The 110,337-nt window shown below is 66.3% G+C and carries 109 protein-coding genes (2 of these 109 only partly in view); 60 read left to right on the top strand and 49 right to left on the bottom strand.

The window, feature by feature from the left end:
* Nucleotides 1-2,547, top strand: partial view of a DNA polymerase I gene (gene polA, locus ACQ7JA_RS05090; protein ID WP_430895204.1) — the 3' portion only. 231 nt of this gene lie to the left of the window's left edge; only the last 2,547 of its 2,778 coding nucleotides appear in the window; the start codon falls outside the window, past its left edge; its stop codon occupies nt 2,545-2,547.
* A gap of 289 nt (nt 2,548-2,836) precedes the next feature.
* Nucleotides 2,837-4,036 (top strand): DUF4382 domain-containing protein, encoded by a 1,200-nt coding sequence (locus ACQ7JA_RS05085; RefSeq protein ID WP_430895202.1) that lies wholly within the window; start codon nt 2,837-2,839, stop codon nt 4,034-4,036.
* A gap of 67 nt (nt 4,037-4,103) precedes the next feature.
* Here the strand turns inward: ACQ7JA_RS05085 and ACQ7JA_RS05080 are convergent, their stop codons facing one another.
* Entirely contained in the window at nt 4,104-4,955 is an 852-nt protein-coding gene (locus ACQ7JA_RS05080) for a PEP-CTERM sorting domain-containing protein (RefSeq protein WP_430895200.1), read from the bottom strand.
* Between the two features lie 261 nt (nt 4,956-5,216).
* On the opposite strand from ACQ7JA_RS05080, the gene ACQ7JA_RS05075 reads away from it, so the two are divergent.
* From ACQ7JA_RS05075 to ACQ7JA_RS05060, 4 genes are all read left to right on the top strand, one after another.
* Entirely contained in the window at nt 5,217-6,098 is an 882-nt protein-coding gene (locus tag ACQ7JA_RS05075) for a dienelactone hydrolase family protein (protein WP_430895198.1), read from the top strand.
* 190 nt (nt 6,099-6,288) lie between these two features.
* Nucleotides 6,289-6,990 (top strand): ZIP family metal transporter, encoded by a 702-nt coding sequence (locus ACQ7JA_RS05070; RefSeq protein ID WP_430895196.1) that lies wholly within the window; start codon nt 6,289-6,291, stop codon nt 6,988-6,990.
* 93 nt (nt 6,991-7,083) lie between these two features.
* On the top strand, nt 7,084-9,186 hold the full coding sequence (locus ACQ7JA_RS05065) for a TonB-dependent receptor domain-containing protein (protein WP_430895194.1): 2,103 nt from the start codon (nt 7,084-7,086) through the stop codon (nt 9,184-9,186).
* 5 nt (nt 9,187-9,191) lie between these two features.
* Nucleotides 9,192-9,575 (top strand): MerC domain-containing protein, encoded by a 384-nt coding sequence (locus ACQ7JA_RS05060; RefSeq protein ID WP_430895192.1) that lies wholly within the window; start codon nt 9,192-9,194, stop codon nt 9,573-9,575.
* 93 nt (nt 9,576-9,668) lie between these two features.
* Here the strand turns inward: ACQ7JA_RS05060 and ACQ7JA_RS05055 are convergent, their stop codons facing one another.
* Genes ACQ7JA_RS05055 through ACQ7JA_RS05035 form a run of 5 tightly spaced genes read right to left on the bottom strand, consistent with a single transcriptional unit; the run spans nt 9,669 to nt 13,523 of the window.
* On the bottom strand, nt 9,669-10,037 hold the full coding sequence (locus ACQ7JA_RS05055; protein WP_430895190.1) for a Fur family transcriptional regulator: 369 nt from the start codon (nt 10,035-10,037) through the stop codon (nt 9,669-9,671).
* A gap of 11 nt (nt 10,038-10,048) precedes the next feature.
* A complete protein-coding gene (locus tag ACQ7JA_RS05050; protein ID WP_430895188.1) occupies nt 10,049-10,603 on the bottom strand; it encodes a DNA-binding protein in 555 nt (184 codons plus the stop codon).
* 31 nt (nt 10,604-10,634) lie between these two features.
* A complete protein-coding gene (locus ACQ7JA_RS05045) occupies nt 10,635-11,489 on the bottom strand; it encodes a sulfurtransferase (RefSeq protein ID WP_430895186.1) in 855 nt (284 codons plus the stop codon).
* Nucleotides 11,490-11,498: 9 nt separating this feature from the next.
* On the bottom strand, nt 11,499-12,419 hold the full coding sequence (locus tag ACQ7JA_RS05040; RefSeq protein ID WP_430895184.1) for a DMT family transporter: 921 nt from the start codon (nt 12,417-12,419) through the stop codon (nt 11,499-11,501).
* A gap of 3 nt (nt 12,420-12,422) precedes the next feature.
* Entirely contained in the window at nt 12,423-13,523 is a 1,101-nt protein-coding gene (locus tag ACQ7JA_RS05035; RefSeq protein ID WP_430895182.1) for an aromatic ring-hydroxylating oxygenase subunit alpha, read from the bottom strand.
* 337 nt (nt 13,524-13,860) lie between these two features.
* On the opposite strand from ACQ7JA_RS05035, the gene ACQ7JA_RS05030 reads away from it, so the two are divergent.
* Genes ACQ7JA_RS05030 through dxs form a run of 3 tightly spaced genes read left to right on the top strand, consistent with a single transcriptional unit; the run spans nt 13,861 to nt 16,868 of the window.
* On the top strand, nt 13,861-14,106 hold the full coding sequence (locus ACQ7JA_RS05030) for an exodeoxyribonuclease VII small subunit (RefSeq protein WP_258827618.1): 246 nt from the start codon (nt 13,861-13,863) through the stop codon (nt 14,104-14,106).
* Nucleotides 14,103-14,996: a polyprenyl synthetase family protein gene (locus tag ACQ7JA_RS05025; RefSeq protein WP_430895180.1), complete on the top strand. Its 894-nt coding sequence runs from the start codon at nt 14,103-14,105 to the stop codon at nt 14,994-14,996. The genes ACQ7JA_RS05030 and ACQ7JA_RS05025 overlap by 4 nt, the downstream gene beginning before the upstream one ends.
* On the top strand, nt 14,997-16,868 hold the full coding sequence (gene dxs, locus ACQ7JA_RS05020; protein WP_430895178.1) for a 1-deoxy-D-xylulose-5-phosphate synthase: 1,872 nt from the start codon (nt 14,997-14,999) through the stop codon (nt 16,866-16,868).
* Nucleotides 16,869-16,961: 93 nt separating this feature from the next.
* On the opposite strand, the gene ACQ7JA_RS05015 is transcribed toward dxs, so the two are convergent.
* Both ACQ7JA_RS05015 and ACQ7JA_RS05010 read right to left on the bottom strand, forming a co-directional pair.
* Nucleotides 16,962-17,660, bottom strand: a complete 699-nt coding sequence (locus ACQ7JA_RS05015) for a 2OG-Fe(II) oxygenase (RefSeq protein WP_430895176.1) — start codon at nt 17,658-17,660, stop codon at nt 16,962-16,964.
* A 4-nt stretch (nt 17,661-17,664) separates the two neighbouring features.
* Nucleotides 17,665-18,219, bottom strand: coding sequence for a cob(I)yrinic acid a,c-diamide adenosyltransferase (locus ACQ7JA_RS05010; RefSeq protein WP_430895174.1), 555 nt, complete (start codon nt 18,217-18,219; stop codon nt 17,665-17,667).
* A 92-nt stretch (nt 18,220-18,311) separates the two neighbouring features.
* On the opposite strand from ACQ7JA_RS05010, the gene ACQ7JA_RS05005 reads away from it, so the two are divergent.
* The 5 genes from ACQ7JA_RS05005 to ACQ7JA_RS04985 all read left to right on the top strand — a co-directional run bounded on the left by ACQ7JA_RS05005 (nt 18,312) and on the right by ACQ7JA_RS04985 (nt 24,594).
* Nucleotides 18,312-19,805 carry an FAD-linked oxidase C-terminal domain-containing protein gene (locus ACQ7JA_RS05005; RefSeq protein WP_430895172.1) on the top strand — a complete coding sequence of 498 codons (1,494 nt, stop codon included), beginning with the start codon at nt 18,312-18,314 and terminating at the stop codon, nt 19,803-19,805.
* Nucleotides 19,806-19,807: 2 nt separating this feature from the next.
* Complete coding sequence (glcE, locus tag ACQ7JA_RS05000) at nt 19,808-20,848, top strand: glycolate oxidase subunit GlcE (protein ID WP_430895170.1); 1,041 nt, start codon at nt 19,808-19,810, stop codon at nt 20,846-20,848.
* A gap of 1 nt (nt 20,849) precedes the next feature.
* Nucleotides 20,850-22,076: a glycolate oxidase subunit GlcF gene (gene glcF / locus ACQ7JA_RS04995; RefSeq protein WP_430895168.1), complete on the top strand. Its 1,227-nt coding sequence runs from the start codon at nt 20,850-20,852 to the stop codon at nt 22,074-22,076.
* Between the two features lie 49 nt (nt 22,077-22,125).
* Entirely contained in the window at nt 22,126-22,440 is a 315-nt protein-coding gene (locus tag ACQ7JA_RS04990) for a hypothetical protein (protein ID WP_430895166.1), read from the top strand.
* Nucleotides 22,441-22,545: 105 nt separating this feature from the next.
* On the top strand, nt 22,546-24,594 hold the full coding sequence (locus ACQ7JA_RS04985) for a glycoside hydrolase family 97 protein (protein ID WP_430895164.1): 2,049 nt from the start codon (nt 22,546-22,548) through the stop codon (nt 24,592-24,594).
* Nucleotides 24,595-24,746: 152 nt separating this feature from the next.
* Here the strand turns inward: ACQ7JA_RS04985 and ACQ7JA_RS04980 are convergent, their stop codons facing one another.
* Nucleotides 24,747-25,229, bottom strand: a complete 483-nt coding sequence (locus ACQ7JA_RS04980) for a glutathione peroxidase (protein WP_430895162.1) — start codon at nt 25,227-25,229, stop codon at nt 24,747-24,749.
* 168 nt (nt 25,230-25,397) lie between these two features.
* Between ACQ7JA_RS04980 and ACQ7JA_RS04975 the strand changes: the two genes are divergently transcribed.
* Together ACQ7JA_RS04975 and ACQ7JA_RS04970 are read left to right on the top strand one after the other, a co-directional pair.
* On the top strand, nt 25,398-27,728 hold the full coding sequence (locus ACQ7JA_RS04975) for a TonB-dependent receptor domain-containing protein (protein ID WP_430895160.1): 2,331 nt from the start codon (nt 25,398-25,400) through the stop codon (nt 27,726-27,728).
* Nucleotides 27,729-27,731: 3 nt separating this feature from the next.
* Nucleotides 27,732-28,418, top strand: a complete 687-nt coding sequence (locus tag ACQ7JA_RS04970) for a pentapeptide repeat-containing protein (RefSeq protein ID WP_430895158.1) — start codon at nt 27,732-27,734, stop codon at nt 28,416-28,418.
* A 4-nt stretch (nt 28,419-28,422) separates the two neighbouring features.
* On the opposite strand, the gene ACQ7JA_RS04965 is transcribed toward ACQ7JA_RS04970, so the two are convergent.
* The 4 genes from ACQ7JA_RS04965 to ACQ7JA_RS04950 all read right to left on the bottom strand — a co-directional run bounded on the left by ACQ7JA_RS04965 (nt 28,423) and on the right by ACQ7JA_RS04950 (nt 33,965).
* A complete protein-coding gene (locus ACQ7JA_RS04965; RefSeq protein ID WP_430895156.1) occupies nt 28,423-30,831 on the bottom strand; it encodes a TonB-dependent receptor plug domain-containing protein in 2,409 nt (802 codons plus the stop codon).
* 169 nt (nt 30,832-31,000) lie between these two features.
* Entirely contained in the window at nt 31,001-31,630 is a 630-nt protein-coding gene (locus ACQ7JA_RS04960) for a hypothetical protein (RefSeq protein ID WP_430895154.1), read from the bottom strand.
* 143 nt (nt 31,631-31,773) lie between these two features.
* Nucleotides 31,774-32,910, bottom strand: a complete 1,137-nt coding sequence (locus tag ACQ7JA_RS04955; protein ID WP_430895152.1) for a PilT/PilU family type 4a pilus ATPase — start codon at nt 32,908-32,910, stop codon at nt 31,774-31,776.
* Between the two features lie 11 nt (nt 32,911-32,921).
* Nucleotides 32,922-33,965 (bottom strand): type IV pilus twitching motility protein PilT, encoded by a 1,044-nt coding sequence (locus tag ACQ7JA_RS04950; protein ID WP_430895150.1) that lies wholly within the window; start codon nt 33,963-33,965, stop codon nt 32,922-32,924.
* A gap of 78 nt (nt 33,966-34,043) precedes the next feature.
* Here ACQ7JA_RS04950 and ACQ7JA_RS04945 point away from each other — a divergent pair, with 78 nt between their 5' ends.
* The 3 genes from ACQ7JA_RS04945 (at nt 34,044) to ACQ7JA_RS04935 (ending at nt 36,124) form a co-directional block, all read left to right on the top strand.
* On the top strand, nt 34,044-34,745 hold the full coding sequence (locus ACQ7JA_RS04945; RefSeq protein WP_430895148.1) for a YggS family pyridoxal phosphate-dependent enzyme: 702 nt from the start codon (nt 34,044-34,046) through the stop codon (nt 34,743-34,745).
* Nucleotides 34,746-34,759: 14 nt separating this feature from the next.
* The gene (proC, locus tag ACQ7JA_RS04940; RefSeq protein ID WP_430895146.1) at nt 34,760-35,575 is read left to right on the top strand and encodes a pyrroline-5-carboxylate reductase; all 816 of its coding nucleotides are present in this window, start codon (nt 34,760-34,762) and stop codon (nt 35,573-35,575) included.
* A gap of 132 nt (nt 35,576-35,707) precedes the next feature.
* Nucleotides 35,708-36,124, top strand: a complete 417-nt coding sequence (locus ACQ7JA_RS04935; RefSeq protein WP_430895144.1) for a PPC domain-containing DNA-binding protein — start codon at nt 35,708-35,710, stop codon at nt 36,122-36,124.
* Here ACQ7JA_RS04935 and ACQ7JA_RS04930 read toward each other — a convergent pair.
* The 5 genes from ACQ7JA_RS04930 to ACQ7JA_RS04910 form a co-directional block, all read right to left on the bottom strand.
* Nucleotides 36,121-36,423, bottom strand: a complete 303-nt coding sequence (locus ACQ7JA_RS04930; RefSeq protein ID WP_430895142.1) for a hypothetical protein — start codon at nt 36,421-36,423, stop codon at nt 36,121-36,123. The two genes, ACQ7JA_RS04935 and ACQ7JA_RS04930, sit on opposite strands and share 4 nt — an antisense overlap.
* A complete protein-coding gene (locus ACQ7JA_RS04925; RefSeq protein ID WP_430895140.1) occupies nt 36,413-36,787 on the bottom strand; it encodes a phage holin family protein in 375 nt (124 codons plus the stop codon). Before ACQ7JA_RS04925 ends, ACQ7JA_RS04930 begins: the two co-directional genes overlap by 11 nt.
* A 1-nt stretch (nt 36,788) precedes the next feature.
* The gene (locus ACQ7JA_RS04920; RefSeq protein WP_258827639.1) at nt 36,789-37,109 is read right to left on the bottom strand and encodes a DUF883 family protein; all 321 of its coding nucleotides are present in this window, start codon (nt 37,107-37,109) and stop codon (nt 36,789-36,791) included.
* A gap of 42 nt (nt 37,110-37,151) precedes the next feature.
* A complete protein-coding gene (gene ubiA / locus ACQ7JA_RS04915; RefSeq protein ID WP_430895137.1) occupies nt 37,152-38,006 on the bottom strand; it encodes a 4-hydroxybenzoate octaprenyltransferase in 855 nt (284 codons plus the stop codon).
* Between the two features lie 91 nt (nt 38,007-38,097).
* Nucleotides 38,098-39,528 carry a hypothetical protein gene (locus ACQ7JA_RS04910; RefSeq protein ID WP_430895135.1) on the bottom strand — a complete coding sequence of 477 codons (1,431 nt, stop codon included), beginning with the start codon at nt 39,526-39,528 and terminating at the stop codon, nt 38,098-38,100.
* 256 nt (nt 39,529-39,784) lie between these two features.
* Between ACQ7JA_RS04910 and ACQ7JA_RS04905 the strand changes: the two genes are divergently transcribed.
* The 4 genes from ACQ7JA_RS04905 to ACQ7JA_RS04890 all read left to right on the top strand — a co-directional run bounded on the left by ACQ7JA_RS04905 (nt 39,785) and on the right by ACQ7JA_RS04890 (nt 43,373).
* Nucleotides 39,785-41,287: a PhoX family protein gene (locus ACQ7JA_RS04905; RefSeq protein ID WP_430895133.1), complete on the top strand. Its 1,503-nt coding sequence runs from the start codon at nt 39,785-39,787 to the stop codon at nt 41,285-41,287.
* A 19-nt stretch (nt 41,288-41,306) separates the two neighbouring features.
* A complete protein-coding gene (locus ACQ7JA_RS04900; protein ID WP_430895132.1) occupies nt 41,307-41,882 on the top strand; it encodes a PEP-CTERM sorting domain-containing protein in 576 nt (191 codons plus the stop codon).
* A 55-nt stretch (nt 41,883-41,937) separates the two neighbouring features.
* A complete protein-coding gene (locus ACQ7JA_RS04895; RefSeq protein WP_430895130.1) occupies nt 41,938-42,393 on the top strand; it encodes a YaiI/YqxD family protein in 456 nt (151 codons plus the stop codon).
* 179 nt (nt 42,394-42,572) lie between these two features.
* Nucleotides 42,573-43,373 (top strand): PEP-CTERM sorting domain-containing protein, encoded by an 801-nt coding sequence (locus ACQ7JA_RS04890; protein WP_430895128.1) that lies wholly within the window; start codon nt 42,573-42,575, stop codon nt 43,371-43,373.
* Between the two features lie 174 nt (nt 43,374-43,547).
* On the opposite strand, the gene ACQ7JA_RS04885 is transcribed toward ACQ7JA_RS04890, so the two are convergent.
* A complete protein-coding gene (locus ACQ7JA_RS04885) occupies nt 43,548-44,489 on the bottom strand; it encodes a hydrogen peroxide-inducible genes activator (protein ID WP_430895126.1) in 942 nt (313 codons plus the stop codon).
* A 169-nt stretch (nt 44,490-44,658) separates the two neighbouring features.
* Here ACQ7JA_RS04885 and ACQ7JA_RS04880 point away from each other — a divergent pair, with 169 nt between their 5' ends.
* Both ACQ7JA_RS04880 and ACQ7JA_RS04875 read left to right on the top strand, forming a co-directional pair.
* Nucleotides 44,659-45,843, top strand: a complete 1,185-nt coding sequence (locus ACQ7JA_RS04880; protein ID WP_430895124.1) for a PilT/PilU family type 4a pilus ATPase — start codon at nt 44,659-44,661, stop codon at nt 45,841-45,843.
* A gap of 6 nt (nt 45,844-45,849) precedes the next feature.
* Nucleotides 45,850-46,323 carry an adenylyltransferase/cytidyltransferase family protein gene (locus tag ACQ7JA_RS04875; RefSeq protein WP_430895122.1) on the top strand — a complete coding sequence of 158 codons (474 nt, stop codon included), beginning with the start codon at nt 45,850-45,852 and terminating at the stop codon, nt 46,321-46,323.
* Between the two features lie 4 nt (nt 46,324-46,327).
* On the opposite strand, the gene ACQ7JA_RS04870 is transcribed toward ACQ7JA_RS04875, so the two are convergent.
* The 6 genes from ACQ7JA_RS04870 to ACQ7JA_RS04845 form a co-directional block, all read right to left on the bottom strand.
* Complete coding sequence (locus ACQ7JA_RS04870; RefSeq protein ID WP_430895120.1) at nt 46,328-47,041, bottom strand: ABC transporter ATP-binding protein; 714 nt, start codon at nt 47,039-47,041, stop codon at nt 46,328-46,330.
* Nucleotides 47,034-48,236, bottom strand: coding sequence for an ABC transporter permease (locus ACQ7JA_RS04865; protein WP_430895118.1), 1,203 nt, complete (start codon nt 48,234-48,236; stop codon nt 47,034-47,036). Before ACQ7JA_RS04865 ends, ACQ7JA_RS04870 begins: the two co-directional genes overlap by 8 nt.
* 4 nt (nt 48,237-48,240) lie before the next feature.
* Complete coding sequence (locus ACQ7JA_RS04860; RefSeq protein WP_430895116.1) at nt 48,241-49,452, bottom strand: efflux RND transporter periplasmic adaptor subunit; 1,212 nt, start codon at nt 49,450-49,452, stop codon at nt 48,241-48,243.
* A 102-nt stretch (nt 49,453-49,554) separates the two neighbouring features.
* Entirely contained in the window at nt 49,555-50,697 is a 1,143-nt protein-coding gene (locus tag ACQ7JA_RS04855; RefSeq protein WP_430895114.1) for a DUF1501 domain-containing protein, read from the bottom strand.
* Between the two features lie 4 nt (nt 50,698-50,701).
* Nucleotides 50,702-52,072 (bottom strand): DUF1800 domain-containing protein, encoded by a 1,371-nt coding sequence (locus tag ACQ7JA_RS04850; RefSeq protein WP_430895112.1) that lies wholly within the window; start codon nt 52,070-52,072, stop codon nt 50,702-50,704.
* A 65-nt stretch (nt 52,073-52,137) separates the two neighbouring features.
* Nucleotides 52,138-53,274 carry a mechanosensitive ion channel family protein gene (locus tag ACQ7JA_RS04845; protein ID WP_430895110.1) on the bottom strand — a complete coding sequence of 379 codons (1,137 nt, stop codon included), beginning with the start codon at nt 53,272-53,274 and terminating at the stop codon, nt 52,138-52,140.
* Nucleotides 53,275-53,522: 248 nt separating this feature from the next.
* Between ACQ7JA_RS04845 and ACQ7JA_RS04840 the strand changes: the two genes are divergently transcribed.
* On the top strand, nt 53,523-54,911 hold the full coding sequence (locus tag ACQ7JA_RS04840) for a DUF389 domain-containing protein (RefSeq protein WP_430895108.1): 1,389 nt from the start codon (nt 53,523-53,525) through the stop codon (nt 54,909-54,911).
* Between the two features lie 11 nt (nt 54,912-54,922).
* Here the strand turns inward: ACQ7JA_RS04840 and ACQ7JA_RS04835 are convergent, their stop codons facing one another.
* Nucleotides 54,923-55,411, bottom strand: a complete 489-nt coding sequence (locus ACQ7JA_RS04835; protein WP_430895106.1) for a potassium channel family protein — start codon at nt 55,409-55,411, stop codon at nt 54,923-54,925.
* 280 nt (nt 55,412-55,691) lie between these two features.
* On the opposite strand from ACQ7JA_RS04835, the gene ACQ7JA_RS04830 reads away from it, so the two are divergent.
* The 3 genes from ACQ7JA_RS04830 to ACQ7JA_RS04820 all read left to right on the top strand — a co-directional run bounded on the left by ACQ7JA_RS04830 (nt 55,692) and on the right by ACQ7JA_RS04820 (nt 58,186).
* Nucleotides 55,692-56,360, top strand: coding sequence for a response regulator transcription factor (locus tag ACQ7JA_RS04830; protein ID WP_430895403.1), 669 nt, complete (start codon nt 55,692-55,694; stop codon nt 56,358-56,360).
* Nucleotides 56,357-57,718, top strand: coding sequence for an ATP-binding protein (locus ACQ7JA_RS04825; RefSeq protein ID WP_430895104.1), 1,362 nt, complete (start codon nt 56,357-56,359; stop codon nt 57,716-57,718). Before ACQ7JA_RS04830 ends, ACQ7JA_RS04825 begins: the two co-directional genes overlap by 4 nt.
* A gap of 63 nt (nt 57,719-57,781) precedes the next feature.
* Nucleotides 57,782-58,186 carry a YgiW/YdeI family stress tolerance OB fold protein gene (locus tag ACQ7JA_RS04820; protein WP_430895103.1) on the top strand — a complete coding sequence of 135 codons (405 nt, stop codon included), beginning with the start codon at nt 57,782-57,784 and terminating at the stop codon, nt 58,184-58,186.
* 116 nt (nt 58,187-58,302) lie between these two features.
* Here ACQ7JA_RS04820 and ACQ7JA_RS04815 read toward each other — a convergent pair whose 3' ends face one another.
* Nucleotides 58,303-58,845 carry a PEP-CTERM sorting domain-containing protein gene (locus ACQ7JA_RS04815; RefSeq protein WP_430895101.1) on the bottom strand — a complete coding sequence of 181 codons (543 nt, stop codon included), beginning with the start codon at nt 58,843-58,845 and terminating at the stop codon, nt 58,303-58,305.
* 243 nt (nt 58,846-59,088) lie between these two features.
* Here ACQ7JA_RS04815 and ACQ7JA_RS04810 point away from each other — a divergent pair, with 243 nt between their 5' ends.
* From ACQ7JA_RS04810 to ACQ7JA_RS04800, 3 genes are read left to right on the top strand one after another with little or no spacing between them, the layout of a single operon-like run.
* Complete coding sequence (locus tag ACQ7JA_RS04810) at nt 59,089-60,267, top strand: GDSL-type esterase/lipase family protein (protein ID WP_430895099.1); 1,179 nt, start codon at nt 59,089-59,091, stop codon at nt 60,265-60,267.
* Nucleotides 60,268-60,304: 37 nt separating this feature from the next.
* Complete coding sequence (locus ACQ7JA_RS04805) at nt 60,305-60,928, top strand: IS607 family transposase (protein ID WP_430895097.1); 624 nt, start codon at nt 60,305-60,307, stop codon at nt 60,926-60,928.
* Nucleotides 60,922-62,124: an RNA-guided endonuclease InsQ/TnpB family protein gene (locus ACQ7JA_RS04800; RefSeq protein WP_430895095.1), complete on the top strand. Its 1,203-nt coding sequence runs from the start codon at nt 60,922-60,924 to the stop codon at nt 62,122-62,124. Before ACQ7JA_RS04805 ends, ACQ7JA_RS04800 begins: the two co-directional genes overlap by 7 nt.
* 40 nt (nt 62,125-62,164) lie before the next feature.
* Here the strand turns inward: ACQ7JA_RS04800 and trmL are convergent, their stop codons facing one another.
* Together trmL and ACQ7JA_RS04790 are read right to left on the bottom strand one after the other, a co-directional pair.
* Nucleotides 62,165-62,635, bottom strand: coding sequence for a tRNA (uridine(34)/cytosine(34)/5-carboxymethylaminomethyluridine(34)-2'-O)-methyltransferase TrmL (gene trmL, locus ACQ7JA_RS04795; protein ID WP_430895093.1), 471 nt, complete (start codon nt 62,633-62,635; stop codon nt 62,165-62,167).
* An 18-nt stretch (nt 62,636-62,653) separates the two neighbouring features.
* On the bottom strand, nt 62,654-63,388 hold the full coding sequence (locus ACQ7JA_RS04790; RefSeq protein WP_430895091.1) for a double zinc ribbon domain-containing protein: 735 nt from the start codon (nt 63,386-63,388) through the stop codon (nt 62,654-62,656).
* 107 nt (nt 63,389-63,495) lie between these two features.
* On the opposite strand from ACQ7JA_RS04790, the gene ACQ7JA_RS04785 reads away from it, so the two are divergent.
* From ACQ7JA_RS04785 to ACQ7JA_RS04755, 7 genes are all read left to right on the top strand, one after another.
* The gene (locus ACQ7JA_RS04785; RefSeq protein ID WP_430895089.1) at nt 63,496-64,389 is read left to right on the top strand and encodes a methyltransferase domain-containing protein; all 894 of its coding nucleotides are present in this window, start codon (nt 63,496-63,498) and stop codon (nt 64,387-64,389) included.
* A 380-nt stretch (nt 64,390-64,769) separates the two neighbouring features.
* Nucleotides 64,770-65,960 (top strand): cytochrome c oxidase subunit II, encoded by a 1,191-nt coding sequence (coxB, locus tag ACQ7JA_RS04780; protein ID WP_430895087.1) that lies wholly within the window; start codon nt 64,770-64,772, stop codon nt 65,958-65,960.
* A 29-nt stretch (nt 65,961-65,989) separates the two neighbouring features.
* Nucleotides 65,990-67,597 (top strand): cytochrome c oxidase subunit I, encoded by a 1,608-nt coding sequence (gene ctaD, locus ACQ7JA_RS04775; RefSeq protein WP_430895085.1) that lies wholly within the window; start codon nt 65,990-65,992, stop codon nt 67,595-67,597.
* Between the two features lie 2 nt (nt 67,598-67,599).
* The gene (locus ACQ7JA_RS04770; RefSeq protein ID WP_430895083.1) at nt 67,600-67,710 is read left to right on the top strand and encodes a cytochrome oxidase small assembly protein; all 111 of its coding nucleotides are present in this window, start codon (nt 67,600-67,602) and stop codon (nt 67,708-67,710) included.
* A gap of 1 nt (nt 67,711) precedes the next feature.
* Nucleotides 67,712-68,302, top strand: a complete 591-nt coding sequence (locus ACQ7JA_RS04765) for a cytochrome c oxidase assembly protein (protein ID WP_430895081.1) — start codon at nt 67,712-67,714, stop codon at nt 68,300-68,302.
* Nucleotides 68,302-68,523: a DUF2970 domain-containing protein gene (locus tag ACQ7JA_RS04760; protein ID WP_430895079.1), complete on the top strand. Its 222-nt coding sequence runs from the start codon at nt 68,302-68,304 to the stop codon at nt 68,521-68,523. The genes ACQ7JA_RS04765 and ACQ7JA_RS04760 overlap by 1 nt, the downstream gene beginning before the upstream one ends.
* 123 nt (nt 68,524-68,646) lie before the next feature.
* Entirely contained in the window at nt 68,647-69,504 is an 858-nt protein-coding gene (locus ACQ7JA_RS04755; protein WP_430895077.1) for a cytochrome c oxidase subunit 3, read from the top strand.
* A 144-nt stretch (nt 69,505-69,648) separates the two neighbouring features.
* Here ACQ7JA_RS04755 and ACQ7JA_RS04750 read toward each other — a convergent pair whose 3' ends face one another.
* Nucleotides 69,649-69,849 carry a twin transmembrane helix small protein gene (locus ACQ7JA_RS04750; protein ID WP_231059415.1) on the bottom strand — a complete coding sequence of 67 codons (201 nt, stop codon included), beginning with the start codon at nt 69,847-69,849 and terminating at the stop codon, nt 69,649-69,651.
* A gap of 34 nt (nt 69,850-69,883) precedes the next feature.
* Between ACQ7JA_RS04750 and ACQ7JA_RS04745 the strand changes: the two genes are divergently transcribed.
* The 6 genes from ACQ7JA_RS04745 (at nt 69,884) to ACQ7JA_RS04720 (ending at nt 75,157) form a co-directional block, all read left to right on the top strand.
* On the top strand, nt 69,884-70,651 hold the full coding sequence (locus ACQ7JA_RS04745) for an SURF1 family protein (RefSeq protein ID WP_430895074.1): 768 nt from the start codon (nt 69,884-69,886) through the stop codon (nt 70,649-70,651).
* Nucleotides 70,620-71,237: an SCO family protein gene (locus tag ACQ7JA_RS04740; protein WP_430895072.1), complete on the top strand. Its 618-nt coding sequence runs from the start codon at nt 70,620-70,622 to the stop codon at nt 71,235-71,237. Before ACQ7JA_RS04745 ends, ACQ7JA_RS04740 begins: the two co-directional genes overlap by 32 nt.
* A 52-nt stretch (nt 71,238-71,289) precedes the next feature.
* Nucleotides 71,290-72,435, top strand: coding sequence for a COX15/CtaA family protein (locus tag ACQ7JA_RS04735; protein WP_430895070.1), 1,146 nt, complete (start codon nt 71,290-71,292; stop codon nt 72,433-72,435).
* 65 nt (nt 72,436-72,500) lie between these two features.
* Entirely contained in the window at nt 72,501-73,394 is an 894-nt protein-coding gene (gene cyoE / locus ACQ7JA_RS04730) for a heme o synthase (RefSeq protein ID WP_430895068.1), read from the top strand.
* A gap of 3 nt (nt 73,395-73,397) precedes the next feature.
* On the top strand, nt 73,398-73,988 hold the full coding sequence (locus tag ACQ7JA_RS04725; RefSeq protein ID WP_430895066.1) for an SCO family protein: 591 nt from the start codon (nt 73,398-73,400) through the stop codon (nt 73,986-73,988).
* A 98-nt stretch (nt 73,989-74,086) separates the two neighbouring features.
* The gene (locus ACQ7JA_RS04720; RefSeq protein WP_430895064.1) at nt 74,087-75,157 is read left to right on the top strand and encodes an AI-2E family transporter; all 1,071 of its coding nucleotides are present in this window, start codon (nt 74,087-74,089) and stop codon (nt 75,155-75,157) included.
* Between the two features lie 25 nt (nt 75,158-75,182).
* On the opposite strand, the gene ACQ7JA_RS04715 is transcribed toward ACQ7JA_RS04720, so the two are convergent.
* From ACQ7JA_RS04715 to nhaR, 5 genes are all read right to left on the bottom strand, one after another.
* On the bottom strand, nt 75,183-75,620 hold the full coding sequence (locus tag ACQ7JA_RS04715) for an HIT family protein (protein WP_430895062.1): 438 nt from the start codon (nt 75,618-75,620) through the stop codon (nt 75,183-75,185).
* A gap of 11 nt (nt 75,621-75,631) precedes the next feature.
* Nucleotides 75,632-77,194 (bottom strand): hybrid sensor histidine kinase/response regulator, encoded by a 1,563-nt coding sequence (locus tag ACQ7JA_RS04710; RefSeq protein WP_430895060.1) that lies wholly within the window; start codon nt 77,192-77,194, stop codon nt 75,632-75,634.
* Nucleotides 77,195-77,198: 4 nt separating this feature from the next.
* Nucleotides 77,199-78,017, bottom strand: coding sequence for an alpha/beta fold hydrolase (locus ACQ7JA_RS04705; RefSeq protein ID WP_430895058.1), 819 nt, complete (start codon nt 78,015-78,017; stop codon nt 77,199-77,201).
* A gap of 90 nt (nt 78,018-78,107) precedes the next feature.
* Nucleotides 78,108-79,448, bottom strand: coding sequence for a hemolysin family protein (locus tag ACQ7JA_RS04700; RefSeq protein WP_430895056.1), 1,341 nt, complete (start codon nt 79,446-79,448; stop codon nt 78,108-78,110).
* 59 nt (nt 79,449-79,507) lie between these two features.
* Nucleotides 79,508-80,413, bottom strand: a complete 906-nt coding sequence (gene nhaR / locus ACQ7JA_RS04695; RefSeq protein ID WP_430895054.1) for a transcriptional activator NhaR — start codon at nt 80,411-80,413, stop codon at nt 79,508-79,510.
* A gap of 144 nt (nt 80,414-80,557) precedes the next feature.
* On the opposite strand from nhaR, the gene ACQ7JA_RS04690 reads away from it, so the two are divergent.
* From ACQ7JA_RS04690 to ACQ7JA_RS04675, 4 genes are all read left to right on the top strand, one after another.
* Nucleotides 80,558-81,604 (top strand): DUF475 domain-containing protein, encoded by a 1,047-nt coding sequence (locus tag ACQ7JA_RS04690; RefSeq protein WP_430895052.1) that lies wholly within the window; start codon nt 80,558-80,560, stop codon nt 81,602-81,604.
* 198 nt (nt 81,605-81,802) lie between these two features.
* Entirely contained in the window at nt 81,803-82,378 is a 576-nt protein-coding gene (locus ACQ7JA_RS04685; RefSeq protein WP_430895050.1) for a TerD family protein, read from the top strand.
* Nucleotides 82,379-82,433: 55 nt separating this feature from the next.
* The gene (locus ACQ7JA_RS04680) at nt 82,434-83,129 is read left to right on the top strand and encodes a TIGR00266 family protein (RefSeq protein WP_430895048.1); all 696 of its coding nucleotides are present in this window, start codon (nt 82,434-82,436) and stop codon (nt 83,127-83,129) included.
* Nucleotides 83,130-83,143: 14 nt separating this feature from the next.
* Entirely contained in the window at nt 83,144-83,728 is a 585-nt protein-coding gene (locus ACQ7JA_RS04675) for a TerD family protein (RefSeq protein WP_430895046.1), read from the top strand.
* A 113-nt stretch (nt 83,729-83,841) separates the two neighbouring features.
* Here the strand turns inward: ACQ7JA_RS04675 and ACQ7JA_RS04670 are convergent, their stop codons facing one another.
* Nucleotides 83,842-85,791: a PAS domain S-box protein gene (locus tag ACQ7JA_RS04670; protein ID WP_430895044.1), complete on the bottom strand. Its 1,950-nt coding sequence runs from the start codon at nt 85,789-85,791 to the stop codon at nt 83,842-83,844.
* 183 nt (nt 85,792-85,974) lie between these two features.
* On the opposite strand from ACQ7JA_RS04670, the gene ACQ7JA_RS04665 reads away from it, so the two are divergent.
* From ACQ7JA_RS04665 to ACQ7JA_RS04655, 3 genes are read left to right on the top strand one after another with little or no spacing between them, the layout of a single operon-like run.
* Nucleotides 85,975-86,373 carry a GntR family transcriptional regulator gene (locus ACQ7JA_RS04665; RefSeq protein WP_430895037.1) on the top strand — a complete coding sequence of 133 codons (399 nt, stop codon included), beginning with the start codon at nt 85,975-85,977 and terminating at the stop codon, nt 86,371-86,373.
* The gene (locus tag ACQ7JA_RS04660; RefSeq protein WP_430895011.1) at nt 86,370-87,119 is read left to right on the top strand and encodes an ABC transporter ATP-binding protein; all 750 of its coding nucleotides are present in this window, start codon (nt 86,370-86,372) and stop codon (nt 87,117-87,119) included. The genes ACQ7JA_RS04665 and ACQ7JA_RS04660 overlap by 4 nt, the downstream gene beginning before the upstream one ends.
* A complete protein-coding gene (locus ACQ7JA_RS04655) occupies nt 87,116-88,528 on the top strand; it encodes a hypothetical protein (protein WP_430895009.1) in 1,413 nt (470 codons plus the stop codon). Before ACQ7JA_RS04660 ends, ACQ7JA_RS04655 begins: the two co-directional genes overlap by 4 nt.
* A 7-nt stretch (nt 88,529-88,535) precedes the next feature.
* On the opposite strand, the gene ACQ7JA_RS04650 is transcribed toward ACQ7JA_RS04655, so the two are convergent.
* Together ACQ7JA_RS04650 and ACQ7JA_RS04645 are read right to left on the bottom strand one after the other, a co-directional pair.
* The gene (locus ACQ7JA_RS04650; protein WP_430895007.1) at nt 88,536-89,426 is read right to left on the bottom strand and encodes a bile acid:sodium symporter family protein; all 891 of its coding nucleotides are present in this window, start codon (nt 89,424-89,426) and stop codon (nt 88,536-88,538) included.
* Between the two features lie 110 nt (nt 89,427-89,536).
* Entirely contained in the window at nt 89,537-90,967 is a 1,431-nt protein-coding gene (locus tag ACQ7JA_RS04645) for an amidohydrolase family protein (RefSeq protein WP_430895401.1), read from the bottom strand.
* A gap of 294 nt (nt 90,968-91,261) precedes the next feature.
* On the opposite strand from ACQ7JA_RS04645, the gene ACQ7JA_RS04640 reads away from it, so the two are divergent.
* Nucleotides 91,262-91,945, top strand: coding sequence for a hypothetical protein (locus ACQ7JA_RS04640; protein WP_430895005.1), 684 nt, complete (start codon nt 91,262-91,264; stop codon nt 91,943-91,945).
* Between the two features lie 346 nt (nt 91,946-92,291).
* On the opposite strand, the gene ACQ7JA_RS04635 is transcribed toward ACQ7JA_RS04640, so the two are convergent.
* From ACQ7JA_RS04635 to ACQ7JA_RS04615, 5 genes are all read right to left on the bottom strand, one after another.
* Entirely contained in the window at nt 92,292-92,879 is a 588-nt protein-coding gene (locus ACQ7JA_RS04635; protein ID WP_430895003.1) for a hypothetical protein, read from the bottom strand.
* A 28-nt stretch (nt 92,880-92,907) separates the two neighbouring features.
* A complete protein-coding gene (locus ACQ7JA_RS04630; protein ID WP_430895001.1) occupies nt 92,908-94,158 on the bottom strand; it encodes a diguanylate cyclase domain-containing protein in 1,251 nt (416 codons plus the stop codon).
* Between the two features lie 122 nt (nt 94,159-94,280).
* Nucleotides 94,281-94,757: a DUF3592 domain-containing protein gene (locus tag ACQ7JA_RS04625; protein ID WP_430894999.1), complete on the bottom strand. Its 477-nt coding sequence runs from the start codon at nt 94,755-94,757 to the stop codon at nt 94,281-94,283.
* Nucleotides 94,757-96,514 (bottom strand): gamma-glutamyltransferase, encoded by a 1,758-nt coding sequence (ggt, locus tag ACQ7JA_RS04620; protein WP_430894997.1) that lies wholly within the window; start codon nt 96,512-96,514, stop codon nt 94,757-94,759. Before ggt ends, ACQ7JA_RS04625 begins: the two co-directional genes overlap by 1 nt.
* Before the next feature lie 26 nt (nt 96,515-96,540).
* On the bottom strand, nt 96,541-96,948 hold the full coding sequence (locus ACQ7JA_RS04615) for a hypothetical protein (RefSeq protein ID WP_430894995.1): 408 nt from the start codon (nt 96,946-96,948) through the stop codon (nt 96,541-96,543).
* A gap of 197 nt (nt 96,949-97,145) precedes the next feature.
* Here ACQ7JA_RS04615 and pstS point away from each other — a divergent pair, with 197 nt between their 5' ends.
* Complete coding sequence (pstS, locus tag ACQ7JA_RS04610; RefSeq protein WP_430894993.1) at nt 97,146-98,183, top strand: phosphate ABC transporter substrate-binding protein PstS; 1,038 nt, start codon at nt 97,146-97,148, stop codon at nt 98,181-98,183.
* 59 nt (nt 98,184-98,242) lie between these two features.
* Nucleotides 98,243-98,887: a winged helix-turn-helix transcriptional regulator gene (locus ACQ7JA_RS04605; RefSeq protein WP_430894991.1), complete on the top strand. Its 645-nt coding sequence runs from the start codon at nt 98,243-98,245 to the stop codon at nt 98,885-98,887.
* Here the strand turns inward: ACQ7JA_RS04605 and ACQ7JA_RS04600 are convergent.
* The 4 genes from ACQ7JA_RS04600 to ACQ7JA_RS04585 all read right to left on the bottom strand — a co-directional run bounded on the left by ACQ7JA_RS04600 (nt 98,844) and on the right by ACQ7JA_RS04585 (nt 101,446).
* Nucleotides 98,844-99,437: a hypothetical protein gene (locus ACQ7JA_RS04600; protein ID WP_430894989.1), complete on the bottom strand. Its 594-nt coding sequence runs from the start codon at nt 99,435-99,437 to the stop codon at nt 98,844-98,846. The genes ACQ7JA_RS04605 and ACQ7JA_RS04600 overlap by 44 nt on opposite strands.
* Nucleotides 99,438-99,697: 260 nt before the next feature.
* Nucleotides 99,698-100,240: a GNAT family N-acetyltransferase gene (locus tag ACQ7JA_RS04595; RefSeq protein WP_430894987.1), complete on the bottom strand. Its 543-nt coding sequence runs from the start codon at nt 100,238-100,240 to the stop codon at nt 99,698-99,700.
* A gap of 228 nt (nt 100,241-100,468) precedes the next feature.
* Nucleotides 100,469-100,831: a hypothetical protein gene (locus ACQ7JA_RS04590; protein WP_430894985.1), complete on the bottom strand. Its 363-nt coding sequence runs from the start codon at nt 100,829-100,831 to the stop codon at nt 100,469-100,471.
* A gap of 75 nt (nt 100,832-100,906) precedes the next feature.
* A complete protein-coding gene (locus tag ACQ7JA_RS04585; protein ID WP_430894983.1) occupies nt 100,907-101,446 on the bottom strand; it encodes a hypothetical protein in 540 nt (179 codons plus the stop codon).
* Nucleotides 101,447-101,623: 177 nt separating this feature from the next.
* On the opposite strand from ACQ7JA_RS04585, the gene ACQ7JA_RS04580 reads away from it, so the two are divergent.
* Both ACQ7JA_RS04580 and ACQ7JA_RS04575 read left to right on the top strand, forming a co-directional pair.
* A complete protein-coding gene (locus ACQ7JA_RS04580; protein WP_430894981.1) occupies nt 101,624-104,326 on the top strand; it encodes a bifunctional diguanylate cyclase/phosphodiesterase in 2,703 nt (900 codons plus the stop codon).
* Nucleotides 104,327-104,520: 194 nt separating this feature from the next.
* Nucleotides 104,521-105,084: a manganese efflux pump MntP family protein gene (locus ACQ7JA_RS04575; protein WP_430894978.1), complete on the top strand. Its 564-nt coding sequence runs from the start codon at nt 104,521-104,523 to the stop codon at nt 105,082-105,084.
* Nucleotides 105,085-105,094: 10 nt separating this feature from the next.
* On the opposite strand, the gene ACQ7JA_RS04570 is transcribed toward ACQ7JA_RS04575, so the two are convergent.
* Nucleotides 105,095-106,495 carry a hypothetical protein gene (locus tag ACQ7JA_RS04570; protein ID WP_430894976.1) on the bottom strand — a complete coding sequence of 467 codons (1,401 nt, stop codon included), beginning with the start codon at nt 106,493-106,495 and terminating at the stop codon, nt 105,095-105,097.
* A gap of 128 nt (nt 106,496-106,623) precedes the next feature.
* On the bottom strand, nt 106,624-107,442 hold the full coding sequence (locus tag ACQ7JA_RS04565) for a helix-turn-helix domain-containing protein (RefSeq protein ID WP_430894974.1): 819 nt from the start codon (nt 107,440-107,442) through the stop codon (nt 106,624-106,626).
* 136 nt (nt 107,443-107,578) lie between these two features.
* On the opposite strand from ACQ7JA_RS04565, the gene ACQ7JA_RS04560 reads away from it, so the two are divergent.
* From ACQ7JA_RS04560 to ACQ7JA_RS04550, 3 genes are all read left to right on the top strand, one after another.
* Nucleotides 107,579-108,340 carry an isocitrate lyase/PEP mutase family protein gene (locus ACQ7JA_RS04560; RefSeq protein ID WP_430894972.1) on the top strand — a complete coding sequence of 254 codons (762 nt, stop codon included), beginning with the start codon at nt 107,579-107,581 and terminating at the stop codon, nt 108,338-108,340.
* A gap of 59 nt (nt 108,341-108,399) precedes the next feature.
* A complete protein-coding gene (locus ACQ7JA_RS04555) occupies nt 108,400-108,711 on the top strand; it encodes a hypothetical protein (protein WP_430894970.1) in 312 nt (103 codons plus the stop codon).
* Between the two features lie 102 nt (nt 108,712-108,813).
* Nucleotides 108,814-110,337 carry the 5' portion of a TerC family protein gene (locus ACQ7JA_RS04550; protein ID WP_430894968.1) on the top strand. The gene runs 39 nt beyond the window's last position, so the window shows 1,524 of its 1,563 coding nt (coding positions 1-1,524); the start codon lies at nt 108,814-108,816; the stop codon falls past the right edge of the window.

The following is a 110,337-nucleotide window of genomic DNA, read 5'->3' as shown; positions in this document are numbered from 1 at the left end:
GCCTCGATGCCGGAAGACCTGGGCAAGCAGATCGAACCGATCCACGAAGTGGTGCGCCACATGGGCTGGCCGATCCTGATGGTCGACGGCGTCGAGGCCGACGACGTGATCGGCACCCTGGCCGTGCAGGCCTACGCGCGGGGCATGAAGACCGTGATTTCCACTGGCGACAAGGACCTGGCCCAGCTGGTCAACGACCGGGTCATGCTCATCAATACGATGACCAACGACAAGCTCGACGAAGCCGGCGTGATCGCCAAGTTCGGCGTGCCGCCGAACCGGATCATCGACTACCTCACCCTGATCGGCGACACGGTCGACAACGTCCCGGGTGTGAACAAATGCGGTCCGAAGACGGCCGTGAAGTGGCTCACCCTGCACAACTCGCTCGACGGCGTGATCGAGAACGCGCACAGTATCGGCGGCGCGGTCGGCGAGAACCTGCGCGCGGCGCTCGAATGGCTGCCGAAGGGCCGTGAGCTGATCACCGTGAAGACCGACTGCGACCTCGTGAACCACGTGGTCTCGTTTGAAGAAACCCTGGTCGGCCGTCCGGAGAATGCGGAAGCGCTGCGCGACTTCTTCCAGCGCTACGGCTTCAAGACCATGCTGCGCGAACTGGGTGGCGGCAATGGCCGTGCCGATGGCGCGGTGGCGCCCGCGCGCGGCGCCGGTCCGGGCGGCGCGCCGCTCAATTCGCCGGAAGGCGCTTCGGGAACCTTGCCTGGTATGCCCGTCATCAAGGGCGAGTACGAGACCGTGCTGACCGAAGAACAGCTGGATAAATGGCTGGCGCTGGTCGACGCGGCGGACGTGACCTCGGTCGATACCGAGACCACGTCGCTGGATCCGATGACGGCTGAAATGGTCGGCATCTCGCTGTCGGTCGAAGCGGGCAAGGGCGCCTATATCCCGGTCGCGCACCGGTATGCCGGCGCGCCCGACCAGCTGGGTCGCGAACACGTGCTGGAGCGCATGCGCTCCTGGCTCGAGAATCCGGCCAAGCCCAAGCTCGGCCAGAACCTGAAGTACGACATGCACATCTTCGAAAACCACGGCATCAAGCTCGCCGGGATCGTGCACGACACCCTGCTGCAGTCCTACGTGTTCGAGTCGCACAAGCCGCACGACATGGACACCATGGCGATGCGCCACCTCGGCTACACCACGATTCCCTTCGTCGATGTATGCGGCAAGGGCGCCAACATGATCTGCTTCGACCAGGTGGAACTGAACCGCGCGACCGAATACGCGGCCGAGGATTCCGACATCACCCTGCGCCTGCACCAGACCATGCTGCCGCACGTGGAGGCCGACAAGGGCCTGACCTTCATCTACCGCAACATCGAGATGCCGACCATGGAAGTGCTGCAGAAGATCGAGCGCAACGGCGTCCTGATCGATGCGGAGCTGCTGCAGAAGCAGTCGGGCGAACTGGGCGCGCGCATGCAGGAGCTGGAGCAGCAGGCCTATGAAGCGGCCGGCGGTCCCTTCAACCTCGGCTCGCCCAAGCAGATCGGCGAGATCTTCTTCGGCAAGCTGGGCCTGCCCGTCATCAAGAAGACCGCCACCGGCGCGCCGTCGACCGACGAAGAGGTGCTGCAGAAGCTGGCCGAAGACTTCCCGCTGCCGAAGATCCTGCTCGAGCACCGCGGCATGTCCAAGCTGAAGTCGACCTACACCGACAAGCTGCCGAAGATGGTCAACGCGAAGACCGGCCGCGTGCACACCAACTACGCGCAGGCGGTGGCGATCACCGGCCGCCTGTCCTCGAACGAGCCGAACCTGCAGAACATCCCGGTGCGCACGAGCGAAGGCCGCCGCATCCGCGAAGCCTTTGTCGCGCCGAAGGGCAGCGTGATCGTCTCGGCCGACTATTCGCAGATCGAGCTGCGCATCATGGCGCACATCTCGGGCGACCCGGCGATGCTGAAGGCCTTCGCGGAAGGCGAGGACATCCACCGCGCCACCGCCGCCGAGATCTTCGGCATCCCGCCGGAAGAAGTGCAGAGCGAGCAGCGCCGCTATGCGAAGGTGATCAACTTCGGCCTGATCTACGGCATGAGCGCCTTCGGCCTGGCCCAGAACCTGGGCATCGAGCGCGCCGCCGCCGCCAACTACATCGACCGTTATTTCGCCCGCTTCGCCGGCGTGAAGCAGTACATGGACGAAACCAGGCTGCAGGCCAAGGCGCGCGGCTACGTCGAGACCGTGTTCGGGCGGCGCCTCTGGCTCCCGGAGATCAATTCGCCGAACGGCCCGCGCCGCGCCGGCGCCGAACGCGCGGCGATCAATGCGCCGATGCAGGGCACGGCCGCCGACCTGATCAAGCTGGCCATGATCGCGGTGCAGGGCTGGCTGGAAGCGGAGAAGCTGGGCACGCGCATGATCATGCAGGTGCACGACGAACTGGTGCTGGAAGTGCCGGAAGGCGAGCTGGAACTGGTGCGGGTGAAGCTGCCGGAGCTGATGGCGAGCGTGGCCGAGCTGAAGGTGCCGCTGGTGGCCGAGACGGGCGTGGGGAGTAATTGGGAGGAAGCCCATTGAGTATGGGCTTCCGCGCATTGAGTATGCGCTTCCGCGCATTGAGTATGCGCTTCCGCCCATTGAGTATGGGCTTCCGCGCATTGAGTATGCGCGTCCGCCCATTGAGTATGCGCTTCCGCGCACTGAAGTGTTTCCGAATTGTTGCGCTGTAGATACTGAATGCACAGCTCATCTGTAAAGACTGTAAGTATTTGTTTCAAGGTGAGCTGTATCGCGTAACAATTGCCACAGGGAATGTTATGATCCTTTCAAGCGCTGTCATTGGCGAAGCAAGAAAGGTATCCGTAACGTGTTCAAGAAAAAATCCCACTTCGCCCTGCTGGGCGCCACCCTGCTTGGCGCCGCAGTCCTCGTTGCCTGTGGCGGCGGAGGCGGCGACACCGCCCCCGCCACGCCGGTCAGCACCCTCGGCACGCTTGCCGTGTCGCTGACCGACGCCCCGGCCTGCGGCTTCGACGCCGTCAATGTCACCGTCTCGAAGGTGCGCGTGCACCGCAGCGACAGCGCGCTCGACACCGAGTCGGGCTGGACCGACATCACCCTGAACCCGGCCCGCAAGATCAACTTGCTGAACCTGAGCAACGGCGTGCTCGAGGCGCTCGGCCAGACCTCGCTCGAAGCGGGGCGCTATACCCAGATGCGCCTGGTGCTCGATACGAATGCGAACACCGTGGTCCCGGTCGACGGCAAGACCGAACTGCCGCTGGAGACCCCGAGCGCGGTCCAGAGCGGCATCAAGCTGGTCGGCGCCTTCGAGGTGAATGCCGGCCGGAAGACCGAGGTCGTGCTCGACTTCGACGCCTGCAAATCGGTCGTCACCCGCGGCAAGGGCAGCTATGCGCTCAAGCCGGTCGTGAAAGTGGTGCCGGTCGCCGCCAACGGCATCTCGGGCTTCGTCAGCACCGCGGTGCTCGGCCGCGGCGTGCAGGTCTCGGCGCAGCAGAACGGCAGCATCGTCAGCGCCACCACGCCGAACCCGGCCACCGGCGAATTCTTCCTCTCGCGCCTCGCGCCGGGCAACTACGACGTCGTGATCACGGCCGACAACAGCGCGGCCAGCGTGGTCGCCGCGGTGCCGGTCGCCTCGGCCACCAGCACCACGGTGCTCAGCACATTGATGGCGCCGATCCTGCTCGCGCCGGGCAATACCGGCTCGATCGGCGGCGCCGTGACCATGACGCCGGCGAGTACCGAGCCGGCCTTCGTCGCGGCCAGGCAGACCTTCGCCGCCGGCCCGACCGTGACCATCAAGTATGCCGGCGCGGACCTGGCGAGCGGCGCGTATACCATCGCCAAGCTGCCGGTGAGCGCGCCGCAGTTCGCAAGCTACAGCGCGACCCTGCCGCTAAGCTTCAGCGCCGGCAGCGCGGCCCCCGCCGGCAAGTACCGTGTCGAGGCCTCGGCCACCGGCTACGCCGCCAGGGCCGTCGACGGTGTGGATATCGGCAGCAGCAACCAGTCGAACGTGCATTTCGCACTGAGCCGCTGAGCGGCGCAGGCAGAACGAAAAAGGGGCGGCCCCGTGGGGCCGCCCCTTTTTCGTTCGCTCTCCTTGTTCAGGCGCGGCGCTTGCGGCGCACAGCGCCCAGGCCCAGCATCGCGATGCCGAACAGGGACAGCGATGCCGGTTCCGGCACCACGACGATGTCTTCGATCGGCGTGTAGTCGATGTCGAGCGTGGCGCCGAAGAAGTTCAGGTCGCCCGCCACGTCCAGGCTGAAGTCCAGCTTGCGGTCGCGCAGCAGGGCAGCCAGCAGGCTCTTGTTGTCGTCGGGCAGCGCGCCGTCGAGCACGATTTCGCCGGTGTAGTCGGTGGTGACGATGCGGTTCTGGAACTGCTTCTGGACGATGGTCGTGACCTGCTGGCAGTTCGCGGTGCCTTGCTCCCACTGCGTCTTCAGGCAGCTCACGTTGGTGTTGTTCTTCACGTACTTGACGGTCGTCGACTCGACATAGGTCCGGGTCGGGACGATCTCGTCGCTCGTCTCTTTCGTGGTCGCGCCGGTATATTCCGCGCCGCCAAAGTAAAGCTTGACCGACTCCTTCTCGCCCTCGCCGGTGCGCGGCATGGTCACCGTGGTGGTGACGGTATCCGTGAAGGTGCGGTCGGCCTGTTTGGCGGTCGGGTTCCCGCCCGCCTTGCGTACGGTCACGGGCGCCGAATTGACGCTTTCGCCGGTGGTGTAGGGAACCACATCGCCGTCGTCGACGAAGAGGAAGGAGAACTTCAGGCTGCTGATCGCGAAGTTCTTCGGCAGGACGGACGCGTCGAAGCTGCCTTGGTAGCTGCCCTGGCTCAGGTAGGAGGGAAGGCCGGTGGCCTGCAGCGTCAGCGGCTCGGCCATGGCAGGAGCGGCGCCGAGGGCGAGGAGGGCCAGCACGGTGTTGAGGCGGGTTTGGAGCGTCATGGGGTTTCCTTGGTGGTCACAACAGCAGGAGCGAGAAATTGACAAATTTGATTGTTGTCTATAGTAAGCAATACTTGTGCCAAGGAAAAATTCTCTGTTAAATCAAGGACATGTATTGACGTTATGGCCGAGGTGTCAAGTTTCTCGACAGTTTTCCTGGGTTGCACAATTGAAATTTGTATCCGCGCCGTTCAAAACCGATACTGATAAGATAAGGTTGCCATTTCATCTTCTTCTTCAAACCTACCCGGAGGGACGTTCATGAAAGACCTGATTTCGGACGGCGAAAGCCTGCTCGCCACCAGCGCATTCGATAACGGCGTCGATCGCCGCGTCTTCCTGAAAGCGGCCGTCGGCAGCGGCTTCGCCGTGGCGGCGCTGCCGGTGGTGGCGCAGACCCAGATCCAGACCAGTACCGAAGGCCTGGACGCCGCCGACCACATCGTCGTCGTCAATGGCCAGGACGTGCCGGTCTACCGCGCCCAGCCCAAGGACCGCACCAACCTGCCGGTGGTGCTGGTGATCTCCGAGATCTTCGGCGTGCACGAGCACATCAAGGACGTGGTGCGCCGCTTCGCCAAGGCCGGCTACCTGGCCGTCGCGCCGGACCTGTTCGTGCGCCAGGGCGACGCCACCAGGACCCCGATGCCGGAGCTGATGAAGAATATCGTCGCCAAGGTGCCGGACGCCCAGGTCATGAACGACCTGGACACCATCGTGAAGTGGACCAAGCAGCGCGGCGGGAACACCGACAAGCTGGGCATCACCGGCTTCTGCTGGGGCGGCCGCATCACCTGGCTGTACGCGGCCCACAACAAGGACGTGAAGGCCGGCGTGGCCTGGTATGGCCGCCTGGTGGGCGAGACCAATCCGCTGCAGCCGCAGCAACCGATCGACGTGGCCCAGAGCCTGAAGGTGCCGGTGCTGGGCCTCTACGGCGCCAAGGACACCGGCATCCCGCTGGATTCGGTGGAGCGCATGCGCAAGGCCCTCGATTCGGGCAACAGCCGCTCTCAGATCCACGTGTACCCGAATTCCGGCCACGCCTTCCATGCCGACTACCGTCCGAGCTTCAATGCCGACGACGCCAAGGATGGCTGGAGCAAGGCGCTGAACTGGTTCTCGAAGAACGGCGTCGCCTGATTCCCACGCCGCTGGTCTTGCACAGCCGCGGGCCCGGACAGGTTACAATGTCCGGTTTGCGGCGCGAATGATTTGTCATTCGCAGTTGTAAAGCAAGTCCAGAACAAGAGGCTTCCAAATCGATCCCATCCTGAGTTCCATCCTGCTGGCGACCCTCGTCGCCGGCGTCGTCAGCATTACCGGCGCTGCCGTGTTTTCGTTCGCGCTGCTGTCGAAGGTGGTTGAACGGATGGTCAGCCTCTCGGTCGGCATCATGCTGGCCACCTCGCTGCTGCACGCGCTGCCGAGCGCCTTCGATTCCGGCGCCGACACGCAAAGCCTGTTCGCGACCCTGCTGGGCGGTCTGCTGGCCTTCTTCGTGCTGGAAAAACTGGCGATCCTGCGCCACTCGCACCACCACGAGGGCGACGGCCACCACCACGCCCACGGCCACGACGCCCACCAGGCCGGCAAGGCGGGCTGGATGATCCTGCTCGGCGACGGGATGCACAACTTCACCGATGGCATCCTGATCGCCGCGGCCTTCCTCGCCAACCCGGAACTGGGCATCGTCACGGCCCTGGCCATCGTCGCCCACGAGATCCCGCAGGAAATCGGCGACTTCATCGTGCTGCTCAACGCCGGCTTCTCGCGCCTGCGCGCCTATCTCTTCAACCTCCTGTGCAGCCTGATGTCGGTGCTGGGCGGCCTGCTCGGCTACTTCACCCTCGACAGCGCCAGCGGCCTGATTCCCTATGTGCTGGTGTTCGCGTCTTCCGGTTTCATCTACATCGCGGTGAGCGACCTGATGCCGCAGATGCAGCGCCGCGCCACCGTGCGCGAATCGGTGCCGCAGGTGCTGCTGATTGCGCTGGGTGTGGCGATCGTCCTCGCCCTGAACCACGCTTCCTGATTGTTCGACGCGATTTTCTTTTGAACGCCTATTTGCGCTTCTAATGATAATGACTTATCATTACCGCAGTTTATCGTCATAGGAAGCCGTCCCATGTCCGTTCGCACCCTTCAACGCACGCCGCTCGCGCTGGCGATCCTGTTCGCTTTTGCTCCCGCCGTTCACGCGCAGACCGATTCCACCCGCCTGAAGACCGACCCGGACAGCGTGCCGACCGTCGTGGTCTCGGCCAGTACCCTGGGCGTGCTGGAAGACGACATGATCACCCCCGTGACCTCGCTCTCCGGCGGCGCCCTGGTGCGGGCACGCGAATCGACCATCGGCGAGACCCTGGCCAACCAGCCGGGCATCACCTCGAGCCACTTCGGCGCCGGCGCCAGCCGTCCGGTGATCCGCGGCATGGACGGCCCGCGCGTGAAGATCCTGTCCGATGGCGCGGAAGTGCAGGACGCCTCGACCATCAGCCCGGACCACGCAGTCGGCTTCGAGCCGGTCCTGGCCGAGCGCATCGAAGTGCTGCGCGGCCCCTCGGCGCTGGCCTACGGCGGAGGCGCGGTGGGCGGCGTCGTCAACATCCTGGACCGCAAGATCCCGACGCAGATGCCGTCCAAGCCGATCGAGGGCAGCATGGAAGTGCGCGCCAATTCCGCGGCGCGCGAGAAGACCGGCGCCTTCGAGGTGACCGGCGGCGCCGGCAACATCGCCGTACATGCGGAAGGCGTCAAGCGCGATGCCGGCGACTACCGCGTTGGCAAGGACTGGAGCGAGGGCCGCCACGTGAACGGCAGCTACAAGGAAACCGAGAGCGGCACCGTCGGCCTCTCCTGGGTCGGCGAGCGCGGCTACATCGGCGCGGCCTACACCAAGGAACGCACCGAATACGGCATCCCCGGCCACAACCACGAATTCGAGAGCTGCCACCCGCATGGCGACCACCTGCACTGCGGCGGCCATGGCCATGAAGAGGACTCGGGCTCCCACCAGGAGCACGAGGAAGGTCACGACCACGATGACGAACATGGCGAGGCAGTGCCGGTCGTGAAGCTCGACAGCGACCGCTGGGACGTGCGCGGCGAGTACCGCAACCCGATGGCCGGCATCACCAAGGCCCGCCTGCGCGCCTCCTTCACCGACTACCGCCACGACGAGCTCGAAGAAGGCGTGGTTTCCACCAGCTTCCTGAGCAAGGGCCACGACGTGCGCGTCGAGATGGAACACGCGCCGGTAGGCGGCGTGCGCGGCGTCTTCGGCCTGCAGACTACGCGCCGCGACTTCGACACGATCGGCGAGGAAGCCTATGTGCCGCCGACCGTCACGAAAAAACATGCGGCCTTCCTGACCGAGGAATACAAGCTGGACAACTGGCGCTTCGAAGCGGGCCTGCGCCACGAATGGCAGGACATCAAGGTTGACAGCGTCACCGCGAAGGATACCGACGCGCGCGGCACCTCGGTGGCGTTTGGCGCGGTCTGGAAGTTCCAGCCGCAGTATTCGCTGCGCGCCGGCATCTCGCGCAGCCACCGCCTGCCGACCGCCGAAGAACTGTACGCGGACGGCGTGCACCTGGCCACCGCGACCTACGAGATCGGCAACCAGAACCTGGGCAAGGAGACCTCGAACAATATCGACCTCACCCTGCGCAAGTTCGAAGGCGACACCACCTTCTCGCTGAGCGCCTTCCACAACAAGGTCGACAACTACATCTACGCGCACACGCTGGACGAGCACGAAGGCTTCCAGCTGGTGGAGTACGCCCAGCGCGACGCCACCTTCACGGGCCTGGAAGGCGAGGTACGCCACAAGTTCTCGAACATCGTCGAGGGCACGCTGTTCGGCGACATGGTGCGGGCGCGCTTCGACAACACGGGCGAGGGCAGCCGCAACATCCCGCGTATCCCTGCCCACCGCATCGGCGCGCGCGTGAATGCGGATTGGCAGTCCTGGCACGGCATGGTGGAAGTGGTCCGCGTCGGCAAGCAGGACCGGGTCGGCGACTTCGAAGAACGTACCGGCGGCTACAATATGGTCAACCTCGGCGGCCACTACACGACCCGCATCGGCGGCGTGCCGGCGCAGATCTACGCCCGCATCAACAACCTGACGGACCAGCTGGCCTTCAGCCACACCTCCTTCATCAAGGAAGCGGCGCCGCTCCCGGGCCGTAACATCACGGCAGGGCTGCGCTTCATCTTCTGATGGTGATGAAGAACCTGATCCGCTTCGCCGACTACGCCGGCATGGCGGCATCCGCGCTGTGCCTCTTGCACTGCCTCGCGATGCCGCTGCTGCTGGCGGCCTTTCCGCTGCTGGGGCTGGGTGGGGAGCATCACGCGCTGCACGATGCGCTGCTGCTGGGCGTGACGGTGCCGGTCTTGCTGGCGCTGGTGCCGGGCTACCTGAAGCACCGCGACCCGGTGGCCCTATCGCTGGGCGTGGCGGGACTGGCGTGCTTCCTGGCCGCCGTGTTCGTGCTGGGGCCGCAGATTGGCGAGATGGCGGAGACGGTGGGGGCGGTGGTCAGCAGCGTGCTGCTGCTGGGCGCGCATCTGCGCAACCACCGTTACTGCAAGGATTGCCGTGGGTAGGGTGGACGGGTTCCCCGTCCGCGCGTTCAGCTAAAGAGCGAGTCGCTACTGTGCATCCGTGAGTTGAACGCGCGGACGGCAAAGCCGTCCACCCTACCGGCAGTTGCTGCAAAGGCCGTACAAGGTCAGTTCATGCGACTCCAGCACGAAGCCATCCGGCGTCAGCTTCTGCATATCCCCCGGGCAGGCATGCACCTCATACACCTTGTCGCAGGCGCGGCAGTGGAAGTGGTGGTGGTGCCCATGCCCCGCAATCTCGTAGCGGTCGCCGCCGCCCGGCAGCGACACCGTCGTGATCTCGCCCGCCTCCAGCATCGACTTGATGTTGCGGTAGACCGTGGCCAGGCCCATGCCCGGCACCACGCCTTGCGCGTGCTCGAGGATTTCCTGCGGAGCGAGCGGGCGGCCGGCGTCGGCCATCGACTGGTGGATCGCCTTGCGCTGCCGTGTGTTGCGTTCCATGGCTGCCTACCTTATTTCTTCGCGCGCAGGGATTCGAGCTCGGCGCGCAGGGTGCTGCGCTCGGCATAGGATTTGTCGAGCTGGCCGCGCAGGGTTTTCAGCTCCGACTCAAAATTGTCGCGCGCCGTGGCGGCGCCGACCAGTTCCATTTCGGCGGCCAGGCGCGCATCCGATTCGGCCGCCTGGGCCGCGACGTTGCGCTCGAGCTGGGCGCGCAGGTCGGCCAGCTGGCGGTCCTTGCCGTCGATGGCCAGCTGGTCTTTCGCCTTGCTGACCAGGGCATCGGCCGCCACCTTGCGCGCGTCGCGCAGTTCGGTATTCAGGCGCTCGATCTCGGCTTCCAGCTCGCTCGAGGCGGCCAGGGCCTGGTCGCGCGCGGCCTCCAGTTCGGCGCTGGTCTCGCGCAGCTCTTCCGCCTCGGTTTCCAGCTGGGCCAGCGCTGCGCGCGCCGGCGCGGCGGTCTGCTCGGCCACCTGCTGGACCCAGCTGGAGAGCGCGGTGGCCACCGCTGCCGGAATCTCCGGCAGTGCCACGGCATTGTCTTTTACTTCTGCGTTATTGTTCATTGCGTTCTTCTTCATGTGCCGCCTCGCGCGTTCAGGCCGGGCCGGTGGCGACCGGGCGGGTGGGATTGCCGACCCACTCGCTCCACGATCCCGGGTACAGGGCGGCGCCGGGCAGGCCGGCGATTTCCATCGCCAGCAGGTTGTGGCAGGCGGTCACGCCGGAGCCGCACTGCATGATGGCTTGTTCGGGGCGCTCCACCAGCCTGGTGAAATCGGCGCGCAGGCTGGCGGCGTCCTTGAAGCGGCCGTCCGCCTGCAGGTTGTCCTTGAAAAACCGGTTCTTGGCGCCGGGGATATGACCGCCGACCGGGTCGATGGTTTCGTTCTCGCCGCGGAAGCGGTCGGCGGCGCGCGCATCGATCACGGTGCGTTCGCCGTTCTGGATGTTCAGCATGACGTCGACCACGGTCACGGTCGGCACGAAAGGCGCGCGCACCGCGATGTTCCCGCGCGACTTGGCAGGCGCCTCGGTCGAGAGGGGCTGGCCCAGCGACTGCCAGGCCGCCATGCCGCCATCGAGCACCGCGACCGCTTCGTGGCCGAGCCAGCGCAGCAGCCACCACAGGCGGGCGGCGAACATGCCGCCGTGCGCGTCGTAGGCCACCACCTGGGAATCGTCGTCGACGCCCCAGCCGCGCAGGGTCTCGACCAGGGCCTCTTTCTCGGGCAGTGGATGACGGCCGCGGAAGACCCCGTCCGCGCCGCGCCTGGCGCCCGACAGCTGGGTCTCGATATCGCCGAAGACGGCGCCGGGAAGGTGGCCGATGGCATAGCCTTCGCGGCCGGCCGCCAGGTTCATCAGGTCGTGGCGGCAGTCGACCACCACGACGTTCGGGTCCGTGATGCGTTCGGCCAGTTCGGCGGCGCTGATCAGGGTTGTGTACATGAAGTCTCCTCAGGTTTCGCTGGCGATCGGGTCGGTATCCTTGACCACGGCGCCCTTGGACGTGCTGCGTGTATTGTAGAACGTCGCGGCGATGCCGGACGCGAGGATGACGCCGATGCCCAGCCACACGTGCCAGTCGAAGGTGTCGCCCCACAGCGCCAGGCCCCACAGGCTGGAAAACACGATGCCGGTGTACTGCAGGTTGGCCACCACCAGCACCTTGCCGACGCGGTAGGCGCGCGTCATCGCCATTTGCGCCATCAGGGCCGTGATGCCGATACCGAGCAGCAGCAGGCCGCTGCCCAGGGTATGGCTCTGGAACACGGCATCCTTCGGGCCGTCGCCCAGCAGCGTGCCCGCCAGGCCCGCCAGCGCCGTGGTGAGCGAGAAGTAGAACACCACCCGGTACTCCGGCTCGCCCATCTGGCCGAGTTTACGCACCTGCATATAGGCCATGGCCGAGATCACCGACGAGCACACGCCGGCCAGGCCGCCCAGCCACTGATTGGACTCGAAGGCCGGCTGCAGCACCAGGGTCACGCCGAAGAAGCTCATGGCGATGGCCAGCACCAGCGGCCATTCCGGCATCTTGGTGCCGCGCCACCAGCCGACGGCGAACATGAAGGCGGCGATCCAGATCGGCGCCATGTAGTTGAGGGTGACGGCGGTCGCCAGGGGCAGGCGGGTGATCGCGAAGAACCACAGCCACAGCGAGGTCACGCCGACCGCGCTGCGCCAGAGATGAGCCCTGGGAAAATCGGAGCGGAAGGTGCCGCCGCGGTGGCGCACGATCATGAACAGCACCAGCGTGCCGATCAGGCCGCGGTACATCACGAGTTCGGAGGTGGAGTAGAACTCGGAAGCCAGCTTCACGCCCGCGCCCATGGCGGCGAACGCGAAGCTGGCGAACAGCATCCAGAGTGACGCCATCCCTTACAGTTCCAGCTTGCTGCGGTACCACTCGTGGAAGTGCTGCATGCCGTCTTCCATCGGCGACTGGTAGGGGCCGACTTCATTGACGCCGCGCTCCAGGAGGATCTTGCGGCCGGCGTCCATGCGCAGCGCGATCTCGTCGTCCTCGACCGCGGTTTCCATGTAGGCGGCGCGCTCGGCCTCCACGAATTCGCGCTCGAACAGCACGAACTCCTCGGGGTAATAGAACTCGACCACGTTGCGGGTCTTCTGCGGGCCGATCGGCCACAGGGTCGACACCACCAGCACGTTCGGGTACCACTCGACCATGATGTTCGGGTACAGGGTCAGCCAGATGGCGCCGTACTTCGGCGGCTGGCCGTTGTTGAACTTCAGGACCTGTTCCTGCCACTTTTTATAGGCCGGCGAACCCGCCTTCTGCAGCGCGCGGTTCACGCCCACGGTCTGGACGCTGTAGTCGCGGCCGAACTCCCACTTCAGGTCGTCGCAGGAGACGAAGTTGCCCAGGCCCGGGTGGAAGGGCTCGACGTGGTAATCCTCCAGGTAGACCTCGATGAAGGTCTTCCAGTTGTAGTCGCACTCGTGGATCTCGACGTGGTCGAACATATACCCGCTGAAGTCGAGGTCTTTGGTCACCTCCATGTTCTTCAGCTTGTCCATCACGTCGTAGCCGTTCTGTTCGAACAGCAGGCCGTTCCAGTTCTGCAGCGGCGTCTTCGACAGGTTCAGGCAGGGCGTTTCCGGGAAATGCGGCGCGCCGATCAGCTGACCCTTCAGGTCGTAGGTCCAGCGGTGCAGCGGGCACACGATGGTGTTCGCATTGCCGCGGCCATTGAACATCAGCGCCTGGCGATGGCGGCAGACGTTGGACAGCACTTCGATGCCGCCCGCATTGCGGACCAGCATACGGCCTTCATTTTCGGATGCGAGTGTCGCGAAATCGCCGAGCTCCGGCACCATCAATTCGTGGCCGACGTAGCGTGGGCCCTTGTGAAACAGTTGCTGCAGCTCGCGCTGCATCAGCGCATTATCAAAGTAGACATCTACCGGAAGCTGCGCGCACGAGCGCGCCAGCTTGGCGTGGGTAGCCAGATCGGACATCCCAACCCCCCTTTAATCAAGTACCACCAAAGAAGAGAAAGAATCCAAAGACCAGTATTTTTAGAGAAGAGGAATACGGTATTTCGGACAGAACCGGAGATTATACCGTGGAAACACGGTAGGAGGGGCGTGGCCCGTCGCGCGCAAGGGACGATACCGTGTAAATAAGTAATTGAAAAATCACGGATTTCATGAAGGGGAGGGACTGCTGGGCTAGAATGTGGTCAGACAGGCAACTTGCGTTTGGTGCAATGTGCGCCCCTCCTCAGGTTGGATTGGACTAAAATACGCGATTGGACCGACCCTTGGCGCACCCTTGCGTCCTTACTCAATAGCTATGTCAAACAATACGAACAGCGCAACGCCCGAATCCTTCGAAGGCGCGATGGCCGAACTGGCCCAGCTCGTCTCGCAGATGGAGTCGGGCCAGCTGCCGCTGGAAGCCTCGGTGGCCGCCTATGCGCGCGGTTCCGAACTGGTGAAATACTGCGCGGCCCAGCTGGAAAAGGTCGAGTCCCAGGTCAAGGTTCTCGAAGGCGACATGCTCAAGCCCTTCTCGGAAGCCGACGAGGGCGATCAATGATGCCGCAGGATTTCGGCGCCTGGATGCAGGGCGTGCAGCTTGAGGTCGAGCGCGCGCTGGAGAACTATCTGCCGGCGGCCAGCGCCGTCCCGGCCAGGCTGCACGAAGCGATGCGCTACACCGCCCTGGGCGGCGGCAAGCGCGTGCGTCCGCTGCTGGCTTATGCCAGCGGCGCCCTGTTCGGCGGCGACGCGCAAGCCCTGGCGCGTGTCGCCAGCGCGGTCGAGATGATCCACGTGTACTCGCTGGTCCACGACGACATGCCCTGCATGGACGACGACGACCTGCGCCGCGGCAAACCGACCGTGCACGTCGCCTACGACGAAGCCACCGCGCTGCTGGTCGGCGACGCGCTGCAGGCCCAGGCCTTCCAGACCCTGGCCGACATCGACACGGTGCCCCCGGCGCGGCTGGTGCAGATGCTGCGCCTGCTGGCCGAAGCCGCGGGTTCCGCCGGGATGTGCGGCGGCCAGGCGATCGACCTCGATAGCGTGGGCCTGTCGCTGACGCGCGATGAACTCGAGCGCATGCACCAGCTGAAAACCGGCGCCATGCTGCGCGTCTCGGTGATCCTGGGCGCCCTGTGCGGGAAAGACCTGACGTCCACCGAGCTGGAAGCATTGAAAGCCTATTCGAAGGCGATCGGCCTGGCTTTCCAGGTGGTGGACGACGTGCTCGATGCGACGGCCGATTCGGCCACGCTGGGCAAGACCGCGGGCAAGGACGCGGCCGACAACAAACCGACCTATGTGTCGATCCTTGGGCTGGACCAATCGAAGGAACTGGCCGAACAACTGCGGCGTGAAGCGCATGAAGCGCTGGCGCCATTCGGAGAACAAGCACAGCGGCTGCGCGAACTCGCGGACCTGATCGTGCAGCGGAAGGCATAAATGAAACTGCTAGAGACCATCAACGAACCCGCGGACCTGCGCCAGCTCCCGCGCACGCAACTGACTCCGCTCGCCACCGAGCTGCGCCAGTTCCTGCTCGATTCCGTCTCCAAGACCGGCGGCCACCTGTCCTCGAACCTGGGGACGGTCGAACTGACCATCGCGCTGCACTATGTCTTCAACACCCCGCACGACCGCATCGTGTGGGACGTGGGCCACCAGACCTACTCGCACAAGATCCTCACCGGCCGCCGCGAGCGCATGCCGACCCTGCGCCAGCTGAACGGCCTGTCGGGCTTCCCGAAGCGCGACGAAAGCGTCTACGACACCTTCGGCACGGCCCACTCGTCGACCTCGATCTCGGCCGCCCTCGGCATGGCGAAAGCGGCCAAGCTGAAAGGCGAAGACCGCCACGCGATCGCCGTGATCGGCGACGGCTCCATGACCGCCGGCATGGCCTTCGAGGCCCTGAACAATGCGGGTGTCGAGGAAGACTGCAACCTGCTGGTGGTCCTGAACGACAACGACATGTCGATCTCGCCGCCGGTCGGTGCGCTCAACCGCTACCTGGCGCGCCTGATGAGCGGCCAGTTCTACGCCGCCGCCAAGACGGTCGGCAAGAGCGTGCTGCCGGGCCCCGTGCTGGACCTGGCGCGCAAGCTCGAAGAACACGCCAAGGGCATGGTGGTCCCGGCCACCATGTTCGAGGAGTTCGGCTTCAACTACATCGGCCCGATCGACGGCCACGACCTGGATTCCCTGATTCCGACCCTGGAGAACATCAAGAAGCTCAAGGGGCCGCAGTTCCTGCACGTGGTGACCAAGAAAGGCCAGGGCTACAAGCTGGCCGAGGCCGAGCCGATCCTGTACCACGGCACCGGCAAGTTCAACCCGACCGAGGGCATCAAGCCGGCAAGCGCGCCGAGCAAGATCACCTACACCGAGGTGTTCGGCAACTGGCTGTGCGATATGGCGGCCGTCGACAAGCGCCTGGTCGGCATCACGCCGGCGATGCGCGAAGGCTCGGGCATGGTGCGCTTCCACCAGCAGTACCCGGAGCGCTACTTCGACGTCGGCATCGCCGAGCAGCACTCGGTAACCTTCGGCGCCGGCATCGCCACCGAAGGCCTCAAGCCGGTGGTCGCGATCTACTCGACCTTCCTGCAGCGCGCCTACGACCAGCTGATCCACGACGTGGCCCTGCAGAACCTCGACGTGACCTTCGCGCTCGACCGCGCGGGCCTGGTCGGCGCCGACGGCGCCACCCACGCCGGCAACTACGACCTGGCCTACCTGCGCTGCATCCCGAACATGGTCGTCATGGCCGCCTCGGACGAGAACGAATGCCGCCAGATGCTGACCACCGGCTACCACTATCCCGGCCCGGCCGCGATCCGCTACCCGCGCGGCACCGGCGTCGGAGCAAACATCCAGCCGGACCTGACGTCGATCGAGATCGGCAAGGGTGTCGTGCGCCGCGAAGGCAAGGGCATCGCCATCCTGGCCTTCGGCTCGATGGTCGCCCCGAGCATCGCCGCCGGCGAAGAGCTGAACGCGACGGTCGCCAACATGCGCTTCGTGAAGCCGCTCGACGTGGAACTGCTCAAGCGCCTGGCGAAGGAGCACGACTGCCTGGTGACGGTGGAAGAGGGCTGCATCATGGGCGGCGCAGGTGCTGCCGTGATGGAAGCGCTGGCGGCTGAAGGCATCGCCAAGCCGGTGCTGAACCTGGGTCTGCCGGACAAGTTCATCGACCAGGGTGATCCGGCGGCGCTGCTGGCCTCCGTTGGCCTGGATGCGAAAGGCATCGCCGCCTCGATCCGTGCGCGTTTCGCGGCGGGCGAGCCCCGCCTGGTCGTCATTAATTCGTAGGGTGGACGGCTTCGCCGTCCGCGCGTTCAACTCACGGATACACTGTAGCGACACATTCGTTCGCTGAACGCGCGGTCGGCAGAGCCGACCACCCTACAAAGCCCCAAACAAGGCTTCCGCGCGCTGGAACAGAATCCACGACGTAGCGATGTACTTGTCGCTACTGCGTGACACATGCCCCTTGTGGGTATGCGTGAACCCCGCCGGCGCAATCACCAGCCTCCCCTTGCGCGCTTCCACCTTCCGGTTCTGGTACAGGAACTCGGTCTCCCCGCCATCTTCCACATCGTTCAGGTAGAACTGCCACAGCAGCACCCTGTGCAGCGTCTCGCAGCTCGCGTTCTGCGGGTAGATCTCGGAATGCCAGTGGTGGTAGCCACCCGTGCCCTGCAGGTACTTCTGCAGGTTGACGTGCCCCACGCGATAAATCGACTGCATCAGCTCCACGATGTTCGGCGTGCCGAACTCGCTGAAATTATCGGGCGACAGCGTCACCGGCTCGCCCGTTTGCGGATGCGCCACCTGCGGCGACAGCGCGCCGATCAGGAGCATGCGGTAGGTGTCCATGTACTGCGCCAGGTGGCGCGCCATGGTCTGCGTCAGCAGGGCGCCGACGTCGTCCCACTCGGCCAGGCCATTGATGGTCAGGTCGTAGCTGTCCTTCTTGCTGACATCGATCCCGTTGCCGGTGCGGCCGCGCGCCACCTTGCCGCTTGCATCGAAGCGGGCGCGGATGGCGTCGCACTGTTCGGCGCCGAGCGCACCGTCGTAGATGCCGATGAAGTCGTCCATGGGCTCAGCCGCGCTTGCGCTCGTGCTGCCACAGCACGTCGCTGCCACCCGCGAAGCGATTCAAGACGCGGGCCAGGACGAACATCAGGTCCGACAGGCGGTTCACGTACTGGCGCGGATGAGGACGGATCTGCTCGGCATGCGAGAGCGCCACGATGCTGCGTTCCGCACGGCGGCAGACGGTGCGGCAGACGTGGGCGAGCGAGGCCGCGCGCGAACCGGCCGGCAGGATGAATTCCTTCAGGACCGGCAGGTCGGCGTTGTATTTCTCGAGCAGGCCGTCCAGGCGCGCGACGTGCTCGTCCTTGATCATCTCGTAGCCCGGGATGCACAGCTCGCCGCCCAGGTCGAAGAGGTCGTGCTGGATCGAGATCAGCTCTTCACGGAGGTCGGCCGGCATTTCTTCGCACAGCAGCAGGCCCACGAAGGAGTTCAGCTCGTCGACCTCGCCGAGCGAATGGATGCGTGCGCTGTCCTTGCCGGTGCGGCTGCCGTCGCCCAGGCCGGTGGTGCCGTCGTCGCCGGTGCGGGTGGCGATTTTGGAAAGTCGGTTGCCCATGATGCTGCCTTATGCAATATGTTAAAAAAACGATAGGGCGAGCATACGACAAAACGCGACCGTTGTGACCGAACACGCCTACAATTGGCGGAATGACCGCTCCCATTCCAGTTCCGGCCGAACGGCGCCGTCAGGTGGCGAGCGCGCTGCGCGCGCGCCTGCCGGCGCATCTGGCAAATTCGATCGTCCTCTCCGACCCCGAAGACACCCGTCCCTATGAATGCGACGGCCTGGCCGCCTACCGCCAGCTGCCCATGATCGTGACGCTCCCCACCAGCGAGGAGCAGGTGCTGGAGATCCTGGACATCTGCCGCGAACTGAAGGTGCCGATCGTGCCGCGCGGCGCCGGCACCGGCCTGTCGGGCGGCGCGCTGCCGATCGCGGACGGCGTCGTGCTGTCGACCGCGCGCCTGAACCGCATCGTGAAAGTCGACGCCCATGCGCGCACCGCCGTCGTCCAGCCCGGCGTGCGCAATCTCGCCATCTCCGAAGCGGCCGCCCAGTACGGCCTCTATTACGCCCCCGACCCGTCCTCGCAGATCGCCTGCACCATCGGCGGCAACGTGGCCGAGAACTCGGGCGGCGTGCACTGCCTGAAATATGGCCTCACGGTCCACAACGTCTTGCGCGTGCGTGTCGCGACCATCGAAGGCGAGATCATCGAACTGGGCAGCGAGGCCCTGGACGCGCCGGGCCTGGACCTGCTGGCCGTCTTCATCGGCTCGGAGGGCATGCTCGGCATCGTCACCGAAGTGACGGTCAAGCTGGTGCCCAAGCCCGCCGTGGCCCAGGTCATCATGGCGTCCTTCGGCGACGTCATCACCGCCGGCAATGCGGTGGCCAGCATCATCGCGGCCGGCATCATCCCGGCCGGCCTCGAGATGATGGACCGCACCTCGGTGCGCATGGTCGAGCCCTTCGTGCACGCCGGCTACGACGTGGATGCCGCCGCCATCCTGCTGTGCGAGGCCGACGGCACGCTGCTGGAGGTGGCGGAAGAGATCGAGCGCATGAAGGCCGTGTTCGAAGGCGCCGGCGCCACCGCCATCGCGGTGTCGCAGAGCGAGGCCGAACGCATGCGCTTCTGGTCCGGCCGCAAGAACGCTTTTCCTGCAGCGGGCCGCATCTCGCCGGATTACTACTGCATGGACGGCACCATCCCGCGCAAGCAGCTGGCCCGGGTCCTGCAGGGCATCGAGCAGATGGAGATCACCTTCGGCCTGCGCTGCTCCAACGTCTTCCATGCGGGCGACGGCAATATGCACCCCCTGATCCTGTTCGACATGAACCAGCCGGGCGAATTCGAACGCGCCGAGGCCTTCGGCGCCGCCATCCTGGCCCTGTGCGTCGAGGTCGGCGGCACCATCACCGGCGAGCATGGCGTGGGCATGGAGAAGATCAACTCCATGTGCGTGCAGTTCGGCCGCAAGGAGCTCGATGCGTTCTTCGAGGTCAAGCGCGCTTTCGACGTGCCGATGCTGCTCAACCCGGACAAGGCGATCCCGACGCCGCACCGCTGCGCCGAATTCGGCAAGATGCACGTGCATGGCGGCGAACTGCCATTCCCCGAGCTGCCGAGGTTCTGACGATGATCGAACACTTCCAGGAACGCGTGCGTGCGGCAAGCGCCGACAAGAGTCCGCTGCGTATCCGGGGCGGCGGCAGCAAGGACTGGTATGGCCAGCGCCTCGAGGGCGAGATCCTCGACACGCGCGGCCATACCGGCATCGTCGACTATGAGCCGACCGAGCTGGTGATCACCGCGCGCTGCGGCACGCCGCTCGCCGAGATCGAGGCCGTGCTCGCCGAACGGAACCAGATGCTGGCCTTCGAGCCGCCGTACTTCGGCGAAGGGGCCACCCTGGGCGGGACGATCGCCGCCGGCCTGGCCGGCCCGCGCCGCGCCAGCGGCGGCGGGGTGCGCGACTTCGTGCTGGGCGCGAAGCTGCTGGACGGGAAGGGCGACGTGCTGGGCTTCGGCGGCCAGGTCATGAAGAACGTGGCCGGCTACGACGTCTCGCGCCTGCTGGCCGGCTCGCTCGGCACCCTCGGCCTGCTGCTTGAAGTATCGGTCAAGGTCCTGCCCCGGCCCTTCGCCGAAAGGACGCTGCGCCTCGAGATGGGCGAAGAAGAGGCCATCCGCACCCTCAACGAGTGGGGCGGCCAGCCGCTGCCGGTGTCAGGCAGCTGCTGGCACAACGGCCTGCTGTGCCTGCGCCTTTCCGGCGCCCGGGCGGCGGTGGATGCGGCCGTGCGCCTGATCGGCGGCGAGACCGTACCGAACTGCGCCAGCTTCTGGGCCGGCATCCGCGAACAGCAGCATCCCTTCTTCGGTGGCGCCGGCGCCTTGTGGCGCCTGTCCCTGCCGTCGACCGCGCCCGTGCTGGCCCTGGGCGGCACCCAACTGGTGGAGTGGGGCGGCGCCCAGCGCTGGCTGCGCACCGATCTCGACGCCGCCAGCATCCGCCGGAGCTGCGCGGCGGTGGGCGGCCATGCGACCCTGTTCCGCGGCGGCGACAAATCCTGCGGCGTGTTCCAGCCGCTGGCGCCCGCCGTCGCGCGCATCCACGAACGCCTGAAGGCGTCCTTCGATCCGGCGCACATCTTCAATCCGGGACGAATGTACTGATATGCAAACCAATCTGGCCGACTTCATCCGGGACACGCCCGAGGGCAAGGAAGCGCAAGCCATCCTGCAGGCCTGCGTGCACTGCGGCTTCTGCACCGCCACCTGTCCCACTTACCAGCTGCTGGGCGACGAGCTCGATGGCCCGCGTGGACGCATCTACCTGATCAAGCAGGTGCTCGAGGGCGCCGAACCCACCCGCAAGACCCAGCTGCACCTGGACCGCTGCCTCACCTGCCGCAACTGCGAGAGCACTTGTCCCTCGGGCGTGAAGTACGGACGCCTGGTCGACATCGGCCGCCGCGTGGTGGAAGAGCGCGTGCCGCGTCCCTTCAAGGACCGCGTGAAGCGCACCACGCTCAAGGAATTCCTGCCGCGTACAAGCTGGTACAAGCCCGCCTACCGCGCCGGGCTGTCGCTTCGTCCGCTGCTGCCGAAGGCCCTGCAGGACAAGCTGCAGCCGGCGCGCAATCCCGGCGCCTGGCCTGCGCGCGGCCATGCGCGCAAGATGCTGGTGCTGGAGGGCTGCGTGCAGCCCGCGATGGCGCCCAACATCAATGCCGCCACGGCGCGCGTGCTGGACGCCTTTGGCGTGCAGCTGGTCGCCGCGCCAAAGGCCGGCTGCTGCGGCGCCGTGCGCTACCACCTGAACGACCAACAGGCGGGCCTGGACGATATGCGCCGCAACATCGACGCCTGGTGGCCGTATGTGGAATCGGGCGAGGTGGAGGCGATCGTCATGACCGCCTCCGGCTGCGGCGTCACCGTCAAGGAATACGGCCACCTGCTGGCGCACGACGAACACTACGCCGCGAAGGCCGGCCGCATCGCGATGCTGACGCGCGACCTGTCCGAAATCCTGATGGAGTTCGAGGAGGTGCTGGCGAGCAGGCTGGCGGGAAAGGTGGACAAGCGCGTCGCCTGGCACCCGCCCTGCACGCTGCAGCACGGCCAGCAGATCCGCGGCAAGGTGGAAAGCCTGCTGCGCGCCGCCGGCGTGGACGTGCAGCTGTGCGCCGACAGCCATTTGTGCTGCGGCTCGGCGGGCACCTATTCGGTGCTGCATCCCGAGATTGCGCATCTGCTCCGCGACCGCAAGCTGGCCAACCTGGAAGCGACCGGCGCGTGTGAAATCGTGTCGGCGAACATCGGCTGCATGACCCACCTGCAGTCGGGCACCGCGATGCCGGTGACGCACTGGATCGAGTTGATCGACCGGGCGCTCGCCTGAGGACAGCTGGCCTATACTGTCGGCCTGTGCCATTACCGAGGGTTTTACCGTGAGTTTCGCATTCCAGCTCGTGCGCGAAGACGAGGGCATGCCGCCCGCCGTCGTGTTCGAGGAATCCACCAGCCCCGGCCTGGTGCCGGTGTGGGAAGCCATCGGCGTCTACGATGCGCTCTACAACAGCGACGGCAAGCTGGCGCGCGACGTCTCGCGCGCCATCGCCCATGGACTGGACCGCGTCAGCGAAGATCCGTCCCTGGCCCAGCTCATGCCGCCCGGCCTGTCGCAGGGCGAGGCGATCCGCTTCCTCGAGAACGTCAACCGCGCCTGCACCACCCACGGCGCGGCCTGGATCCAGACCCGCTGAATCCGTTCTGGTAGTTGAACTACATCTTTTTGTCATAAGATGTCGGTGCTCGTCCGTATAAAGGGTAGTTTTGCTACCGCCGACCGATAAAGACAAGGAGACCCGATGTTCGTCCGCCGTCCCGCCGCCACCTTCGCCGCACTGGCCGCATCCTGCCTGTTCGCCCTGCCGGCGTGGGCGCAAGAAGTCATCGCCCGCGCCGCCTCGCCCGGCGACATCATCAAGGTGGAAGTCCAGCAGGATGGCATGGGCAAGCTCGCCTACACCATCTCGCGCAAGGGCAAGGAAATCATCGCTCCCTCGCGCCTGGGCTTCAACCTCGCCAATGCGCGCAAGCTCGATGGCGGATTCAGCCTGCGCAAGCAGGCGGTGAGCGACCACGACAGCACCTGGGAACAGCCCTGGGGCGAGCGACAGTTCGTGCGCAACCGCTTCCGCGAGCTGCGCGTCGACCTCGAACAGAAGAGCCAGGCCGGGCGCCAGCTCGCCGTGGTGTTCCGCATCTATGACGACGGGGTCGGCTTCCGCTACGAATTCCCGGCGCAGAAGCAGCTGCCGGTCGCCGAGATCATCGACGAGCTGACCGAGTTCACGGTCGCCAGTCCGGCCACCGCCTGGTGGATCCCCGCCGCCGAGCTGCCGGGCCTGGAGGAAGAGATCCGCGAAGCGCCGCTCAAGGAGATCGGCATCGCCAACACGCCGCTCACCGTGCGCCTGGCTGACGGCACCCACATCGCCTTCCACGAAGCGGCGCTGGTCGACTATGCGTCGATGTGGCTGCGCAAGGTCGACGGCCAGAAGCTGCGCGCCATGCTGGCGCCGTCCCCTGGCGGTCCGGCCGTGGTGCGCAAAGGCGCGTTCACCACACCGTGGCGCACCTTGCAGATCGCAGACAACGCGGCCGGCCTGTACATGTCGGACCTGGTGCTGAACCTGAACGAGCCGAACCGGCTGGGCGACGTGTCCTGGGTGAAGCCCTCGAAATTCGTCGGTGTCTGGTGGCAGATGCACCTGCAGAGCGGCACCTGGAACGCCGGCCCGAACCACGCGGCCACCACTGCCAACACCAGGAAATACATCGACTTCGCCGCGAAGCACGGCATGCGCGGCGTGCTGGTCGAAGGCTGGAACAAGGGCTGGGAAAGCGACTGGGGCCATGGCGGCGCCGACTTCAGCTTCACCGAGCCTTATCCCGACTTCGACCTGACCGGCCTGGCGGCCTATGCGAAGTCGAAGGGCGTGCGCCTGATCGGCCACCACGAGACCGGCGCCAACATCGTTGCCTACGAAAAGCAGATGGATGCGGCCTACAAGCTGTATGCGAAACTGGGCGTGGACAGCATCAAGTCGGGCTATGTGCACGAGGCGGGCAGCGCGCTGTTCCCGGGCCGCGACGGCAAGCCGCGCTACGGCCACTACGACTCGCAGGAGGGCGTGCGCCACTTCCTGAAGGCCGTGACGGAAGCGGCGAAGTACAAGCTGTCGATCGACACCCACGAACCGGTCAAGGACACCGGCCTGCGCCGCACCTACCCGAACTGGCTGACGCGCGAAGGCGCGCGCGGCGTCGAGTACAACGCCTGGGGCAATCCGCCCAACAGCGTGGACCACGAAGCCAAGCTGGTGTTTACCCGCATGCTGAGCGGCCCGATGGACTACACGCCGGGTGTCCTGAGCCTGGTGGGCGCGGACGGCAAGACCTTCAACTCGACCCAGGCCAAGCAGCTGGCCAACTTCGTCGTGATCTACTCGCCGATCCAGATGGCGGCCGACCTGCCGGAGAATTACGAGAAGTACCCGGCGGCCTTCAAGTTCATCAAGGACGTGCCGACCGACTGGGCGGACACCCGCGTGATCAATGGTGAAGTCGGGAAGTTCGCGACCATCGCGCGCAAGGACCGTAATAGCCAGGACTGGTACGTCGGCGCGGTGACCGATGGGGAAGGGCGCACGCTGCCGCTGGCGCTGGACTTCCTCGACAAGGGCAAGCGCTACACGGCCGAGATCTACCGCGACGGCGACAGCGCCGACTACCGCAGCGCGCGCCGCTTCGACCTGGTGACCGAGACGAAGACCGTCAGCGCGGGCGATACGCTGCAGCTGCGTCTCGCGCCGGGTGGCGGCCAGGCGATTCGCTTCGCCCCTCAACGCTGACGAGGCGCCGGGCTGTCGCTTGTCGTAGGGTGGGCGGTCCCCCGCCCACGCGTTCAATCACGGTGATGCAGCCCACGCGAGTATTTGCAGTCCAACTATCACCGCGTGGGCGTTCGTGATCCAGGCCACTGGCCTGAATCACCCCGCCCACCCTACGCCGCTAGCAGCTTCTCGATATCGCCGGCGATCTCGCTCGGCGGCGTCTGCGGCGCATAGCGCTTGACGACTTCCCCGTCGCGCCCCACCAGGAACTTGGTGAAGTTCCACTTGATCCCTTCCGTCCCCAGCACCCCCGGCTTTTCCTGCTTCAGGTACTTGAACAGCGGATGCGCTTCGTCGCCGTTGACGTCGACCTTGGCGAACATCGGGAAGGTGACGCCATAGTTCTTCTCGCAGAAGGCGCCGATCTCGCTTTCCGTCCCCGGTTCCTGCTTGCCGAACTGGTTGCAGGGGAAGCCCAGCACGGCCAGGCCGCGCGCGCCGTACTGGCGGTGCAGCTCTTCCAGGCCCTTGTACTGCGGCGTGAAGCCGCATTCGCTGGCGGTGTTCACGACCAGGAGCACCTGGCCGCGAAAGCGGTCGAGATCAACCGGCTGGCCGTCGAGGCTATTGGCGCTGAAATCGAATACGTTCATGTCGGGCTCTATGTAAAGTTAGGTGAATAAAACCGCAGTGTAGGTCAAACCGCGCTATGGCGCTTAATCCAGTCATATGCACGTCATCCAGTCTTGTTATCTTTTGTTACAAACATTAAGAAGCCGACATGCGACAATCGCTCGCCTTAACTGTCGAGCTCGTTTTTCATGTCCATCCCACGCCAAACTGCCCACTTGCCCCGCCTGTCCCTGATCGCCCGCCTCGTCGCCGGCGCCTTCCTCGTCCCGTTCGCAGCCAACGCGCAGGAAGCGCCGCAGCAGGCCACACAGGCAGCGCCAGCGCAGGCGAAACCGGCACAGCCGGCGCCGCAGGTCGTGAGCCAGACTCCTGAAGCGCCGCCCGCCGGCGGCACCGCGGTGTCGACCGTGAACGTCACCGCGAACAAGACCACCAACCGCATCGACCGCCAGGTCTACGACGTGAAGTCCGATCCGGCCAGCTCGAACGACACCGTGGCCGACACCCTGAACAAGGTGCCTTCGGTCGGCGTCGACCCGGACGGCAACGTCACGCTGCGCGGCCGCAGCAATGTGCAGATCCTGGTGGACGGCAAGCCGTCGGCGATGTTCCAGGGCGATAACCGCGCCGCGGCGATCAATGCGATTCCCGCGGCCGACCTCGAATCGGTCGAGGTGATCAACAATCCGGGCGCGCAGTTCGGCAACGAAGGCGGCGGCGGCCCGATCCTCAACCTGGTGATGCGGCGCGAGCGCAGCCCGGGCGGCTTCGCGGCGCTCAACGCCAACATCGGCAGCGCCGGCCGCTACAACACCTCGGGCTTCGGCAGCTACACCTCGGGACGCTTCAGCGTGCAGGGCGCGGCTTACCGCCGCCACGATCACCGCGACAACACCGGCGAAACCCGCCGCGAGCGCATCGACCCGGTGACCGGGGCCGTCACCAGCAGCACCCAGTCTAGCCACGGCGTGAACAACACCGACTCGGCCGGCTTCAATGCGGGCCTGACCTATAACTGGGGCGACAAGGACGTGCTGGGCGCGACCGCCAGCTTCGCCGAGAACAATAACGATGGCGGCTCGAGCGAACGCTATCGCAGCGTGAGCGCGGCCGGCGTGGTCGACAGCGAATACGAGCGCATCACCCAGCGCGACAACAAGAACCGCAACTACAGCCTGGGCGCGCGCCTGGACCACAAGGGCGAGAAGCCCGGCGAAACCTTCAAGATGGACCTGCGCCTGTCGGGCAACGATGGCGACAGCGATGCGCGCTACAACACCGCCTATACGGTGCGTCCCCGTAACGCGAGCGCGCCCAACAGCCGCCAGGACGGCCTGAACGAGACCCGCATCGCGGACTTCACCGGCGACTACGAGCTGCCGGGCGCCCACGGCGTGATGAGGCTGGGCTACAAGGTGGCGCGCAACGAGAGCACCTTCGACAACGCCTTCTTCGACATCGGCACGGGCGGCAGCGAGAGCGTGAACACCCAGCGCACCAACCGCTTCGAGCTGACCGACATGACCTATGCGCTGTACGGCAGCTACCAGTGGCGCGTGAACGAGAAGTGGGGCGTGCAGGGCGGCCTGCGCGCGGAATACGCGGACCTCGACATGAACCAGGTCACGACCAATATCCGCGCCGGCAACCATTATTTCGACGCGATCCCGAGCGCCTTCGTCACCTACGGCCTGTCCGACGACACCACGCTGCGCCTCAGTTACGCGCACCGTATCCGCCGTCCGAACGCGGGCGAGCTGAATCCCTTCGTCGTCTACCGCGACGAACTGAACGTCTCCTCGGGCAATCCGGAGCTGCAGCCGACCAATACGGATTCGCTGGAACTGGGCGTGGAAACCAAGATCGGCAAGGTCGACACCACCGTGCGCGCCTATGCGCGCCGCGAAAGCGAGCTGATTTCCGAGCGCCGCTACCTGCTGGCGAACGACGTCCTGCTCACCACGCGCGAGAATTCGGGCAGCAGCCGCTCGGGCGGCATCGAGTTCAACTTCAGCGGCCGCGCCACCGACAAGCTGATGATCAATGTGAACGGCAACGTCGGCTATGCGGAGCAGACCGTGCTGGGAAGCGCGGCGGACGACAAGCGCTCGGCGACCTCGATCAGCGGCCGCGCGCGCATCGCCTACCAGCTGAACGGGGCGAACTTCTTCCAGCTGATGCTCAACGCCCAGGGCAAGACCCTGTTCGGCGAAGGCTACCGCCAGCCGGTGCGCACGGCCGACTTCAGCTACCGCCACAACCTGTCGCCGGCCCTGAGCCTGGTCGTCAACGTCAATGACCTGTTCGATTCGCAGAAGTCGGAGTCGATCACCGAGACCGACGTGCTGCGCGAATACAGCCTGCGCCGTTTCGGCGGCCGCATGGCCTATATCGGCCTGTCCTACCGCTTCGGCAGCTTCGGCAATGCGGGCAACCGCCGTCCGATGTTCATGGGTCCTGGCGGTCCCGGCGGCCCTGGTCCCGGCGGCTTCATGGGCGGCGGCGGTCCGGGCCGCTGATCCGTGCCACGCCAGACCATTGTCTTCAACGGCGACGCGCCGACGCGCGCCGCCGTCGAATCCTCCCTCGCTGCACATCACCTGCTGGTCTTCGAAGACTGCGACCTGTCGACCACCGACCTCTCGCGGCTCGACCTGCAGGATGCGGTCTTCCGCAACTGCCAGCTGCTTGAAACCTCCCTCTACGCCGCGAAGTTGGGCCGCACACGCTGGACGCGCTGCCGCGCCGGCCACGCCGATTTCGAATCCGCCGACCTGGTCGATGCGCTCTTCGAATCCTGCGACCTGAATAACAGCAGCTGGCGCCGCGCGCGGCTGGCCTCCTCTACCTTTCGCAGCTGTAAGCTGACCGGCGCCCGGTTCGAAGAGACCAGCCACCTCGCGCTCACTTTCGAAGACTCGCTGCTGGTCGGCGCCGACCTGCGCCGCATGTCCTTTCGCAAGGCGCTTCTCAAGGGGCTGGATTTTTCGGATGCGGACCTGTCGGGCTGCGACTTCCGGGAAGCGGTGTTCGAAGGGGGGAGCTTGCGCGACGCCCACATCAGGGACACGCGCTTCGAGGAGGCCGACCTGCGCGAGGCCGACCTGGGCGGATTGAAACTGGCGAATGCCAGGCAGTTCCTGGGGGCGACCGTCTCGGCGCGCCAGGCGGCCGAGATGGTGCGCTCGATGGGGCTGAACGTCGCCTGAGTGCTTACCAGGTGGTGCCGGCCTTCAGGTAGAAGTAGCGGCCGTTGAAGCCGTTCGGCGCCCACACGCTGTAGGGCTGGGTGCCGTTCACGTTCAGGTTGGAGCGCGAGGTCACCTGGGCCGGGTAGCGGTTGGTGACGTTGTCGATGCCGGCCGTCAGGCGCCACTGGCTGGCGATGCGCACGCTGGCGGACAGGTCGAGCACCCATTGCGGATCGTAGGTCTGGTCCAGCGCCGGGTCGTTCTGCGGCACCGTGAACTTGCCGTAGCGCGTGACGGCGGCGCGGCCGCCCCAGATGCCCTGCGTGTAGTCGCCGGAGAGGCTCAGCTTGTCTTTCGGCGAGCCGACGGTCAGGCGGTTGACGGTCTGGCGGTCCACCAGCAGCAGATTCTGCTCGGACAGCACGGCGGGCGAGGCCGCCACGCGCCGCACCTCGTTGTCGTTGTGGTTGTAGGCTGCCGTCAGGTCGGCGCGGCCGCCGCCCGCCAGGTTCAGGCGGTAGGTGCTGACGATGTCCACGCCCTTGGTGCGGGTGTCGACGGCATTGGTGAAGTAGCGTGCGGCGCCCACGTAGATGTTCTGGGCGGCCAGGGCACTGGCCAGCCGCGGCGCGTTCGCCAGCTGCAGGTTCGACGAGAACACGATGCGGTCGTCGATGTCGATGCGGTACAGGTCGACGGTCGTGGTCCAGTTGCGGGTCGGCTGCCATTGCGCGCCGATGCTCAGGTTGCGCGCCTTTTCCGCCGTCAAGGGCTGGGCGCCCAGGGCGCCGGCGGCGGCGCTGCCGACCGGGAAGGTGCCGGTTTCGACCAGGGCGCTGCTGCCGTTCACGAGCAGGGTATTGGTGGTCGTGATCGTGTAGTAGGACTGGGCCAGCGAGGGCGCACGGAAGCCGCTCGACACGGTGCCGCGCAGCGCGAAGCCCGGCGTGAAGGCATAGCGCGCCGAGGCCTTGGCCGACGTCGTGTTGCCGAAATCGCTGTAGCGCTCATGACGCAGCGCGAGGGCGCCCGACAGTTCCTTCGTGATGTCGCCTTCCAGGTTCAGGTAGACCGATTTGTTGTTGCGGCTGTTCTTGCCCGCGTTTTCAGGCCGGAAGCCCGAATAGCCTTGTGCGCCCGTGCCGAACCAGGAATTCGCTTCGCCTGCGCCGATCTCGTAGGACTCGTGGCGCGCTTCCAGGCCCAGCGCCACCGTCAGCGGCCCGCTCATGAAGGACACCGGGAACTCGCGCGCCACGTCCAGGTTGGCCAGGTTCTGCGTCGAGGTCAGTTCGCCCGCGTAGAAGCGGGTCGGGCTGGTGGCGCCCAGGCTGTAGTTGACGGTGTTGGCGACGTCCAGCTCGAAGCGGTTGCGGCCATGGTTCAGGCTCGCATCCCAGCGCCAGCCGGCCAGCTCGCCGCGCAGGCCGGTGACGATCGACGAGTCCGTGGAGGTGCTGTCCAGTAGCGGCTGGAAGCCTTCCGGGTACAGGGGCGATCGCAGCGCGGTGCGGTTGTCGTTGGTGTAGGCGGTGCGGAAGCTCGCGGCCGAGGAGGTCTCGCGCTTGCCGTAGTTGGCGAAGGCATACCAGTCGATGCTGTCGTTGATCCGCACCTGGCTGTTGAGGAAGAGCGTGCGCGGACGGCTGTCCGGATCGCCGTAGCGCTGGGTGATGCTGCCCTGGCGCGGGCCGGCGGACGGACGCGGATCGGCAAAGGAGCGGTTGGTGTAGTTGCGGTCGGCCGCTTCGACGGCCACGCGCAGCCAGCCGTCTTCGCCGAGCCTGAAGCCGGTGGAAGCGCGCACGGTGGCCTGCTCGCCGTCGCCCTTGTCGAACTGGCCGTAGACGACTTCCGCTTCACCGCCCTCGGCGCCCTTCTTCAGGATGATGTTGACCACGCCGGCGATCGCGTCCGAGCCGTATTGGGCCGCGGCGCCGTCGCGCAGCACTTCGATGCGCTCGATTGCCGCCAGCGGAATCGCGTTCAGGTCGACCGGGGCCGAGCCGCGCCCCAGGGTGCCGTTGACGTTGACGACGCTCGAGGCGTGGCGGCGCTTGCCATTCACCAGCACCAGGGTCTGGTCGGGCGACAGGCCGCGCAGCTGCGCCGGACGCACTGCGTCACTGGCGTCCGCTCCGCTCGGGCGCGGGAAGTTCATCGAGGGCAGGAGGCGTGACAGCACGGTGGCGAGCTCGCCGGAACCGGTGCTCAGCAGCTCCTTGCTGCCGATGACGTCGACGGGCGACTCGGAATCGAGAGTGCGGCGGTTCAACGAACGGGTGCCGGTGACCACTACGGATTGCAGTTCGGCGGCGGGCGCCGCTTGAGGTGTTTCCTGGGCAGAGGCGACAGGAGCGCCGAGAGAAGCGATCAGGCCGAGCACGAGAACGGCGCGGACGGGATTAGTCTGGGAATGCTTGCAGCTCATGAAATTCTTTCTTTTCTTGCATGAATAACGGCGGCACTGTGGCCGCCGAAGGGAAAGAAAGCTTATCAGTCGCTGCGTTGCAGCAGAACTATCGATTTCTCCTATGCTTATGCATGTGAAACTAGAGGGAAATGAATATTGCTCTGCAGAAAAAACTTGGATGGGAAACTCAGCGGAAGTCCGGCCGGAAGGTCACTCCCGGGCGGGTGCACTGGTCGACCGGCTTCGGCTTCAGTTCGTCCCTGTCCCGGACGTAGCATTCGTCGAACACCGAGCAGTAGCAGGCCGAGGTCTGGATATCCTTCATGCTGCCATGCAGTGCGTCGAACATCGGATTGGGGACGGACGGCTCGTCCGCCGCGAACATCGACATCATGTCCCCGGGACGCACCAGGGAGCCGACCACGTTGCCGCGGCGGTTCATCCCGATGTCCACCTTGCCCCCGGCCGCGCAGCAGGCATCGAGCAGTGCGTTCAGGTCGGCCATCGGCTTGTCCTTGTAATGCAGCTGCACCCACTCGATACGGGCCGGGCCGATGCCGCTGTTGACCAGCATGTATTCGACGCGCCTGTGTTTCTGGCCGGTCTGCGCATCCTTTTCCGATGTGCTCATATTACGCATCAGTTCGAGGTAGGGATAGCTGTTGGCGGCTACCAGCTTCTCCATCGAGTGCGCCGAGTGCAGGCCGAGCCACAGCGAGACCAGCGAGACGATGGCGGCGGCGACGCCGAGGCTGATGTCGAGCCAGCGCACGCCGGTACCGTGCGGGTGATGGTGGGGATGGCTTTCGTGTTCCACTACTGCTCCAAGAAGTTGCCTAAGGTTAAGATTGTAGCAACGGGGACGGTGGTGCAGAGGGTAGGCCGGCACGATCATGCTGGGTGCATGAAAAGAACAGGGGCGCCGAGGCGCCCCTGTGGTTTTTGCGGCAAAACGCCGGCTCAGACGATGCCGAGATGCTCCATGCCCGCCGAGAAATCGCGGTTCTTCGCGTTCTTGGAATTGAGCTTGATGTTCAGGCGCAGGTCGTTGACCGAGTCCGCATTGCGCAGCGCGTCCTCATACGAGATCTTGTCCGCCTCGTAGAGGTCGAACAGGGCCTGGTCGAAGGTTTGCATGCCCAGTTCGCGCGACTTCTTCATGATTTCCTTGATCTCGTGGACGTCGCCCTTGAAAATCAGGTCCGAGATGAGCGGGGAGTTCAGCAGGATCTCCATCGCCACCACGCGGCCCTTGGCTTCCTTCTTCGGGATCAGGCGCTGCGAGATCAGGCCCTTGAGGTTGAGCGACAGGTCCATCAGGAGCTGCTGGCGGCGCTCTTCGGGGAAGAAGTTGATGATGCGGTCCAGCGCCTGGTTAGCGCTGTTGGCGTGCAGGGTGGCCAGGCACAGGTGGCCGGTTTCCGCGAACGCGATCGCGTGCTCCATGGTCTCGCGGTCGCGGATCTCGCCGATCTGGATCACGTCCGGCGCCTGGCGCAGGGAGTTCTTCAGGGCCGCCTCGAAGCTGTCGGTGTCCACGCCCACCTCGCGCTGCGTGATCACGCAGTTGCGGTGCGGGTGGACGAATTCGACCGGGTCTTCGATGGTGATGATGTGGCCGTAGCTGTTCTCGTTGCGGTAGCCGACCATGGCCGCCAGCGTCGTCGATTTACCGGAGCCGGTCGCGCCGACCATGATGACCAGGCCGCGCTTGGTCATGATCACGTCCTTCAGCGTTTCCGGCAGGTCGAGGTCCTCGAATTTCGGAATCGTGGTGGTGATCACGCGCAGCACCATGCCCACGCAGCCCATTTGCATGAAGGCCGAGACGCGGAAGCGCCCCAGGTCGCCGGGGCTGATCGCGAAGTTCGCCTCTTTCGACAGCTCGAAGCCGGCGGCCTGCTTGTCGTTCATGATGGCGCGCGCCAGGTCGGCGGTGTGCGAGCCGGTCAGGGGCTGGCTCGACACCGGCGTCATCCTGCCGTCGATCTTGATCGCCGGCGGGAAGCCTGCGGTGATGAACAGGTCCGAACCGCCCTTGCTGGTCATCAGGCGCAGCAGGTCGAACATGAACTTGGATGCCTGGTCGCGTTCCATGCGTCTTCTCCTTAGCCCGGGAAGTTCTCGGGGATCTTGGCGGCCGAGCGGGCGGCGGCGCTGGAGATCACATTGCGGCGCACCAGGTCCGTCAGGTTCTGGTCGAGCGTCTGCATGCCGACGTTGCTGCCGGTCTGGATGGCCGAGTACATCTGGGCGATCTTCGCTTCGCGGATCAGGTTGCGGATCGCCGGGGTGCCGATCATGATCTCGTGCGCCGCCACGCGGCCGGAACCGTCCTTGGTCTTGAGCAGGGTCTGCGAGATCACGGCCTGCAGCGACTCCGACAGCATCGCGCGCACCATCTCTTTTTCTTCGGCCGGGAACACGTCGACAATACGGTCGATGGTCTTGGCGGCGGAGGAGGTGTGCAGGGTGCCGAACACCAGGTGGCCGGTTTCCGCCGCCGACAGGGCCAGGCGGATGGTTTCCAGGTCGCGCAATTCGCCCACCAGGATGCAGTCCGGGTCTTCGCGCAGCGCCGAGCGCAGCGCGTTGTTGAAGGACAGGGTGTGCGGGCCGACTTCGCGCTGGTTGATCAGGCACTTCTTGGAATCGTGCACGAACTCGATCGGATCCTCGATGGTGAGGATGTGGCCGTACTCGTTTTCGTTCAGGTGGTTCACCATCGCCGCCAGCGTGGTCGACTTGCCGGAACCGGTGGGGCCGGTCACCAGCACCAGGCCGCGCGGACGCAAGGCCAGTTCGGCGAAGATCTTCGGTGCGTTCAGCTCTTCCAGCGACAGGATCTTCGAGGGAATCGTGCGCAGCACGGCCGAGGCGCCGCGTTCCTGGTTGAAGGCATTGACGCGGAAACGCGCCAGGCCGGGAATCGCGAAGGAGAAGTCGCACTCCAGCACCTCTTCGTACTGCTTGCGCTGGCCGTCGTTCATGATGTCATAGATCATGCCGTGCACGTCCTTGTGCTCGAGCGGCGGCAGGTTGATGCGGCGCACGTCGCCGTGCACGCGGATCATCGGCGGCAGGCCGGCGGAAAGGTGCAGGTCGGAGGCCTTGTTCTTGACCGAGAAGGCGAGTAATTCGGAGATGTCCATTTATAATCCATGTGCCATGAGTGGAGCCTGGGCGAAGGTCCTCGTCTCGACTCAAAATATTTCCTATAGAAAATCATTATGTCCATAATCGCTGAGAACTTGCAAGCTGTCGAAGCGACAATCGGTGCCGCCTGCGCATCGAGCGGAAGAGGCAAAAACGAGGTCCGGTTGCTGGCCGTGTCGAAGACCTTCCCAGCGGAAGCGGTGGTCGAAGCGATGGCAGCCGGACAACGTGCCTTCGGCGAAAACTATCTGCAGGAAGGCCTCGACAAGATGCAGGAAGTGGCGCGCCTGCAACCGGATACCCCCATCGAGTGGCATTTCATCGGTCCGATCCAGAGCAACAAGACGCGGCCCATCGCGACGCACTTCCAGTGGGTGCACACGGTGGAGCGCCTGAAGATCGCCCAGCGCCTGTCCGAACAGCGCCCCGAGGAACTCGGCCCGCTCGACATCTGCATCCAGGTCAACATCAGCGGGGAGGCCAGCAAGAGCGGCGCCGGCGAGGACGAATTGCCGGAGCTGGCGCGCCTGGTCGCCGCGCTGCCGAACCTGCGCCTGCGCGGCCTGATGGCGATCCCCGAGGCGACGAAAGACGAAGCGCAGCAGCGCGCCGCCTTTGCACGCCTGCGCACGCTGTTCGAGGCCTTGCGCGCGCAAGGCCTCGCGCTCGACACCCTCTCGATGGGCATGTCGGGCGACCTGAAGGCGGCGGTGGCGGAAGGCGCGACCATCGTGCGCATCGGCAGCGCCATCTTCGGCGCCCGCCACTACGAATAATTCAAAGGAAGAGCATGAAGATTGCATTCATCGGCGGCGGCAATATGGCCACGGCCCTGATCGCCGGCCTGGCCGGCCAACTGACGGGCGCCGGCAGCCTGCACGTGGTCGACCCGAATGCCGAGGCGCTCGAGCGCCTGGCGGCCCAGTACGGCGTGAGCACCGCGAACGGCATCGACGTGCAGGTATCCAGCGCCGACGTGATCGTGCTGGCGGTGAAGCCGCAGCAGATGCGCGAGGTGGCGCACCAGCTGGCTCCCCAGTTGGGCAACCAGCCGCTCGTGCTCTCGATCGCGGCCGGCATCCGCATCAATGATCTCTCGCGCTGGCTGGGCGGCTATGCCCGCATCGTGCGCGCCATGCCGAACACCCCGGCCCTGATCGCCATGGGCATCACCGGCATGGTCGCGCAGGAGGGCGTGGACGCCGCGCAGCGCGAGGCCGCCGACAAGGTGATGACCGCGGTTGGCCAGACCGTGTGGCTGGACAATGAAGATCTGATCGATCCGGTGACGGCGGTGTCGGGCAGTGGCCCGGCCTATGTCTTCTACTTCCTGGAGGCGATGCAGCAGGCGGCGCGCGAGATGGGGCTGGACGAGGAGCAGGGCAGGAAGCTGGCGCTGGCCACCTTCACCGGCGCGGCCCAGCTGGCGGCCCAGACCGGCGACCCGGTCGACGTCCTGCGCCAGCGCGTGACCTCGAAGGGCGGCACGACGCATGCGGCCATCACCAGCATGGAAGCGGCGGGCGTGAAGGAAGCCATCGTCGCCGCCATGAAGGCGGCGGCGGCGCGCGGCCGCGAGCTGGGCGACGAGCTGGGGAATCCGTAGGGTGGACGGCTGTGCCGTCCGCGCGTTCAACCAGTTGGTGAATGGACGATACGTCTGCTCGTGTGGGAGTTGAACGCGCGGACGTTCGCAATTCCGGGCACTGCCCGAAATTGCCCCGTCCACCCTACATCTATGCGATATCTACCTATACGACTTCACCCGAACCAGGACCTGCGCGCCGCGCTGGAGGCGCAGCTCGCGCAGGAAAACGTGCGCGCCGCCTTTGTGGTGCAGGGCATCGGCAGCCTGGGCACGGCGATGATTCGGTTTGCGGGAATGAGCGACGCGACGCCGCTGCGTGGCGACATGGAGATCCTCACGCTGTCCGGCACGCTGTCGCCGGATGGCGCCCACCTGCACATCACCGTGGCCGACGCGCAGGGGCAGGTCCTGGGCGGACACGTGGCGCCCGGTTGCATCGTCCGCACGACGGCGGAGATCCTGGTGGCGCTGCTGCCGGACTACGGCTTCAGCCGTGAGCACGATAGTGAATCCGGCTGCAAGGAGCTGGTGATCCGGACGCAGGCGCGTCCGGATGCTTCCGGCTAGTGGATCTCGAAACCCTTCCAGCGCAGGATAGGGAGCAGCTTCTGGGCGAACTGGTAGGCCGAGACGGCGGCCGTCACGGCGCCGACCGCCCACTTGGGACGGGTGATGAACAGGCCCGCCGCCACGCCGCCGACGATCAGCGCCGCCTTCTTGTGGCGGATCGCGTAGGCGGGAATGGCCCCGAACGTCGCGGGCGAGGCGAGCTGCGAGTAGTCCTGCGCGAGCAGGGCGCGCTGGTCGGCGCAACGGGCGACCAGCGCTTCGCGGCGCGCGGCCAGCTCCTGCGGTTTAGAGGCCATCGGCTTGCTCTCCCTTGAGCGCGGCGGCATCCTTGCGCAGCTCGCCCAAGGTGGCGGGCAGGAAGGGCGGACGCGCGGCCAGGCCGGCGCGCAGCTTCGCCACCGCGAACACGGCGCCCAGTGCGAACAGCAGCGTCATGCCGCCCACCGCCTCCAGGCGATGGGTGTCCCAGAACAGCACCAGCACGAACAGCACCGCCAGGGCCAGGGCGAACAGCCCCAGCACCGCAGCGGCGGCCGCCCAGGCCAGGTAGCCGAACAGGCGGTGCGTGCCTTCCTGGAGCTCGATCGTGGCCAGCTCGATGCGCGTGCGCAGCAAGTCGACCAGATTGGCCCCGAACTGCCGAAGCGCCGCGGTGATCATCTCAGCGACGCGCGATCAGCATGCCGATCACGACGCCGACGGCGGCGCCCAGGCCCACGGACTTCCATGGGTTCTCGTGGACGTATTCGTCGGTGGCGCGCGCCGCTTCCTTGGTCTTCTCGACCACGGTCTGCTGGTATTCGGCCAGGCCTTCCTTGGCCGCCGACAGGGTCTGCTCGAACTTCGCCTTGGCCGCCTTCAGCTCGTCGCCGGTCAGCTGGCCGCCATTGCGCAGCCAAGCTTCCGCGTCCTGGATCACGGTCTTCAGGTCGGACATCAGTTGCTCGCGGGTGCCGGTTTGGGTCGGGATCTTTTCCATCATGGTGGGGCCTCTCTAAGTTGAAGGAATGCTTTTTGTGCAATATTAACCGATTGCATAGTCGAGTGCGACTCCGATGAACAGTGCGGCCCCTAGCCAGTTGTTGTGGCGGAAGGCCTTGAAGCAGTCCATGCGGTCGCGGTGCCGGATCAGGGTGTAATGGTAGAGCGCCAGGCCGGCCGCCACCACGACGCCGGCCACGAACCACCAGCGCAGGCCGAGGTACCAGCCGCACGCCAGGTCGATGGCGAGGGCCGCGCCGTAGCACAGCATCACGGCGGCCACGTCGAAGCGCCCGAAGGTGATGGCCGAGGTGCGGATGCCGATCTTGAGGTCGTCGTCGCGGTCGACCATCGCGTACTCGGTGTCGTAGGCCACAGCCCAGAACACGTTCGCCGCCAGAAGCCACCAGGCCACCGCCGGCACGGCGTTCTGGACGGCGGCGAAGGCCATCGGAATGCCGAAGCCGAAGGCGATCCCCAGGTAGGCCTGGGGAATCGCGAAGAAGCGCTTGAAATAGGGGTAGGTGCCGGCCACGATCAGGGCCAGCACCGACAGCTGCTTGGTCAGCGCGTTCAGCGGCAGGATCAGCAGAAACGAGATCAGCGACAGCACGGCCGCCACCATCACCGCTTCCCAGCCGCGGATCTTGCCGCTGGTGAGCGGGCGGTCGACGGTGCGCTTGACGTGCTTGTCGAAGTCGCGGTCGGCGTAGTCGTTGATGGCGCAGCCGGCGGAGCGCATCAGGGCGGTGCCGAGCGCGAAGATCGCCAGCACTCCCATGTCCGGCACGCCGCCGGACGCCATCCACAAGGCCCACAGGGTGGGCCAGAGCAGCAGGAGGATGCCGATCGGCTTGTCGGCACGGACCAGGCGGAAGTAGAGCGCCAGCTTGTTCATTGGATCGTCGCGTCTTGTCCAGCAAGAACTGTTGAGCAGAAGACAGCGATTTTACGGCTTTTGCGGCTGGCGCGCCGTCTTGACAGGCCCCTCAGTTGCCGGGCGCCCGCTCGCGCACGGTCGCATCGGCCGTGATCAGGCCTTCGTTCGCGTCGTGGGTGTGGGTGCCGGGCAGGTTCTCGGTATTCGCCACCAGCCAGTTTGAACCGAAGAAGGCGAGGGCGCGCACCTGGTTGGCGCGCGGGCCGGTCGGCACGGTGAGCCGCGTAAAGGCGCCGGTGGCGGACAGCCGCGCCAGCAGCGGCGCGCTCGGATCGATCACGCTTTCGCCGGTCGGGTTCTGGGTGTAGTTGGTGGCGCCGGCCAGCAGCACGCCGCCGTCGGCCAGGGGCAAGAGGTCGAGGACGGCGTCGCCACGCTCGACGTCGATCACGCGGTAATCGGCAGGCCGCGTGCCAAGCGCGTCGGCGCGTGCGAACCAGCCGTCCCAGCCGGCCCAGTCGCTCGACTGCGTGCTGCGTACCCGGCCGCCCAGCAGCAGCGATTCGCCGCCCCATTTGATCGTGTGCAGCTCCCCCTTGTTGCGCAAGTCGATGGTTTGAAAGCGCAGGCGGCGGCCGTTCGGATCGAGGGTGGTGAGCATGACGCCGTAGCTGAGCCCACCCGGAATCGACTCGCCGAAGTAGAAGGCGTGCGCATCGGCCGCGTCGCTGCGCGGACTGGCCAGCACGCCGACCGCGATCCGGCCCGCCGCGTCCATGTCCATGAACACCTTCCAGTGGTTTTCGATGCCCTCGAAGGGATCGAAGCTGCCTGTCGTCGGCCGTTGCGCATCGAGATGCACGCCTGGCTCGACCAGGGTGCGCCAGCGCTGCTGGAATGCGCCGGCCTGGTAGTCGATCCGGTAGGCCACCACGTTGTTGCCGCCGGCGCGGATCACCAGTCCGAGCGCTTCGCCCGACGGCGCCAGGCGCGCCGCGTCGCGGGTCTTCCATGGCGCCAGGTCGCGGCGGTCGCGAACCGAGGTCGGCGTGCCGTAATAGCGGTCCAGTGCGACCTGCGGATCGGCGATGTCGTAGGTGGCAAGAAGCTTGCCGGCCGCGTCGATGCGCATCAAACGCAATCTGGCGCCGTCGGACAGCACGACGCTGGCCTGGCCTGATGGGTGCAGGGCCATGTCGACCAGGGTCCAGCCGGCCGGCGGCGCCCAGGTGAAGAGCGGCTTGCCGGCGCCGTCCAGGGCGCGCACGGTGCGTTCCATGACCACCACTTCCATGAAGGGATGCGGTTTTTCGGTGAGCACCAGCCAGGCCTTGTCGTTCGCGCGCACCTTGAGCACGGTCGCGCCGGTGAAGCGCGCCTCGATCGGCGCGCGCGGGGGCGCCGGTTGGCCGGGCGGTGGCGCGGAGCCGTCCTCGCCGCCACCGCCGCCACCGCCGCCACAGCCGGCCAGGGCCAGGATCAGCGCGCAGGCGGCCAGGCGAAGAGTGGACGGGGAAGGCGTAGCGGGGCGGATCGGCATGACGGGCTCGTTGAAGGGAATCGGGCAGCAAAGTCTACGCAAGCGGCGAAGTTTGCATGTCGGGACTTGTTCGCGGAATCGTCATGGAATTGCCGAAATCTGTCGTGATGTCATTACAGCGACATCTGCATGTCCGCCTGAAAAGTTGCCATTTTGTTGTCATGGAACGGACATCTTCGTTTGCTTTAATGCATCGGCCAGACCAGACCAATACCGCCGGGGGGAGCCGGCGCCACTCACACACGGGAGATGCACAATGACTGACAAGGACATGTCGCCGAGCCGGCGCAATCTGCTCAAGGGCCTGGCCGGTTCGACCGCGCTGCCTTTCGTTTCCGCCTTCGCCGCGCTGCAGTCGCAGCAGGCCATGGCCGCGAACGGCGCCACCACCCTGGTCGACAGCCCCTACGGCCCGATCGCCCCGGTGAACGACATCACGACCGGCCTGCCGCTGCTGCAGCTGCCGGTGGGCTTCACCTACAAAAGCTTCGGCTGGCGCGGCGACCTGATGACGGACGGCCGCGCCTGCCCGGGCGGCCACGACGGCATGGGCGTGGTCCTGTCGCGCAAGGTCGGCCGCAGCACCGAGCTGGTGCTGGTACGTAACCACGAGATCGGCGGCACCTCGCCGAGCAACGTCCTGAACGCGAGCGGCGTCTATGACGGCGGCACGACGGGCGGCGGCTCGAGCAACAGGTTCGGCGGCGGCACCACCAACCTGCTGTTCCGCGACGGTAACTGGGTCAGCATGACCCCGAGCCTGGGCGGCACCCAGACCAACTGTGCCGGCGGCATCACTCCCTGGGGCACCTGGCTGAGCTGCGAGGAAGTCGGCTCGGACAGCGTCAGCGCCTCGGGCAAGAAGCACGGCTACGTGTTCGAGGTGCATTCGGATCCGCGCCTCACCACCGGCCAGCCGATCGTCGGCATGGGCCGCTTCGCCCACGAAGCCGCCGCTGTCGACCCGGCCACCGGCATCGTCTACCAGACCGAGGATTCCTCGGGCAAGTCGGGCTTCTACCGCTATGTGCCGGACATCCGCACCGGCGCGCCGGGCAGCCTGGCCATGGGCGGCGTGCTGCAGATGGCCAAGGTCAAGGGCGTCAATAACGTCAACCTGGCCAATGTGCCGGTGGACATGAAGTTCGAACTGGAATGGGTCACCATCCCCCGTCCCGACGCCAACCGCGGCGACGCGACCGGTCCGAGCGGCGTGCGCATCACCGGGGCGGCCGGTCCCTTCGTGCAGGGATGGGAGCAGGGCGCGGCGCGCATGAACCGCGGCGAAGGCATCTGGTACGCCCAGGGCAAGATGTACGTGATGGACACCTCGGGCGGCGCCGTGCAGCGCGGCAGCATCTGGGAACTCGATCTGGTGAGCCAGGTCCTGACCTGCATCTACTCGAGCCCCAGCCAGCTGGTCGGCAATATGGGCGACAACCTGACGGTCAGCCCGCGCAACGCCATCCTGATCTGCGAAGACGCCTCGACCGCCGCCACCGACCCCTTCGGTTTCGGCCAGCGCCTGATGGGCCTGACCGGCCTGGGCGACGCTTACATCTTCGCCAAGAACAACATCAACCTCAGCAGCGCCCAACTGAGCGCCGCCGGCAAGCTGGCCTCGCTCGCGGGCGACCAGCGCGGCAACGAGTTCGCCGGCGCCTGCTTCGACCCGACCGGCCGCTACCTCTTCGTCAACATCCAGACCCCGGGCATCACCTTCGCCATCACCGGTCCCTGGGCCAAGGGCCCGCTGTAATCATTCATTGGAGAACACCATGACATTCGCCAAACTGCTGGCTTTCGCCGGCGCCCTGACCCTGTCTTGCGCCGCCAACGCCGCCCTGCTCAGCGCCAGCACCGGTTCCAATCCGGTCAGCAACTACAGCGGCGCCGGTTCGGCTTCCTTCGACCTGGACCTGCAGGACTTCAGCAGCAAGAGCCTGACCTTCACGCTGGAAGAGGACGACCTGCTGGGTCCCCTGAGCTTCGATGCCCTGGTGCGCAACCTGGCCGGCGCCGCGCTGAACCGCTTCACCTTCAGCCTGCAGGGCATCCGCTTCGCCGCGCCCGGCACGGTGACCCCGGCCTTCGGCAACATCGAGCGGGTCGACAGCGGAGCATTTGCCGCCGGCATCAGCTTCGCTGCGCCAGAGTATGCCGAGTTCCAGTTCGGCGACGTGTTCGGCAATGCCGGCGCGGCCGACTGGCTGCTCGATACCGCCGGCCTGCGCGCGGGCGACACCTTCACCATCACCGCCACCGTGCCGGAACCTTCGTCGGCCGCCCTGGTGCTGCCGATGCTGTGCATGGCCAGCCTGATGGCCGCCGCGCGCCGCCGCAAGAAGGACTGATCAGGGCAGGGCTTGCCGGTACAATCGCTGCTTTACCGACAAGCCCTTCACACACATGCACATCTGGGTCGATGCCGATGCCTGTCCGGGCTCAATCAAGGACATCCTGTTCCGCGTGGCCGAGCGCCTGCAGCTGAACGTCACGCTGGTGGCCAATCAGCTGATCAAGGTCCCCGGTTCGCGCGTCATCCGCGCCCTGCAGGTGCCGGCCGGGCCGGATGAGGCCGATGCCGAAATCGTCGCGCGCGTGGAAGCCGGCGACATCGTGGTGACTGGCGACATTCCACTCGCCGCCCAGGTGCTCGAGAAGGGCGGCCTGCCGCTCAATCCGCGCGGCGAGTGGTACACCAAGGACACGATCGCCCAGCAGCTCTCCATGCGCGCCTTCATGGAAGAGCTGCGCAGCAGCGGTGTCGACACCGGCGGACCAGCCGCCTTCAGCCAGGCCGACAGCCGGAATTTCGCGAATGCCCTCGACCGTGAACTGGCGCGCCGTGTCCGCAAGGAATGAGCAGGCTGGCTTTATGCAGTCGGAATAATTGACACTCTCGGTCGGCGGCGCTTGCGTATTTACGCCAAGTGCCTGATTTCTTTGGCAGTGCGCGAGCTGGCCCGCGAATTGCTCTGTTCTTCTTGTCTCACGCCGCCAAGCCGTGCTTGGCCAATGGGTCTTGCCTGAAGGAGAACAATATGAAGCGCGCAACCAGAACGCTCTTTACAGCAGTGGCAATTTCCGCAGCAAGCCCGGCATTTGCGGGCCTGATGTACGTAACGGGCCAGCAAACCACCGGCACCGGCCTCGGCAATGTTTCGACCGTCGTGACCGTGCAGGACAACGGCCCCGGCGACAGTGCCCGCAAACCGAAGGCGAACGCCAACGTGAACGATAACGGACCCGACCCGAGAAAGCACAATGGGCTCGAGTCCGGCTGCGTGGCCTTCAACGCGGGCAATCCCAACAAGCCGCTGGAGGACTGCGGCGAAGGTCTCGAGGGCGGCGACAACCATGCGGGCAGCGGCGGCAACAATACCTGGCAGCTGTCGGCGATCGACAAACTGGCCAACGCCGGCCAGCTCGGCCTGGTCGTCAACATCAGCGAGGGCGGGCCGGGCAATACCGCGGTCCTGAACCGCCTCTACCTCAGCCTGTTCAACACGAGCTCCAACATGACCATGTACTTCAGCTATGGGGGCATCCCCCTGGAGCTGGGCGAAGGCGGCGGCATCGGCCAGTCGGGCATGTTCCGTTTCGTGCTGGACAATGACAGCGCGCAGGACGCCATGGAGTTCTGCCAGAACCTGACCCAGTGCATCCTCGGCGCCGGCATCGAGTTCGCGTCGGGGACGACAGAGTCGACGCCGGAAACCGTCTATGTCGGCGCCTTCGAACGCCGGGTCGCGGTGCCGGAACCGCTGTCGCTGGCGCTGCTCGGCGCAGGCTTGATCGGCATGGGCGCCGCCTCGCGCCGGCGTGTGCGCAAGAACGGTTGAGGCGCCGGAACAACGATTCCATGCACTGTTTTCGCCTCGACTGGCGCTACAGCGATGACATGGCGTTCTCGAGCGGAACGACCGTGGCGCTGGACCGGGCAGACCCGCTTCGTGATCAATCCGCCGCGGGCGCCCGACCCGGGGCAGTCCACGATGCTGGGCGCCGGCACTGACTCAGGCTGCGGCTTCCAGCATCACCATCTCGATCCCCGGCAGCTTGCAGTCGCCCACCGCCTTGGCCACCGCGTCGATCGCGGCGCGCCGGGTGAAGCTCTTGCGCCACACGATGACGACGCGGCGCGAGGGCGCGGGGTCGGAGAAGGGGACGTAGGTCAGCAGGCCGTTCGGGTCGTGCATGTCGGCCACCGAGGCGCGCGGGAGCACGGTCAGGCCGATGCCGCTGGCCACCATGTGGCGGATGGTCTCGAGCGAAGAACCTTCGAAGGTCCGCTGCATGCCGTTGCCGGGCGAGGAGTAGCGCGCCATCTCCGGGCACACTTCCAGCACCTGGTCGCGGAAGCAGTGGCCGGCGCCCAGCAGCAGCATGGTTTCGAGCTTCAGGTCGTCGGCCGGGATTTCCTTGCGCTTGGCCCAGGGGTGGGTGCGCGGCATGGCGACCACGAAGGGTTCGTCGTACAGGGTCTGCATCGACATGCCGTGGTCCGGCAAGGGCAGGGCCACGATGGCGGCGTCGAGCTCGCCCTGGCGCAGCAGTTCGAGCAGCTTGTGCGTGTAGTTCTCCTGCAGCACCAGCGGCATCTGCGGCACGGTGTCGATCAGGCGTTTTACCAGGGGCGGCAGCAGGTAGGGGCCGATGGTGTAGATCACGCCCAGGCGCAGCGGCCCGGCCAGCGGGTCCTTGTTCTGCTTGGCCAGTTCCTTGATGGCGGCGGTCTGCTCCAGCACGCGCTCGGCCTGGGCCACGATCTGGGCGCCCAGCGGCGTCACCGAGACTTCGGAGCCGCCGCGTTCGAACAGGGTCACGCCGAGCTCGTCTTCGAGCTTCTTGATCGCGACGGACAGGGTGGGTTGGGCTACGAAGCAGGCTTCGGCAGCATGGCCAAAGTGTTTGGCGCGCGCGACGGCGACGATGTATTTCAGCTCGGTCAGTGTCATAGGTTCTCTTGCCCGGGTTAGTGCCACTGTATTGACGTTTATCCTGACACAATGTTGGCTATTAGTCAGCCACGATTTCATATTCTATCGAAATCGACTGCGTCGCACCGCATCGACATCTATATAATTGCCGGGCAGGAAGTTAGCCTGTGTTCTCGCGAGGTACCCCATGTCGTCGACCTTCGGCCCGGCGGAAGCCCAGGCCTATATCCACAAGCTGCTGACGGTGATGCACCACCAGGGCGGCTCCGACCTCTTCATTTCCAGCGATTTCCCGCCCAGTATGAAGCACCAGGGCGCGATGAAGCCCCTGAGCCAGCAGCGCCTGTCCGGCGAAGTCACCCGGGCGCTCGCCCTGTCGCTGATGAACGAGCGCCAGCGCGCCGAGTTCGAAGCCGAGATGGAGTGCAATTTCGCGATCTCGCTGCCCGGCGTGTGCCGCTTCCGCGTCAACGTCTTCGTGCAGCAGCAGAGCGTGGGCATGGTGGTGCGCACCATCGCTTCCGAGATCCCGAACTTCGAGAAGCTCGACCTGCCCGAGGTGCTGAAAGAGGTCGTGATGACCAAGCGCGGCCTGGTGCTGGTGGTCGGCGGCACCGGCTCCGGCAAGTCCACCACGCTGGCGGCCATGATCGACTACCGCAACAGCAATTCGGCCGGCCACATCATCACGGTGGAAGACCCGGTCGAGTACGTCCACAAGAACAAGAATTGCCTTGTCACGCACCGCGAGGTGGGCGTGGACACCCATTCCTGGCACAACGCCCTGAAGAACACGCTGCGCCAGGCGCCGGACGTGATCCTGATCGGCGAGATCCGCGACACCGAGACCATGGAACACGCGATCGCCTTCGCCGAGACCGGCCACCTGTGCCTGGGCACGCTGCACGCGAACAATGCCAACCAGACGCTCGACCGCATCATCAACTTCTTCCCGGAAGAGCGCCGCAACCAGTTGCTGATGGACCTCTCGTCGAACCTGCGCGCGGTGGTCTCGCAGCGCCTGATCCGGACGGAGGACGGCAAGGGCCGCAAGGCGGCCATCGAGATCCTCCTGAACACCCCGACCATCAGCGAGATGATCCTTAAGGGGAACTTCCAGAACATCAAGGAGATCATGCACAAGTCGCGCGAACTGGGCATGTGCACCTTCGACCAGGCGCTGTACGAGCTCTACAACAAAGGCTATATCGGCTACGACGAAGCGATCCGCAATGCCGACTCGGCCAACGGCCTGCGCCTGCAGATCAAGCTGTCCGGCGAGCGCAAGGGGCCGGGCGAGGGCGGAGGCGCCTCGCCCTCGCTGTCCATGGCGATCGAGGAAGAACCGAAAGACGACGTTCCCAACACCTGAATATTTATGCCAGCATTCGAAACCAAGATCTGCACGCGCGCCGAGCTGGCGCAGCGTATCGCCGCATTACCCAAACCGGTGGTGCTCACCAACGGCGTGTTCGACATCCTGCACCGCGGCCACGTGACCTATCTGGCCCAGGCGCGCGAGCTGGGCGCTTCGCTGGTGGTGGCCGCGAATACCGATGCGTCGGTCAAGCGCCTGGGCAAGGGCGACGACCGCCCGCACAATACCCTGGCCGACCGCATGGCGGTGCTGGCGGCGCTGGAGTCGGTCAGCCTGGTGGTGGACTTCGACGAGGACACCGCGCTGGAAGTGGCGCTCGAGGCGAAGCCCGAAATCTACGCCAAGGGCGGCGACTACGACATGAGCGCTATCCCTGAGGGACAGGCCGTGCTGGCCTACGGCGGCCGCGCCGTGGCCATCGACTTCGAGCACGATCGCTCGACGACCAAACTCGTCGCCAAGATCCGCGGCTAGCGAGCTAGCCAGGCGCATCGTCGCATTCGATTCGTCCGTCCATCAGGGTGATCGTGCGGTCGCACTGTGCCGACAGGCGCGGGTCGTGCGTGACCAACAATACCGCGCAGCCGAATTCTCGGTTGAAGCGGCGGAACAGCTGGAATACTTCGGCGGCCGACTTGCTGTCGAGGTTGCCGGTCGGTTCGTCGGCCAGCAGCAGGGCCGGGCGGCTGACCAGGGCGCGCGCGACGGCCACGCGCTGCTGCTGGCCTCCCGAGAGCTGGTCAGGCTTGCGCTCCTCCAGGCCCGCCAGGCCGACCTCGGCCAGCAAAGCGCGTGCGCGTGCGACCTGCTCGCCGTCGGGTTTTCCGGTGGCGGCCATCAGCGGCATCAGCACGTTCTCCAGCGCCGTGAACGCCTGGATCAGGTGATGGAACTGGAATACGAAACCGATGCTTCCGCCACGCAGCGCGGTGCGCTCGCCGTCGTCCATGCCGCTGGTGGCCTGGCCGAGCAGGAACAGCTCACCCCCCGTCGGACGGTCGAGCAGCCCGATCAAGTTCAGCAGGGTGCTCTTGCCCGAACCCGAGGCACCCACCAGCGCGGCGAAGTCGCGGCGCTGCAGGCGCAGGTCCAGCCCGTGCAACACCTCGACCTCGGTCGGCTTGCCCACGTTATAGCTCTTGCGCAGCCCTTGCAGGCGCAGGACTTCCTGGCCGGCGTCGCGTTCAGACATGGCGGATCGCCTCCACCGGGTCGAGGGCTGCGGCGCGCCGCGCCGGGACCGCCGCCGACAGGATGCCGGTGACGGTCGCCAGCGCCGCCGCGGCCGCCGGCAGCCAGGGATTCACGGGAATGGTGAACAGCTTCGGGCCGAAGGTATTGAAGGCGCCCACCAGACCGTAGCCGGCCGCCGCTCCCAGCAGCGAGCCGGCCAGGCCGAGCAGGGCGCCCTGGACCAGGAAGACGCGCAGCATCTGTCCGCGCGTGGTGCCCATCGCGCGCAGGATCCCGATCTCGCGGGTGCGCTGGACCACGCTCACCGACAGTACGCTGGCGATGCCCAGCGCCACGCTCAGGGCCACGAACGCGCTGATCATCCTCGTGGACAGGCTCTGCGAGCGCAGGGCGTTCATCAGCTGGGCATTGGTTTCCATCCAGCTCTCCACTTTCAGGCCGGTTAGGCGGGCAATGCGGGCGGCGATCTCCTGCGCGGAGAAGATGTCGTCCACCGTCAGGTCGATCACCGTTGCCGCGCCGGGCAGGTCGAGCAGCGACTGCGCCTGCTTCATGTCGACGTAGACGTAACGGGCGTCAAGCTCGCGCACGCCCAGTTCGAAGATGCCGGCGATGTTGACCACGCTTTCACGGCCCTGGCCGCCGGCCAGGCGCAGCTTGTCGCCGACGCGCATGCCGAGGTCCCGGGCGAGCTGCCGGCCAATCACGGCGTCGCCGGCGCCGACGCGGAACGTGCCTTCCACCATGTCGCGCTGGATCGGAATGATGCGCTGGTAGCGGGGCGGGTCGACGCCGAGCAGGGCCACCGACTCCAGGGCCGCGCCGCGCCGCGCGAAGGCCGGTCCCGAGATCAGCGGCGAGACGGCGGTAATGCGCGGCAAGGTGTCGAGCACGTCGCGTACCTGCTGCCAGTTGTTGATCGAGCGCAGGCGCTGGGCGCGCTTGCTCTCCAGCACCAGCTGCGTGACTCCGCTGGGAGGCGCGATGAGGCGGTTGCGTTCGTCGGTCGGCTGGACCTTGATGTGGGCCTGGGTCCCGAGTGTGCGGTCGATGATGTTCGCCTGCAGGCCGGTGATCAATGCGGTAAGGAAGACGATCACGGCGACCCCGACGGCAATGCCGACCAGGATCAGCATGCTCTGCGCCCGTCCCTCGCGCAGGAATTTAATGGCGACGGTCCACTCGAACCACATGCGCTCAGTCCAGCCTGACCGGCAATTCCCTGCGCGTGGCCGGGTCGGCGGGGAGGACGGCCGTCAAAGGCCGCACCCTGTCGCCCTGCTCGAGCGTGGCGGGTGCTTCCGCCAGAACGCGGTCGCCGGCCTGCAGGCCGGCCGTGACTTCGGTCTCGACCAGGCCGCGCAGGCCGAGCTGCACGCGGCGCCGTTCGGCGCGGCCATCCTTGACCAGCCAGACTTGCGCCTGTCCGTCAGCGGCGAAGTCGAGCGCATCGTTGGGGACCGCGATGGCGCGCGCGCGGGCGCCGGTCTGCACGTTTACCGACACCGTCATGTCCTGGCGCAGGAATGCGGGCGCGGGACGCACGGCGAGGCGCACGTCCACCGTACCGCGCTGCGGGTCCACGGCCGGAGCGATGAAGCTGACCGTGGCCGGGAACGGCTGGCGCGGATAGGCATCCGCGGCGCAGGCGGCCTCCTGGCCGAGCGCCAGCACGCCGAGGTTCTTCTCGTCTACCGGCACCAGGATCTCGGTGTCGCCCGCGCGGGCGATCTCGAACAGGATGCGGCCCGGCTGCACCAGGTCGCCCGGCTCGGCATTGCGGGTGAGGACGGTGCCTGCGACTTCGGCGCGGATCGTGGTCTTCGCCAGTTGCGCCCTGGCGCTCTCGACCCGTGCACGGGCTGCGGCCTCGACCGGATTGCCCGGAACCAGGGCGCGTACCGCCAGGCGCGCCTGGTCGGCCGTGGTGCGGGCGATCGTCTCGGCCTGCGCCGCCTGCTCCATGGCTTCGCGGGTGATCATCTGGCGCTGGTAGAGATCGCGGCGCCGCGCCGCTTCCCGGCTCGCCTGGGCCAGGCGAGCCTCCGCCTCCCGCAGGCCGGCCTCCGCCTGCGGACGGGTCGACTGCTGCAGCTCCGCCAGGGCGGCCTGCGCTTCACGCAGGGACGCCTCGAGGTCGTCCGCACGCAGCACCGCCAGCACGTCGCCGGGACGGACGACATCGCCCTCGCGCACGCGGCGCTCGCGTACCACCGCGGTCACCGGGCTGCCGACCTGGGCACGCGAGACGGCCACCACGCGACCGGTGGCCACGACAGTCTGCACCAAGGGACGAGCCGTTATTTCATAGGCGGGCAGGGCGGGACCACGCAGTGGCTGCGACAGCCACCATGCGAGCCCGCCGACGGCCACGCAGGCGGCGACGAGAAAGAAGGGGCGGTGTTTCACGACACGGATCAGTCAGGCATGAAAACAATCATTCTAGCTGATCTGAATGCGGCGGCGGGTTCACGCTCTTTCCTTCATCGCGCAGGCGGAATGCCCGCCCGGCTACGACCGCAGGAACTGTTCGCGCGCCTTGACCGGCGCCGTGTCCGGGAACAGCACGCGTGTCATGCGCGCGGGATCCACCTTGAAGGCTTCGGCGCAGGTCTGCACGATCAGCGCATCCAGCCCCAGCGTCGGCCGCAGGTCGCGCCCTTCCAGCAGGTCGGACGGCCCCAGTCCCGGCCAGTCCGCCACGATGCGGCCTCCTTTCACCGCCCCGCCCAGCAGCATGGCGGCCGCCCCGGTTCCGTGGTCGGTCCCGCCGGTGCCGTTGGCCGCGGCGGTGCGCCCGAATTCGGTCGCGACCAGGATCACGGTCTGGTCCCAGGCCGGGCCCATGCCCTGGCGCAGGCCGGCGATCATGTTGTCGAGGTTGCGCAGCTGGTTGGCGAGGCGTCCGTTCTGTCCGCTGTGCGTGTCCCAGCCATTCGTTTCGATCATCGCGATGCGCGGGCCGTCGGCGCGCGCCAGGAAGCTTGCGGCCATGCGACCGGTCTCCTGCGGATTCTGGCGCGCCTGCGCGGCGGTGTCGCCCGCCATCGCGCGCGATTCCCGGGCCGCCGACCAGAGTGCATGCAGCTGTGGGTCCTGCCCGTACAGCTGCTCGATGCGCAGCATCAGGTCTTCGTTCGCATGCGGCAGGTTGGAGGGTGCGTAGGAGCTGACTTCGAGCGCGCCACGCATCGCCATCGGCACGGTGGGCGAGAAAGCGATGCCCTCGCGGCCGCGCCGCGACAGGGACGCCAGCAGGCGGTTCATCCAGCCGTCCTTCAGCGCGTAGGGCGCCTTGCCGCCGGTCTCCAGCACGTTCTGTCCGTCGAAGTGCGAGCGTTCGCGGTAGGGCGATGCCACCGCGTGGAAGAAGGTGGCATCGCCGGCGTCGTACAGGGTTTTCAGTTCCGCCAGCGAGGAGTGGAGGGCGAAGGTCCCATCGAGCTTGCTTGTCGCCTCGAGGCCGATGGCGAGCTCGCCGCGCAGGGCTGCGTAGGCCGGGTCGGCGTAGGGGATCACCGTGTTCAGGCCATCGGCCGCGCCGCGCTGGAGGATGAAGATGAAGCGGCGGCTGGTCGGCGCCTGCGCGAAGGTGATGCGCGGGGCGGCGAGCAGCGCTGCCGCGCCGGCCAGGAAGTGTCGTCGGCTCGTCATCAATCTACCTCCTCAGGAATTCGGGACAGGCCAGCAGCAGGGCCAATGCGGTGGTTGGGCTCTCGGCGTTGGCGATTGCCCGCTTCGTCATGTCGCCCAGGGCGCCGGGCAATACCTGCGGCGCCAGCTGGCGCGCATCGCGCGCGCCGCCGGCCTGGGCAGCCAGTCGCTGCGCCGTTTCGACCCGCCGCACCAGCGCGTCGGGCGCGGCCCAGGCGCCGGCGGTGTCGCCGTAGCCGGCCGGGGAGCCCGGTTTCCACACGGGCTGGCCCAGCCCGTTCATCAGGTTGTTCGCCTGCTTCCCCGGCATCTCGCGTCGCCCGAAAGCGCGCATGCTCGAAATCGACCAGTCCCAGGGCGACTTGAACTTGCCAATCCCTTGCGTCCAGGCTTCGGGCGACAGCACCAGTGTGCGGTAGACGGCGGGCAGCGCGCCGCCGCTTTTCTGGAAGGTGTCGGCCAGGCGCGCGACCAGGGACGGCGGCGGATCGTCCGCCACGAAGTGGCGCGCCAGCTTGAGGGCGATGTGGTGCGCGGTGGCGGGCGCCGCGGCCACGTCGCGCAGGATGGCGTGTGCCTGCTCCTCGCCGCCCTCCGGGTAGCTGCGTCCCAGTACCTGCCGCTTGCCCGGTTCGTGGGCGCCGGGCCGGAAGCGGAAGGGATTGCCCGGCTCCATGCCGTCGCCGGCGCCTTCGCCGGCCACGGTCCAACCGGTGAGGGCGCGGGCGAATTCCGTGACGTCGGCTTGCGTATAGCCGCTGCGCACGCCCAGCGTATGCAGTTCGAGGATCTCGCGCGCCAGGTTCTCGTTGAGGCCCTGCTGCTTGCCGCGCCGTTTGGCGGAGCGCCGCCCCAGCTGGCTGTCGGGACCGACGGAATTGGTCTGGTCGAGGTAGTAGAGCATCGCCGGATGGCGCACCACGGCCAGCAGCATGTCTTCGAAGCGGCCCGTCACGTGCGGCCGGATGGCGTCCGCTTCGTACGCGCCGGCCATGAGGATGACCTGCTGCTTCTCGGCCGACACCGCGAAGTGATTCGCCCAGAAGTGCACCAGCCGCTCCATGAAGGGCGTGCCGCTTTGCAGGGCGCTGGCCGCGCGTGCGCCGACCGCCGCCTGGTAGGTTTCGCGGCCCTGGCGCTGGAAGGCTTCGCGCACGGCCTGGCGCTCGACGTCGGGCGCCGCGCGCAGGGTGCGCTGCTGGATGGCCCAGTCGCGCGCGAGCGTGCCGGTGCGCGGCTGCGCCGTCCACGGGGCGGGCAGGGCCTCGTAGCGGTCGAACTGGGACAGGAGCCAGCGTTGCGGATCGTTCGGCAAGGCCTCGTCCGGCCGTGCGCCGAGCCCGAAGCGGTTGAGTGCGATGGATTCCTTGCTCATATGTGTCGGCGTGGGAGGTTCATCCATGTATTCCGTTCGGGAGGCCGGAAAGTTCCAACTCTTTTTTACCGGCCGGTCCGAGCATGGGCCGACTCTGCCGGCGCGTCAAGCGGTTCCCGGCCGGCCGCCGCGTCCACGCGCGCGGCGCGCGCGATCCGGAGTTCGGAGTCGGCCAGGCGCACGGTCTGGGTCGGGTAGGCGAAATCGATGCCTTCCTGCTCGAAACGTTCGAACAGGATGATGTTGATGGCCTGCTGGATATCCATATAGGTGGCGTAGTCCGGCGTCTGCACGATGTAGACGACCTCGAAGTCGAGCGAGGAGGCGCCGTAGGACTTGAAGTGGGCGCGGTCGAATTTTACCTGGGGCTGCGCCTCGACCGCTTCGCGCAGGATGCCGGGAATCGCCAGCAGCTGCTGCTTGCTGATCTCGTAGACCACGCCGATGCCGAACACGATGCGGCGGGTCTGCATGCGCTTGTAGTTGCGAATACGGCTTTGCAGCAGGTCGCTGTTGGAAAACACGATCTGCTCGCCGCCGAGGCCGCGGATGCGGGTGGTCTTCAGGCCGACGTACTCGACGGTGCCGGAAAAATCGCCGACGTTGATGAAGTCGCCCACCACGAAGGGCTTGTCGAGCACGATCGAGAGCGACGAGAACAGGTCGCCCAGGATGTTTTGCATGGCCAGGGCAACGGCGATGCCACCGATCCCGAGGCTGGCTACCAGGGTTGTGATGTTGACGCCGAAATTATCGAGGATCATCAGGGCAATCACGGCCCACAACAGCACGCGCGTCACGAAGCCCAGCGCCGCGGTGGACGTGGTGCTGGCAGCGTCCTGCTCGCCGCGCCGGACACGATAATTGTGCAGCCAGCCGTGCACCGCGACGTCGCCCCAGCGCGCCATCTGCAGCAGCAGCGCGGTGACGGCAAGGTGGGACAGCAGCGTGACGGTCTTGGCGGGCAGCGCCAGCCAGTGCGAGCCGGCATAGATGCCGATTGCCAGCATGAACAGCGGGTGGGTGGCGGCCAGCACCTTGGCGGCGAGGTCGTCCAGCCATGTGGTGGTGTGTTGGGCGAAGGTCGCGATGCGGCTGACCAGCAGCTTCCTGGCCGCGTACAGCAGCAGGCAGGTGGCGAGGGCGATGCCGGCCGCGATCGACCAGGCCAACAGATCGTTATTCCAGAGTGTGTATTGCATGTGTTCCTTTCTGTCGGAGCGTCCGGCACAGGCTGCCATAGACGGCGCGGGGGGAGCGCGCCGGAGCGATGTCGCGGCAGCGCCACGTCGGGGAAGGAAACAGTGTAACGGGAATAATATGTTTGAACAAATTAACATTCTTCCAGGAAATATCCGTGGAAATTGGACGATGGCGCGGCGAGCGGCTGCTATGATGCCGGCTGTCCACGGCCCGGCCGTCCCGCACCTCGCTTCTCGCGAGTACCAAGATGAGTGAATTCGACAAGACCTTCGCGCCCCAGTCCGAGGCGCCCATGACCCTTGCCCAGCGCTTCAGCCTGCTGCACGACAAGGCCGACGACGACGTCATCGACGCCAGCCTGCGCTCCGGTGTCGAACTGCGCGGGGCCACGCCCTGGATCCTGATGTTCGCCATCCTGGTCGCCTCGATCGGCCTGAACATCAACTCGCCGGCCGTCATCATCGGGGCCATGCTGATCTCGCCGCTGATGGGGCCGATCACGGGTATCGGCTACGGCATCGGCATCTACGACTTCGCGCTGATCCGGCGCTCGCTGCTGAACCTCGGCATCGCGGCCGCGATCAGCCTGGTGACCTCGACCCTGTATTTCCTCCTCACGCCGCTGGACGAAGCCCAGTCGGAACTGCTGGCGCGCACTACGCCGACCCTGTGGGACGTGCTGATCGCCCTGACCGGCGGCCTGGCCGGCATCATCGGCATGACCCGGCGCGAAAAATCGAACGTCATCCCGGGCGTGGCGATCGCGACCGCCCTGATGCCGCCGCTGTGCACGGCCGGCTACGGCCTCGCCAACGGCCAGTGGGCGGTGTTCGGCGGGGCCTTCTACCTGTTCTCGATCAACTGCGTGTTCATCGCGGTGTCGACCGTGATCGTCATCGAGTTCCTGCGCCTGCCGCATCGCAAGTTCGTCGACGTGGGGGTGGAGCGCCGCGTCAAGCGCACCCTGTGGACGGTGGTGCTCCTGACCGCGCTGCCCAGCATCTACCTGGCGATCCAGCTGGTCGACAACGAGGTGTTCGGGCACCGTGCGCGCCAGTTCGTGCGCAACGAGTTCGGCAACGCCGGCACCCACGTGGTCGACGTCCAGCTCGATCCCCTGGTGCGCCAGGTCGAGCTGACCCTGATCGGGCCGCGCATGCCGCTGGCCGCGATCCAGGCGATCGAGAAGCGCCTGCCGCAGTCGGGGCTGCCCGGCGCGCGCCTGCTCGTGCACCAGGCCGAGGACAGCCGCGTCGACGTCGGCGTGCTCAAGGCCGACATCCTGGCCGACATCTACCGCGACACGCAGCAGGGCCTGCGCGAGCGCGACGCCACCATCGCCCAGTTGCGCCAGGAGCTGGCCAAGCGCGACGCGCGCCGCGACGCCTGGCGCGAGACCGCCTTCGACATCCGCAACGAATTCGTGGCCCAATATCCGAACTGCGAGGTGCTGATGGGCGTGGCCCTGGTGCGGACCGAGGACGGCAAACCGGCGGTGGAGGCGCCCATGCTCACCGCCACCTGCAAGCGCGCGCTGACCACGGCCGACGCGCAACGCGCGCGCACCTGGCTCACCACGCGCACCAAGTCGGACGGCGCCCAGCTGGTCCTGATCCCGGCGCCGCGCCGGCGCTGACGCCGCCCGCGCTACCTGCGCTTACGTCCGCCGCCGGCGAAGGCTTCGATCTTCCTGGTCGGACCGGACACGATTGGGAGACCGGCCGGCAGGATGCGCGTCTCGGGCAAGGCGTGCTGGAAGTCCTCGTTGACGCGTTTGACCCCGACCACCGTCACGCCGTGGCGCGAGCGCACGTGCGACTCGGCCAGGCTCTGGTGGTGGGTGTCGGCCGGCGCATGGATCTTGGCGATCGCGAAGCCGTCCTTGAACTCGATGAAGTCCATCATGCGCACGGTGATCAGGTGGTCCACGCGCGCGCACATGTCGGCTTCCGGGTACACCACGTGATGGGCGCCGATGCGTTGGGCGATCTGGCCGTGTTCGGGCGTCTTGGCCTTGACCCAGATGTCCTTGATCCCGAGTTCGGTCAGCACCATCAGGGTCATCAGTCTGGCCGACAGGTCGGAGCCGATCGCCACGATGGCGTGGGAAAAATCGGCAACGCCGAGCTGCAGCATGACGTTTTCGTCGGTGGAGTCGGCCTGTACCGCATGGGCAGGCGGTCGCCCCCGAACCGCACCAGGTCTTCGCGCCGGTCGATGCCCATGACGTCGTAGCCGAGGCGGATCAGGGACCAGGCCACCAGGGCGATGCGCAGGTGCGCAGCCTGGCCAGTCCGACCTATCGCAGGTGGGGATTGCTGTACGAGCAGCAGTTCCAGTCCAACCGAGCGGGGAGGGCGGCCCGGCCGCATCCGTGGCACACTTGGGGTCCATCGACTCCAAGACCAACGCCCCGATGCGCATCCTGCTGGCCGAAGACGATACCTCCCTGGGTGAGACCATCCAGGCCTGGCTGCGCCTGGACCAGCATGCGGTGGACTGGGTGCGCCGCGGCGACTCCGCCCAGACGGCGCTGGCCACCCACCATTACGACTGCGTGCTGCTCGACCGGGGCCTGCCCGGCATGTCGGGCGACGATCTGCTCGCAAGCCTGCGCGCCCGGGGCGATATGGTGCCGGTCATCCTGATCACCGCCTTCAATGCGCTGGCCGACCGGGTCGAAGGCCTGGACCTGGGCGCCGACGACTATCTGGTGAAGCCTTTCGAGCTGGAAGAGATGTCGGCCCGCATCCGCGCCGCGGTGCGGCGCGGCGCCAGCCAGGCGAGCAATGTGCTGGGCCACGCCGGCATCGCGCTCGACCTCGAGACCCGCCAGGCCAGCCTGCACGGCCAGCCCGTCGCGCTGACGGCGCGCGAATACCACGTGCTGCTCGCCCTCCTGCAGCGCAAGAACGCCATCGTCACCCGCGCCCAGATCGAAGAGAGCCTGTACGGCTGGGGCGAGGAGGTCGAGAGCAATGCCATCGAGGTCTACATCCACAACCTGCGCAAGAAGTTCGGCAGCGACAGCATCGTCACGGTGCGCGGGCTCGGCTACCGCCTCAAGGAAGTTGAGGGAAGATGAGCATTGACGCGCGCACGCCCTGGTCGCTGCGGCGGCGCCTGCTGGGGGCCATCCTTGCCGCCAGCGCCGTGCTGTGGCTGGCCAGCCTCGGCACGTTGACGGCCATCGCCTGGCAGGAAACCGGCGAAGTGTTCGACGATGCGCTCGAAGAGTCGGCCTATATGCTGATGGCGGCCACGACAAGCCTCGAGGCGCGCGGCCTGCTGGCGCGCCAGAACCCGCTCGAGGGCGACGAGGTGCGCCGGGTCGACATGCAGTACCAGATCGTGGTGGGCAACCAGGTGGTCCAGCGCACGGCAGGTGCGCCTGGTAGCCCTTTCGTCGGCGGCTTCGACGACGACCACGGCTTCGTCGACCTGCTCGTCGGCGACGACCGCTGGCGCGTCTTCGTGGTGCGCGACGAGGCGCGCCGTTTCGAGGTGCAGGTCGGCCAGCGTGCGGAGAAACGCTTCGACATCCTGGAAGAACTGGCGGATGCACTGTGGCTGCCGGTGCTGGGCTTTCTGCTGCTGCTGGCCCTCGTCGCCTGGTGGCTGACGGGCAGGGTGCTGGCGCCGCTGCGCCGCACCGCCCAGGCCATCGCCGCGCAGACCCCCGAGGACCTCACCCGGGTCGACGCCCGGGGGCAGCCGCGCGAACTGCTGCCGATCGTCACGGCGCTGAACGAGGTGCTGGGACGCCTGGATGGCGCGTTGCAGGCCGAGCGCCGCTTCACGGCCGACGCCGCGCACGAACTGCGCACGCCGCTGGCGGGCCTGCACATGCACGTGCAGCTGCTGCAGCGCCAGCATCCGGAACTCGGCGCGCCGTTCCGGAAGCTCCGTACCGATATCGGGCGCCTGACGGCGCTGGTCGACAGCCTGCTCACCCTGGCGCGCCTCGATCCGCTGGCGCGTGCGCAGCTGGCCGGGCAGGAGGTGGCGCTGCGTCCGCTGTTCGAGACCCTGCAGGCCGAGTACGCGGACGAAGCGGCGCGGCGCGGCATCACGCTGGACCTGCGCTGCGAGATCGGGACGCTGCGGGCCGACCCGCAGATGCTGGGCATCGTGCTGCGCAACCTGGTCGGCAATGCCTTGCGCTATTGCCCGGCGGGCAGCCGGGTCGAGGTCGAGGCGGTCCACCATGGCGGCCGCGACCGCATCGCCGTACGCGACGACGGCCCGGGCGTGGACGAGGCCAGCCGCCGGCGCCTGACGGAACGCTTTTTCCGGGTGCTCGGGACGGAAGAGGGCGGCAGCGGGCTCGGCCTGTCGATCGTCAAACGCATCGCCGAGCTGCATGGCGTGGAACTCGCCTTCGGGCCAGGCCTGGGCGGCCGCGGGTTGGGCGTCACGCTCGACTGGCCGCGTTCGTCTTAAGATCGAATTAATGTCCGCCCGGTGTAATGCTCCTGTTACTTCAAACCACCCAGGAGCGAAACCATGAAACGCATTCTCCAGATTTCCTGCATCACCACCCTGCTGGCCGCCTCGGCCTTCGCCGTCGGCCAGACCACCGGCTACACGGGCCCCTCGACCAAGCCGGCCCCTGCGGGCTATACCGGCCCGTCGAGCGTGCCGCTGATGAAGGCCAAGGACCTGCTGGACAAGGGCAAGGACGACCAGTTTGCTCGCCTGCAGGGCAAGATCGTCAGCCACAAGGGCGGCGAGGACTACGAGTTCGCTGACGCGAGCGGCAAGATCACCGTCGAGATCGATGCCGAGCACTTTCCGGCGGGTGTCACCGTCGACCAGAACACCGTGGTCGAGCTGACCGGGGAATTCGACAAGGAGACCTTCGGCGAGTCGACCTTCGAGGTCAAGGCAATGAAAGTCGTGGGTAAATAAGTAGGGTGTACGGCTCCGCCGACCGCGCGTTCAAACCGTGCGTGAGCAGCATGCGCCGCATCTGTTCGTCAGGAAGCTGAACGCGCGGTCGGCGGAGCCGACCACCCTACGTAACCCTACGAACGGCGGGCGCGCCAACCGAGGCCGAGCAGTCCCGCCGCCAGCATCAGCCAGGTGTGCGGCTCCGGCGCCTGCGACATCATCGTCAAGGTCGTGTCGCTGGTCCAGTACAGATGCCGCTCGGTCGTCATGCCCGGATTGAATTCATAAGCGTAATGCTGGTCGCCGGTCGTGATCAGGCGGCCGCCGCCGACCCAGCCTTCCGGGTCGCTGCCATAGCTGCCGACACTGAAGTGCAGGCCGCTGTCGGGCGAAAAGGAGAAGCCGGTTGCGCCGCAGAAATAGTAGGCATTGCTGGTCGGTGCGCAGGCGACGTAGTCGAGCTCGCCGACGACGAGGGACAGCAATTCCTCCTTTTCCAGCAGGCCGTCGCCATCGAGGTCATTACCCTTGAAGGAGCCGGAGATGACCTCATCGGGCAGGAAGCTGTTCGACACGCTGTCGTAAAAGCCGTTGAAGGAAAATCCCCAGGAAATGGGGTCTGCATGGGCAGCGGTGCAGCAGAGCAGCAGGGCGCCAGTGGAAAGAAACTTGTTCATGTGCTTACCTCGAGCAAAGACAGGGCGCCGATCGATGTATTACACGATCAGCGTACTCCTGTGCCCGCAGACTTGCGTGTGCCCCAGCTCACATTTCTGCATTGTGTCTTCAAGGCGCAACACAAAGTCACATTGCCGTTTGGAAAGGCAGTGCGATTGACAAAGCTAACCGTCTTGGGAAGAATCGCCCGACCCGAAAAGCGTCCTGGCACCGCCTGCGCTTGCCATTCAAGGACGATATCCATGACCATGTTTCACGTTTCCCCCATTCCGCCAGACTTCATCCACGGCGCGGTCGAGATCGAGCAGCGCGAGGCGGGGATCCTGCCGCACCGCCTGCCCGCCTGGGCGCGCGCGCAGTGCCGGGATGCCCAGCTGGCGATGGTGCAGTCGCAGCCGTCCGGCGTGCGCCTGGCGTTCCAGACCACGGCGACGAGCGTCGAGCTGGTGACCTTGCCGACCAAGCGCAACTACCGCGACATGCCGCCGCGCCCCGACGGCGTGTATGACCTGCTGGTCGACGGCCGCCTGTTGCAGCAGGCCAGCGCCCCGGGCGGCAAGGTGCTGAACATCGACATGGTGAGCGGCGCCAGCACCCTCGAGGCCGGCGCGCCGCAAACCCTCCGTTTCACCGACCTGCCGCCGGGAGAAAAGACGGTCGAGATCTGGCTGCCGCATGACGAGACCACCGAGCTGGTGGCGCTGCATGCGGATGCACCGCTCCAACCGCTGGCGCCGACGGGCAAGCGCCGCTGGCTGCACCACGGCAGCTCGATCAGCCAGGGTTCGAACGCCTTCCATCCGACCGGCATCTGGCCGGCAATAGCCGCTGGCCAGGCCGGGGTCGACCTGCTCAATCTCGGTTTCGGTGGCAGCGCCCTGTTGGATCCTTTTACGGCGCGCACGATCCGCGACCTGGAGGCCGACCTGATCAGCATCAAGATCGGCATCAACCTGGTCAACCTGGACCTGATGCGCCTGCGCGCCTTCGGACCGGCCATGCACGGCTTCCTCGATACGATCCGGGAAGGCCATCCAGACACGCCCCTGCTCGTGATGTCGCCGATCTATTGCCCCATTCATGAAACGACGCCGGGGCCGACGATGGTCGATGGCAAGGCATTGAGCCGCGGGCAGCTGCGCTTCCGCACCACGGCCAGCGAGGCCGAAGTCCGGCAGGGCAAGCTGACCTTGGCCGTCATTCGCGAGCAGTTGAAGGAGATCGTGGGTGAACGGGCCCTGCTTGACGCTGCCATCCACTACCTGGACGGCAGGGAACTGTATGGCCCGGAAGACAACGCGCGCCTGCCGCTACCGGACGAATTGCATCCGGACGCGCAGGCGCACCGGCTGATCGGCGAACGCTTTGCCGACAAAGTCTTCGGCGGCGGCGTGTTCAAGGCGGTGGGTTTTAACAGTTGACGTTGAACTTGTTCATTCTTGAGTAGTCTTACTCAATATGAGCAAGTTCGTCTCCATCACCGCGGCAGCAAAAGCACTCGGTGTCTCGGCCAGTACCTTGAGGCGCTGGGAGGCGGCTGGCAAGCTTGTGCCTGGCAGAACAGAAGGTGGCCAGCGTCGGTATGATCTCGCAGCAATCCATCCAGAACGCTACCATGGCACGCTGGCGCCGCGCGGGACGGTTGCCTATGCCCGGGTTTCCAGCCATGACCAGCGAGCAGACCTGGAACGCCAGCAGCAACTGCTGGAATTGTACTGCGCAGCCCAAGGGTGGCCCTTCGAGGTCATTGCCGATCTCGGCTCGGGAATGAATTATCACAAGAAGGGGCTGAGAAAACTTCTTGGCGAAGTCCTGGATGGGAACGTTGGCCGCCTGGTCGTGGTCCATCAAGATCGCCTGCTGCGTTTCGGCGCCGAATTGGTGTTCGCCATCTGCCAGGCGAAAGAAGTCGAGGTCGTGATCATCAACCAGGGGGAAGATAGAAGCTTCGAGGAGGAGCTCGCGACCGACGTGCTGGAAATCATCACGGTGTTTTCCGCCCGGTTGTACGGCAGTCGCAGGCACAAGAACCAGAAGCTCATCGATGGTGTTAAAGCCGCGGTGGAGGAAGCGCAATGTTGAGGGGCCACAAGATCAGGCTTGATCCCAACGACGCGCAAGCCACCCATCTTGCACGGGCCACGGGCACCGCGCGGTTCGCCTATAACTGGGCACTTGGCGAATGGGGTCGCCAGTACCAGGCCTGCCTGCTCGACCCTGCGCTGCCAAAGCCCAACGAAGTAGCATTGCGGCGCCAGCTGAACGCCATCAAGCGCACGGCCTTCCCCTGGATGATGGAAGTGACAAAGTGCGCGCCCCAAATGGCGATCATGCAGCTGGGACAAGCTTTCCAGAACTTCTTTTCACACCGCGCCCGCTACCCGAAGTTTCGTCGCAAGGGCTTGGATGACCGGGTCACCCTGAGTAACGACCAGTTCCAGATCAAGGACAAACGCATCCGGATTCCGAAGCTGGGCTGGGTGCGCATGCGAGAGTGCCTCCGATTCACTGGCCGCATCGTCTCGGCATGTATTTCTCGCATCGCCGATCACTGGTATGTCAGCATCACCGTCGATTCTCCTGAGCTTCCACTCGTTCCGCCGTCCGAAAACCAAGGTGCGGTCGGAGTCGATCTCGGCGTGAGCAATCTGGTGACGCTGTCCACCGGAGAGACGTTCGCTGGTCCGAAAGCGATGCGGCATGCCTTGACGCGGCTGTGCCGGCTATCGAGATCGCTGTCCCGCAAAGTGAAAGGATCGCGCAACCGCGCCAAAGCCAGGCGTAAGCTCGCAAGGCATCATGCACGCGTGCGAAATATCCGGCTTAACAGCGCGCACCAGATAACAAGCAACATCACGCGGCGCTTTCACGCGATCGGCATCGAAGACCTGAACGTAAGGGGAATGCTGGGAAACCGGCGCCTGGCCCGCGCCATCGCTGACATGGGCTTTGGTGAACTGCGCCGCCAGTTCGAATACAAGGCGGCCTGGCGCGGCGGGAAGGTCGTGGTGGTGGACCGCTGGTACCCCAGCAGCAAGACCTGTTCGTGCTGCGGAAACCGGATCGACGTGCTCGGCCTTGCCCAGCGGGAGTGGGATTGCGCGACGTGCGGCGCTTCGCATGACCGCGACGTCAATGCGGCAATCAATTTAAGAAACATGGCGGTGAGTTCCACCGTGTCGGCCTGTGGAGGAGAAGGTGCTGGCATTGCGCGCGAGTGCAAGGTGAAACCGGCTCCGGTGAAGCAGGAATCCAACGGCAAGGCTAGCTTTAGGTAGGTTCAAGCAGCTTTACGTAAGTTTGGAAGAACGGAAGCGCTTAGAGTCCACCGGCGTAGCCGTTCTGGCGCCAGGCTTCGTAGACCACCACGGCGACGGTGTTGGAGAGATTGAGGCTGCGGTTGTCCGGCATCATCGGCAGGCGGATGCGCTGGCTCGGCGGGAAGGTTTCGCGCAGGGCGGGGTCGAGGCCGCGCGATTCGGCGCCGAAGACGAACACGTCGCCCGGCTGGAATGCTGCGTTCGCAAACGGCGCGGAACCGTGGGTGGTCAGGGCGAACATGCGCTCTGGATCCGGTTTCGCGTCCTGCAAGAATGCTTCCCAGTTCTTGTGCACCTTCATGGTCGCGTAGTCGTGGTAATCCAGGCCGGCGCGGCGCATCTTGGCGTCGTCGAGCGGAAAGCCGAGCGGCTCGATCAGGTGCAGTTGCACGCCGGTGTTCGCGCACAGGCGGATGACGTTGCCGGTATTCGGCGGGATTTCCGGTTCGACCAGGACGACGTGGAACAATTCTTTCTCCTCTAGCTGTCAGTGGGGCGGGGTGCGGGCGAACACGAAGTTCGTCACGCGCGCCGCGCCGGCGCGTTTGAGCACGCCGGCCAGTTCATCGAGTGTGTGGCCGCTGGTCATGACGTCGTCGACCACGCCGACGTGCCGTCCCGCCAGCGCAGCCTGTCCGTCCGCCAGGGCAAAGGCGCCACGCACGTTGCGGCGCCGTTCGCCCGGCGCCACGCCCGACTGGGCCGCCGTCTCGAGCACGCGCTCGAGCAGGCGCGGCGCCAGCGGGATGCCGAGCCCCTTCGCCAGGGGCCGGGCGACCTCGAGCGCCTGGTTGTAGCCGCGCTCGGTCAAGCGGCGCGCTCCCAGCGGTACCGGACACAGCAGCTCGGGCAGGGGAGCGCCGGTGCGCAAGGCCGCCTCGGTCAGCCGCGCCGCCATCCAGGGCGCCAGTGCGAGCCGGGCGCCGAATTTCAGTCCCAGCACCAGGCCGTCCAGGGGCGCCGCGTAGTCGCAGGCCGCGACGGTGGCGTCGAAAGCCGGCGGATCGGCCAGGCAGGCGCCGCAGCGGCCTCCGGCGTCGATCGCGCCGACCGGATTGGCGCAGCAGGGACAGCGCGGACGATGGCTTGCCGCATAGGCCAGCGAGCAGGCGCCGCACACCGCCCCGTCCTGCACGGCGCCGCACAGCGCGCAGCTGGACGGCAGCAGTGCCTGCAACAGCATCCGGGGCAGGGCGGCCAGGCGGGACGAAGGGGAAACCATGGGCTTCGGCTCACTCATCGGCTGAACTATGCGCAACCATGTACACTCCCGGCATTATCTCATTTGTCCGCTTCACCACCATGGCTTCACCGCAACCCCCATCCAAGATGAGCGCGCCGATCGACCTCGATCGCGTGCGCTCCCTGTTCGCCCAGCCCGGCCGCATCGCGCCTTCGGATTTCCTGCGCCGCGAGATCGCGGGCCGCATGCACGAGCGCCTGCAGCTGGTCAAAATCGCGCCGAAGCAGGTGCTCGACGCCGGCTGCGGCGCGGGCGCCGACCTGGCCCTGCTGCAGAAGACCTATCCGGCCGCCCAGATCCTGGGCATCGACGCGGCCCCCGCCATGGCGGCCGCGGCGAAGGCGCCGGCCCCGAGCACCCGTTCGCTGAACCAGATGCTCAGCCGTTTGCTGCCGGCCAAGGCCGGGGTCGACATCCTGTGCGGCAACTTCGGCCAGCTGCCCTTCGGGGCGAACTCGCTCGACCTGCTGTGGTCGAACCTCGCGCTGCACTGGCATCCCCAGCCCGACCGCGTGTTCGCCGAGTGGCGCCGCGTGCTGCGGGTGGAAGGCCTCCTGATGTTCTCGAATTTCGGCCCGGATACCTTCATCGAGCTCCGCACCGCCTTTGCCGCCATGGATGAAACCCCGCATACACTGCCTTTCGTCGACATGCACGACTTCGGCGACCAGCTGGTGGAGGCGGGCTTCTCCACGCCGGTGATGGACATGGAGCGCATCACGGTCACCTACGATACGGCGGAAAGCCTGTTGGCGGACGTACGCGCGATCGGCGGCAATCCGCTGGCCACGCGACGGCAGGGCCTGGTCGGGCGCGCCGCCTGGCAGCGCATGCTGGATGCGCTGGAAGCGGGGCGCCGTCCGGATGGCAAGCTCGGCTTGAGCTTCGAGGTCATCTACGGACACGCCTTCCGCCCGGCGCCGCGCGTCACGGCAGCCGGCGAGGCGATCGTCCGCTTCCAGCCGCGCAAGCCGAATTGAGCTATTTATATTGCATTGCACCCACAGCACAGCGTTAGGTGCGGGGTGTTGTTGCCCCTCGGTGGACGGATTTTCCTTGAATAAAAATTACTGATTTGGATATAATCAATCGCTATTTTTGTCGCCAAGTAAGAAAAATCGCTGAAAAAACGAGCACTTCCTGGCAAAAAATAGAATTGAATTGCAGCATTAGCAGAGCCGCCGGTGACGGGTAGCAGACGTTAGCAGCCACCGGCGTGGAGGTAGACCCACCGTTCCGCAGCGCAATTTCGCGGTATTGGTACGTGCCTTTCTGCGAATTATGTTTCGGAGCGGCGGCAGTTCGTTCATGGAGCTGCCGACCGTTAAAAATATTTTTATTTTGGGTGGTTGGGGACAACATGACATACGCATCGCGACTTGGGGCCTGGTTGTTCGGCCTCGCAGCAACGGCCGGCATCCCAGCATGGGCTGCCGATCCGCAAATCACGGGCCGGCCGCAGGAACACCAGCTGAACATGCAGACCCCCGTGAGCGCCGTCGGCCACGATATCTACGACCTGCACAACTGGATGATGATCGTCTGCCTGGTCATCTTCGTCGGCGTGTTCGGTGTCATGTTCTACTCGGTGTTCAAGCACCGCAAGTCGCTCGGCCACAAGGCCGCCACCTTCCACGAATCGACCGCCGTCGAAATCGCCTGGACCATCGTTCCCTTCCTGATCGTCATCGGCATGGCCCTGCCGGCCACCAAGACCGTCGTCGCACTGAAGGACACCTCGAACGCCGACATCACGATCAAGGCCACCGGCATGCAGTGGAAATGGGGCTATGACTACCTGAACGGCGAAGGCGAGGGCATTTCCTTCCTGTCGAACCTGTCGACCCCGCGCAGCCAGATCGGCCTGCCGGGCGAAGCCGCCACCGAGAAGAAGGGCGAAAACTACCTGCTGGAAGTGGACAACGAGATGGTCGTCCCGGTTGGCAAGAAGATCCGCATGGTCTTCACCGCCAACGACGTGATCCACGCCTGGACGATTCCCGCCTTCGCCATCAAGCAGGACGCCATCCCCGGCTTCGTGCGCGACGGCTGGTTCAAGGCCGACAAGGTCGGCGTCTACCGTGGGAACTGCGTCGAGCTGTGCGGCAAGGACCACGCCTTCATGCCGATCGTCGTGCGCGTCGTCTCCGCCGAGGATTACACTGCCTGGGTAGCCGGCGAGAAGAAGAAAATGGCGGCCCTGGCCGACGATCCGAACAAGGTCTGGACCATCGATGAACTGAAGACCCGCGGCGAACAGGTCTACAACGCCAACTGCGTGGCCTGCCACCAGGCCAACGGCAAGGGCGTACCGAACGCCTTCGCGGCGCTGGACGGCTCGCCGAACGTGCTGGGCGCCAAGGCGCACCAAGTCGACATCCTGCTCAACGGCCAGGACACCCCGGCCTATCCGTCGGCGATGCCGGCCTGGAAGCAGCTCTCGGACACCGAGATCGCCGCGGTGATCACCTATACCCGCAACTCCTGGTCGAACAAGGCCGCGGAAAACATCGTGCAACCGGCCGAAGTGCTGGCCGCACGCAGCAAGTGATTTAGCTATCTAGCTTCAGGGAAATCGACATGACTACCAGCACCATCGATCACACACCCGGCCACGACCACGCTCATGATCATGATCATGCGCACGACCATCCGCACGGCTACCGCCGCTGGCTCTTCGCCACCAACCACAAGGACATCGGCACCCTCTACCTGTGGTTCTCCTTCATCATGCTGCTCTCCGGCGGCGTGCTGGCGCTGATGATCCGCACCGAGCTGTTCGAGCCGGGCCTGCAGTTCTTCCGCCCCGAGTTCTTCAACCAGCTGACCACCATGCACGGCCTGGTGATGGTGTTCGGCGCGATCATGCCGGCCTTCGTGGGCTTCGCCAACTGGATGCTGCCGCTGCAGGTGGGCGCCTCGGACATGGCCTTCGCCCGCATGAACAACTTCTCGTTCTGGCTGCTGCCGCCGGCGGCGATCCTGCTGGCCGCGTCCTTCTTCTCGCCGGGCGGGGCGACCGCGGCGGGTTGGACTCTTTATGCGCCGCTGTCGACCCAGATGGGCCCGGGCATGGACATGGCGATCTTCGCCATGCACATCATGGGCGCCTCGTCGATCATGGGCTCGATCAACATCATCGTCACCATCCTGAACATGCGCGCGCCGGGCATGACCCTGATGAAGATGCCGATGTTCTGCTGGACCTGGCTGATCACCGCCTTCCTGCTGATCGCCGTGATGCCGGTGCTGGCGGGCGCGATCACCATGACGCTGACCGACCGCCACTTCGGCACTTCCTTCTTCAACGCGGCAGGCGGCGGCGACCCGGTGATGTACCAGCACATCTTCTGGTTCTTCGGCCACCCCGAGGTCTACATCATGATCCTGCCGGCCTTCGGCATCGTCTCGCAGATCATCCCGGCCTTCGCCCGCAAGCCGCTGTTCGGCTACGCCTCGATGGTGTATGCGACCGCCTCGATCGCGATCCTGTCCTTCATCGTCTGGGCCCACCACATGTTCACCACCGGCATGCCGGTGACCTCGCAGCTGTTCTTCATGTACGCCACCATGCTCATCTCCGTGCCGACCGGCGTGAAGGTGTTCAACTGGGTCGCCACCATGTGGAAGGGCTCGATGACCTTCGAGACCCCGATGCTGTTCGCGGTCGGCTTCATCTTCGTGTTCACGATGGGCGGCTTCACCGGCCTGATCCTGGCCGTGACCCCGATCGACATCCAGGTGCACGACACCTATTACGTGGTGGCGCACTTCCACTACGTGCTGGTGGCGGGTTCGCTGTTCGCGCTGTTCGCGGGCTACTACTACTGGGCTCCGAAATGGACCGGCTACATGTACAACGAGACCCGCGGCAAGATCCACTTCTGGCTCTCCTTGATCACGTTTAACATCACCTTCTTCCCGATGCACTTCCTGGGCCTGGCCGGCATGCCGCGCCGCTACGCGGACTACGCGACCCAGTTCACCGACTTCAACATGATCGTCTCGGTCGGCGCCTTCGGCTTTGGCCTGTCGCAGGCCTACTTCCTGTTCGCGGTGGTGCTGCCTAACATCCGCGGCGGCAAGAAGGCGGAAGCCAAGCCATGGGAAGGCGCGGAAGGCCTCGAGTGGACCGTGCCGAGCCCGGCGCCCTTCCACACCTTCGAAACCCCGCCGCTGGTGAAGTAATCATGGCTACCCACGAGCAAAAGAAGAGCAACCTGAAGACCGCCCTGGTGCTGGGCGGGATCGCGCTGTTCTTCTTCGCCAGCGTGTTCGTCAAGTTCACCCTGCTGAGCTGAGATGACGACGCCGAGCAGCCCAGTCAGCAGCCGGATTCGGCGCCTGAACCGCTCCACCCTCGGCAAGCTGGTGGTGGTGGCGGTGATGATGTTCGGCTTCGGCTACGCGCTGGTGCCGATGTACCGCCAGATCTGCGAGGTGCTCGGCATCAACGTGCTGACCCAGCCGGGCGAGTTCGTCGAAGCGCCCGTGAACACCCAGGTCGACAAGAGCCGCAAGATCGTCGTCGAGCTCGATGGCAATTCGCAGGGACCGTGGCGTTTCCGTCCGGTCCAGCGCAGCATCGAGGTGCATCCGGGCGAGCTGGCCACCGTGACCTACGAGGTGGTCAACACACAGGGCAGGGCGGTCAAGGCGCAGGCGATTCCGAGCTACGCGCCGCAGGTCGTCACGCCGCACTTCAAGAAGGTCGAATGCTTCTGCTTCCGCGAGCAGACGCTGCAGGCCAACGAGGCGCGCCAGATGCCGGTGGTCTTCTTCATCGATCCCAAGCTGCCGCGCGAAGTGAAGAACATCACGCTGTCGTACACCTTCTTCGAGATCGGCGGCGCGGTGCAGACCGCATCTAACGGTTCGGGCAAGGTGAAGTAATGGAGGACAAGCCGAAGGCCTTGCCGCACCAGCGCAAGGGCAGCTTCCGGGCATCGATGAAGGCGGTGTTCTGGTCCTTCTTCGGCGTGCGCAAGCGCAGCGACTACGAGAAGGACGCCGCCAACCTGAATCCGGTGCATGTGATCATCGCCGGCCTGATCGGGGCGGCGATCTTCATCGGGCTGATCATGCTGGCGGTCAGGTTCGCGGTGTCGCAGTAAGGCAGTTTCAGGGAATGTCACAGGACGTGACGGCAGAATAAAAAAGAGATCCCCGGCAAGACCGGGGAAGCAGGTTTCGCGATTCAGAGTGCTAGACAATTCAGAAGAGTTGAGGAGATGAAGATGAGTTCGCCACACACCGTGCCCCATTACTTCGTGCCAGGCCCCTCGCGCTGGCCGATGTCCGCCGGCATTTCGATGCTGGTCACCATGATCGGTGCATCCGCATGGGTCAACAGCGTTTCCTGGGGGCCTGCCGTGTGCCTGGTCGGTATCGTCGCGATGCTGGTCGTCCTCTATTTCTGGTTCGGCGACGCCATCGGCGAATCGGAATCGGGCATGTACGGCCGCAACATCGACCTGTCCTACCGCTGGTCCATGAGCTGGTTCATTTTCTCTGAAGTGATGTTCTTCGGCGCCTTCTTCGGCGCCCTGTTCTACGCCCGCGCCATCACCATGCCCTGGCTGTCGGACCTCGACCACAAGATCATCTGGCCGGACTTCGCGCCGACCTGGGGCAATACCGGCCCGGCCGGCGTGGTCGACGGGTTCCAGACCATGGGTCCCTTCCCGATCCCGACCATCAACACCGCGCTGCTGCTGCTGTCGGGCGTGACCCTGACCATCTCGCACCACGCGCTGCGCGCCGGCCACCGCTCGAAGACGGCCTTCTGGCTGTTCGCCACCATCCTGCTGGGCGCGGTCTTCATGGGCTTCCAGGTCTATGAATACATGCACGCCTACCAGGAACTGAACCTGAAGCTGACCTCGGGCATCTACGGTTCGACCTTCTTCATGCTGACCGGCTTCCACGGATTCCACGTGACCATGGGCGCGATCATGCTGTCGGTGATCCTGTACCGTGTGATGAAGGGCCACTTCACGGCGGACAATCACTTCGGTTTCGAAGGCGCGGCGTGGTACTGGCACTTCGTCGACGTGGTGTGGCTGGGCCTGTACGTTGTCGTGTACTGGCTGTAAGTAGTTGATGCAGGTCGTAGGGTGGGCGGCTTGACCGCCCACGCGGTCGACGGACGGGGGATCATTCGCAACGCCGCCCTGCAAACGTGATTTGAACGCGTGGGCGGAGGACCGCCCACCCTACGTCAGAGTAAGCGAGCGGTATCAGCGAATGCCGGTCGGCGCAATCCACCCCATCTTGTAGGCGCCCAGCAGGCAAAGGAAGAGGGTGATCGACAGCCCGACCCGCATCGCCAGCGCATGCACGGTGCGGTTGCTCTGCCCCTTGTCGCGCATCAGGAAGAACAGGGCCGAGCCGAGGCTGGCGAGAATCAGGATGAAGGCAATGGCAACAAGCAGTTTCATGGTCGGCCCGGGCTTAGGTTGAGGCTTCATTGTAATGCGCTTCCGTTTCCAATTTCGTCTTGTTCCCTTTATCGCCGCACTGCTCCTCGCCCTGCTGGGTATTGCGCTAGGGAACTGGCAACAGGGCAGGGCAGCCCAGAAACTGGCGGTGCAGGAAAAGCTCACCGCCTTCGCCCTCGCGCCGCCCGTCGCGCTCGGTCCCAACCTCACTCCCGCCGCCAGCCTCGAATACCGCCGCGTCACCGTGACCGGCGAATTCGTCGCCGACTGGCCGCTGTTCCTCGCCAACCGGCCCATGGCGGGCCGCTCCGGCTACTACCTCGTGATGCCGTTTAAAATAGCGGATTCAAGCACACATGTGCTGGTGATGCGCGGCTGGCTGCCGCGCGAGGCGGAATACGGGAAACTGCCGGCGTTCGCGACTCCGTCGGGCACGGTCAGGATCGAAGGCATCGTGTCGGGCACGGCGGGTCACGTGATGGACATGGGCAAGGCCGCTGCGCTGGCGCCGCGCGCCATCGTCCAGAACATCGATCCGCAGTCGGTGGCCAGCGCCACCGGCCTGAAGCTGCAGCCCTTTTTCGTGCAGCAGACCGGCTTGGCGCAGGCCGGGGATACCCTGCTGCGGGCCTGGCCGGCGCCGTCGAGCGGCATCGACAAGCACCGCGGCTACGCCTTCCAGTGGTATGCGCTGGCGGCGATGGCCGTCCTCTTTTTTGTGGTAACCGGATTCCGTAGTGGAGCAAAACAAGGTGATGCAAGAAAACACGATGCAGGACGCAGCGAAGCCGGCAGCCGCTGACGCCAATCAGGCCCGCAAGCGCGGCCGCTGGAAGCTGTTCGCGGTGCTGCTGGTATGTGCGGCGCCGATGATTCTTTCTTACCTGACGTACTACGTCATCAAGCCCACCGGCCGCACCAACTACGGCGCCCTGATCGACCCGCGCGAGCGTCCGATCCCGGCCATGGCCAGCACGACGCTCGACGGCCGTCCGGAAAAGCTCGAGCAGTACGCCGGCAAGTGGATCATGCTGAAGGTCGGCGGCGGCGAGTGCCTTGATGCCTGCCAGAAACAGCTCTTCGCCATGCGCCAGTGGCGCCTCATGCAGGGCAAGAACATGGACCGCGTGGAACGGGTCTGGCTCGTCACGGACGACAAGCCGCTCGACACCATGACGATCCGCCAGTACGACGGCATGCACATGCTGCGTGCGCCGCAGGACACCGTGACGAAGTGGCTGCCGGCGGAGCAGGGCACGCAGCCGTCCGACCACATCTACCTGATCGACCCGCTGGGCAACCTGATGATGCGCTTCCCGGCCGACCCCGATCCGCGCAAGGTCTACAAGGACATCGCCAAACTGCTCAAGGCCTCGGCGGTCGGCTGACCGCAGGCCGCGGCAAAGCCTCTTCGCTTCACCGCTTCACCCCGGATAAACAATGCAAGCTTCTTCCCTGTTGCAACTGGCCCTCATGGGCATCCTCGTGGCCATCCTGCCGCTGTCCATGGTCTGGATGTCGGCGGACGTCAACAAGTTCCGCAAGCTGGTCTGGGTCGCGGTCTTCCTGACCTTCGACCTGATCGTCTTCGGCGCCTTCACCCGCCTGACCGATTCCGGCCTGGGCTGCCCCGACTGGCCGGGCTGCTACGGCATGGCCAATCCCTTCCTGGCGCACGAGCAGATCTCGGCGGCCGAAGCGGCCATGCCGACCGGCCCCGTCACCGTGGTCAAGGCCTGGATCGAAATGATCCACCGCTACCTGGCCATGGGCATCGGCGTCATCATCATGGCGCTGCTGTTCACCTCCATCGTCCAGTGGCGCAAGACGAAGATGCAGGCCTTCAAGCCGGGCATCCCGCTCGCGCTGTTTGTCTTCGTCTGCATCCAGGGCGCTTTCGGCGCCTGGACCGTCACCCTCAAGCTGCAGCCGGTGATCGTCACCATCCACCTGCTGCTGGGCATGGGCCTGCTCGCCTTGCTGGCCTGGCTCGGCGGGCGCGAGGACTACCTGATGCAGCCGCCGGCGTCCGGGGGCGACAACGCCGCACTGCGCCGCATCCGCACGCTCGCGATCCTGGCCGCCGTGGTCATCACGGCCCAGATCGCACTGGGCGGATGGGTGAGCACCAACTACGCCACCCTGGCCTGCGACGAGTTCCCCCTGTGCGACGGCCAGGTGGTGCCGACGATGGACTTCGAGCACGGCTTCCACCTGTGGCGCGAACTGGGCAAGACGGCGGCGGGACACTACCTGCCGTTCTCGGCCCTGGTGGCCATCCACTGGGTGCACCGCAACTTCGCCATCGTCGTCGTCGCCGTGCTCGGCCTGCTGGCATGGCGCGCCTGGCGCCAGCCCTACCTGGCCAAACATGCAAGATTGCTGGCGCTGGTGTTGTTTGTGCAACTGCTGACGGGCATAGCCACGGTCTACCTCGACTTCCCGCTCGCCATTGCCGTGATGCATAACGCAGGGGCGGCCCTGCTGGTCCTGCTGGCGACCATGCTAAACTACCGGGTGAAATACCAACTCGAGGTGAACCGCGCGAAGTCGGCCGCGGCGCCCGCAGCTTCCGCCGTAGGATGAGGCGCACGACGAGTTGGGCAACACAGAGCGCGGCGTCGCCGCGCTTCGAGCCAAGCACCCCATCGATGACGACCCAGACTGCCCTCCATAAACCTCCGAGCCGTGTTTCCCAGTACTGGGCCCTGACCAAGCCACGGGTCACGCAGCTGGCCGTGTTTTGCGCGGTTATCGGGATGTTCCTCGCTACCGACGGTTTTCCGGGCTGGCAGGTGCTGGTCGCCGGCACGGCCGGCATCTGGCTGCTGGCGGCGGCCGCCTTCGCGGTGAACTGCCTGGTGGAAGCGGAGATCGACGCGCGCATGGCGCGCACCGCCCGCCGCGCCACCGCGATGGGCGAGCTCACCCCGGCCCAGACGATCACCTTCTCGGCGGTCATCGGCGGCCTGGGCATGTACATCCTGTACGCCTTCGTCAATCCGCTCACCATGTGGCTGACCTTCGTCACCTTCGTCGGATACGCCTTCATCTACACCATGCTGCTCAAGCCGGCCACGCCGCAGAACATCGTCATCGGCGGCCTGTCGGGCGCCATGCCGCCGGCCCTGGGCTGGGCTGCCGTGGCCAACGAGGTGCCGATGGAAGCCTGGCTGCTGGTGCTCATCATCTTCGTGTGGACCCCGCCGCATTTCTGGGTGCTCGCCATGTACCGCCGTGAGGACTATGCCCGTTCCGGCCTGCCCATGCTGCCGATCACGCACGGCATGCAGTACACCGGCCTGCAGGTCTGGCTCTATACCATCGCCCTGGCCGCGACGACCCTGCTGCCGTTCGCTACCGGCATGAGCGGCCTGATCTACCTGGCCGCTGCCATTGCCCTGAACATTCCCTACCTGCGCCACTCGTGGCGCGTGCACCGCCACTACAGCGACATGGCGGCGCGCAATGCCTTCACCTACTCGATCGTCTACCTGTCGCTGCTGTTCGCCGCTTTGCTGGTGGACCACTACTTCAAGTTCTGAGCCATGAAAAAACTTCTCACCGTGCTGGTGATGCTGCTTTCGGTGCTGGCCGCCGGCTGCGACAAGCTGACGAACAAGCCGCTGGCCTTCAATAACACCGACGTGACCGGCCTGGACTACGCCAAGGGCTTTTCGCTGACCGACCACACCGGCAAGCCGCGCACCCTGCAGGACTTCAAGGGCAAGCTGGTGGTGCTGTTCTTCGGCTATACCCAGTGCCCGGACGTGTGCCCGACCACGATGGCCGAGATGGCCGCCGTGATGAAGGACCTGGGCCCGGCCAGCAAGGACGTGCAGGTGCTGTTCGTCACGCTCGACCCGGAACGCGACACCCAGGAACTGCTCGCCGCCTACGTGCCGGCCTTCCACCCGTCTTTCATCGGCCTGTATGGCGACAAGGAAGCCACCGCGCGCACGGCCAAGGAATTCAAGGTGTTCTACGCCAAGGTGCCGTCCGGCGACGACCCGAAGAACTACACGGTGGACCACACCGCCGGCAGCTACGTCTTCGACCGCGAAGGCAAGCTGCGCCTGTTCGTCCGCCATGGCAACGGCCCGGGACCGCTCGCGGCCGACCTGCGCCAGCTGCTGTAAGCCGACCATAAGGCGAGCTCGTCCTGAGCCTGCCTTCCTAAGTCAGCGTTAACATCGCTCCTGTTATGATGGTGTAAACACCACTCGACAGGGAAGGCATGGAACAACGACAAGGCAGGAACTACACCCGCATCGCCATTGTCGTCCTGCTGACACTGGGCTGCCTCTACGTCCTCAAGCCTTTCCTGGCCGCGATCCTGTTCGCGGCCTGCGTCGTGATTTCTTCCTGGCCCCTCTACCTGCGCCTGCAGGCAGCCATGCGCGGCCACCGCACGCTGGCGGCGCTGACCATGACGCTGTCGCTCACCCTGCTCATCATCATCCCGCTGTCGATGGTGGCCTACAACCTGGTCGACGATGTCGCCCGCGGCTTCAGCGAGCTGCGCGTTGCGATCGAACACCGCGAGCTGATGCCACCAAGCTGGGTGCGCGAGATCCCGCTGGTCGGCGCCTCGATCGACACCTACCTGCGCGAGCTGGTCGCCAGCCGCGAGCAGATGCTGGCGCTGGCCCAGCGCATGCTGGAACCGGCGCGCCGCTACCTGGTCGCCGGCGGCCTGATGCTCGGTACCGGCGTGGTCCAGCTCAGCCTGGCCGCCTTCGTCAGCTTCTTCTTCTACCGCGACGGCAAGGCCCTGCTGGAGGTGGTCACGGTAACCATGCGCCGCGTGATGGGCGAGGGCGCCGATTCGGTATCGGCCACCGTCAGCCAGACCGTGCGCGGCGTGATGTACGGCCTGCTCGGCACCGCGCTGGCGCAGGCCCTGGTGGCGGCGATCGGCTTCACCATCGCGGGGGTGCCGGCGGTGCCGCTCTTGTCCGTGATGATCTTCATCTCGTCCCTGATCCCGGTCGGCCCGCCCATCATCTGGGGCGGGGCGGCCTTCTGGCTCTTCCTGCAGCACGAGACCGGCTGGGCGATCTTCATGGTGATCTGGGGCACGGTCCTGATCAGCGGCGTCGACAACATCGTGCGCCCGATGCTGATCAGCCGCGGCAGCAGCCTGCCGTTCCTCCTGACCTTGCTGGGCGTGCTCGGCGGGGTGATCGCCTTCGGCTTCGTGGGCATGTTCATCGGGCCGACCCTGCTGGCGGTTGGCTACAGCCTGATGACGGAGTGGACCGGGACGCCGGACCGGGTGATCCGGCAGGACAAGAGCGCCTTGTAAGGCGCGGCGTAGCCGTATCAGGCGCTCATTGTGAGGTCCGGGGATCGGCCAGCGCCGCGATGATGCGGTCGGCGTATTCGCGCAGGCGGGCGCCGTCGGCCGGCTGCGCAGCGTGCGGTTTGAGCGGCGCGGCCTGGTGGCGCGGGACGATATGGAAGTGTACGTGCGGCACGGTCTGGCCCGCCGCCGGGCCATTGAACTGCGCGACCATGACGCCGGGCGCCGCCATTGCCGCCTTGACCGCGGCCGCCACGCGCTTCGTGGTGCGGATGCAGGCGGCGGCGCTCTCGTCCGACAGCGTGAACAGTTCCGCGGCCGGCTCTTTCGGCAGCACCAGCACGTGGCCGTCGGCCTGCGGCATGATGTCCATGATCGCGAGCGTGTGTTCGTCCTCGTAGACCTTCACGCTGGGCAGTTCGCCGCGCAGGATGCGGGCGAAGGGGTTGCTGGCGTCGTAGTCCATGACGGTTCGCTTTACTGTCCCGGTGTGCCGAGCGCGCTGCGCAGCCGCTCGAAGTCGATCGGTTTCGTCAGGTGGTGGTCGAAGCCCGCATCGAAGGCCAGCTGCCGGTCCTTTTCCTGCCCCCAGCCGGTGGCCGCGATCAGGCGCATGCGCCGGCCATGTTCCGTGGCCCGCAGGCGCCGCGCCAGTTCGTAGCCGTTCAGGTCCGGCAGGCCGATGTCGAGCAGGGCGACCTCCGGCGCGAATTCCTGGGCGACGGCGAGGGCCGCCTGGGCACTGTGGGCGGCGCGCACCTCGCAGCCGAACAGCTCGAGCGCCATCAGGAGCATCTCGGCCGCGTCGGCATTGTCGTCGACCACCAGGATGCGCGCCGGCGCCGGCGCCGCACTCTCGACCGGCGCCTCCACAGTTACGGCCGCGGCCAGCGGCAGGCGCACCGTGAAGCAGCTCCCCTTGTTTTCTCCCTCGCTGGCGACGCCGATGGTGCCGCCATGCAGCTCGACGATGCCCTTCACCAGCGCGAGCCCGATCCCGAGCCCGCCGCGCGAGCGCTCCAGTGCGGGCTCCAGCTGCGAGAACATATCGAACACCGTCCCCAGCGCATGCGCCGGCAGGCCGATGCCGTTGTCGCGCACCGCCAGCACCGCCGCTTCGTCCTCCCCGCTCAGGCGTAGCACGATGCGCCCGCCGTCCGGCGTGTACTTGGCGGCGTTCGTGAGCAGGTTGACCACCACCTGGTTGATCCGGGTCGGGTCGGCGTCCACCATCACCGGATGCGCGGGCAGGTCGACGTCCAGGCGATGGCGCGCATGCTCCATCAGGCCGGCCGTATCGCACACGGCGGCCCGCACCAGGGCCGTCAGGTCGAGCGGCTCGCGCCGCAGCTCCATCTTGTCCTGGGTGATGCGCGAGACTTCCATCAGGTCGTCGACCAGGTGGGTCAGGTGGTGCAGCTGGCGGTCGAACACGGACAGCAGGCGCGCGTCGGGCGCGGCGCCGTCGCGCCTGAGCTTGAGCACCTCGAGCGCGCTGCGCATCGGCGCCAGCGGATTGCGCAGCTCGTGCGAGAGCGTGGCGAGGAATTCGTCCTTGCGCCGGTCGGCCGCCGACAGTTCGGCGTTCAGGGCCTGCAGCCGGCGCTCGGCGCAGCGTTGCGCTTCCAGCGCTTCCTCGGCCGCCTTGCGTGCATTGCGCAACTCGCGTTCGTAGGACTGGCGTTCGGAAGCCATGAACAGCGCCCACTCGTCCCTCTGCTGGCCGGCGATCTCGCGGCGCACGATGTTGACCAGCATCGGCAGCCGGCTGCCGTCGCGGTGGCGCAGGTCGATCTGCAGCTCGCCCACCGAGCCGCGCAGCTGCAGCAGCGGCTGGCAGTGGGTGTGGTGGAACAGGCGGGCGCCGACCGTCATGAGGTCTTGCACCCGCACGATGCCGGCCAGCTCGTGCGCCTCGAAGCCGAGCCAGCGGCAGGCCGTGGCGTTCGCGCGCAGCAGCAGGCCGTCGGCATCGCTCAGCAGGAGGCCGCACGGCGCGGCGTCGTAGCAGGTATCGGCGGGTGGGAGCGCGCCGTCCATGGTCTCAGTTCAGCGTGGATGCCAGGAAGGCGTCGATGGCGCGCGAGCTGGCGGTGGGCGCGCTCATGTGCGGGCAGTGGCCGATGTTGTCGATCACGTGCAGCTCGCTGTCCGGCAGGTGCCGGTGCAGGAAGTCGCCTGCGCTCATGGGGGCGATCAGGTCGTCGCTGCACTGGAGGATCAGCGCCGGCGTGACGGACCGCGGCACCTCGAGGCGGTGGTCGGACAGGAAGGTCACGCGCGCGAAGTGCTTGGCGATGTCGGGATCGTTGCGGCAGAAGCTTTCGGTGAGCTCGTCGCGCAGGCTGGGACGCTCGGGGGCGCCCATGATGGCCGGCGCCAGGCTGCTCGACCAGCCGAGGTAGTTGGCGTCCATGGTCTCGAGCAGCTCGTCGATGTCCTCGCGCTCGAAGCCGCCCGTATAGGGATGGGCGGGGTCGGAGCGGTCATTGATGTAGCAGGCCGAGGGCGCCACCATGACCTGGGCCACGAAGCGGCGCGGGTCCTTGATGGTGGCCAGCATGCCGATCATGCTGCTCACCGAGTGGCCGACCAGGATCACCGGGCCGGTCGCGAAGGCATCGACGATTTCGAGCAGGTCGTCGGCGTAGCCGTGCAGGGTGGCGTAGCGCGTGCGGTCGTAGGCGGAGAGGTCGGAACGGCCGCTGCCGGTCAGGTCGTAGGTGATGACGCGAAAGCGGTCCTGGTAGGCGGGAGCCATGAAGCGCCACATGGTCTGGTCGCAGCCGAAGCCGTGGGAGAACACCATGGTGGCGCCGCCGGTGCCGCTGACGTGTACGCTGTTCCGGACTTGCACGTTCATCTGCTCCTTGCTGGGTGGTCGAAAGTGCAACCGCAGGCGATCCCCTCAGCGGCGAGTATGCGCTACAAAAATTGCATGTGCAATAACTTTTTAGTCGTGGTCCTCGTCCGACTCCTCGCGTTCGCCACGCGGATACACCTTCACCAGCAGGATGCGCGGCCCGTTCATCTTCTTGACCACGATGTCGAACTGCGGGAAGCCGATGCGCTGGCCCTGCTTGGGGATGTCGCCCAGCTTGGCCATCAGGAGGCCGCCGACCGATTCGACGTCGTCCAGTCCCATCTCCTCGTTGTCGATGTCGATGCCGAGCAGGCGTTCGAGCGAGAAGATCGGCAGGCTGGCCTTGCCGATCCAGGTGCCGTCGGCCTGCGACATCCAGTCGTTCTCGTTCATGCGGAACTCGTCGCGGATCTCGCCGACCATCGCGCCCAGCAGGTTGTCGAGGGTGATGAAGCCGACCGGGCGCTTGCCCTTCTCGCCGATCAGGGCGAAGTGCGGGGCGCCGCTGCGGAAGCGCCGGAAGATGTCCTGGGCCGGGGTGCGCGCCGAAATCGTCTCCACCGGACGCAGGTGCTGGGTGAGATCGGTGATGGTGCGGCCGGCCTGCTGGGCGAAGAACAGGTCCTTCAGGTGGATCACGCCCAGCACCTCTTCGCCTTCCTCGTCGAAATAGGGGTAGCGCGAGAAGCGGTTGCGGCGCACGGTCTCCATGTTCTCTTCCAGCGTGCGGCTGGCGTAGAGGGCACTCACCTCGTTAATCGGGCGCATCAGGTCGGACACGGCCAGCTGGCTGAAGTCGAGCGACTGGGCGAGGATGTTGCGCTCGTCGCTGGTGAATTTCTCGCCCGGCGTGCTGGTGCGCAGGATCAGCTTGAGCTCGTCGGTGGAGTAGTGGGTCTCATGGCCCCCGGCGCCGGCCAGGCCCGCGATGCGCAGCACCATGTTGGCGCTGGCGTTGAGCAGGGCGATCGCCGGGTACATCGCCCAGTAGAAGGCGTAGAGCGGGATCGCGGTCCACAGGGCCACGGCTTCCGGCAGGCGGATCGCCAGCGACTTCGGCGCCAGTTCGCCGACCACGATGTGCAGGAAGGAGATGACCGAGAAGGCGACCACGAAGGAGACGCCGTGGATCAGCTCGGGCGAGGTCACGCCCAGGAAGGCGAAGACGGGTTCGAGCAGGCTGGCGAAGGCCGGTTCGCCGACCCAGCCCAGGCCGAGGGAGGCGAGAGTGATGCCGAGCTGGCAGGCGGAGAGGTAGGCGTCGAGCTGGTCGTGGACCTTGCCCAGGATGCGGCCGCGCACCCCGGCCGTCTTGGCGATGGCGCGCACGCGGGTCTTGCGGAGGGTGACGATACTGAATTCAGCGGCAACGTAGAAGCCGTTCAGCGCCACCAGGAAGAGGGCGAGAACGACAAATAGAAAGTTTTCCATATAAAGGGTTGAGTTAACAAAAGGCAAAGCCGGCATCCATTGTACAGCCCAGCCGCCACCTAGGTTCCGAGGACACCCTGATGGACGGCCGAGAGGATGGCCTCGACGGCCGGATGCTTGATCTTGCGTTCGTTCGACACCGCGTAGAAATGCTCGCGCACCTGCGGCACGCGCCCCACCAGCAGGGCGCCGAACTGCTCCTCGAGGTCGTGGACCAGCGCCGCCGGGGCGAAGAACAAGCCGAGGCCGCGCCGGCCGAAGGTGTTCAGCAGGGCGTTGTCCTCGAACTCGCCGACCACGTCGGGACGTACGCCCTGCAGCTCGAACCACTCGTCGATCTTGCCGCGCAGGGCATTATTGCGCGTCGGCAGCAGGAAGGGCGCGCCATTCAGCGAGCGCGGGAAGTCGGCGCCCCAGTCTTTCACCAGCGATGGCGCGCCGACCACGATGGTCTCGCTGTCGGCGAGCTGGTGGCTGAATACGCGCAGGGTGGTGCCGGAGCGCACCGCGCGGTCGGTCAGCACCACGTCCAGCTTGTGCAGGGCCAGGTCGGCCAGCAGCTCGTCGAACTCGCCCTCGTAGCAGACCAGGCGCACCGGGCGCGGCAGCTGGGTGGCGATCTCCAGCAGGCGGTAGGCGGTGAGCTTGGGGAGCGAGTCGGAAATCCCGACCGTCAGGCGGGTGCGGGCGCTGTCGGCTTCCGCCAGCGCCTCCTGCATTTGCTCTCCCAAAAGGAAGATCTGGTCGGCATAGGACAAGGCAAGTCGCCCGGCCTCGGTTAAAGTCAGGCGCCGGCCCTGCTGCGTGAACAGGACCTTGCCCATGGCCTGCTCGAGCTGGGCCAGCTGTGTGCTGACGGTCTGGATCGCCAGGTGCAGGCGTTCGGCGGCGCGGGTGATGCTGCCTTCCTTGGCGACGACCCAGAAATAGTAAAGGTGACGGAAATTCGGGGGACTGTGGTTCATTTCTTCTGTTTTTATGAAGTAACTCTTCGAATATCTTCGCTTTTTCAATGCGAGTCCAGACTCTACACTGCGTCTGTCGTTTCAACAACAACGATTGGTGTTGCTAACAAGCTGTAAAAAAACTCAACAAGGGGAAAACCAAACATGAAGCACTTTACGTGGTCATTCGTCGTGACCGTCGTCTGTATGGCACTTGCAGGCTGGTGGGGTTACGACCATGGCGGCATCGCCGGCATGGTCACGGCGCTCGGCGTCTGCGCCATCCTGTCGGTGATGGAAGTTTCACTGTCTTTCGACAACGCGGTGGTCAACGCCTCGGTGCTGAAAGGCTGGAACGAATTCTGGCTCAAGCTGTTCCTGGGCCTGGGCATGATCATCGCCGTGTTCGGCATGCGCCTGGTGTTCCCGCTGGTGATCGTCGCCGTCGCGGCCGACCTCGGCATGATGGAGGTGTGGAACCTGGCGCTCTCGAATCCGAAGGAATTCTCTTCGCACCTGACCAACCACCACGCGGAAGTGGCGGCCTTCGGCGGCATGTTCCTGCTGCTGGTGTTCCTGAACTTCCTGCTGGATGACGAGAAGGAAGTGCACTGGCTGGGCAACGTCGAGAAGAAGCTCGGCTCGCTGGGCAAGGTGTCCTCGATCTCGGTGCTGGTGTCGCTGGGCGCGCTGATGTTCGCGACCAGCTACGTGCCGGACGCCCAGAGGATGATCGTGCTGGTCGCCGGCCTGTGGGGCATCCTGGTGTACATCGGCGTCGACATGATCTCCAGCCTGCTCGAAAAGAGCGAGTCGGACGAGAACAGCGGCGTGGGCGACATGGTCAAGAAGGGCGGTATCGGCGGCTTCCTGTACCTGGAAGTGCTGGATGCGTCGTTCAGCTTCGACGGCGTGATCGGCGCGTTCGCGATCACCACCGACGTCGTGATCATCATGCTGGGCCTGGCGATCGGCGCGATGTTCGTGCGTTCGATGACGGTCTACCTGGTGCGCCAGGGCACGCTCGACGAGTTCGTCTACCTGGAGCACGGCGCGCACTACGCGATCGGTATCCTGGCCGTGATCATGCTGCTCAGTATGCACATGCACGTGCCCGAGCTGATCACCGGCGGTGTGGGCGTGGCCTTCATCCTGGCCTCGCTGTGGAGCTCGATCCAGTACAAGAAGAAGCACGCGGCAATCGAAGCATAAGGTTTTGTAGGGTGGACGGGTTTCCCGTCCGCGCGTTCAGCAAGACGATGCGCCGCTACAAAGCATCCGTGAGTTGAACGCGCGGTCGGCGAAGCCGACCGCCCTACAAGAAGAACCGCGCGTGGAGCGGCAGAACACCAGCTCCGCATGCGTATTAACCCGGTGTTCAAGCAGTATCTACTTAGGAGAGTCACAATCATGGCAATCAGTCTGCAAAAAGGCGGCAACGTCAACCTGTCGAAGGAAGCTCCGGGCCTCGTCAACCTGAAGGTCGGCCTGGGTTGGGATACCCGCGCCACCGACGGCGCGGCGTTCGACCTCGACGGTGCGGTGTTCCTGCTGAATTCGTCGGGCAAGGTGCGTTCGGATAGCGACTTCATCTTCTACAACAACCTGAAGTCGAGCGACGGCTCGGTGGTCCACTCGGGCGACAACACCACCGGCGCCGGCGAGGGCGACGACGAAACCGTCTCGATCGACCTCTCGAAGGTCCCGGCCGACGTCGACAAGGTCGTGCTGGCCGTGACCATCCACGACGCGGAAGCGCGCCGCCAGAACTTCGGCATGGTCGGCAAGGCCTTCATCCGCTGCGTCAACGCCGCCAACAGCAGCGAGATCGCGCGCTACGACCTGTCGGAAGACAGCTCCACCGAAGCGGCGATGATCTTCGGCGAGGTGTATCGTAACGGCGCCGACTGGAAATTCCGCGCCATGGGCCAGGGCTTCAACGGCGGCCTCGGCCCCCTGGCCCGCAACTACGGCGTCAACGTTTAAACAATAGCCCGCGGTCCCGCACACAGGGTGCGGGCCGCATCAGAAAGGAAGTCCAATGCCAGTATTTACCGTGACCGGGGACGTCGATCCCTTCCTGCATGTCTCGATGCGGCGCGGCGAAACCATCTATTGCGAATCGGATGCGATGGTGATGATGGAATCGACGCTCGACCTGAAGGGCAAGATGAAGGGTGGCCTCGGCAGCGCGCTGATGCGCACCTTCGCCAACGGCGAGTCGTTCTTCCAGCAGCACATCGAGGCGACCCGCGGCGACGGCGACTGCCTGCTGTCGCCGACCCTGCCGGGCGCGATGCAGACCATCGACTGCGGCCCGAACCAGTACATCATCAGCGACGGCGCTTTCGTGGCCGCCACCTCGGGCGTGGACCTGAAGGTCCGCACCCAGAGCCTGGGCAACGCGCTGTTCGCCCAGAGCGGCGGCTTCTTCGTCACCGAGACGTCGGGCAGCGGCCAGGTGGTGGTGTCGGGTTTCGGGTCGATGTCGGTGCTGGACGTCGAGCCGGGCAAGGACGCGATCATCGACAACTCGCACGTCGTGTGCTGGGACAGCGGGCTGCGCTACGAGATCTCGATCACGACCGGCCAGAGCGGCGGCTTCCTGGGCAACCTGATCAACAGCCAGACCAGCGGCGAGGGCATGGTGCTCCGCTTCTCGGGCAAAGGCAAAGTCTACGTATGTTCGCGCAACCGGATGGCATTCAAGGCCTGGATGCAGGCCCCGGCGCGCTAAAAGGAGAAAATGATATGTCAGTTAATCTGCAGAAGGGCCAGAAGATCTCGCTGGACAAGGAAGCCGGCGGCGGCCTGTCGAAAGTGACCATGGGCCTGGGCTGGGACGTGGCCAAGTCGAAGGGCTTCTTCGGCTTCGGCGGCGGCGCCGGCCAGCCGGTCGACCTCGACGCCTCGGTCGTGATGTTCGATGAATCGAACCGTCCGATCGACGTGGTGTGGTTCCGCCAGCTCAAGAGCAAGGACGGCAGCATCACCCACACCGGCGACAACCGCACCGGCGCGGGCGACGGCGACGACGAGCAGATCTCGGTCGAGCTGTCGCGCATTCCGGCCAACGTGAAGTCGCTGGTGTTCACCGTGAACAGCTTCACCGGCCAGAACTTCTCGACCGTGGAAAACGCCTACTGCCGCCTGATCAACGCGGGCAACAACCAGGAAGTGGCGCGCTTCAACCTGTCGGTGCAGGGCTCGCACACGGCGCAGATCATGGCCAAGCTGTACCGCCACAACGGCGAGTGGAAGATGCATGCGATCGGCGAGAACGGCTCGGGCCGTACTTTCGACGACCTGATGCCGCTGATCACGCCGCATCTGTAATTTCGGCTTTCGGTCGAATGGAAAGAGCCGGGCTTGCCCGGCTCTTTTTGTAGGGTGGTCGGCTCTGCCGACCGCGCGTTCAACCAGCCGGAAAGCAGTCGCGTCGCATCCGTTCACACGGGGGTCGAACGCGCGGACGGCGAAGCCGTCCACCCTACGAGGGGAAGCCAGACGGTGAAGGTGCAGCCGGATCCAGCCCCTTCGCTGTGCGCCTTGACCTCGCCCCCATGCAGGGCCACCAGGGTGCGCACCAGCGCCAGCCCGATGCCGAGGCCGCCCTGCGAACGGTCCGGCGTGCGCTCGGCCTGGGTGAACAGGTCGAACACGTAGGGCAGCAGCGCGGCGTCGATGCCGATGCCGGTGTCGACGATGCAGAACTGCACCCGCTCGCCGTCGCGTGTGACGCGCAGGGCGATTGAGCCGCCGCGCGGCGTGTACTTGGCGGCGTTGTTGAGCAGGTTCGCCAGCACCTGCACCAGGCGCGTGGCGTCGCCGTCGACGTGGGCGCCGGCGGCCTGCATCTCGACCGAGAACAGGTGCGCGCGCTCCGCCATCAGGGGACGCGCCTGTTCGACGGCGCTGTCCACCAGCGCCTGCACCGCGACCATGCCGCGCTCGAGCTTGATCAGGCCGCGCGTCACCCGCGAGACGTCCAGCAGGTCGTTGACGAGGGACGTCATGTGCTTCACCTGGCGGCCGATCACCTCGCTCGACCGGCGGACATGCTCGGTGTTCGTCGAAATCTTCAGCACGTCGGCGGCGGCGGAGATCGGCGCCAGGGGATTGCGCAGTTCGTGCGCCAGCATGGCGAGGAATTCGTCCTTGCGCCGGTCCTGCTCGCGCAGCGAGTCGTAGAGCCGCGCGTTCTCGAAACCGTTGGTGGCGATCGCGCCCAGCTGCACCAGGATGGCTTCGTCTTCCTCGAGGAAGCCGCCCGGCTTGTTCCAGGCTTCCAGCACGCCGATCTGCCGTCCCTTGCGGCTGACCAGGGGAACCGACAGCCATTCCGCGTCCACCGGAATGCTGGCGGGTGGCGGCGCCTGCGGGCCGAGCGATACCCGGACGTGCTCCACGCCGATGATCGCGCGCACCTCGCGCTCGAGCGCGTCCCTGATCTCTGTGGCAGAGAGCAGGGTATGCAGCCTGCGCGCGGCGCTGGCCACCTTGGCCAGCAGGGCCGCCTGGCGCTGTTCGCGGTCGAGCCGTTCCGCCAGTTCGGCCTGGGCCATGACGATGTCGTGGATGTCGCGGTTGGTGCCGATCCACTCGCGTACCTCGCCCTGAGCGTCGAGGATGGGCACGCCCTTGACGGCGGTCCAGCGATACTCGCCGTCGTGGCGGCGCAGCCTGTATTCGGTTTCGTACATGGCCCGGTCGGCGACGGCCTGCAGGTAGATCTGGAGGGTGCGCTCGCGGTCGTCCGGATGCACCGCTTCCAGCCAGCCCAGGCGCCGGACCGTGTCGAAATCCTGGCCCGTGAAAGCGGTCCAGGACGGCGACTCTTCCACCACGCCACCATCGGGCACGATGGTCCAGACCACCTGCGAGGTCGCCATCACGAGGGAGCGGAAGCGTTCTTCGCGCGCGCGCAGGGCGGCTTCCGCCTCGACCCGCTCGCTGATGTCTTCGTGCATCAGCATGACTTCGACGACCCGGCCTTCGGCATCCTTGATCGGATGGGCCCGCGCGGTCACCCAGCGCGCCCGCCGGGAAACGCCGAGGGCGGCCACGTCGTAGCGGATGGCGGGAATCTGCACCGACTCGCCGGCCAAGGCGCGCCGCAGGTAGTCACTGATGCCGTGTTCCAGCAGCTGGGGGTCGCTGAGCACGTTGTAGTCGCGGCTCAACACCAGCCGGTACAGCTCACCGCCCTCGTGGATCTGCCACAGGTTCTGCCAGGCCTGGTTGACACGCAGCGTGAAACCGTTCGGGTCCAGGATCTGGATACTGACCGGCGCCTGTTCGAACAGTTCGCGGAAGCGCAGCTCGGAGCTTGCCTGCGGCGTTGTCGCGGTATCGGGAGCTGGGGCGTCGGGGCTGAGCGGATTGTCGCGCTGTGTCATGGAAATGGGGGAGGGCGCAGGTGGAGCCAGCGTGCAGCCGCATGATGTCACAAAACTAAACTTGCTGCTCTGCCATCGGTGCTGCCCCCATATCGCATGGAATTGCGCCAATGCATTGACGAACATGCCGGCTGCGATTACTGTATTACTCAATTAATACACGCATATACACCGGACCAGGCAATGGCAACCCACACCGCCCAGCTGTTTTCCATCTTGACCGGCTCACCCGACCCGATCTATCGCCAGCTCGTCGACCAGGTGAAGCGCTTCGTCGCCGGCGGCCAGCTCGCGGCCGGCGACGAGCTGCCCTCTGTACGCGAGGTGGCTTCGATGCTTGCCGTGAATCCGATGACTGTCTCCAAGGCCTACAACCTGCTGGAGACGGAAAGGGTACTGGCGCGCCGCCGCGGCCTGGGCATGGTGGTGGCCGAGCGGCCGCGGGCCACGCAAAGCCCACCGGAGCGCGCCGAGCTGCTGCGCCCGACACTCGAACGCGCGGCGCGCGAGGCGCGCGAGCTCGAACTGGACCATGCAACCGTTCTCTCACTTTTCACCCACATCCTGAAGGAAGCATCGTGACTGCACCCATCATCCAGATGCGCGACGTGGCCAAATACTTTGGCAGCGCGATTGTCCTGACCAGCCTCGACTGGGAGGTCCGCCAGGGCCAGGTCATCGGCCTGCTGGGCCGCAACGGCGCCGGCAAGTCGACACTCATGGAGTGCCTGCTCGGCCTGCGCGAAGTGGACGCCGGCAGCGTGCGCCTGTTCGGCGAGGACGTGGCCGCGCTGTCGGATACGGCCCGGGCCCGCATCGGCTACGTGCCGCAGAAATCGAACCTGTTCGAATGGATGACGCCGCTGCAGCTGCTCGACTACTTCAAGGCCATGTACCCGCGCTGGAATGGGGTCAAGGTCGCTGCGCTGCTCGAGCGCTGGGGCTTCGATGCGCTGCTGCTGAACAAGCCGATCGGGCGCCTGTCCGGCGGCGAGCAGCAGCGCCTGTCGATCATCCGCGCCCTGGCCCACGACCCGGAACTGCTGGTGCTGGACGAGCCAGTGTCCGCCCTCGACCCGGCCGGCCGCCGCGCCTTTCTCGCCGAGCTGGTGGACGGCGTGATCGAGCGCGGCACCACGGTGGTGTTCTCGACCCACATCCTGACCGACCTGGAACGGGTGGCGCTCGACGTCGCTTTCCTGAAGGAGGGGCGGCTTGCGTTGCAGGGACCGTTGGACGAGCTGCTGGAAGGGGCGCGCAATACCGTGAACGGCCGCCGCGCGGAGCCGGTCAGCCTGGAGGACCTGTTCATCGAGGTGACGCAATGACCGGCCGCCTGCAGGATTACCGTCTCCTGTGGCGCGCCGCCATCTCGCACAGCAATCCCTTCGGCTCGGAGATCGTACGCTTCGGCCTGCCCGTCCTGGTGCTGGTCGCCCTGGTGGCAAAGGGGGCAACCCACGGCGCGGTTGCGGCGCTGTCCTGGGCCTGGACCGTGGTGTGGGTCGCCTTGCTGGCGGTCTGGGCTTACCGTTTCGTGCCGGGGGCCGTGCAGCTTGCCGCGCCGGCCAACGCGAAGCTGGTGCCGGGTGCGCGCCGGCGTCTGATGGAGATGTTCTGCCTCGTCTGGCTTGCCGGCGTCGTGGGCCTCGTCCTGCCCTCGTATGCCGATGGCGGCCCCGGATCGATGCTGCCGTGGGTCGTCGGCCTGACCCTGGGTAGCGCCCTTGCGGGGGCAGGGCACCGGGCCGGCGTGCCGGTCATGGTGGCCGTGTTCTTCTCCACGATGTTCGCCGCATCCCTGAAGCCGGCGGCCGACGCGGTGCTGAACCATCCGGCGGCCCAGGTCCTGGTTCCGCTGCTGTCGGTCGGCCTGGCCGCGCTCGCGGCCCGCCTGGTGTTTCCGGAGGCGGGCGAGCGCCACTGGCGCATGGTCGCCCGGCGTGCACGGATGGCGGACATGGCCGTCAACCCGGGCATGCGGGTCGACCAAGCCCTGGGCCCGAGACGCGTGTTCTGGTACGCGGCCACGCTGCGCCGCGACAGCGCCCGCCGCGACCCCCGCAGCCTCTTGATGCACGCGCTCGGCAATACGCACCACATGGGCGACCTGGCGATGGGCCTGGTGCTGTTGTCGCTGGTGATCTTCGCGCTCGGGACCTTCATCGGCTGGCGGGGCGGCGAAGAGATCATTGGCGGGATCGGCTGGCTGTTCGCCTGCAGCCTGCTCGCCGTGCCCTTTGCCACCAGCCTGCGCCTATCCCAGCTGCTTGCTATCCGCGCCGGCGAGCAGGCCCTGGTGCGGCTGGCGCCGGCGATGCCGTCCACGGCGCCGGCTTTCAACCGCCGGTTGGCGCTGGCCCTGCTGCGCAATGTGGTCGCGGGCTGGATCCTGGCGACGGCTGCTGCCCTGGCGGTCGGCGCGCTTGCCGGCACGCAGGGCGACAAGCTGGTGAACCTGGTCTGCGCCTGCTGCCTCGCGCTGCCGATGGTGGCGGCGCCGCTGCGCGACTATGCGGTGCGCGCCGCGTCCTCGCCCATGCTGCCGATCGTGCTGCTGTGCGCATCGGTCGGCGGAAGCCTCTTCCTCGGCTTCGCGGCCAGCGGCTGGCTCGGCTGGCCAGTGCTGCCGGTCGCCGCCGCCACCAGCATCGGGATCGCGGCCCTCGCCATCCTGCGCGGCCTGCGCGTGATGGAGAACGCCCCGTTTGCCTTCCCGGCGGCGCGGATGGACTGAACCCGCCTCAGGCAGCTGGCGCCGCTGCGCCGGCCGTCGCTTTATTTCGCCCCAGCACCAGGAAGCCGAAGGCGGTCGCGAACACATACATGCTGACCGAATAGATTGCCGCCGGCAGCATCAGCTGGAAGTCGCCCAGCACCGACACCGCCACGAAGATCGCCAGCGTGGAGTTGTGGATGCCGATCTCGTAGCCGATGGCGATGGCGTTCGAGCGGTCCAGGCCCAGCATGCGCGGCACGTAGTAACCGAGGCCCAGGCTGGCGACATTGAACAGGATGACGGCCAGGCCGATCGAGGCGAAGGAGGTCGTGATCGCGGTCCACTCCTTGGCGATGGCGACGATGGCCAGTAGAGCCAGCACCGCCATCGAGAAGCGCTTCATCGGCTTGTCCATGCGCGCGGCAAAGCCGGGTGCGCGGTTCTTGACGAACATGCCGATCGCCACGGGGATGAGCACGATGAGGATCACCTCGACCACCTTCGCGGTCTGCATCGGCACCACCTGGCCGCTTTTCGCGAAGGTGTCGATGGCGAAGTTGGCGATCAGGGGCAGGCTGACGATGGACAGCACCGTGTTGATCGCGGTGAGTGAGATGTTCATCGCCACGTTGCCGCCGAACAGGTGGCTGAACAGGTTGGCTGACACGCCGCCCGGCGAGGCCGCCAGCAGCATCAGGCCGACCGCATAGACCGGCGCCACCCCCAGCATGACGATCAGGCCGTAGCAGATCGCCGGCAGCACCATGGCCTGCAGCACCAGCGCGAGGATGACGGCCTTCGGGTGGCCGAGCAGGCGCCGGAAGTCGCCGACCGTGAGGGACAGGCCCAGGCCGAACATGATCAGCGCCAGCGCGCCGATCAGGAGGGTGGGCAACAGGGTGATGAAATTGCTCATGCGTGTGTCTCCGTCATTTATAAGTATTGGTCACGACAGTGTAGTGCCAGGATGAGCTGTATGGACAAAAAAAGCGGCGCCGTTGAGGGGCGCCGCAAGGACGTTCCTTGTCACTGGTTCGCCGCCACCTTGCGGCGCGTCTCCTCGAGCATGCGGTCGAGGCGGGCCCGGTCGTGGACCTCCCCGCGGCTGACGACCATGCGGATCTTGCGGGTGGCCCCGATATCGGCCAGCGGATCGGCATCCAGCACCAGCAGATCGGCCGCCTTCCCCTGTTGGATGCTGCCGTAGCGATCCAGCTTGCCGAGGAAGCGCGGACCGTTCACCACGGCGCTTTGCAGGGCTTGCTGTGGCGTCAGGCCATAGCGCACGAACAGGGCAATCTCGTCGTGCAGCGCTTGCCCCGGATAGTTGAAGGAATTGAGAAAGCCGGCGTCGGTGCCGGCGATGATGCTCACGCCCTCCTGCGCCAGCAGCGGCAGGAGCTGGGCCGATTTCTCGAAGATGGCATGGCGCAGCGCAACCGCCTCCGGCCCGTCCTGCGCAGCGCGCTGGACACGCCACTCATAGGTCGCACGCAATCCCTTGCCGATGTATTTCAGGTAGTCGTCGCCGTGGTGGCTTTCCTGGTCCAGGTAGGCAGTGATGCGCGATCCCCACAAGGTCGGCACGACCGCCGTGCCCTGCGCCGCCATGTGGCGGAAAGCGCGGCGCGCGGTGGCCTCGTCGTAGCTCTCCAGGCTGAGCCGCATGACCTCGCGCCCGGTCAGCTTGCCGGCCACGACCTGCTCCACCAGCTCGGCTTCGCGCGGCGTCGTGGCGCGCAGCAGGTAGCTCTGGTGTTCGACCGTGCCCAGCCCGGCCTCGAAGGCGCGCGCCAGCGGGATCTGGCCCGGCAGGTGGGCCGAGGTGCGCATGCCGCGCGCCCTGGCCTGGCGCAGCGCCGCCAGGTAGGTTTCCGGGGTCATCGTGTTTTCGGTGATCTTCACGAAATCGACGTGCATGGCCTGGAGCCTGTCCAGCGCCTTGCCGACATCAATGGGCGAGCCGACTTCGATCGTCCCCTTCCACATCGGCTTGAGGCCTTCCAGCTTCGGACCGGAAGTGAAGATGGTCGGGCCGGCCAGCTTGCCGTCGGCAATCTGCTGCCGCCATGCCAGCACGGTGTCGGCCAGGTCGCCCGCGCAGTCGCGGACCGTCGTGATGCCGTGGGCCAGATAAAGGGGAAGCAATTGCTTGTTTTCTTCGATGAGCGCTTCGCCTCCGCCGAAGTGGACGTGCGTGTCCCACAGGCCGGGCATCAGGTATTTTCCGGGCAGGGCGATGGTCTTTTTGGGCGCGTAGCGCTTCAGTTCAGTGTCCTTGACCACGGCGACGATGGTGTCGCCTTTCAGGAGCACGGTTTGGCCCTTGCTGCGGGTTCCGTTGGCGACGTCGATCAGCGTGGCCTGGGTCAGCGCCACGTCGACGGCGATCTTGTCGGCGGCTTGAACCCCGGTCAGAACGCCTGCGAGCAGCATGGATGCGGCGAACGGTTTCATTGTAGGCAAGGCAGACTCCCGGCGAATTCACGTCGGATGATTTTACAGCGCGCGTATCTCAAGCTGGACCATTGCATGTTGCGGTGGCTGGCGAGTGCCCGGTATGGTGCAAGAGAATACGTCGCAACAAAGCAACCACGCCGTGCGCTGAGCCCCTGACAGCTGTCCACTGTCGGCCCCAGGCGCAAGTTCGTGGCGAGGCGTGTTGCGCAACTCTCATGACAAAAAGACGACAAATGGCCAAGCAGCGTCGCTATATTCTTTGCTTACGTACATTCATGCCGACAGATCCTCATGCTGCGTATCTCATTCCTCGCTTCATTTGCCGCTTCTGCAGTGGTATTGACTGGTTGCGCCGGCCTGCCCGCCGCAGAAATGCTTCTCCCCGCATCGATTGCCGCAGAACGCACTGAAACCGTACAGGGCCTTGGAGCGGGGCGGAACGGCAGCTTCTCGCTGTCTCCAGAGACGGGCACCTTCAGCCGCGGGCGCGATCGCGTCGACCTGTTCTCCGTGGTGAACTGGAACAGTGCCGCGACGCGCTACTCGCTCGTGCTCGCGGATGGCAGTCGCACCGAAGCGGCCTGCAGCGGCAAGGTGGTCGAGGTGACGTGGAAGGCCATGGCAGCCAACGCAAAACCGTTCTCGTTCGACTGCGAGTGGCGTGGGTCGCGAAGCGCGCGGTTGAAGATGAACGCTCCCGTCGTCAGCCTGACGATGAAAGCCGAGCGTAGCGGCCAATTCTCGATGGGAGGAGCCACGCTCGAGGTGCAATCGGTCCACGAGGTGCGAGGCTCATCGCTGCCGCTCGAGGCGCCAATCGGGTACATATTCACACATGACGGGAAAGCGGTCGGCGCCATCGAACTCAATGGCCTGACGCCGCGCCTGTGGCGACCAGCGTCCGGCAATGCCTTGCGCGAACCGGTCACCTTGGCCGCGCTCGCGCTCGCGTTGTTGTGGGATACCGCGACTTGATCGCTTTCATGGGGCGCGGACTTTTGCGCTGGGCCTTGGAGGGCATTGGCTAGTTTTACGTAAGTTTGGAAAAGCGGATTGTGCGGAAATCAGGTGGTCAACGTCGGCTTTCATGTGTTGGGACGTGACAGGTCCCGACAGCGAAAGCGCCAGCGACAACGTCGAGCCCGAAGCCGGCTTGAGTAGCTGAGGGAGAATGTGCTCCTGGCCTATTATCGCGGCGTGTCATGATTCCTCCTCTCTCGTAGGAGACACGAGGGAACGACAGGGCCGCGCCATGGCGGCCGGCGGAAATGCCGATGATAGGCGCGCCGCAGCGAGGGCGGCATCTCCCTTTGGGAAGTGCTCAGCCTGCCGCGTTCGCGTCCAGCATCATCGCGCGCCAGTCGCTGTTGTACATGGTGCCGACCAGGCGCCCGATACCGCCAAGGGGCGCGATGCGCCGGTGCGTCAGCGCGCTGGCGTCGTGCGAGGCCATGCCCACGTAGACCGTCATGAACTGGATGTCCGAGCGCGGCCGCGCCGTGTCGAGCAGATCCGGGTTGAGCACCTTGCCGCCATCGGGGCCGTCGACATACAGCGGCCGGCCGTTGTTCGACAGGGCGAACATGTGGCCGCCGCGCAGCACCGTCATGCCGTTCCAGCTGCCGATCGGCTGCCGGCGTTCCAGCTGGTCCGGGTCGTTCACGGTGATCACCAGGCTCGGGGCTTCGCCCGGGCTATGGTAAGTCCCGTCCGGGTAGCGCTTCGTTTGCGGATCGGCGAGGCGGATCGGGTAGGCCATCAGCGCCATCCGGGCGGGAATCGCGTGGGTGACCGGCCCGCCGCGCTCGTGGCCGAAGGAGGCGAACCAGACCAGGCTCGATCCGCGGATCCCGGCCAGGGCCGGATGCGTGCGAGCAGGAGTCGGCGTATCTTCATGGCGGGGCGGCATTTGCTGCCGTCGTGTGCGGATCGGGAGCCTACTGTAGCGCCGTCTCGTCTTCGCCGACAGCCCCCGAGGTGGGGGAAGCATGACCGTGATGGGCCGTGCCCACGCCGGGACGCGCGAAGGACAGGATGCCGCGGCCGCCGTGCTTGGAGGCGTAGAGCGCGTCGTCGGCCGACTGCATCAGGCCCTCGAGGTCGACTCCGTTCAGGGGGAAGGAGGCGGCGCCGATGCTGGCGCCGACCGCGCCGTCGGCGAGCCGCGGATGCAGGGAGGGCGCCACCGCCTCGATCAGGCGCTGGCCGATGCGGGCCACCTCGTGGCGCGAGAACTCGCCCTCCATCAGGATCGCGAATTCGTCGCCGCCCAGGCGCGCCAGGAATTCGCCGCCGCGCAGCAGGTTCTGGAAGCGCACCGCGACCGCCTTCAGCACCTCGTCGCCGACGCCGTGGCCGTGGCTGTCGTTGACGTCCTTGAAGCGGTCGAGGTCCACCGCGAGCAGGGTGAAGGGCTTGCCGCTGCGCTGGGATTTCGCGACCAGGCGGCGCGCCCACTTGTCGAAGAAGCGCCGGTTCGGCAGGCCGGTCAGGGCGTCGTGAGAGGCTTCCATCGCCAGTCGCTTGGCCAGTTCGCTATTGCTGCTCGCGGCGGCCGACAGCGAGCGCCAGGCGTGCACTGCCATGCAGACCACCGTCGTCAGGATCAGGATCAGGATCACGGCGGCGCGCAGCAGGCGGTCGTTGAAGGCGTCCATGGTCGCGTCGCGGGCGAGGCGCAGGCGCTCGATCTCGACCTGGATGAGTTTCCTGGCCTCGCGCATCTGCTCCAGGCCGTAGCCGGTGCGCACCACGGCGAGCGCCGGGGCGTCCTTGCCGGCCTGCTTGAGCTGCACCGTGTGGTCGAGCTCGGCCATCTTGCTCTCGACCACCTGGCGCAAGACCTTCAGGTTGGCAAGGAAGGCGGGGTTGCCGTAGCCCGATTGTTCGGCCTGGCGCAAGCTGTCGCGCACTGCGCTCTTGCCCGTCACATAGGGCAAGAGGTAGGTCGCGTCCCCTGTCAGCAGGTAGCCGCGCTGGCCGGTCTCCGCGTTCAGCAGGTTCAGCAGCACGTTGCGGACCTGGATGCGGGCCGTGTCGTTGCGGCGCAGCTCGCCCATCGCGTGGCGCAGGTCCACGACTTCGCGCACGAAGAACACGCTCATCGCCACGATCATCGCGAGCGCCAGGGCCAATGTCGCACCGCTCCGACGGAGGGGCAGGGCGGTGACGGCGTAGGACGGGGACATAAGGTTGGTAGAAGGAGCTGGTGACCTTATGTTATCCGAACGTCAGTACATTCCTGCAAGAACTTAATGTTTAAGCAAGGGAAGTTTGAAAGGTGTACACATTGCCCAACACGCAGGGTGTGTCAGGCCGTGGCGGCCGGCTCGCGTGCCCGGCGGATGCGGTCGAAGCCGACTGCGGCCAGGATCAGCGCCAGCGCCCCGATGAAGGCATCGATTGCGTCGAGCGAGGCGGCCTGCAGCACCGAGCGTTCCGGGCGCGCGGGATCGTAGTGCACTTCCAGGTGCTGGCCGGGCTGCATCTGCGCCAGCTTCGCTTCGGCCCCCGCGCGGCTGGCCGAGCACTCCCAGCGCTTCGCGCCGCCCTGGCGTCCGCCGGCGACCGAATAGCGGTAGCCGACCTGCACGCACCACTCGCGGGTCTTGCCGGTGCGCTCGACCACTTCGCTGAACACCACGGTGGCGTCGGCCGTGGGCCAGCGGCGCGTCTCCAGCTTGCCCCAGGCGCGCGAGAAGGCGAACACCAGCACGACCAGGCCCAGCAGGAGGATGCGAAAGCCGATCAGTTTCTGGCGCGCGGGATTCGATACGGTCGACGCCATCAGTGTCCCTTGCGCTGCACCAGCGCCGAGCCGACCCCGTGGCGCTTCGCTTCGCTGACGGCCGTGACGGTGCCGTCCGGATTGAACACCAGCGCGTTGGCCGCACCGATTTCCTCGGGAGCGGCTTCCCAGCGGTGGCCGTAGGCTTCCAGCGCACGCGCCTGGCTGCTGCCGGGGAAGCCCGGCTCGATCGAGGTTGCCTCGCCATTGCGTTCGGACAGGCGCGGTGCGTTCAGGGCCTGGTCCATGGGCATGCCGAGGTCGAGGTAGTTGAAGATGGTCTGCAGCACCGTCGTGATGATGGTCGAGCCGCCCGGGCTGCCGATGGTGAAGGCCGGCTTGCCGTCCCTGAGCGCGATGGTCGGCGCCATGCTCGAGCGCGGGCGCTTGCCGGCTTCGGGCACGTTGGGGTGGGGGCCGCTGAAATCGAAGTCGGTCAGCTCGTTATTCAGCAGGAAGCCGTAGCCTGGCACCACGATGCCGCTGCCGCCCCAGGATTCGATGGTGAAGGTATAGGACACCACGTTGCCGTCCTTGTCCGAGACGGTGAGGTGGGTGGTGTGGGCGGCTTCGGGCTGCACCTTCACGGGCAGGCGCTCGGGCCGGGGGCGCAGCGGCACGCTCTGGTCGTCCTGGTAGGCGTAAGGGTCCCCGGCGCCGACGGTGTGCGCAGCCTGCCTGCCGATCAGGGTGCGGCGCTGGGCCGCATATTCCTTCGACAGGATGCCGGCGATCGGCGCATCGACGTATTCCGGGTCCGCCAGGTAGGCGTTGCGGTCGGCGAAGGCCAGGCGGCTCGCTTCGAGATAGGTGTGCTCGGCCTGGGCGCGCGGCATGCCCTTGAAGTCGAAGCCCTCCAGGATGTTCAGGGCCTCGGCGACCGTCGCGCCGCCGCTGCTGGGCAGGGGCATGCCGTAGATTTCGTAGCCGCGGTAGGTGCTGCGCAGCGGCTGGCGGATGCGCGCCTCGTAGTTGGCCAGGTCGGCCATGCTCATGCGGCCCGGGCGCGCGGTCTTGCCGGGCGCGAGCGGCGGCTTGTTGACGGCGTCGACGATGGCGCGTGCGATCGGCCCTTCGTAGAAGGCCTTCACGCCGCCTGCCGCGATCTCGCGGTAGGCCCTGGCCATGCCCGGGTTGCGGATCAGCTCGCCCGGATGCACGGCCTTGCCGCCCCGCAGGTAGAGCGCGCTGGTGGGCGCATAGAGCTGAAATTTTCTTTCATTTTCGGCCGTCAAATGAGAGAAAATTTCAGTGACCTTGTAGCCCTTGTCGGCCACCGTAATGGCCGGGGCCAGCACCCGTTTGAAATCCATGCTGCCGTAGCGCGTGAGGGCTTCGTGCCAGCCGCGCACCGTGCCCGGGACGCCGACCGCCGCGCCGCTCGCGACCGCCGTCTCGAAATCGACGGGCTTGCCGTTCTCCAGAAAAGCGTGGGGCGTGAAGCTGGCGGGGGCCGTCTCGCGGTGGTCGATGGTGATGACGCGCTTGTCCTTCGCGAGATAGATGACCATGAAGCCGCCGCCGCCGATGCCGCAGCTGAAGGGATCGGTCACGCCCAGCGTGGCCGCGGCCGCGACCGCCGCGTCGATGGCGTTGCCGCCCTGGTTCAGGATCGTCATGGCCGACTGCGAGGCCTGCTCGCTGATGGTGGCGACGGCGCCGCCCGTGCCGGTGGCCACCGGCGTCTTCGCGGTGGCGGGCGCGGCCGCCAGGACGATGGACAGGGTCAGCCCGCAGGCGAGCGCGCTTGCTTTCATGGGTTCGGCCTCGGCAAAGGATGTGCTTACTGCGCGTACATATTGAAGGTCACCGGATAGGCGCCGGGCGCGGCGCCCGCCATGCCGCGCGGTGGCGGCGGCGTCAGGTGATCGAGCTCGATGCGCGAGCCGCGCAGCGCCGGCGACATATAGCCGGGCTGGCCCTGTACAAGGTAGAAGGCCTGGGCCACGCTGCCCACGCGCATCGTGAAGCGGTAGACCAGGCGCCCCGGCCAGATGCAGCGCGCGTTGTCCGGGCAGCGGCTGTCTTCCGCGCCCTCATAGGTGATGGTCAGGCGATCGTCCAGCGGCAGGGTCTGGCGCTCTGCGAGGGTGTAGCGCGCCTCGGGCAGGCGCTCCTGCAGGCTGGAGCAGCCGCCCAGAAGCAGCGCGGAGGCGGTGGAAAGGGCGAGGACACGGAGCAGGGGACGCATCGGATCATCCTTTGTGTTTTTGATATGCCCATCATAGCAAAGGCGGGAGGGACGCGCGCGCACCATGTCATCGAGGCGGTCATGAATTCAAGTTTGATGAGGTCATAAACCCGTCATATTCGCGGACTAGACTTTGCCGCGTGGTCACGAATTCATAACGGCCCCCCCCCTCAACCAGGAATAGGAATAACAAGCCAATGTTCAAGAAGATCCTCGCCGCTGCAGCCACTACTGCCGCCGTGCTCGCGATGTCGACCGCTTTCGCCGCTGACATGACCGGCGCCGGCGCGACCTTCCCCTACCCGATCTATGCCAAGTGGGCCGAGTCGTACAAGGCTGCCACCGGCAACGGCCTGAACTACCAGTCGGTCGGTTCGGGCGCGGGCATCAAGCAGATCAAGGCCAAGACCGTCGACTTCGGCGCCTCGGACATGCCGCTGAAGGCCGAAGAACTGGATGAGGCAGGCCTGATGCAGTTCCCGGCCATCATGGGCGGCGTGGTCGCCGTGGTCAACGTCGACGGCGTCGCTCCGGGCCAGCTGAAGCTGACCGGTCCGGTCCTGGCCGACATCTACCTGGGCAAGATCACCAAGTGGAACGCCCAGCCGATCGCCGCCCTGAACCCGGGCGTGAAGCTGCCGGACGCCGACATCACCGTCGTGCACCGCGCCGATTCCTCGGGCACCTCCTTCCTGTGGACCGACTACCTGTCGAAGACCAGCCCGGAATGGAAGAGCAGCGTCGGCGCCGGCACCACCGTGAAGTGGGCCGTGGGCGTGGGCGGCAAGGGCAACGAAGGCGTCGCCGCCAACGTGCAGCGCATCAAGGGCGCGATCGGCTACGTCGAGTGGGCCTATGCCAAGAAGAACAAGCTGTCGCACACCCAGCTGAAGAACAAGGACGGCGCCTTCCTGCAGCCTGACGACGACGCCTTCAAGGCCGCCGCCGCCGGCGCGGAATGGACCAAGGCCCCGGGCTTCGGCGTGGTGCTGACCGACCAGGCGGGCAAGCAGAGCTGGCCGATCACCGGCGTCTCGTACATCCTGATGCACAAGACCCAGGCCGATGGCAACAAGGGCGCGGAAGTCGTGAAGTTCTTCGACTGGGCCTTCAAGAACGGCGCCCCGGCAGCCGCCGAGCTGGACTACGTGCCGATGCCGGCATCGGTCGTCAAGCTGGTGCAGGCCAACTGGAAGCAGCAGCTGAAGGACGGCTCGGGCAAGGCGATCTACTGATCCTCCGTCTCTCGTGACACACCGGCGGCCTGGGCCGCCGGATTTTCTTTCGGACTCCCATGACGACGGCTAACACGATCGTTCTCGTGGTCGACGACAAGCCGGCCATCGCAGAACTGCTCAAGTACTCGCTGCACGAGGAAGAGTGGGTCTGGCACAGCGTCCCGAGCCTGGCGCAGGCCTGGGATTTCATCGGGCGCGAGCGCCCCGAACTGCTGCTGCAGGAATCGATGCTGCGCCAGGAAGGCGGCATGCGCCTGCTGGCGCGCCTGCGCGGCGCCGGCGGCCTGCGCGAAAAGCCGGTGATCCTGCTGGCGGCCGATTGCCTTGACGCCGAGCGCAGCGCTCCGGCGCCGGCCCCCGCCCCCGAATTCATCCCCCAGCCGCCGCCCGAGGAGGCGCCCGACGAGCGCCTGCTGCGTTCGGGCCGGCTGGTGCTGGACCCGCTCAGCTGCAGCGTCCGGGTCGGCAACCACAAGGTCGAGGTGCGCCACGCCGAATACCGGCTGCTGCGCTTCCTGCTGTGCCACCCGGGCCAGGTCTTCTCGCGCGCCCAGCTGCTGGAACACCTGTGGGAAGCGCACGAGTCGCTCGACCAGCGCACGGTGGACGTGCACGTGCTGCGGCTGCGCAAGGCGCTGGGGCGGGCCAAGTCGCTGATCAAGACGGTGCGTGGGGCGGGTTACATGCTGTCGCCGGCCTGAGGCCAGGGGCGTGCGCGTCCATGGCGGCCCCGCCATGGTTCCTGCGCAGGCCGTTCAGGTACAGGACACGGACGATCACCCGCTCCGGCACGCCTTGCTCGACCAGGATGGCTTCGGCACGCTGGACGCTGACCACCCTGCTGATCGTGAGGGCCGCGTTGACGTAGGCGGCCTGCAGGCGGCTGCGCCGCCGGCACATCCCCGCCTGGCCGGACGCCGGAAGGCCTTCGTCCATCGGCATGGCTGACAGGTAGCGCCGCCGCGAGACGGGATTGCACAGTACCCGGAACACGAACTCCACAGGCAGTCCCAGGTCGATCAGCTCCGCGGCCGCGCCCGCGACGCCATGCGAAGCGGCGGCGCTGATCGCCGCGTCGACCAGCAGGGCCGTCTTTCGGTCCACCCGCCTGTTCACGCCCCAGGGCTCCGCAGCCGACGCCATGGGCACCCGGAAATAGACCGACGACGCAGCCGAACTGTCGTCGCCCGGGCCGGCCTGGCGGGCCGGTTCGTGGAAGCGCGCACAAGGCCTGCGAGGGCCTCCTGCCATCAACACGCGCAGCACCACGTGAAAGGGCACGCCCGCATCGCGTGCAAAACGTTCGATTGTCTCCGGCCCCAGGCGCATCCGGATGATGGCGGACGCGTCGACATACGCCGCCATCACATGGTTACGCCGCCGGCAAGCAGGAGGAAGCTGGTTGGGCTCGGTGCTCATGCATGCATACTACTGCGATCGCTGCCGGAATGCTGCTGCTTCCAAGCCACAAGTTCAGCCTGACGGCTCTGACGCCTTGCTGGTGGCGTCTGCTACCGGCAGCGCGCAAACATCAGGGATGCTCTCGGTTCAGGCGCCAGGATCGGCAGGATGAGGTGCCGTTCGAGACGGCCTTCCAGGACGAATCCGGATTTTTTCAGGACCCGTGCGGAGGCACTGTTTTCCGTGTCGCAGGTCGCCTGCACCCGGAAGCAGTCCTGGTGCGCCAGGGCCGCATCGCTGAGCGCGATGAGCGCCTCGGCCATGTAGCCCGCTCCCCAACAGGCCCGTTGCAAGACATACCCGATGTCGATGGTGTGTGAAGCGATGCGCGCTTCCAGCATGCCGATCGGGACGTGCTCGTCGCCGTGGAGCGTGATGACATACGGCCGGGTACGGCCGCTGCGCCATCCTTCCATGCAATAAGCGATGAACTGTTCCGTTTCCCGAAGGGTCTGGTGCGGTCGCCAGACCATGTAGCGCGCTACCTCATGATCCTGGGTGTAAGCCTCGAAGATCAGCGATGCGTCCGCTTCGCGCGGTTCGCGCAAGGTCAAACGGCGTGTCTCCAGCCGGTCTGGAAGAGAAATTGGCATGGATGGAATCCTGAATACTTTCTATCACCAGGTCGAATTGTCGGCTGCCCTGGTCCTGGCTTCAGGGAAAAGACAAAAGCGTCCAGGGCGGCGAGGCGCCCGGGCAGGAGGGGCAAGCGGCGCGCGGTACTGCTCGATCTCCCGGAGCGCTGCTGCGGGCTCAGGTCTGACATTCGGGCACGAACATAGCTTTGATCAGCAGCGCTGACGGGTTTCCCACGAGCTGGATCAGTTGATTACGGTCGTCATCTTCTCGACGATACAGCCGGCGCGCAGAATGGCGTAGCCGGCTTCGCCTGCGAGATGTTGCCATGAGCGTTCGTCGGAACTGAACTCGACGAGCTGGTCTCCCTTGCGCATCCTTGACTTGAACGCAGTCCACTGCTCATTCTGAAAAGCAAACGGCAGCCTCGGCAAGTCTTCCAGCGTTTTCAGCATGGCCAACGTCTTCTGCAACTCGACCTCTTCTACCTCCTTGACGCTGAGGGGACGGGAAACGACGTAATCCCGCGGAAAAGTCCAGCAGTGCTTTTTCGCCGCCTCGGCGGAAACAGGGGACGGAGCAAGCGCAAGGAGGACCGTCAACAACATGGCCCTTATCATTGCGCCCGGGCATGGGTCTTCAGGTCGAAACCGGTGCACGGCTTGCATTCTAGATCCCCTGCGTCAGATCTTCTGCGTGTTGATCATCTGCAGCAGCCTGAATGCCTCGCGTTCGATCGCCGGCTGCGCATCCGCCAGTTCCTTGCTGGCCTGGACGTACGCCGCACGCTTGCGCTCCTTCTTTTCTTCCGGCGGGACGGCTTCCGTCATCCCCGGCATCACGATCTGCGGGCCGCTGTTGTACTTCCGGTGGATGACCTGCCTGCCGTAGGGCGTATTGTAGAAGCGGGTCATCTCGGTGGCGGTGTCGAGGGAAATCACGCCGGTCAGCGGCGCAGCCAGCCGCTGGTAGACCTGCGCCGGCGGCATCCTGTCGAGCCGCGCGAACACGGCCTTGCGCTGCGCTTCGCTCGGATAACGGCTGCGGCCTGCGACGCCGCGCAGGATCTTCTCGGCCTGCATGGCGCCGAGCAGGTCCTGCACGGCTTTCACGTGGGCGGGGTTGTGCGCGGCGGCCTGCGCCGGAGGCGTCGCGGGAGCGGCAAACGCGGGGTGGATCGCGGCCAGCGACAAACCCAGCACGGCCTGGATGACAATCTTCATACATTCCTTTCGAATAGGGACTCTCGGTCAGACGGGAGCATGATGCCATCTCCGGTTCCGGAAATATGCGTGCATTCTCACTTAGCGTGCCATCGCTTCGGGCCCACGACCATGTCACAAGCTTGACATCTTTGCTGCGTAGACTGCCCGGCATCTTGCCAAACTGAAATACGCCGCATGAACAAGTATCCCGGCCTCGCCTTTTCCCGCACCAACCGCTACCTCGTCGTCGTGTGGCCGGCGCTGGCGCTGCTCCTGGCGGCCGCGCTGTGGATCGCCACGGTGGTGCGCGCGAACGCCGAGCACCAACGCGCGGAAGGGCAGGCGCGCAAGGACGCCAGCGCCTATGCCGAAGCCTACGAGCAGTACATCACGCGCTCGGTGGGCCAGATGGACCAGATCACCATGCAGCTGAAGTTCAGCTGGGAGCACGGGCGCGACGCCGGCCTGATCGATGAACTGCGCCGCGACGGCATGTTCACCGATAGCGCCTTCCGCATGGTGGCAGTGGTCGACAGAAGCGGCATCGTGCGCGCCTCGACCCGTCCGCTCCTGATCGGCGAAGACCTCGCTTCGGCGCCGTATTTCATCCAGCACCGCAACCACATCTCGACCGCGCTGCGGGTCGGGGCCGCGCCGCCGCGCTTCGGCGAGGGCGGCGAGCTGGTGCTGTTCACGCGCCGCCTCGACACGAGCGAGGATGAATTCGACGGCATCGTGCTGATGGCCGTCGATGCGCGCTACTTCACTTCCTTCATCAGCCCCGCCACCCTGGGCGCGGGCGGTGTGGTGGCGCTGGCCGGCCTCGAGGGGCGCCTGCGCGTCGAGCAGCGCAGCGACGGCAGTGCCTACCTGGACGGCGGCGCCGCCGTGCTGCCGCTGCGCGGCGGCCTGTGGGCCAGCGAGCGGGGCGTGCGCAAGGTCGAGGGCGAATACGGTTTCGCCGACGGCCAGGCGCGCGTGCTGGGCTGGCGCCATTCGAGCGTCTATCCGCTGGTGGCCCTGGTCGGCCTGTCGCACGCCACCGCGCTGGCGACGGCGGAAGTCTACTGGCGGGAGAGCCGCGACCGCGCCATCGTCGCGGGCATCGGCCTGCTGCTCCTGGGCGTGCTTGGGGCGGTGATGGCGCGCCGCTCCCTGCAACGCGAACGCGAGAAGCAGGAGGTGCAGCGCGCCTACCGCACCGCCACCGAAAGCGGCAACGACGGCTTCTACATGGCGGCCGCCGTGCGCGCCCGCGACGGCAGCATTCTGGACTTCCGCATCGTCGACTGCAACGAGCGCGGCGCCTTCTTCTACGGGATGACGCGCGAGCAGCTGGTGGGTTCGAGCCTGGCCCAAATCGACACGGGCCTGTTCGGCGAAGAGCTGATGTCCACCTACCGCAAGGCGATGGAAGCCGGCTTCTACGAGGACGACCGCCGCATGCCCCTGGATAACCGCCTGAACATCAGCTGGGGCCACCGGCGCCTGGTCCGGGTCGGCAACGGCCTGGCCGTGACCCTGCAGGACATCAGCGAAAGAAAGGCGCATGAGGACCAGCTCGAACGCATGGCCAACGAGGACGTGCTCACCGGCCTGGCGACCCGCCACGCTTTTCTGGGCGCCATGCCGGAGCGGCTGGCCCAGGCGCGCGCGAACGAAGAGGGCCTGGCCCTGCTGTTCATCGACCTGGACGAGTTCAAGGTGGTCAACGACACCCACGGCCATGCGGTCGGCGACCAGCTCTTGAAGAGCGCCGCGCAGCGCCTGCTGTCGCTGCTGCGTCCCCAGGACAGCGTGGCGCGCTTCGGCGGCGACGAGTTCCTGGTGCTGCTGCAGCCGGTCGAGGGCGAGCGCCAGGCTGCCTCGGTGGCGGCGCGCATCGTCGAAGCCTTCGGCGTGCCCTTCCTGATCGGCGACGACCTGCACGCGGTGGGCTCCTCGATCGGCATCAGCATGTTCCCGCGCGACGGCCAGGACGCCGAGACCCTGGTGCGCCACAGCGACATCGCCATGTACGCCGGCAAGAACGAGGGCAAGGGCCAGTACCGCTTCTTCGATCCGGCCCTGTCGAACACCCTGAACACGCGCGCCCGCCTGAAGCAGCACATGCTGGAAGCGATCGAGCGCGACCAGTTCACCCTGTACTACCAGCCGCGCGTGGATGCGCGCAGCGGCGAGCTCCTTTCCATGGAAGCCCTGATCCGCTGGCGCCATCCGGAACTGGGCCTCGTCTCGCCGGGCGACTTCATCCCGCTGGCCGAATCCACCGGCCTGATCGTGCGCATCGGCGAGGTCGTGATCGACAAGGCCTGCGCCCAGCTGGCCGCCTGGCGCGAGGCCGGGGTGGCGCTGGTGCCGGTGTCGATCAACGTCTCGCCCAAGCAGTTCCAGCGCGGCGGCGTGCAGCGCCAGCTGAGCCGCGCATTGAATCGCTGGCGCGTACCCGCGAATCTGATCGAGGTCGAGATCACCGAATCGGCCATGATGGGCGACCACGACGACATCCTGGCCGAACTGGCGGCCCTGCGCGCCCTGGGGGTGAAGCTGCACGTGGACGATTTCGGCACCGGCTATTCCTCGCTGTCGCAGCTGCAGCGCCTCAAGATGGACGTGCTGAAGGTGGACCGCGCCTTCACCATGGAGCTCGGTAACTCGAAGGAGGGCAAGGTCTTCTTCCAGGCCATCGTATCGATGGCGCATGCGCTCGGCATGTCGGTGGTGGCCGAAGGCGTCGAGACCGAGGAGCAGCTGGCCATCCTGCGCAAGCTCGATTGCAACGAGGTGCAGGGCTACTACATCGCGCGCCCGGTGCCGGCCGGGGAGATGCTGGAGATGATGCGGCGCCGCTACCTGCTGGCGCAAGGACCGCTTGCGGCCGAAGGTGTTTCCTTCTAGAATGCCCACACCCTTTGGGGAGTAGCCTGCTCGCGCGCGATGCGCGAGTGCCCGTGTCAACATACTCGGTACCGATACGGACCGTGGCGCGGGCGCCCTCAGCTTGCGCTGGGTTGGCGAGACCAACGGCCCATCCGCGCAGTGTCGGGCGCGCGGCTGCGCCGTCGTCCGCGCCCGCATCGAGAGACCCCAGCATGACCTTCACCGCCCTCGTATTCCTCGCCCTCGCGATGTCGACCGACGCCTTTGCCGCGGCGATCGCCAAGGGCGCGGCCCTGCGCAGCCCGACCTTCCCGCAAGCCCTGCGCATCGGCCTGCTGTTCGGCTGCATCGAAACCATCACCCCCGTGATCGGCTGGGCCCTCGGCTCGCTGGCCGCCGACGCCATCCGCCAGTGGGACCACTGGATCGCCTTCGTGCTGCTGCTCGGCCTGGGCGGCCGCATGATCTGGCTGTCCTTCGGCTCCGACGAGGAGGAGGAAGAGGCGGGCGGCAGGCAGAACCTGCTGGTGCTGGTGCTCACCGCCGTGGCGACCAGCATCGATGCAGCGGCGGTGGGCGTGGGCCTGGCCTTCGTCGACGTCTCGATCGTGCACGCCGCACTGTCGATCGGCGTGGCCACCACCACCATGGTGACCATCGGCGTGCTGCTCGGCCGGCGCCTGGGCGCCGTGGTGGGCCGCAACGCCGAGCGCATCGGCGGTGTGGTGCTGGTGCTGGTCGGGACGACGATCCTGATCGAGCACCTGGGGGCCTGACCCTCCCGGTTCAGGGCAGGCGCAGGCCGCGCACGACGCCGTCGGCACGCAGCAGGGCCGGGTCGGCATCGGCCGAATGCGTGCCCGGTCCGTTTTCCAGGCTCCCGCTCAAGTAGGCGCCGTTGTGCGGCGCCACCGAGCGCACCTGGTTGTGGCGCGGTCCGCCGCCGACCGTCAACTTCTCGCGCAGGGCGCCGTCGCCTTCCAGCACCAGCAGCAGCGGTTTGGCTTCTTCCGAGATGCTGGCGCCGGCCGGATTCTGGATATAGCCGCTGCTGCCCGCCGCCAGCAGGCGGCCGTTCGGCAGCGAGGTCACGTCGAGCAGGGCGTCGCCGCGCTCGATGTCGAGCGCGCGGTAGCTCGCCCTGCCGTGCCGGCCCGCCGGAATCACGCTCACCAGGCCATCCCAGCCGCTGCCGTCAGGGAGGCGCGTCGGCAGGAAGCGGCCGACCGCGACGATGGATTCGCCATGCCATTTGATGGCTTTGACTTCGGTCTGCACCCGCGTCTCCAGGTAGCTGGTGCCGATCCGGCGTCCGTCCGGGGCCAGCTCGGTGAGCAGCGCGCCGGTGAAGAAGTCTGCCGGCAGCGTCTCCCTGAAATGCGCCGCATGGCCTTCGGCGTAGTCCGTCGGGTTCAGGTTGACCGCGACCGCCACGCGTCCGCTCGCATCGGTGTCCAGCAGCACCTGCCACTGGTCGTGCAGGCCGCCGAAAGGGTCGAAGGTGCCGCTGGTGGTCGACCTGCCGCCCACGGCGACGCCCGGTTCGACCAGGGTGCGCCATTCGCGCTTGAATCCGCCGGCACTGTAGCTGTAGCGGTAGGCCAGGATCGAGTTGCGTCCGGTATGCAGGGCCAGCGCCAGGTGCTCGCCCAGGGGCGCGAGGCGCACGGCATCGCGGGTGGCGCGCGGCAGCAGGGCCTTGTGGTCGGGAATGGTATTCGGGTCGCCGATATAGGGGTCATCGGGAATCGTCGCATCCTGGAAGTCGAACTGGGCGATCACGGCGCCGCGCCGGTCCAGGCGCAGCAGGCGCACCTGGCTGTCGGTGGCGATGACGGCGCTGATCTCGCGGCTGGGGTGGACGGCGAAGTCGATCAGCGACCAGCCTTCCGGCGGCGCATAGCCGTTACCGGCTATGGCGCCCTCGGCCACCAGCAGGCGCCGCACCGGGCGCCGCCGGGCCGTGAAGGAGGGCTGCAGCTTCTCGGCCAGGGCCACCCAGCCGCTGCCGGCGCCGCGCACCTTGAACACCGCTTCGCCGGCGACGCGCTGCTCGACCGGGGCCTGGCTTGGTGGCGGCAGCGGATCGCCGCCGTCACCGCCGCCACCGCCGCAGGCGGACAGTAAAGTCAGGAAGGGAAGGAGCCCGGCGGCAGCCAGGCGCGCAGAAGGAAATATCGGGCGCATGGGAATCGTATTGACGATGGAAGGCCCTCCATCGTATGCAGGCGCCGGCTGCGATCTGTCGCAAGTTTGTCGGCAAAGATGCGGGAAATGGTCACCGTCTGTGCGGTTTCTTCACCGACGTCGGTATGTCAGTCCTTGCGCAGGGACTTGCAGAAGGCCTCGGTCCGGGCATCCATGGGGAAGCACGATTCGATGTGCAGCTCCTCCAGCGTGAGGTCGCGCGGCGTGCCGAAGGTAGTGATGGTGGAAAAGAAGCTGATCCGGACCTCGCCTTGCCGGAAGCAGGCGGTGAGCACCGGCGCCGGCGCCGTGCCGATGTCGCGCTGGCGCCAGTGGGTTGGCACGCCGGGGTAGGCCAGCATTTCCTGCAGCAGGGCTGCGGCCTGCGGGTCGGGGCGCGCCGCCGCCACCTCGTTGTGGAGGTGGCGCAGCATCGAACTGGCGATCTCCTCCCAGTTCTCCACCGCGCCGCGCAGGTCCTCGGGGTCGAAGAACTGGCGCAGCATATTGCTGTGCCGGCTGTCGCGGCCGCCCAGCATGAAGCGGTTCACCCGCGTGGCCGCTTTGTTCTCCATCAGGATGTTCCAGTGGCGGTCGAGCAGGAAGGCTGGGTAGGGCTCCTGCTGCGCCAGGATCGCGTCGACCGCATAGCGCATCTGCGCCAGCCTGGGCGCATCCAGGCTGGTTCGCGCATACTCCGGCGCGAAACCGCCGGCTGTCAGCAGGGCATTGCGTTCGCGCAGCGGCACCGCCAGGGCGTCCGCCAGCCGCGCGATCATCTCGCGGCTCGGCCTGGCCCGGCCGTTTTCCACATAGCTGAGGTGGCGCGCCGAAACGTCGGCATGCAGCGCGAGATCGAGCTGGCTCAGGCGCCTTGCCACGCGCCACTCGCGCAGCATGGCGCCGACGGTGGCCTGCTCTCCTTTTGCGGGATCGTCGTTTTTCATGGCGCCATTCTATCGGCTCGCCTGCGCCGCCTCCATCACCTCGGAGGTCATATTTCCGCGCAAGGGCCGGTCATTGCGGCGGACCGGGAAGAGCGCGATCATCCGTTCCACAATCCACCAAAGCGAAGGAGACATCATGCAGGAACAAAGGCAGGCGGCATCGCAACTGGCGGCGCTGCACGTGAAGGGAAGCCCGCTGGTGCTGTACAACGCCTGGGACGCGGGCAGCGCGAAGGCGGTTGCGGCCGCCGGCGCGCGGGCGATCGGCACCAGCAGCTGGGCGCTCGCGGCCGCGCACGGCTACGGCGACGGCGAGGAGATCCCGCTGGCGCTGGTGGCGCAGGTCGCCGGTCGCATCGCGCAATCGGCCGCGCTGCCGGTCACCGTGGACATCGAAGGCGCCTACAGCAGCGACCCGGACACCGCGGCGGCCAATGTCGCCCTCCTGCTCGAGCAGGGTGTGGCGGGCATCAACCTCGAAGACCGCGTCGTTGCGGGCAGGGGCCTCTACGACATCGACAGCCAGTGCGCCCGGATCGCCGCGATCCGCGCCACCGCCGAGTCGAGAGGGGTGCCGCTGTTCATCAATGCCCGGACGGACGTGTTCTTTGCACCGGACGTGGCGCCGCGGGCCGTGCTGGGCGAGGCCATCGCGCGCGCCGAGGCCTATGCGCGGGTGGGCGCGAGCGGCCTGTTCGTCCCCGGCCTGCTCGACATCGAGGTCATCGGCGAGCTGGCGGCGGCCACCGCCTTGCCGCTGAACGTGATGATGATGCCGGGGGCGCCCTCGGTGGCGCGCCTCGCCGCCGCCGGGGTGGCGCGCATCAGCCATGGGCCCGCGCCCTACCTGGCGGCGATGGCGGCCGTGGAAGCAGGGGCGCGCGCCGTGCTGGCCTAGCCGGCCAGCCCCGGGGCGGCGCCATGTTATACTGGCGCCGTCATGTCCCCCTGCATTGTATGAGACGACTTTTCGTCATCTTCCTGATCCTGCTCTTCCCCCTGAACGTCTTTGCGCTGTCGATGTCCGTATCCGGCGCGCAGCAGGGTGACGCCGTGGTGCTGGCGCTCGAAGCCGATACCTCCACGGGCGAGAGCCGTGGCGACGTCGACCCCGACGAGCCGCCTTCGGTCGCCGACCTGCACGACATCGTCAACCACGAACCCTCGTTGCGCCTGGCCGCCTGGCCAGCCGGCGCGCTGCCGCCGCACGACGCTGCGCCGCGCTCCCATTCCCTGCCGCCGCCCCTCAAGCCGCCCTGCGCCGCCTGAGGCGGGCGGGCGCGCCTGCCGTCTTTCGTCCTGAGCCGACTTGGCACGCGCCGCGCGCGTGCCGGCGGCCCGATGTTCTCTTCACTTGATAAGGCAAGCACAATGGAATGGCTATTCGACCCCGGAATATGGGTGGGTCTGTTCACCCTGGTGTTCCTGGAAATCGTCCTCGGCATCGACAACCTGATCTTCATCGCGATCCTGGCGGACAAGCTGCCGCCGCACCAGCGCGACAAGGCGCGCCTCATCGGCCTGTCGCTGGCCATGGGCATGCGTCTCGGCCTGCTGACGATCGTCTCCTGGCTGGTCACCCTGACCACGCCGCTGTTTTCGCTCGGCGCCTTCTCGTTCTCGGGACGCGACCTGATTTTGCTGCTGGGCGGCTTCTTCCTGCTGTTCAAGGCGACCGTCGAACTGCACGAGCGCCTGGAAGGCGTCGTGCACACGCAGACCGGCAACAAGGTCTACGCCAGCTTCGCCGCCGTGGTGGCGCAGATCGTGGTGCTGGACGCCGTGTTCTCGCTCGACGCCGTGATCACGGCGGTGGGCATGGTCGAGCAGCTGGGCGTCATGATGGCGGCCGTGATCATCTCGATCGGCGTCATGATCCTGGCCTCGAAACCGCTCACGCGCTTCGTCAACGCCCACCCCACCGTGGTGGTGCTGTGCCTGTCCTTCCTCCTGATGATCGGCCTGAGCCTGGTGGCCGAGGGCCTGGGCTTCCACATCCCGAAAGGCTACCTGTATGCGGCGATCGGCTTCTCGGTGCTGATCGAGACCCTGAACCAGTTCGCGCGCCGTAACTTCCTCAAGAACGAGGCGCGCGTGCCATTCCGCGAGCGCACCGCCGACACGGTACTGCGCCTGCTGGGCAAGCAGCACCAGGCCGTGCAGGAAGAAGACCAGGCCGTGCCGGCCACGGAAGCGCAAGCCTTCGGGGTGGAGGAACGCAATATGGTCAGCGGCGTACTGCGCCTGGCCGACCGCTCGATCCGCTCGATCATGACGCCGCGCGCGGAGATGTCCTGGGTGAACCTGGCCCAGGAGCCCGGCATCATCCTGCAGCAGCTGCAGGAGACGCCGCACAACCAGCTGCCGGTCTGCCGCGGCGATGTCGACCATGTGGTCGGCGTGGCGCGCACCAAGGACCTGATCGGCGCGCTGCTCATGCACCGCCACATCGACGAGAACGACACGAACCTGCTGCGCCAACCGATCGTCCTGCCCGACACGGCGGGCGTGCTGAGGGCCATGGACACGCTCAAGCGCGCCCACGGCCAGCTGGTGCTGGTGGCCGACGAGTACGGCGTGGTGCAGGGCCTGCTCACGCCGATCGACCTGCTGGAGGCGATCGCCGGCGAATTCCCGGACGAGGACGAGCAGCCGGCGATCCGCCAGCAGGCCCCCGGACATTGGGAAGCCGACGGCAGCGCCGACCTGCACTTGCTCGAGCAGCTGCTGGAAACCGACGCCCTGGTCGAGGAAGACGCCGACTACAGCTCGCTGGCCGGCTTCCTGCTGCAGCGCTTCGAGACCCTGCCGGTGGCGGGCGACGCCATCGAGGCCGACGGCCTGCGCTTCGAGGTGCTGGCGGTCGAGGATCGCCGCATCGTGCGCGTGGCGATC

This window comes from Massilia sp. BKSP1R2A-1, from assembly GCF_050586525.1.
In the GTDB taxonomy this organism is placed as follows: Bacteria; Pseudomonadota; Gammaproteobacteria; order Burkholderiales; family Burkholderiaceae_D; genus Telluria.
Note: the sequence above shows the minus strand (reverse complement) of the source record. Positions and strands in the feature narration are given on the sequence as shown.

Bases quoted from the DNA above. Each gene is read 5' to 3' on its own strand.
- ACQ7JA_RS05080 (WP_430895200.1), bottom strand. From the start codon at position 4,955: ATGACGCTCCAAACCCGCCTCAACACCGTGCTGGCCCTCCTCGCCCTC.
- ACQ7JA_RS05075 (WP_430895198.1), top strand. From the start codon at position 5,217: ATGAAAGACCTGATTTCGGACGGCGAAAGCCTGCTCGCCACCAGCGCA.
- ACQ7JA_RS05065 (WP_430895194.1), top strand. From the start codon at position 7,084: ATGTCCGTTCGCACCCTTCAACGCACGCCGCTCGCGCTGGCGATCCTG.
- ACQ7JA_RS05060 (WP_430895192.1), top strand. From the start codon at position 9,192: ATGAAGAACCTGATCCGCTTCGCCGACTACGCCGGCATGGCGGCATCC.
- ACQ7JA_RS05055 (WP_430895190.1), bottom strand. From the start codon at position 10,037: ATGGAACGCAACACACGGCAGCGCAAGGCGATCCACCAGTCGATGGCC.
- ACQ7JA_RS05050 (WP_430895188.1), bottom strand. From the start codon at position 10,603: ATGAACAATAACGCAGAAGTAAAAGACAATGCCGTGGCACTGCCGGAG.
- ACQ7JA_RS05045 (WP_430895186.1), bottom strand. From the start codon at position 11,489: ATGTACACAACCCTGATCAGCGCCGCCGAACTGGCCGAACGCATCACG.
- ACQ7JA_RS05040 (WP_430895184.1), bottom strand. From the start codon at position 12,419: ATGGCGTCACTCTGGATGCTGTTCGCCAGCTTCGCGTTCGCCGCCATG.
- ACQ7JA_RS05035 (WP_430895182.1), bottom strand. From the start codon at position 13,523: ATGTCCGATCTGGCTACCCACGCCAAGCTGGCGCGCTCGTGCGCGCAG.
- ACQ7JA_RS05030 (WP_258827618.1), top strand. From the start codon at position 13,861: ATGTCAAACAATACGAACAGCGCAACGCCCGAATCCTTCGAAGGCGCG.
- ACQ7JA_RS05025 (WP_430895180.1), top strand. From the start codon at position 14,103: ATGATGCCGCAGGATTTCGGCGCCTGGATGCAGGGCGTGCAGCTTGAG.
- dxs (WP_430895178.1), top strand. From the start codon at position 14,997: ATGAAACTGCTAGAGACCATCAACGAACCCGCGGACCTGCGCCAGCTC.
- ACQ7JA_RS05015 (WP_430895176.1), bottom strand. From the start codon at position 17,660: ATGGACGACTTCATCGGCATCTACGACGGTGCGCTCGGCGCCGAACAG.
- ACQ7JA_RS05010 (WP_430895174.1), bottom strand. From the start codon at position 18,219: ATGGGCAACCGACTTTCCAAAATCGCCACCCGCACCGGCGACGACGGC.
- ACQ7JA_RS05005 (WP_430895172.1), top strand. From the start codon at position 18,312: ATGACCGCTCCCATTCCAGTTCCGGCCGAACGGCGCCGTCAGGTGGCG.
- glcE (WP_430895170.1), top strand. From the start codon at position 19,808: ATGATCGAACACTTCCAGGAACGCGTGCGTGCGGCAAGCGCCGACAAG.
- glcF (WP_430895168.1), top strand. From the start codon at position 20,850: ATGCAAACCAATCTGGCCGACTTCATCCGGGACACGCCCGAGGGCAAG.
- ACQ7JA_RS04985 (WP_430895164.1), top strand. From the start codon at position 22,546: ATGTTCGTCCGCCGTCCCGCCGCCACCTTCGCCGCACTGGCCGCATCC.
- ACQ7JA_RS04980 (WP_430895162.1), bottom strand. From the start codon at position 25,229: ATGAACGTATTCGATTTCAGCGCCAATAGCCTCGACGGCCAGCCGGTT.
- ACQ7JA_RS04975 (WP_430895160.1), top strand. From the start codon at position 25,398: ATGTCCATCCCACGCCAAACTGCCCACTTGCCCCGCCTGTCCCTGATC.
- ACQ7JA_RS04965 (WP_430895156.1), bottom strand. From the start codon at position 30,831: ATGAGCTGCAAGCATTCCCAGACTAATCCCGTCCGCGCCGTTCTCGTG.
- ACQ7JA_RS04955 (WP_430895152.1), bottom strand. From the start codon at position 32,910: ATGGAACGCGACCAGGCATCCAAGTTCATGTTCGACCTGCTGCGCCTG.
- ACQ7JA_RS04950 (WP_430895150.1), bottom strand. From the start codon at position 33,965: ATGGACATCTCCGAATTACTCGCCTTCTCGGTCAAGAACAAGGCCTCC.
- ACQ7JA_RS04945 (WP_430895148.1), top strand. From the start codon at position 34,044: ATGTCCATAATCGCTGAGAACTTGCAAGCTGTCGAAGCGACAATCGGT.
- proC (WP_430895146.1), top strand. From the start codon at position 34,760: ATGAAGATTGCATTCATCGGCGGCGGCAATATGGCCACGGCCCTGATC.
- ACQ7JA_RS04935 (WP_430895144.1), top strand. From the start codon at position 35,708: ATGCGATATCTACCTATACGACTTCACCCGAACCAGGACCTGCGCGCC.
- ACQ7JA_RS04930 (WP_430895142.1), bottom strand. From the start codon at position 36,423: ATGGCCTCTAAACCGCAGGAGCTGGCCGCGCGCCGCGAAGCGCTGGTC.
- ACQ7JA_RS04925 (WP_430895140.1), bottom strand. From the start codon at position 36,787: ATGATCACCGCGGCGCTTCGGCAGTTCGGGGCCAATCTGGTCGACTTG.
- ACQ7JA_RS04920 (WP_258827639.1), bottom strand. From the start codon at position 37,109: ATGATGGAAAAGATCCCGACCCAAACCGGCACCCGCGAGCAACTGATG.
- ubiA (WP_430895137.1), bottom strand. From the start codon at position 38,006: ATGAACAAGCTGGCGCTCTACTTCCGCCTGGTCCGTGCCGACAAGCCG.
- ACQ7JA_RS04910 (WP_430895135.1), bottom strand. From the start codon at position 39,528: ATGCCGATCCGCCCCGCTACGCCTTCCCCGTCCACTCTTCGCCTGGCC.
- ACQ7JA_RS04905 (WP_430895133.1), top strand. From the start codon at position 39,785: ATGACTGACAAGGACATGTCGCCGAGCCGGCGCAATCTGCTCAAGGGC.
- ACQ7JA_RS04900 (WP_430895132.1), top strand. From the start codon at position 41,307: ATGACATTCGCCAAACTGCTGGCTTTCGCCGGCGCCCTGACCCTGTCT.
- ACQ7JA_RS04895 (WP_430895130.1), top strand. From the start codon at position 41,938: ATGCACATCTGGGTCGATGCCGATGCCTGTCCGGGCTCAATCAAGGAC.
- ACQ7JA_RS04890 (WP_430895128.1), top strand. From the start codon at position 42,573: ATGAAGCGCGCAACCAGAACGCTCTTTACAGCAGTGGCAATTTCCGCA.
- ACQ7JA_RS04885 (WP_430895126.1), bottom strand. From the start codon at position 44,489: ATGACACTGACCGAGCTGAAATACATCGTCGCCGTCGCGCGCGCCAAA.
- ACQ7JA_RS04880 (WP_430895124.1), top strand. From the start codon at position 44,659: ATGTCGTCGACCTTCGGCCCGGCGGAAGCCCAGGCCTATATCCACAAG.
- ACQ7JA_RS04875 (WP_430895122.1), top strand. From the start codon at position 45,850: ATGCCAGCATTCGAAACCAAGATCTGCACGCGCGCCGAGCTGGCGCAG.
- ACQ7JA_RS04870 (WP_430895120.1), bottom strand. From the start codon at position 47,041: ATGTCTGAACGCGACGCCGGCCAGGAAGTCCTGCGCCTGCAAGGGCTG.
- ACQ7JA_RS04865 (WP_430895118.1), bottom strand. From the start codon at position 48,236: ATGTGGTTCGAGTGGACCGTCGCCATTAAATTCCTGCGCGAGGGACGG.
- ACQ7JA_RS04855 (WP_430895114.1), bottom strand. From the start codon at position 50,697: ATGACGAGCCGACGACACTTCCTGGCCGGCGCGGCAGCGCTGCTCGCC.
- ACQ7JA_RS04850 (WP_430895112.1), bottom strand. From the start codon at position 52,072: ATGAGCAAGGAATCCATCGCACTCAACCGCTTCGGGCTCGGCGCACGG.
- ACQ7JA_RS04845 (WP_430895110.1), bottom strand. From the start codon at position 53,274: ATGCAATACACACTCTGGAATAACGATCTGTTGGCCTGGTCGATCGCG.
- ACQ7JA_RS04840 (WP_430895108.1), top strand. From the start codon at position 53,523: ATGAGTGAATTCGACAAGACCTTCGCGCCCCAGTCCGAGGCGCCCATG.
- ACQ7JA_RS04835 (WP_430895106.1), bottom strand. From the start codon at position 55,411: ATGCTGCAGCTCGGCGTTGCCGATTTTTCCCACGCCATCGTGGCGATC.
- ACQ7JA_RS04830 (WP_430895403.1), top strand. From the start codon at position 55,692: ATGCGCATCCTGCTGGCCGAAGACGATACCTCCCTGGGTGAGACCATC.
- ACQ7JA_RS04825 (WP_430895104.1), top strand. From the start codon at position 56,357: ATGAGCATTGACGCGCGCACGCCCTGGTCGCTGCGGCGGCGCCTGCTG.
- ACQ7JA_RS04820 (WP_430895103.1), top strand. From the start codon at position 57,782: ATGAAACGCATTCTCCAGATTTCCTGCATCACCACCCTGCTGGCCGCC.
- ACQ7JA_RS04815 (WP_430895101.1), bottom strand. From the start codon at position 58,845: ATGAACAAGTTTCTTTCCACTGGCGCCCTGCTGCTCTGCTGCACCGCT.
- ACQ7JA_RS04810 (WP_430895099.1), top strand. From the start codon at position 59,089: ATGACCATGTTTCACGTTTCCCCCATTCCGCCAGACTTCATCCACGGC.
- ACQ7JA_RS04805 (WP_430895097.1), top strand. From the start codon at position 60,305: ATGAGCAAGTTCGTCTCCATCACCGCGGCAGCAAAAGCACTCGGTGTC.
- ACQ7JA_RS04800 (WP_430895095.1), top strand. From the start codon at position 60,922: ATGTTGAGGGGCCACAAGATCAGGCTTGATCCCAACGACGCGCAAGCC.
- ACQ7JA_RS04790 (WP_430895091.1), bottom strand. From the start codon at position 63,388: ATGGTTTCCCCTTCGTCCCGCCTGGCCGCCCTGCCCCGGATGCTGTTG.
- ACQ7JA_RS04785 (WP_430895089.1), top strand. From the start codon at position 63,496: ATGAGCGCGCCGATCGACCTCGATCGCGTGCGCTCCCTGTTCGCCCAG.
- coxB (WP_430895087.1), top strand. From the start codon at position 64,770: ATGACATACGCATCGCGACTTGGGGCCTGGTTGTTCGGCCTCGCAGCA.
- ctaD (WP_430895085.1), top strand. From the start codon at position 65,990: ATGACTACCAGCACCATCGATCACACACCCGGCCACGACCACGCTCAT.
- ACQ7JA_RS04770 (WP_430895083.1), top strand. From the start codon at position 67,600: ATGGCTACCCACGAGCAAAAGAAGAGCAACCTGAAGACCGCCCTGGTG.
- ACQ7JA_RS04765 (WP_430895081.1), top strand. From the start codon at position 67,712: ATGACGACGCCGAGCAGCCCAGTCAGCAGCCGGATTCGGCGCCTGAAC.
- ACQ7JA_RS04760 (WP_430895079.1), top strand. From the start codon at position 68,302: ATGGAGGACAAGCCGAAGGCCTTGCCGCACCAGCGCAAGGGCAGCTTC.
- ACQ7JA_RS04755 (WP_430895077.1), top strand. From the start codon at position 68,647: ATGAGTTCGCCACACACCGTGCCCCATTACTTCGTGCCAGGCCCCTCG.
- ACQ7JA_RS04750 (WP_231059415.1), bottom strand. From the start codon at position 69,849: ATGAAACTGCTTGTTGCCATTGCCTTCATCCTGATTCTCGCCAGCCTC.
- ACQ7JA_RS04745 (WP_430895074.1), top strand. From the start codon at position 69,884: ATGCGCTTCCGTTTCCAATTTCGTCTTGTTCCCTTTATCGCCGCACTG.
- ACQ7JA_RS04740 (WP_430895072.1), top strand. From the start codon at position 70,620: ATGCAGGACGCAGCGAAGCCGGCAGCCGCTGACGCCAATCAGGCCCGC.
- ACQ7JA_RS04735 (WP_430895070.1), top strand. From the start codon at position 71,290: ATGCAAGCTTCTTCCCTGTTGCAACTGGCCCTCATGGGCATCCTCGTG.
- cyoE (WP_430895068.1), top strand. From the start codon at position 72,501: ATGACGACCCAGACTGCCCTCCATAAACCTCCGAGCCGTGTTTCCCAG.
- ACQ7JA_RS04725 (WP_430895066.1), top strand. From the start codon at position 73,398: ATGAAAAAACTTCTCACCGTGCTGGTGATGCTGCTTTCGGTGCTGGCC.
- ACQ7JA_RS04720 (WP_430895064.1), top strand. From the start codon at position 74,087: ATGGAACAACGACAAGGCAGGAACTACACCCGCATCGCCATTGTCGTC.
- ACQ7JA_RS04715 (WP_430895062.1), bottom strand. From the start codon at position 75,620: ATGGACTACGACGCCAGCAACCCCTTCGCCCGCATCCTGCGCGGCGAA.
- ACQ7JA_RS04710 (WP_430895060.1), bottom strand. From the start codon at position 77,194: ATGGACGGCGCGCTCCCACCCGCCGATACCTGCTACGACGCCGCGCCG.
- ACQ7JA_RS04705 (WP_430895058.1), bottom strand. From the start codon at position 78,017: ATGAACGTGCAAGTCCGGAACAGCGTACACGTCAGCGGCACCGGCGGC.
- ACQ7JA_RS04700 (WP_430895056.1), bottom strand. From the start codon at position 79,448: ATGGAAAACTTTCTATTTGTCGTTCTCGCCCTCTTCCTGGTGGCGCTG.
- nhaR (WP_430895054.1), bottom strand. From the start codon at position 80,413: ATGAACCACAGTCCCCCGAATTTCCGTCACCTTTACTATTTCTGGGTC.
- ACQ7JA_RS04690 (WP_430895052.1), top strand. From the start codon at position 80,558: ATGAAGCACTTTACGTGGTCATTCGTCGTGACCGTCGTCTGTATGGCA.
- ACQ7JA_RS04685 (WP_430895050.1), top strand. From the start codon at position 81,803: ATGGCAATCAGTCTGCAAAAAGGCGGCAACGTCAACCTGTCGAAGGAA.
- ACQ7JA_RS04680 (WP_430895048.1), top strand. From the start codon at position 82,434: ATGCCAGTATTTACCGTGACCGGGGACGTCGATCCCTTCCTGCATGTC.
- ACQ7JA_RS04675 (WP_430895046.1), top strand. From the start codon at position 83,144: ATGTCAGTTAATCTGCAGAAGGGCCAGAAGATCTCGCTGGACAAGGAA.
- ACQ7JA_RS04670 (WP_430895044.1), bottom strand. From the start codon at position 85,791: ATGACACAGCGCGACAATCCGCTCAGCCCCGACGCCCCAGCTCCCGAT.
- ACQ7JA_RS04665 (WP_430895037.1), top strand. From the start codon at position 85,975: ATGGCAACCCACACCGCCCAGCTGTTTTCCATCTTGACCGGCTCACCC.
- ACQ7JA_RS04655 (WP_430895009.1), top strand. From the start codon at position 87,116: ATGACCGGCCGCCTGCAGGATTACCGTCTCCTGTGGCGCGCCGCCATC.
- ACQ7JA_RS04650 (WP_430895007.1), bottom strand. From the start codon at position 89,426: ATGAGCAATTTCATCACCCTGTTGCCCACCCTCCTGATCGGCGCGCTG.
- ACQ7JA_RS04645 (WP_430895401.1), bottom strand. From the start codon at position 90,967: ATGAAACCGTTCGCCGCATCCATGCTGCTCGCAGGCGTTCTGACCGGG.
- ACQ7JA_RS04640 (WP_430895005.1), top strand. From the start codon at position 91,262: ATGCTGCGTATCTCATTCCTCGCTTCATTTGCCGCTTCTGCAGTGGTA.
- ACQ7JA_RS04635 (WP_430895003.1), bottom strand. From the start codon at position 92,879: ATGCCGCCCCGCCATGAAGATACGCCGACTCCTGCTCGCACGCATCCG.
- ACQ7JA_RS04630 (WP_430895001.1), bottom strand. From the start codon at position 94,158: ATGTCCCCGTCCTACGCCGTCACCGCCCTGCCCCTCCGTCGGAGCGGT.
- ACQ7JA_RS04625 (WP_430894999.1), bottom strand. From the start codon at position 94,757: ATGGCGTCGACCGTATCGAATCCCGCGCGCCAGAAACTGATCGGCTTT.
- ggt (WP_430894997.1), bottom strand. From the start codon at position 96,514: ATGAAAGCAAGCGCGCTCGCCTGCGGGCTGACCCTGTCCATCGTCCTG.
- ACQ7JA_RS04615 (WP_430894995.1), bottom strand. From the start codon at position 96,948: ATGCGTCCCCTGCTCCGTGTCCTCGCCCTTTCCACCGCCTCCGCGCTG.
- pstS (WP_430894993.1), top strand. From the start codon at position 97,146: ATGTTCAAGAAGATCCTCGCCGCTGCAGCCACTACTGCCGCCGTGCTC.
- ACQ7JA_RS04605 (WP_430894991.1), top strand. From the start codon at position 98,243: ATGACGACGGCTAACACGATCGTTCTCGTGGTCGACGACAAGCCGGCC.
- ACQ7JA_RS04600 (WP_430894989.1), bottom strand. From the start codon at position 99,437: ATGGCAGGAGGCCCTCGCAGGCCTTGTGCGCGCTTCCACGAACCGGCC.
- ACQ7JA_RS04595 (WP_430894987.1), bottom strand. From the start codon at position 100,240: ATGCCAATTTCTCTTCCAGACCGGCTGGAGACACGCCGTTTGACCTTG.
- ACQ7JA_RS04590 (WP_430894985.1), bottom strand. From the start codon at position 100,831: ATGTTGTTGACGGTCCTCCTTGCGCTTGCTCCGTCCCCTGTTTCCGCC.
- ACQ7JA_RS04585 (WP_430894983.1), bottom strand. From the start codon at position 101,446: ATGAAGATTGTCATCCAGGCCGTGCTGGGTTTGTCGCTGGCCGCGATC.
- ACQ7JA_RS04580 (WP_430894981.1), top strand. From the start codon at position 101,624: ATGAACAAGTATCCCGGCCTCGCCTTTTCCCGCACCAACCGCTACCTC.
- ACQ7JA_RS04575 (WP_430894978.1), top strand. From the start codon at position 104,521: ATGACCTTCACCGCCCTCGTATTCCTCGCCCTCGCGATGTCGACCGAC.
- ACQ7JA_RS04570 (WP_430894976.1), bottom strand. From the start codon at position 106,495: ATGCGCCCGATATTTCCTTCTGCGCGCCTGGCTGCCGCCGGGCTCCTT.
- ACQ7JA_RS04565 (WP_430894974.1), bottom strand. From the start codon at position 107,442: ATGAAAAACGACGATCCCGCAAAAGGAGAGCAGGCCACCGTCGGCGCC.
- ACQ7JA_RS04560 (WP_430894972.1), top strand. From the start codon at position 107,579: ATGCAGGAACAAAGGCAGGCGGCATCGCAACTGGCGGCGCTGCACGTG.
- ACQ7JA_RS04555 (WP_430894970.1), top strand. From the start codon at position 108,400: ATGAGACGACTTTTCGTCATCTTCCTGATCCTGCTCTTCCCCCTGAAC.